Source organism: Nostoc commune NIES-4072 (assembly GCF_003113895.1).
GTDB classification, from domain to species: domain Bacteria; phylum Cyanobacteriota; class Cyanobacteriia; order Cyanobacteriales; family Nostocaceae; genus Nostoc; species Nostoc commune.
The window spans coordinates 4,514,840-4,630,182 of sequence record NZ_BDUD01000001.1 but is presented as its reverse complement, the minus strand read 5'-3'; the positions used below and the strand labels follow the sequence as shown (position 1 = coordinate 4,630,182).

Below are 115,343 nucleotides of genomic sequence, written 5' to 3'. Positions count from 1 at the left end.
ATTTTACGTTTTGACTGGTTTCCACGGATTGCACGTTACTATCGGCGTTTTGGCAATTGTTGCCGTGTTGTGGCGATCGCGCGTTCCGGGTCACTACAGTAACGAAAAGCACTTTGGCATTGAAGCAGCCGAAATCTACTGGCACTTCGTTGATGTAATTTGGATTATTCTGTTCGGATTACTGTATCTACTGTGAGTATTAATTATTAGTTGTTCATTCCACGCGGACAACTTAATAGGCCCCCACTAGGGGGCTTTTTTCATTAATAGAATACTGCCGTTGCAGCTAACTACCCTAAAATCACATTATTCAATACTGCTCGCTTTGTGCATTTTTAACTTGGCATTGGGTTTAGGGAAAAGGTTAAAGGTTTTTTCTTTCCCCTTCCCCTTTTCCCCAAAACCCGACAAGTATTGTCACATTATTTTATCTATTAGCTGGCAGTAAAACCTAAATTAGGAGTGTTTCTATAAGACTAGATATCTAAGAAGTTATCTAAAACATTTTTTATTTTTTCTAAAATAGTTTTATCCTTGACATAGCAAGAGCTACAACAAATATATTAAAATCAGCCTACACTTTTCCTACTATGAGTTTTGCTAAATGCAACTAAGTTATTGCAAGTCATAGAGCCGCGAATAAAAGGTGGGAAAGGTCGGAAAAGTTGGATGTTTTGTAGAAACTATTGAATCAACCTAAAAAATTGAGAAATTACACCTATTTACGGAAAAACTCATCATTCGATATTTACCTAAAAAGCTTACCTGTTGCTGCTTGCTCTTTTGTTTCGTCAACCTTATGTTAGTTGAGATTACAACGCGATCGCAGTTAGTAAAGGCTAAATGGTAACAAAATTATGGTGAAAGGATACTGATGCCTTTAAATGCCACTATCTAAGGTTTTGCCAGCAATCAGACCCAATATTTAAGTAAATCTCTTGACTCTTGAATGTTGGCGTCTACCGGCAGTTATAACTACTATGGGCTAGTGTTAATTTTACATAAATGATAAAATTGTAGAACTATTACAAAAATAAATTTTTATATTAAGATACCCATATAAGGTATGAAATCAACCAAATTATGCGGTTAAGCATAATAACTGCTCAAAAGCATAAGTCGCCTGAGAAGCTGACTGCCTCAAATACCAACAAATTTAGCGGCGGTGTTCATAACCTCACCCAAGCTCTGAATGGTCAGTAAATTAACGAGTAGTATACGCCACATGAGCCAGAACCCTCTAGTTAGAAAAAAACTCCGAAGTCGCTTTGAGACAGTCAAACTGCTGGGAAGCGGAGGTGGTAATACTTACTTGTTATTAGGTAGTAGGCGTAAAAGACATCAATACTCTCTGGCCAGAAAAACACTTCGGAATCGCTTTGAGATTGTCAAACACTTAGGAAGCGGGGGTTCTGGTGATACCTACTTAGCTGTAGACCTAGATTTACCAGGACGACCCAATTGTGTTGTCAAACATTTCCACCCAAAAGATACCAATCCTGCTGTTCTACCCATCGCTAAAAGCCTATTTGATCGGGAAGCGGAAGTTTTATACCAATTAGGCAATGACCACGACCAAATTCCTAGACTATTTGCCCATTTTAATGAAGATGGGGATTTCTATTTAGTTCAAGAATTTATTGACGGTCATGCATTGACTCAAGAAATTGTACCAGGTCAGCGTCTTAGCGAGAATGTAGTCTTAAATTTATTAAAAGACATCCTAGAAGTTTTGTCCTTCGTCCACCAAAATAACATTATTCACCGGGATATTAAGCCCCAAAATTTAATGCGGCGGCACTCCGATCAGAAAATTGTGCTAATTGACTTTGGAAGTATTAAAAAAATTGGTGCTTTAGGAGCAGGCTTAACAATTTCTGTTGGGACTCCTGGCTATATGCCAAGCGAACAGGCTAAGGGAAAGCCAAAACTTTGCAGCGATATCTATGCAGTAGGGATGATTGGTATTCAAGCTTTGACAGGTTTAATACCTGAGCAACTACAAGAAGATCCCAATACTGGACAACTTCTCTGGCGCGATCAGGCACAGGTAAGTGACGCTCTGGCAAATATTTTAGATACAATGGTTTGCGATCGCTATAACCAGCGTTACCAATCCGCCACAGAAGCTTTGCAAGCGCTTAATTCTGATCTGGCGTTGTCAGAGTCCTTACAATCTACTGCCATAAACCAAGACACTGATGATAGCCATTTTCTAACTTATAAAAATTTTCTTTTGCTTTTGGGAATAGGGCTTGGTGCTATCACTAGTTTGATAGTAATAGTTTTAATTTATACATTTATTAATACAGGTACATCACCTCCAAACCAACCTACTCAATTAAATAATTTTAGAGAAAAATTGCTTGAGCCACGGTTAACTAATATTAAAATTAATCGTCAAGGAGCTAAATAAGTAGCGAACAGAGGAGTCTATAAAAGCAATTACACTATTGCAAAGACTACCAAAGAGGAAATTGAGCCTTAATAGATGAGAAAGACTTACATCATTTATTAACAATCATAAAATTCCCTATTAACTGGCTTATTCCAGATTTATTCTTAACCTAAATATTTATAGATTCCTGTAGGATAAATATAATAAACAACATTTAAAGATATGGACAATACAAATCAAAGAAAAGCTTTAATTAACGGTGAAATTGGCCTCTTTCTTAGAGGTTTGATTATTGGGAAAGTGCTGACACTTATGGTTATTGGCGGACTGCTTTGGTGGTTACTCAAGCCGAATTTATTGTCCCGCAACAGCGTTAGTTCCTCTAATCAAAATGTAAACAGCCTCTCTAGTAATGCATCAACTTTTCAGACAGTTACTGATGTCCCCAATGCCTCATTTAACTACGGAGGCAGTACAGCTTGGGCATCTATCCGGCAATTGGTAGATTCTCAGATCCAGAGCGATCGCCCCGAATTACAATTACGCTATGTAAACCCTGTTAGTGGTAGCCCTGGTTCTAGCTCTGGCATTCGGATGTTGCTTGATGGGAAAATAGACTTTGCTCAATCTTCCCGTCCTTTGACAGGTGAAGAACAAGCGATGGCAAAAGAGCGAGGTTTCACCCTTGAGCAACGTCAGGTGGGTATGGATGGAGTAGCAGTGGTAGTTAACCCATCACTAAATGTGCCTGGTTTAACTGTTGAGCAGTTACAGCAGATTTATTTGGGGAAAATTACTAACTGGAATCAAGTAGGTGGGCCAAACCTAGCCATCACACCTTTGTCTCAAAGACCAGAGGACGCAGATACAGTAATATTCCCTAGCAACAGCAACTTGAAAGGGCAAGCATTTGGCTCTAATGTGCAGTATGTCTACTCTACTACAGAGGCAGTGCGCCAACTCAGTAAAACTCCTGGTAGTGTCTATTACGCTTCTGCCCGTTCAGTATTACCTCAATGTAGTGTAAAGGCTTTGCCATTGGGTAGTACTTCTGGTCAGCTAATTCCTCCCTACCGCGAACCTCTGGTGTCACCTGACCAATGTCTACGTCAGCGCAACCAGCTAAATACTCAGGCTATTAAAGATGGTAGCTATCCCTTAATTGCTAACTTGTTTGTGATTATTAAGCAGAATAAAGGTCGGGAACAGCAGATTGGAGATGCATACACCAAGCTTTTATTAACTGATGAGGGACAAAGAGCAATTGAGCAAGCTGGTTTCGTCGCAGTTCGCTAGTAGAGCGATGTCTACGACGGGCTACGCCTACGCACTTTCCATTACTATTGAGATCCCCGACTTCTTAAGGAAATCGGGGATCTTGGAATACGGTTCGGATAAGGTTTTTTAATGACACGCCCTAGATCCCAAAGACGCGATAAATCGCCGTCTTTACAATAATCTATTATGTATTTATCATCTGAGTTAAAAATATTTACATTCACTCGACAGCATAAGAAGTAAATTGGCGCTTAAAAGGAGAATGAAACCCAATGACAATATCAGAAGGAGGTACACCTAACTCAACCAATCGTTCAGCAACAGACTCTTCTGTACCGTTATACTGAATCCATATTTTTCCATTTTGAATATCAAAATGCATGACTGGGCCAAACACCCGCTTATCTCCTTGCCAGCCAACGTAAGCTAGTTGATAATGGTCGTTTTCATTGTCTAAAATTAATTGTGATTTGACAGTATCGGTCTTAGACGCGATTTGTTGATGTTCACTTAAAATTTGTTTAATAAATTGTCGATAGCATTCTATTTTATCCATAGCCGAATTTCCTCACATTTTGGATCGTAAATTATCAACTTAACTTGGTAACGATGAAGGGTGCGTTGGACAAAAGAAAGTTGGAAAAAGTCTTGATATTTTAGCGTTTAGCTTAACCCAAAATTAGATTTTTGCTCTATGCAGTGCGATCGCACTCTCCATTATTCTGTATTGCTGCGGCGAGTTTTTCGAGATTTTCTCGAACAGCCACACTACGAATATGATCTACACCCCAGACTTGTTCACAAATATCTAAAGCTTGCAAATAAAGCGGTTCTGCTTCGCTGTAACGTCCAGTTTCACGATAAATTTCTGCCAGATTATTCAGACTTTCAGCAACATTGGGATGATTTTCCCCCAATAGATGCTTATCAAGTTCTAAGGCTTTTATACATAAGGGTTCCGCTTCATTGTAACGCCCTTGTTCTCTGTACATATAACCAAGAGCATAAATAGTATCTGCTAAAAGCGGATGCGCCTTTTGCAATAGACGTTCCTTGAGTTCCAACGATTCCAAAAACAAAGATTCCGCTTGATCGTAGCGTCCTTGAGCGCGGTATATCAATCCTAAATTGTGCAAATCTGTTGCAACATCAGGATTTTCTTCTCCCAAAAATCGCTTATCTAGTTCTATTGCTTGTAGCGACAACGGTTCAGCTTCAGTGTAACGTCCTTGATGATAATAAAGTAGCGCTAAATTATTTAGTATAAGAGCCAAAGAAAGATTATTTTCGCCAACCAAACGTTTTTCGAGTTCTAATGATTGCAGATACAGAGGTTCGGCTTCTTCATAACGTCCTTGTTCATCATATAGTAATGCCAAATTGTTGAGACTGGCGGCGACATCAGCATGGTTTTCTCCTAACAGGTGTTTCCTCAGTTCCAAAGCTTGTTGATATAAAATTTCGGCTTTAGCATATTGTCCAGTAGATTTGTACAGTCCTGCTAAATTATTCAGACTAGTAGCAAAAGAAGGATGGTTGTCTCCTAGCAGGCGTTTCCTCAATTCTAAAGCTTGTTGATATAATGGTTCGGCTTCGCTGTAGTTTCCTGTTGCACGATATGTTTTTGCTAAATTGTCGAGGCTAGTAGCTAAATCTATCTGCAAACCTGATTCATTTTGTAGCTCAATCGCCTTACGCCAATACTTTATTGCTAGTTCTTGTTCTTCTTGATAATTCTGAGACTCACCCCGCTCTAATCTGCTGCGGTAAATATCACCTAAGCTTGAGTATAAAGTAGCTAAACTGCGGTCTTTAGTTCCCTGCTCCTGTTCTACTTTCTCAATTAACCCTTGTAAATCTTGAATGGGCAAGAAAAAGGAGTTATCTTCATTAGTATCTGTGCTGGCTAATTCCGTGTCTCTAAAAACAAAGCGTATATGTTCTAATTCTTTACCAGGAATAGCATTCGTCTTTTTAGATTCAAACCGAAATACACCATTACGCCAACTCCAAAAATCAGGCGCTTTTTTAATCAGGTTGACTAATATTTGATTAGTTACCCAAAGCACGATCGCAAACTGAAACTCGCGCAATCCTTCCCTTGTCCACTGTAAGTAACCAAAAAATTTCTCCTGTTCCGATTGCTCTTTTCCCAATCGGAGAAAATAAAGTTGTTCAGCACCTGTCACAGTAATCACCGCCGGGTTCTGCTGACGGAGATATTCTTGTTGTTGTAGCAGTTGATTAAGAGCAGCTTTTAGGCTCGGTTCCTGACGTGCTAAAGTCACTCGATATGAACGGAAAGCGGGTTGTAATTCAGCTTCATACTGGGCAATAATCTCATCACGAAAGCTAGCATCATCGCAAACTGCAATCAGTAAATTTAATCCCCGCTTTTGAGCTTCAATAGAAACAATTAAATCATCATACGCATCTTGATTTTCTCCTTCATCAAACAATTCTTCATTTAACATTAATCGCTCCCTGTCTTTTTAAGCTTTCGATAATAATTGGATGAACATCATACCAAGTTTCATCAGTCCGATATTCTAGAACATACAGCCCATGTAACAAATCCAAAAACTCTGCTTGTTTAGGGTCGTTGGGCATAAATTGTTCGTAAACACTCTGCAAAATATCTGTATCAACTTTTCCTAAACGTATAGAAAAGTCATTGCGAATTTTATTGATTGCCTGAAGGAGAATTTTATCATCAATGATAACTTCGGCTGTCGGATTCCGCCGGATCATTCGCAAACAAATGCGGCAACATTCTTTAGAAATCCGAATTAACTCTCGCAATACGCCACCACTGTAAATTACAATTTTTTCAGCAGTTTCTGCGGTGATTAATTCACTGGAAATTCGCTTTTGTAAAACTTCACCGAGAATCTTTGTTGCTTCCGGACGAGGTTGAGCATTAGGGAAGCGATTTTTACCTTTATCAAAAATTTTTAAGACAGGCATTGCCACAACTTGATCATTGGTTTCAGTGGCAATTATTGTGCTAATAAATGTTTCTCGAAGGACTGCGATCGGGATTGTGTAGATAATTTGAAAGTTAGGTTGACAAAGAGCTTTAATGTTATCTCGATAAATTTCGTTAACTCTGCCTAAATCCAGTTTATCTAAATCATCAATAATTACTAAAACGTTTTGTTTAGTCGCAGCTTGAATTAAAGCAGCTATTTCGTTAATTCTGGCAACTAAATCTGATAACTTACGTTCAAACTCTTGCTTAATTTCATCCCGAACGCTAGCATCAGCTTTTAATTTAGAGCTAATCAATTTTAAGAGGTCAAAGCCTACACTAATTTCTGCTTGCAAATTTGATTCTTCAGTACGAGTGCGGGTAGCAAACCACTTATAAAGAGCTTCTTTAGTCGATTGCGGAATATCAACTTTGCGTGCTTCTGCCTCTGTCATTAAATTAACTGCGATCGCAAACAGTATATTAATATGATTAACCGCCGACATTTCAATTTTGTCAGCAATAGAAAACAGAACTACAAAATATTTATCTTGGATTTGTCGGCTAAACTCAGCTAACAAAGTAGACTTACCACATCCCCGATGTCCTGTAAAGACAATTTTGCCATCTCCATTAGGACTATCTTCCACTAATTGGTTCAGGTCTGCAATCAAATCATCACCATATTCGACTCGAAATCTTTCCATTTCGTTTTGTTCCATCAACGGAAACAGTTCGAGATTACTGTATGCTTCTTGAAAGGAGTTTAATAAGTCTTCAGACATAGACAGTGCCATAAATGTGCTAACTATTCATATAATGGCTCATGATTTTTAAAGCACAAGTTCAGGCAATGTCTAGGATAGAGTATGCCTACATAACTTCTCAAATTCCGTTAAGAAATAACTACTACGTGAGTGGTATGTTATGTCTTAAAAAGAGATGTCTTAATACCCAGATTTCAACCGATCAATAAGTAACAGAGGTCAACAATCAATAAGACTGAATGATAGATTATACATTCGATAATTTAAACTGAATGATAGATTATACAGATAGCATCCTGAAAGCTACCTAACACATAAATAAAATAAAATCTTCAGTTATAAAAATAAATTTTTAGCGTGCTTCGTCTCATCCCCCTATAGCCGATGCGATGAGTAGCTGTTGTTACTATTGCTTAGTAGTCTGTCAAGGAATAATTGACGAGTACATTCTCTGTAGAGACGGCGATTTATCGCGTCTTTCTAACGTGTCAGTTTTTTAGACGCGATAAATCGCGTCTCTACATGAGGGCTTTCTGGCTATACCAAGCGTATTGGGATACCTCACTGGGTCGAGAACCGCTATATCACGTCTTTGTGAACTATATGAAAGCTCCGCAACATCAAAACTAGCTTTTGCGACATCAAAACTAGCTTTTGCGACATCAAAACTAGCTTTTGTGACATCAAAACTAGCTTTTGCGACATCAAAACCTGCTTTTGTGACATCAAAACCTGCTTTTGTGACATCAAAACCTGCTTTTGCGACATCAAAACTTGCTTTTGCGACATCAAAACTTGCTTTTGCGACATCAAAACCTGCTTTTCTCAACAAATTTCAGCAAATATACCCGCATCTATCAAGTTAGCTAATGCCATCCAATGCTCTTAAAATTCTGTAACTTCACTGTGGCTGGTGCATCTGCTTATTGCGTACTTTGATGATATATAAATAACTCAGTGTTTAAGTTCAGGGTTATTTATTTATAATAGGACTTACGCAAAAATTGCTAAAAAGCTTAATTTCTCGAACCGCCAAGACGCCAAGAGCGCCGAGAATTCGTAGAGTGTGCGTAAGTCCTATATAAATTAATCCAAACAGGAAAACTATATGACGCAACGCAAACGAAACTCCATGCCACTAACCAAAGCTGAACGACGGATTGAAGGAATGCAGACAATTAACCCCCAGTTAGACTTTAGTAATGGGTTTTCAATTGCTACTTACAACACTAAAGTCATTCAGTTAAGAGAAAAACTAGCCGCTTATAATCAAGCACAAACAATGGTAGATAAGACACACAATGCATTAATAGAAGCAGAACGTGATTTGAATAGTTATTCTGAGCAAATGCTGTTGAATGTTGCATCTCGCTATGGCAAAAATAGTGATGAGTATGGGATGGCTGGGGGAACACGCAGGTCAGACCGCAAAAAACCACGCCCAGTAGTAAAACAAACAGTCCTAAATCAGTCGTGAACAATAAGATCCCCGATTTCTCAAAGAAGTCGGGGATCTGAGTCTCTCGATATTGCTGGTTTACGGGCTATTCAAGATTATCGTGTCATTAACCTGTGGGAAGTTGATGTAAACATTGCCTTTGCACAACCATTACCATCACTACTTCCATTTGTGCCTATTCTCAAAGGTGGTGATAACGAGTCTACAATTCGAGATGCATTGCGAATCTTACGTGCAGATGAACAATTGAATCAACTAGAAACAGTATTAGGATTTTTTGCTACGTTTGTATTAGATAGTGCAATAGTTCAGCAAATTTTGAGGTGGGATATGGCACTTTTAGAGCAGTCGCCTTGGTATCAAGAAATTTTTAGCAAAGGGGAAGAACGAGGAGAACTGCGAGGAAGAAAGAAGGAATTATATTCAGGGATTGAATTAGCATTAGAAATTAAGTTTGGCAATCAAGGTTTAGAATTGATGCCGATAATCTCTCAAATTACAGATTTGCAGAAATTAAAAGCAATTCAACAGGCAATTAAAACAGTAAATACAGCCAATGAATTACAGCAAATTTTGTCAACCAACTTGACATGAAAGCCCAAAAACATAACCCCTCTCCGCCACCGGAAAGGGGTAAATCACTGCCGAAACCACTATCTTGTACAGACGCGATTCATCGCGTCTCGATTCATCGCGTCTCGATTCAGCAATCTCTAATAAGCGTCTTGCAACTCGTAGAAATCAGGCGAGATGTAATCCTTCCGCAAAGGCCAACCTACCCAATCTTCCGGCATTAAAATCCGCTTGAGATTTGGGTGTCCCTCGTAGATAATACCGAACATATCGTAAGACTCGCGCTCTTGCCAATCTGCGGTCTTCCAAATCCAGTACACAGAAGGCACTACAGGATTTTCTCGTGGTAAGAACACTTTAACGCGAACTTCTTCGGGGCGATCGCTATTATCACCGACTTTAATCAAGTGATACACACTCACTAATTCCTGTCCTGGCCCAAGGTCAACACCGCCTTGAAACTGGAGATAATTAAACCCATAAGCATAAAGGGCTGTAGCTGTAGGAAGCAAGAAATCTGCCGCCACTTTAATTATCTCTACACCATTCTTATCCGGTGCTAAAAACTCATGGTCAAAGCCATTTTCCGTCAACCACTGAGAAATTTTACCCGCTTGTACCAATGCCTCTTCTTTGGCTGCTGGTACTGGTTTAGATTCTTCTTCAGCCACGGGTTTGTTCCTCCTTTTGCGCCTTTTCTGTCAGCAGTGCAGGTGGTATTGGCATACCAATCGCTTCCGTCAATTCCTTCGGTGGTGCAGAGCGAGTTGCTGACTGCAAATACTTACCAGTTAAGATTTCTTCTACTGGCTTCAGGTTATGAGTCGTGCTGTAGTATCGGTGGGTTTGCTTAATTTTATCCCGCTCTTGCATCGATTCATTGGAGATTTTCTTCCGCAGCTTAATAATTGCGTCAATAATTGCTTCTGGACGGGGAGGACAACCAGGCAAGTACACATCCACAGGAATCAGTTTATCGACTCCGCGCACTGCTGTAGGAGAATCAACGCTGAACATCCCGCCAGTAATTGTGCAAGCACCCATCGCAATTACATACTTCGGCTCTGGCATTTGTTCATAAAGACGCACCAGTTGGGGAGCCATCTTCATCGTAATAGTCCCTGCCGTAATAATTAAATCGGCTTGGCGGGGGCTAGAACGGGGAATTAGTCCAAAACGGTCAAAGTCAAATCGGGAACCAATTAAAGCTGCAAACTCAATAAAGCAGCAAGCCGTGCCAAATAGCAACGGCCACAGACTAGAAAGCCGCGCCCAGTCGTAGAGGTCATCAACCGTCGTCAGAATGACGTTTTCTGAAAGGTCTTGAGTGATTGTAGTCCGTTCAATGGGGTTAATGATTCGTTCTTTGCCCTGGGTTGTTAAGTTAGAATTCAAGACCATTCCAAAGCTCCTTTACGCCACGCGTAAACTAAAGCGACTACAAGAATTGCAATAAAGACTAGCGCTTCAATAAATGCCAATAGCCCCAAACGGTGGAAAGCTACCGCCCAAGGATACAAGAAAACAGTCTCCACATCAAAGACGACGAAGACCAGAGCAAACATGTAGTAGCGAATGTTGAACTGAATCCAGGCTCCCCCAATGGGTTCCATACCAGATTCATAAGTGGTGTGCCGTTCTGGGCTGTAACCACTGGGTCGTAGGAGCTTGGATGCTGAGAGCGCTAAGGCAGGAACTAGGCTACAGACTATGAAGAAGCCTAGAAGGTACTCGTAACCGCTGAGGACAAACACAATGAGTATCTACCGCTTATGGAGTATTTTAAGTTGGGAGTGGGGAGTGGGGAATGGGGAGATAAGGGAGCAGGGGAAGCAGGGGAAGCAGGGGAGACAAGGGGACAACGGGACAAGGGGACTTAAATCAGAACTTGCAACAAGTGTTTCCCCTTGTCCCCAATTCTCAAGAGTCCCCAAGTCCTCTTTCCAATGCCCAATGCCCAATGCCCAATGCCCCATACCCAATACCCAATCCCTTGAATTACGTTACTTTCTTTTACATTATATCTGTTTGGTTTTCCTGAAATCTGGGAAACAGATACACTTCAAGTATTTAATTAGCTTTTGATAGTGATAGAAAAGCCAAACAATTATGTCATAATTTGTAACGTATATTTCAGATTTCTCCTCTGCGAGGCCCTAGCCATGAGCGAACCAGCTGTTGAGACTACGGTGTTAGACCGCTACGAGTGTCGCGCCTGCGGTTATGTTTACGAACCTGAGAAGGGAGACGACAAGGATGATATTCCTTCAGGGACATCCTTTGCAGAACTGCCCGTAAATTGGCGCTGTCCAGTTTGTAGTGCTAAAAAAACCGCTTTTGCCAATATCGGCCCTGCGGGTACTGCATCCGGCTTCAAAGAAAATCTCGGTTATGGTTTGGGTGTCAACAACCTAACGCCAACCCAAAAGAATATCCTAATTTTCGGTGCTTTGGCTCTTGGCTTCTTGTTTTTTATCAGTCTCTACGGCTTACAATGACAGCCGTTATCTCAGAAACAGGGAATAGTGAGTAGGGAAAGAGATTTTCATTATTGGTTGTGTGATTATAGTCACACGACTATGTTGTTTTGCCGATTCCCTAAAGCCTTTAATTAAGCTAAAAATACTCACTTTTGCTTACATTGATTAACAGTGTATTCTCTGATAAAATACCAAAGATTCAGGTGAGAATCTGTAACGTCAAGCAACCTCTATACTTACTGATAAGTTGCCTCTGAGGTGTTACAGCAAGTAATTGCAAATATGTTGCTTCTTAAAGCAAGAAGCAAACAAGTAAGAGTGCATAGAACTTGTTTTTATGCATCGATTGATACACCTTAGTTGAGATTGAACTGCTCAACTTATGTATTTGTTAGCAAATGTTAGCAAAAAAGTATCAGTAAACCTTTTAGAGAACAGCTACAGAAATTTAGAAACAAGTTAAGAAATACTAATGGATTCAATTGTGAAAGGTTGGCAACGAATAGCTACCTTGTTGATAGTAGTCCTCATGTGTATAGGTTGTAGCAGAGTTCCTTCTGTTAGCTACAACCCTTGGAAAGTCATTTCTGTGCCAACAGACTCGAATCTCCTGGATATTGCTTTTACTAACAACCCTGAGCATGGCTACTTAGTAGGTAGCAATGCCACCCTATTGGAAACCAATGACGGTGGTGATACCTGGAAACCAATAACACTGCAACTAGATGAGCAAAAGTATCGTTTTGACTCAGTAAGTTTTGCAGGAAAAGAAGGCTGGATTGCCGGAGAGCCTGGACTATTGCTGCACACTACCGATGAAGGTGCTTCTTGGTCGCGTATTCCCCTGAGTGAAAAGTTACCAGGTAGTCCAATCGCAATTAAAGCACTAGCAGACAACACGGCTGAGATGGCTACTGATGTAGGAGCCATATATAAAACCACAGACGGCGGCAAAAACTGGAGAGCTAGGGTGGAATCAGCAGTCGGTGTGGTGCGTAACTTAGAACGTTCTCCTGATGGCAAATATGTTGCCGTTTCCGCCAAGGGTAGTTTCTACTCAACTTGGGAACCCGGACAAGATGCTTGGGTTCCCCATAACCGCAATAGTTCTCGGCGCGTAGAAAACATGGGTTTTGCTGACAATGGGCAATTGTGGCTACTAGCTAGGGGAGGTCAAATTCAGTTTAGTGACCCAACTAAACCTGAAGAATGGCAAGAGGCAAAATATCCAGAGTTATCCACCAGTTGGGGTTTACTGGATTTGGCATATCGTACACCCGATGAAATTTGGATAGGTGGCGGTAGCGGTAATTTGCTACGGAGTCCCGATGGTGGCAAAACCTGGGAAAAAGACCGTGAAGTGGAAGAAGTGGCTGCTAATTTGTACAAAATTGTGTTCTTAGAGCCAGAACGGGGATTTATAATTGGCGATCGCGGCGTATTGCTCAAATATCTACCAAACCCTGAAACAACTTCTCCAGAAGCAGCTTAATGGGTACTGGGATCTGGGGACTAGGGACTAGGTAAGAGTTTTCTCAATCCCCAGTACCCAATCCCCAATCCCTAATTTCTGAGAAGAACTTTGCAACTTGTAACTCTTTCTTAACTTTGTAGGATAATAAACTCAATAACACTCTATGTATAGGATAGGGATCTAAATGTCAGGTACCACTGGAGAACGTCCGTTTTCGGACATTATTACTAGCGTTCGTTACTGGGTAATTCACAGCATCACCATTCCGGCATTATTTATTGCCGGTTGGCTATTTGTCAGCACCGGACTGGCTTATGATGCTTTTGGCACACCCCGCCCCAACGAGTATTTCACACCAGCGCGGCAGGAAGTGCCCATTGTGAAGAACCGTTTTGAAGCTAAAAAACAAGTTGAACAATTTATTGGAAAGTAGTTTGAGATCATGACTAGCGGCAATAACATCAATCAACCAGTTACCTATCCAATTTTTACCGTTAGATGGCTGGCAGTTCACACCTTAGGTGTACCAACTGTATTCTTTTTAGGCGCGATCGCCGCAATGCAATTTATTCAACGTTAGGAGCAATTATGGTAGAAAGATCGCCCAATCCCAATAATCAACCGGTTGAACTAAACCGGACTTCGTTATACCTGGGACTACTACTAGTTTTCGTTCTGGGGATTCTGTTTTCAAGTTACTTCTTCAACTAAGTAGAAGTCCTGTTGTTAATTTTTGTTTATTTAACCCGTGTTGATTAGTTGTTAAGGGAGGAGAAAAGCTGTGTCTGGAAGTGGGAGAATTCCCCTGTGGGTCGTCGCTACGGTCGCAGGTTTAGGTATAATTACAGTCTTGGGCATTTTCTTTTATGGTGCCTACGCCGGACTCGGTTCTTCGATTTAACATCAGTTAGTTTGAACCGAATACTATAAGTTAGAATTTTCTAGCATTTGTTGAGAAATCAACGTTAAAAAAACCGCCTGTCTCTATGAGATGGGCGGTATTAATTTTGGTCAATAGTCTAGAAACATATTCGACAGAATTGATAGCAATACGGTTCGGGTAAAATCCCCCCGCCTGTGGCTACCCCCGATCAATTGGGGGTAACTTATTCAAAAACTTGACTAATGACCAATGACTAAATTATCCAATATCGTCTCTTTCAATGTATAAAAGTAGAAACGCGAAGGTCACGGTTGGCAAAACCCAACCAATGATGGGAACTAAGATAGAAGGCAAAAAGGAAGCTGCCATAGTAAAGGTTCCTGTTAAATAACACTACAATTCAAAATGAGCTTACTGCAAATGCTGCCAAGATTTTTGAAATTCTAAAGATTTTTAACACAGGGAATGTGGGGAGTGGGGAGTGGGGGAGACAAAGGGACAAGGGGACTTAAATCAGAACTTGCAACAAGTGTTTCCCCTTGTCCCCAATTCTCAAGAGTCCCCAAGTCCTCTTTCCAATGCCCAATGCCCAATGCCCAATGCCCAATGCTCCTTACAGCTGAGTTACATATCTAGGAGTTCATCTAGCTGCAAGTTTGGCAAGTCTGGAGGAATCACAGTTCGGACTATTGTGACTTTGTGACTCTCCTGTTGAGTTGTCAGATCAAGTGCGATCGCTTCCAACCGAACTTCCAAACACCCAAAGGGAATATTTAATTGCGTCATCACTTCCAATCCTCCCAAGGCGTTAGGTAGCAAATTTGTCAGTAAATGGGGCCCCTCTAGTAACCAGCGAGTTTGATAATCTTCAAGCCATAACTTGACAACAACTTGGGGAGGTACTTCAGGCAGTACTACGCGCACTATGATAAATTTGCCAGCGATTAGTTCGCCGTCTGGTACATGCAGTTCTGGAATTGGCAAAGGCTCAATGGCTGCCGCAGTTATGGGTGAGGAAGAGGATAAACCTAACAGTGGTTGCTTCTCTTCTTCAAAAGAGTCATTCTTCGTCCCATTGGCTTCCAGTTCACTATGTTCACTATATGTATCATCTACAACGATTTCTTGCGCCAACCAAGCTGACGCTATATTCATTTTTATTGGAGGAGGGGGGGGTGGTAGTTGTGTTACTATCATTGAGAGTGTTGGTTCGGATACTTCTACTGCCGTATCTTCCCTTATTTCTATATCAGCTTCCTTTGCTGTGTCTGCGTCTTCGCCAAAGTTCTCAAGATCAGAAACCGAATCTTGAACTTCTTGCGATGTCGTCTGTGTGTCAGCATCCAAGTTTAACGGCAAGTTGACATCAACATTGGGAGTTTCAGCACTCATAGAAAGCTGGGTCTGCTGGGCTGAAACATCGCGATCGTGGTCTTCAGGTTCTAGTTCATCGATGGATTCAGGCAAAGAGTATCCTTGGCTGTGCATCCACTTTCTGAGCAGGGGAGATGAGTAAAGGTTGCCTGTTGTAATGAATTGTGCATTTGGCTGGGCTTCTTCTACCTCAGCAACAGATTCTTCCTGGAATTGTTCATTTGGCTGGGTTTCTGCCTCAGCAACAGATTTTTCTTGAAATTGTGTATCATCTACTAATTCCAGTGTATTTTCATCAGCTACAGTTGTATCCAACTGCGGTAAGTCTTCATCTGCTGGAACTTTCGCATCTGGAGCATTGTTTTTTACTTTTTCTGTATCATCTGGCAAAGCTGGTAGCCGTTTCAAGTACGGCAAAGTAGTGTCGAGTATTGGCATTCGGCGTTGCTTTATGACCAACTGCTCCAAATTGATGGCAACCATAGGAACATCCTTTTCCAGAAGTTCCTCTTCTGTAGTGGGTTCTGCAACAACATCTGTGGGAGTGTTGGTATGGGTTTGAATAATAGGGGGCAGTTTTGGCAATTGAGGCGAAGTGCCTGAATTCTTTAAGTTAGATGTTCGCAGGATGGCTTCTCGCAGAACTTGTAAGTTAATTTGCGGTGGTAAAGCTGTATTTGGGGATGGATTGAATATCTGAGACTGGTCTGTTTTTGGAATCTTGACCAGATTGAATAGTTTCAAATCTATCCTCACAGCGGCCTCTGGCTGCGTGACAGCAGCAGACGAGTCCGATGGTGCTATGGTGTCATTTAAGGATGTACTAGGTGTTGCTGCGGCTGTGATTGCCAGTAATTCTGTTACATCTGCTGTAATAGTGAAGGACTGGCTGGCTAACCTGATGACTTCATCAACATCGGCGAATCGACCAGACAAAGTAATATCTGCCAAAATTAACTTTGATTCAAAGTCAGCAGGAATATCAATTGAGGTATTGATGGTGAAGGGCAACTCTTGATCTGGTAAGGGTTGCCGTACCTGGGTCAAGATTTTTGAGTTTTTGGGCGATCGCAGTTCAATTTCTAGTTCAAGCGCCTGCAAGCTTTTGGAGAATAATGTTTCAGCCTGATCTAGATTTATCTTTTCTTTGAGTTCTACGTACCCATTGATTGTAAGAGGTTGTCCCCAACGAGCAATGTAAGTATCCCGATCTAAAGTTAACAGTAATGGGGGCGATGATTGTGTTGCTGGAGAATCTGTAACCTGTTCATTATTGAGCAGGGCTTCAGAATTGGGTAAAGCTAAATCTATTAAATTTTGTAAAATCTGTTCTGCCGTCTCACCTTTGAGCCACACAGAATTCACAGGCTCATCAATATCTTTTTCTGTTTCATCTAGCAGAACAGTGTTATTAGGGTTACTGTCTGTAGTAACCGTCTGTTCTGTAGCGATCGCTTTATCAAAGTTAATTTCGGGTTCTTCTGGGGCAGTGTATTCTAAGTTCTCTTCATCTGGCACAACAATACTAACGGGGTTACTGTCTGTAGCGATCGCTTTATCAAAGTTAATTTCGGGTTCTTCTGGGGCAGTGTATTCTAAGTTCTCTTCATCTGGCACAACAATACTAACGGGGTTGTCATCTGTCGCAGTTAGTAGTTCTACAAAGACTGCGATCGCTTTATCTAGCGTCATTTCGGGTTCTTCTGGGGCAGTGTATTCTAAGTTCCCTTCATCTGGCACAACAATAGTAACGGGGTTGTCGCCTGTAGCAATTCCCAGTTCTGCGGAGACTGCGGTCGCTTGATCTAGCCCAATTGCAGGTTCTGCGGGGAAAGTGAATTCCCAGTTTTCAGAAACAGCATCTGGGCGATCAGATGAATTTGATTCTACATTCTCTCCCTGCTTCCTCTGCTCTCCCTCTACTCTCTGGCACAATACTTGAAGTTGGACACTGTATTGCCAAGATTTACCGAGTAGCTCCGACATCAAATCGCCCATACAGCGCAACTCCCAAACTCCCGGCTCGAAGTAGGTAAAAGGAATTAGCGCCATTAAGCCTTCTGAATTAGTGCGACGCGATCGCTTGAAAATTCGCCGCTTTGGTAGAACTTCCTGGGTTGAAGAGTGAGTTACCCGCACTTCCACGTCTGTATTGGGAAGGTTAGAACGAGCCAAAACTCTATACTCCCCTTCCAAAATTTCCAAATTTGGCGATTCTAGGATATGCCACGAGCGATCGCCTTGTTTCTGTATCAGAAATTGCCAATGTTCCATTGTGAGTGATGCCCAGACCGACGAGCCGCCCAATTATATTGTGTATTAACTTGCTTGCAAGTTTACCCCAGTATTTTGTAAATGCATCTCTTAAATGGCTATCTAGTTAACTCAGTTTTACTTACTTGCCTTCTGGCACTTTAACTAGTCGCATCAAGGGAATTTAAATGGATTGCCATGTTGCTTGTGCATAAAATCGTTGGCTGTATATTTTAAACTTAGCGCCAATTTTTTTTGTATGATTTTTTACCAAAACGTCTATTTGCCATAGACACAACATACAATAAATGTAAGATTAACTTGACAATTTTTATTAAATTGTGATTCCCCACATTTTGCTACAAAGAGTTAGGATGTGGCTTTTAAGTGTTCTCTGCGATCGCCCACGGTGGGCGCAAAGCGCGATCGCAAATCACAACACTTAACCGCGCAGCACGCGCCCAACCGACAACGCAGCGTTTCTTTGACCTATACAAAGCGCATCCTCACCTGAGTAGAATGTGGGTGACCATGAGGATTTACAGGAGGGATTCGATGCTAGTCATTTTAATGGACGAGCAAATCCTTGCCCCTGAGCAAGTTTGCCAGTCTTGTTTACTCGCTGACAGGAGCGGTCAACCCCGTTGGCGTGGGGGTCAACTGCGCTGTGGTCAAGCCATTCGCAAACTTACTCAACAGCAGCCAGACCAATATGAGTGTGTGATGGGTTTTCGCATCGCCCATATAGAATAGTTGAATTTGCCAGCAAGACCAAGCAATTGCGTTATCCTAAGCTCAAGTAACTATTAAAATTTAACCACAGGAGAACGCATAATGTCTTGGCGCGGGTCTACAACGGTTTCAGATCGAATTTTTGCTTGCTTGCCTTATTTGCTGCCTCTAATTGATGGCTTAGTCTTCGGCAGGTTTTTATTTAAACAGTTTCCAGCACTACAAGTTCTGCTTTTACCACTGCAACCAGTTTTAATAATTTACGGTAGTTTAGGACAAATTGGACAAATAATTGTGTTCTTTGCCTTGTTCCTATTAGTGGTAAGAAACGAAAAAATCAATCACTTCATTCGTTTCAACACAATGCAGGCGATTCTTTTGGACATAGTTATATTTTTGTGTTCCATACTGGTGCGAGTTTTAGCAGAGGTTCCTGGTACTAGCTTTGCAATAGAAACAGTAGCTAACACCATATTTCTAGGCGTTGTAGCAGCAGTTGCATATTCCACTATCCAGTCTCTACTGGGACGCTATGCAGAAATTCCGGCAATTTCCGATGCAGTATATATGCAAGTGCGTTAGAAATTAACGGGACGCTACGGTGTTTTCCAGGCGACCAATACCTTCAATTTCGACGCGGACGCGATCGCCTGGATGCAATGGACTTACACCCTCCGGCGTACCTGTAAGCACTAAATCACCAGGTAGTAGCGTCATAACCTGACTAATATAAGAAACTAGAACATCGGGAGAAAACACCATCTGATCGATACAGGCAGATTGGACTGGATGAGCATTGTCATTCACAAAAGTCTGCAATCTCGCTCCTGGATTTAATTCCCGCACAATCCAAGGCCCCAAGGGACAGAAAGTATCAAAACCTTTAGCTCGCGTCCATTGACCATCCTGTTTTTGTAAATCCCGCGCTGTTACGTCATTGGCGATGGTGTAGCCCCAAATTTTAGTTTGGGCTACCTGTGGTGTACATTCAAAGGCGTAATCGCCAATCACTAATGCTAACTCTCCTTCGTAGTCAACTCTTTGTGACTGGGGAGGATACTTAATTTCCTTCTCAGATGGAATGATCGATGTGGGTGGCTTGAGAAAAATTAGTGGCTCAGAAGGGACTGGAGTCCCCATTTCGGCTGCATGATCTGCATAATTCTTACCCACCGCCACAATTTTTGAGGGAGCGCAGGGAGCCAGAATTTGGTAATTTTCTGGTGTCAAAGTTAAATCAGTGGGTTGTCCTTGTAACCAAGGCGGAGCATCTAACACCTGCACATTCAAGGATACCTGTAGTAACCCATAGTAAATCTGTCCTTCTTGATTTTGAATTCGCACATAGCGTTGCGCCATAACCTTAATGAATATCCTTTTATCTGCTTTTTTGTTGCTGTGAGCGGGTAGCAATCATCAGTTAGCTTTTTAGCGAACCGATTGAGCCTTGAGCCTGAAAGCGATCGCTCGCTATAATATATGTCCCAATACGTTTCGGTTAAGTGAGAGATTATTTTGGAATAAGCTAAAGAAATCTGGGGGCCGGGAAGCGACCTATTTTTCATTAAGGACATCCAAAAAATTCAAATTTCGGCGATTTGGCTAATGATTCAAATTTAAAACTGGTAAGATTATAGTTCCTTGTTGCTTCAGATGTTGATTAATACCGACATTTTGAATTAAAATAGGTATAAATTAGCACCAGCAGCCATTTCTGTCCATAAGGAGACTGAAAAATATGACTACAAGTTACGAAACAATGTACATTCTGCGTCCAGACCTGGGAGACGAACAGGTAGAGCAAGCAATTACTAAATATCAGAATTTGCTTCGCGACCAAGGCGCTGAAGAGATCCAAATTCAAAATCGTGGTAAGCGTCGTCTTGCTTATGAAATCAAAAAACACCGCGATGGTATCTACATACAGCTAAATTACACTGCGCCTGCAACTGCGATCGCTCCCTTTGAACGCGCCATGCGTTTGAGTGAAGAAGTAATTCGCTATTTGACAGTTAAGCAGGAAGCCGAAGAGGAAAAACCCCCTAAAGAAGAAAAAGAAAAACCCACTAAAGTGGCAGCATCGGTTTAAGGAGTAGGGAGTAGGGAATAGGGAATAGGGAGTAGAGAATGGACATTAATCAATAATTCTTCTTCCCCTGCCTCCCCCGCTTCCTCTGCTCCCTCATCCCCACTCCCCAACGCAATACTCCATTCAATAAAATTTTGTTTTTTCTTTTTTCATGACTTGCTTAGGAATGCTACATTAACAAATACTTGCCAAAGGTAGTACTCCCGCAGTTATACCTAAGAGTGGACAAGATTCTGAATGGGAGCTGTAAGCTACTGTGAGCCAATCTGATACACCTAATATTCAAGCTCTCTCTACGGAAGTGTCGCAGCTACGCCAAGAGTTGCAACTTCGTGATTCCTTAGTACAACAACTATCTCAAGAACTCTTCCGGCTGGTAAAGGGTAACACTAGTTTTATGCCCCAGCAGCCGGACATTGAGCGCGATACGACCCAGTTACAAGCTTTACAAGAACAACTCCAAGCTGTAGAGCAGCAGGTGGCGTTCTATCAAGAGCAAATTACAACTCGTGACTCTGAAATTTACCAATTGCGACAGTCAGTTCAAGAACTCACCGATCGCACTCGAATGTTAGAGCAAGTAGTACAAGAGTTACCTCAAATTTATCGGCGGAAGTTTGAAGAACGAATGACGCCGGTGAGAGAAAAGGTAGCAATGCTACAACGGGAAAATCGGCAACTACAAGCAGAACTACAAAGTGTGAGTTACCGTCTAGCACTCAAAACTCGCAATGCTAGTCACAGTGGCATTGATTTGCCAAATTTTCCGCGACCAGCATCCGAAGAAACTAACATTTCGACTCCCCAGAACGCCTAAAGTTATCATTATGCTGGAATCGAACAGGTAAAAAATTGCCAGGAAAAAGTGTCTTAGATACATCCAACTACTACACCAAGGCATTAACAATTCAAAATTCAAAATTAAAGACATTTCAGACGGTGATTTAAACCCTGACTGAAACCGATGATATATATAAATGTAGGGTTCTTAAACCCTTTGATTTACGATAAATAAAAACTATGGAGTTATAAATAACGCAAAGGCTGATAGTATCACCTTTCTTACCCTCTGGTTTTTTGCATTAGTTAAATCGGTTATAAACAATAATTAGCTTAGATTAATTTCAAAAGCTGGGGAGTCTCACAAATAATTGCATTGTTTTGACCGATTTTAGTCAATTCTTACTGCACTGCTTTAGGTCGTACAATGTTTAAGTTAGTTTTGACGGTTTGTAGTAAACACAAAATGTCCTTAAAACATTAGGACTAAAGTCCAAGTTAGTCACTCATGGGAGAGGCTAGCGCCTTCTCTAAGAATTTGCTTATCCATCAATTTAAACTTGACGCACTAGTAAATAGTTTTCAACAAGCAGGTTCATTCATCTGCTTATTGACATCAACTGCGTCAAAGCCATGAGTTTCCTTCAACATTCTTCTCTAGAAAAAAAGAAAATTAGCCTGCTAGCACCAGACTCTTCTCTTGGAGAATATGAAAAAATGCAAATATTGCTTGACTCCACCATCCATCTATAGGTAGATTTATTATTTAGCCTGCTAGCACCAGACTTTTATCTTTAACGGTAGTAAAAATGTCTTCATAAGTGGGAAAAATTTCAAACACTGAATCTAGTTGGGTAAGTTCCAAAATTAACCGTACAGGAGCTTGCACGTTGCATAGAACCAAGCGACAACCACTCTGACGTGCAGCTTTCAACCCTTTTACTAAGGGGACTAATCCAGAACTGTCCATGAAATTAACTTCTGCTAAGTCTATAACCCAGAGTTGATGAGCTTGGGGCACTACTCTAGCCATTTGTTCACTCAAAGTCTTACCACCTTCCAAATCTATGCTTGCTTGGGGTTTAAACAAAATAACTTGAAGTTCTTGTGTGAGAATCATGAATTTAACAGGGTAGTTGGAACACTTGACAAAAAATTGAAAAAAGACATCAATACCTTTCCTTTTTCACCAGCAAAATAAGTGTTTTACCCTGGTATTTGGGTAAATACAGCCATGCAGTTGAGAAAGATTATTTCAGTATTCATGCCGTATAATTTGTGATAACTTTTATCAATATAGGCATAAACGCCTAACAATTTCGGTATCAACCGTATCTTTTACAAGATTTTCATCATTTAACTGGATATTTATAAATCTTTTATAAATATTTTAATTTGTTTGTAATAAATTACGAAATTGTGGTAAAAATCCTTAAAAAATGCATAGTTAATAGTCAAAAATTAATAGTTGACATAGATTCTAATTTATGTGTTATTCATAATTAAACTAATGACTTGATGGCTCTATATAGCGGTTTAATTGACACCACGCGCATAAACAAGCAAAGATATAATAAAAGTAAAAATTTGTAAAGACGGTGGTGCGAATGTCTTTAGAGCTGATTTCACTAGAAAATATCCAAAAAGTCGCCCACACTTACGGGTATTGGGCAGTTTTTTTCGGAATTTTGCTAGAAAATTTAGGCATTCCCCTTCCTGGTGAAACCGTGACCTTAGTAGGCGGGTTTCTAGCTGGCAGTGATGAACTGAATTTCTGGCTGGTTCTCGGTGATGCAATTATGGGTGCTGTAATTGGCGGCACTTGTGGCTATTGGATTGGTAGAGCTAGCGGTTGGTCTTTTCTAGTAAAAGTTGCTAGCATATTTCGGATTTCTGAAGTGCGGCTGCTGGCTATTAAAGAGCAATTTAGTCAAAATTCTGCTAAAGCAGTATTTTTTGGACGTTTTTTGGCATTGTTACGAGTTTTTGCTGCACCACTAGCTGGGATAGCTGAAATGCCTTTTGGAAAATTCTTTTTATACAACTTTTTAGGAGCAGTTGCTTGGGCTAGTTTGATGGTGACATTGGCTTTCTTTGCTGGCAAAATTGTCTCTTTAGAACAATTGGTTGCTTGGGTGGGTCAATTTGCGATCGCAGCGTTACTGATATTGGCTGCCCTAATTATTGTGCCTCTGTGGTTAGAGTCTCGCCAAGTTAAAGAAGCGAGTAGTGAGAAGTAAAAAGTGAGAGTTAGGAGTTAGGAATGATGAGTTAGGAGTAAAGTAAAAAGTTATTTTTTTATTTTTACTTTTTGTATTTTGCTTTTTTAACTCCTAACTCCTAACTTTTAACTCCTAACTCTTAAGTTTCTGCGACCAAATGCGAGTCGGTAGTCCCCAAACGTAAATGAAGCCTTCAGCAGCTTTGTGATCAAATTGATCTTCGGCTCCGTAGGTTGCCAAATCGGGAGTATAGAGAGAATTATCACTCGAACGCCCAACTATCGTAGAGTTGCCTTTGAATAACTTCACTCGGACAGTTCCAGAAACTTGCTCTTGTGTCTTTTGAATAAAGGCATCTAAGGCAACTTTGAGTGGACTGTACCACAAACCGTTGTAAACGATTTGGCTATAAGTTTCTTCAATCCCACGTTTGTAATGGGTGACATCTGCCGTCAAAGTCAAGCTTTCTAAATCCCTATGTGCCTGAATTAACACTAACATCGCGGGTGATTCATAGATTTCCCGCGATTTGATGCCCACCAGACGGTTTTCGATCATGTCGATCCGTCCGATACCGTGATTTCCTACCGCCTGATTGAGTTCTTCAATTAGTTCAACTGGCTGTTTAGCTATACCGTTGAGGGTTGTCGGAATACCACTGTGGAAGCCAATTTCGATGTACTCTGGCTCATTGGGAGTATCCACGATCGCTTTGGTCATTTCATAAATTTCTTCTGGTGGCTCAAATGACGGATCTTCGAGTAAACCAGCTTCAACACTACGACCAAGCAAATTTTTATCAATGCTGTAGGGAGAGGATTTTTTGACTGGTGAGGGTATACCAAACTTCTCACCATAAGCGATGGTTTCCTCACGGCTCATGCCCCATTCTCTGGCTGGTGCGAGGATTTTTAGGTTGGGGTTTAAGGCGGTGACAGAGACATCAAAGCGAACCTGATCGTTCCCTTTGCCGGTGCAACCGTGAGCGATCGCATCAGCACCATATTTTTCAGCTGTTTCTACTAATACCTTAGCAATCAGTGGACGAGCAAGGGCAGTTCCGAGAGGATAACGATTCTCATAAAGGGCGTTGGCTTGAATCGCTCCAAAGGCGTAATCTTTAACGAAGCTGTCTTTGACATCCGCCACGAGGGATTCACTTGCACCCGATTTCAGAGCTTTTTCTCGAACTGGCTCTAATTCATCTCCCTGGCCTAAATCTGCTGCTAGGGTAATCACTTCTTCCACACCCCACTCCTGTTTGAGGTAAGGGATGCAAACGGAGGTATCTACTCCACCAGAATATGCCAGGACAACCTTTTTGGCGCGACCCATTAATTTCTCCAGTGAGGAAAACAAACAATGAGTCATTATTATATCTAAACTAATCCATGTATATTTTATTCATGCAACAACTAATAGCTTAATTAACTGCAAACCCAGACATTACCGTTAACTTTTGTCTGATGCTAATAAAACAATGTAGCAATTCTAAATTATTATGTGAATAACAAGATTCCCTAACTTTTTAGAAAAATTGGGAATCTGAGCTTTGAGATTTTATAATTTTAAAAATTTGCGGGGTGGATTATCCCACCCTGTTATTCTTGATAATTTGATTTAAGCTTTTGTGCTTGATGCTTTAGGAGATGTTATTTTTTTACTCAAAAACAAACTCAACCCGAATATAGACAATCCAAGCATTAAATTTGGCTCTGGAACACTGGTATAAGTGACAGTCTGAACACCTGCACTAATGGAATCGTTCAGGTTGATAAAATTTTCGCGGTAGACATTAAAAGCGCTAGGTGTAAAATATAACCCTAACCCCGCTTGGTTAAAAATTGTTCCCGTTTTGTCGGTGAAAACTGATGCTAAAGGATCATCCGCTTCAGTGTATGACTGGCCACCATAGCTAGCAGAAATCTTTAAACCTTCTGCGATCGTTACTTCTTGATCGTCTGCTGCTGCTTGGTCGAATGAAAAAGTACCTGTGAGAGTTTTATCGTCGTTAGAAAAATTATAAGTTAGGGCTGCTGCTTGAGCCGGCATAGTTTTCCCTAATGAAAAAATCAAAGCAGTTCCTACCGTTGCAGCTGCTAACTTCTTGAAGATGGAGTCAGTCATTTTTTCTCTTGATAAAAGAACAGGTGCAATAATACCGCAATAGTTTTTTGAGACAGAGACGTGGTAACACACGTCTCTGCAACAGAAAGCTTTTCAGTTAGTGTCTTAGTGAAGCGGCGTATTCAATTTACGGACTTGTGATCGCAGTTTTCATGGCTTGGAAGATATGACTTTGGTCAACCACACCTCGAACACCAGGCACAGTATAAGTACCAGAGCTATCAGTAATTTGGAAGCCTTGTCCTAGCGATCGCGTCAGAGTTGATGCGTAAGCACCCTGATAGTAAACAGGTACAACGCGGCGGCTATGGCTACCCCAGAGATATTTGTAATTTGGATCAGACCCCCAGAAGTGACCAGCATCAGTAGGATTGTGCTTAACAAAGGTGATGTCCTTGGCGTTATACTTCAAGCCTTTAGCCTGATTTGGGTTAGGATTGGGAGTCAATTTAGAAGCAAAATCATTATTCAGAGTTAGGTAATGGTCATGGTCAGCAGTAACCAATAGCAGGTTCTTGCTCCAACCACCATGATTCTCTACCCAACTAATGACTTGCTGGACTGCCTTATCAAAATCATTCATGGTACCAATCAGGTTATCCATGTTGTTATCATGAGCAGCCCAGTCGATATCGCCTCCCTCAACCATCAGCCAAAAACCATCTTTGTCTTTACCTAAAACGGTTAAAGCTGCTTTGGTCAAATCAGTTAAAGTTGGATTTTCGTTAATTTCTTTAGCGATAAAACTGGCATCAGTTTCACCAGGAGCCAGAGGACGAACAGTATCGGGTGCAGGAGCATTAGGAGCGATGGGATTACCAGCTGCATCAATTACAGGAACACAATCCCCAGCAGTACCAGTTATTATCTGACCTGATGGACAGGTAGCAGGAGTTCCAGGCTTGACAACAGAGGTATAGAGAGAGAAGTTGTCCAGACCTGTCAAACTATAGTCACCCTTAGAGGAACTAACAGGAATGTTACCATTTTGTCCACGCGCACCATACAGACCAAATAATCTACCTCCCTTGTTGGGGTCGATTTTAGCAGCCGTGTTTAGCAGTGCCTTAGCTGCATTAGGGCCGCGTTCCAAAAAGGTATAGCCGTAACGATTAGACGTAGGATTATTCTTCAGATGCTTGTAAGTGTCTTCGGTAATATACGTATAGTTAAAGACACCCTCTGCTGTACTTGTGCTGGCTCTATTTTCAAAATCTTTGGGATGACCGCCACCCAACAAAATATTGGGTTTAAAGTTCAGCAATGTCTGTTGCAAAATGCTGTCTTGGTTGGTTTTGCTGGGGTCGTAAACACTGTCATACTTACTACGACGATTTACGAAAGAAGCCGCAGCACCAGGCGTTGCATGGCTAATAGGTACGGAAGTTACCAAGCCTGTAGACTTACCTTTTTCTTTGGCAATTTCTAGGATGGTTTTCAACTTCTTCTCGTAAATGTCTACCCCCATTGCGTTGTTAAAGCTCTTTACTCCTGTATACAGAGTTGTAGCTGTGTTAGCAGAGTCGGGATAACTGTACTTGATGTAATCTTTGTCATAAGTACCAGAATTAGCAGGGGTCAAAGGAACCCAAGGAACAGGGCCGCCCTTACTGATGTCATAACCCGCGAGATTACCATCCTCTAAGCTATTGCCATCAGATCGATTGCCAGGGTTAAAAGGAGTAGGCTGGAATGAGAAGTTAGGACGAAGAGGACTTGCAGCAGTCACTGTATTAGACCCATCCAGAGCAGAGTTACCTGTTAGATGGGGCTGGTCTGTTGGATTGGCTGGTGTATTTCCCTGAATAGTTGTGCCGTAAGTAGTTACCAATCCATATCCACTTAGCTTTTGAAAGCTCAGACCTGAGCCTTTACCACTGGTGTAAAAAGGAGCGCCTTTGGCAACGGCTGCGGCCCGTGCCATATTCCAACCCATACCATCACCAATCATGATAATTACGTTAACTCCATTACCAGCCGCCATAGTGGGCTGAAAAACAGAATTACCAACTACCAGTAGAACGGTACAAAGGAAGCCAGCCATAGTAAAGGCTAGGAATCGCTTGTACTTTTGCAAAAATGAAATCATTGAAGTGTGCCTTAAAGTTAATTGAGCAATTGTTAGCCGTTAATTTTGATAAAAATTTGGTTCTAGATGACTAGCACCAAAGTCTAAGTCTGTAGCAGTCACATCTGCCTGAGTAGATATGGCTTGACTTTGCTCAAAGGCGATCGCTGGTTGTTGATTTGATGTTCCCAAGAACAACAAAGCTGCCATAACCAGACCAGATATAAACCAAGCTAAGGCGCGTTTGTACTGTTTCAGTAATGAAATCATTTTGGATTTTTGAATGAGAGTCATGATTGGGAAACCTCTTAGTAAATAACCGAGTTGCAATCAGTGATTGCTATGCTTTGACAGTTAAAAAATGCCAATAAGCATTATGTTTAAATAGTCTTTAAAAACTAAATATAGGCAGAGTAACTTAGCACAATTTATTTAGAATTTATAGTAGTAATTAGAATAACTATGGTTTTAGCTATGGTTTTGAGTTAAATTGGTTTTACTTGCAGACAACATGAAAACTAAATCTTGGTTAAATAAAGGATGAATTGGCAACGCTGAAGATTTCATACAGCTACTTAGCTGCAAGGTTATCTCAGCAATATTAAAGGTTTTTCGGATATGAGTTTCTAACTTAGTAAGTAAGCGATCGCGTTCTTGAATAGTTGTACATTCAACTGTCAAGTTGGCGCAAAGCATTACTTTATTTGAGCTAATTGCCCAGATATGAAGTTTTTCTACTTCAACAACACCAGGAAAAGATTTGAGAGATATTTCCACATCAACAGGATCTATTGATTCCGGTGCATACTCCAAAAAAATCCTTAAACTATCTTGCACTAAAGGTAAAGCACTCAAACCCGTAAAGATTGCAACGACTATACTAATAGCAACATCTGCCCACCACCAATCCCAAAGATGAACTACTAAAGCAGCTATAATTACGCCAACAGAACTAACAGTATCGGCGATGACATGAAGCAAAGCTCCCCGTAAGTTTAAGTCGTTGTGACTGTGGGGATGAAGCAAATTAATATTGAGCAGATTGATGATTAAACCTAATACTGCAATTGCTAACATTGGTAAGCCTAAAATTGCTGCTGGATGTTGCCAGCGTTGAATAGCTTCTAATATGATAAAAGTAGCGATCGCAACTAAACCTAATCCATTCACCAAAGCTGCTAAAACTTCGATTCGCTGATGTCCAAATGTTGCTTTTTTCTTAGCTGGTTGCTTTGCCAAAAAACTAGCAAATAGTGATATTGCCAAGGCTGTAATATCCGAGAGAATGTGTCCTGCATCCGCCTGTAAAGATAGACTTTGACTCCATAAGCCTACACTCCATTCAGCAACAAAAAAAACAGCAAGTAAACCTACTGTTATCCACAAATTTTTTGCTTTCTGGTAATTATTAACTACTTTTACAGAATTATCTGCACATCCACACCATTGAAGTGAAACCATTACTCAAAAACCTTTTTACAGCACAGTAGTTTAAAAAATCACATCACTCGTATTTGTGGTGAGTATATCCTCTATTGGCTTTTAAGAGGCTATGCAGTTAAAGAGTTTTGCTGCCATGCCGTTTCTATAAAATTACTTACCAATCTCTTCTGAAAATATGCTTTTGTAGATTCAGAAATACAGGAAGATTAGAAAAAATATGTATCTATAAAAAATTTATCCTACTTGATTTAAGAAATGGTAATGCTTTTGTTAAAAATGAAAAATTAAAGCATATTAACATTTGCAATTCACAGCAATCATCCTGTTAGTAATTTGTTACTAATTACCTGAAGGGGCGACATGAAGCCTATAAAGCTGACTGTATAAGCTTCATGTCGCCCCTTCAGAGAGAGAAGACCTAAGCTTTTGGCAAGAAGCAGAGCGCGTATTGCAACAAATAAGATCAGAGGCTCTTCGACAAGAAAGAAGACAGAGTAAAGGGATGTCTCTCTAGGGGATGGCGCAACTCTTAACCGCTTCGCTCAAAGGAAAGCGGTGGGAGCCACTGCTACAAATCAATTCGTTGAACTACCCAGATTGTTTCGTTTTTAAAACTAAACTTTCTAGTTTGCACTTAGTTACAGTCTCGCCATCTCTCCCCCTTTAAGAAATCAGTCCCGATAAGGATTTTCCTCACCGATACTTTGATAATATTCTTCGGTTCTTGTTGCAAGCACCTGTAGAACAAAATTTAAATAAATTCGCAGTTCTTCAATTGCCCTTTCTTTAAGGGATTTGCATTCTGGACTTGATTTAAAATCTTCTTCCGATGCGTAGGAGGCATCTGCTAATGATACTTGTTCTGTAAATTTGTCAAAGTGTATTTTAACAACAGGCTCACACCAACCCTAAAGGGAATCCTTCTTTAAGTTTTCTGAAATTTGTTGTATTTTTGCAGCATCATTAATTAATGTATAGTCAGTCGTTTTTTTAATTGCGTAAATCTCAAATCTAAAGCCTTTCGACATTTTAAAAACCTCATACTTTTAATAAAGTAAATACCCACATTCAGTAGATCACAAACTTTTCCCCAAGAGCGATCGCTAGAAAATTTTGTAGTCTGTAATACTTTTTATCAGCCACCGTTTAAGCAAGTATGTTGGTTATCTATAATATTTGCTTATATCCAGGCGATAACTTAGTTTCTGAGAACTAACCCGATGGAAGATAAATGCTTTCAACGACTTCATGTATTTTTTCAACAGCTTGACGTAAGAAAGCCAACATTTGTTTGAGGCTAAACAGTTTACGGTAAATTAATCGTCCACCTTTCCTGGGTTGACTAATTTTTGCCCAGAGAAGATTAACCCAGATATTTACTAAAATGAAAGAGATACCAACAAACAATAATCTCAAGGCTGGCTTTTTATTAGTTGTTCTAATCCGGCAGATGTTTTTGAGCCGATAACTACTTTCAATCCCAAATCTTTTTCGATAATCTTGATGAATATAATTTTAGCTGTATTTTCAATACTGTCTCCACTACTAGCAGCTTTTATTAAAATCTCAAATAGAGTTTTTTGGTCGCAGACACCAGTAGTTTCAATGGAGAAATTTTCTGTTAAGCACTCAAGAACTTCTTCTAAAGTTTCTAAATCTGTTAAAGCCACTTGTCCTGATAAAAAAGTCAATTATCTTACCAATACGCTACGTACAATCTTTATGATTTCATATTTTAGAAGTTGATGATTCACTTATAATTTTTACTTATTGAAATCTCAAGAGTAGTACATGTGTTCGCTGCCTTGGACGGTTAGCGATCGCTCTTGGGGGAAAAGTTTGTGATCTACTGAATTTGGGCTAAGGCTTGGGCTTGAAAGCTACTGAGGCGCTCCATGTCAATTACAGGGCAACCACATCACCGTCCGATGTGGTCACACGCTCTAACGCAAATGGATCGCGCATGGGTATCATGCCATCTGGAAATAAATCCAAAATTGGCTCATAAGGGCTATTGGGCTTGAGTTTTACCCAAGTGTCATGTTTGGTCATCGCACATAAATGTGATATTTTTTACTTGTAAACGTGTTGAAGTGTTGATATCGATAAAGCGATCGCGTTCATCATGGATCGCCATCGCTTTGAAATTAGTCCCATTCCTCCTGCCTGCCTTGCTGCAATATCTGTTGCAATCGCCGCTTGCCAGACTCCCATCGGCGGCCCCCCATTTTCAAAACTTGCTCAATCACATAAGTCTCCCCTCTAACTTCCAGTAGTGACTTCACAGCCAAATAAAAAGCTTTATTGTCGGAAGTGGAAGCGGAAGTTTCACCGCTATAATCCGCGCTCGGCTCCTTATATAAGTGTTCCAGGCTAGTGGTTAATTCCTCCCTGACTTCCTTAGGGTAAGAAGGCGTTGCGCCATAAATTTCATAGAGCGCTTGCTCTTGCTGTTGGGTGTGCAGTCCAATTTCTACCTGTTCTAGTTCTTCATTAATGAAATAGATTATCTTCAGTCGAGAATTGAGCAATTTGAAGAGTTAGTAGAAAATCTCGAAAAACCCACTGAGGAACCTGAATAAAGCCGTCCTTGCCTACTGTGGCGAGGACGGCTTTATTGTGTGCGATCGCGTCCGCCATTTCTGGAGTGCGATCGCCGATTGTCTAAAAAACCAAGAGTCCACCTAAAATTGAACTTCCCGGTGGACTGATGACGCATCAAACTAATAGTATTATGCCAGAAAATTCACCAAAAAATTCGCCTCCCTGGACGGAAGCACACGAAGCATTTTGTTATCAACATCATATTCCACCCGCCGCAAAAATCCTTTGGCAGTGGTTAATGAGGCAAGGGCAAATTGCCAGCGAGATAGAGCCAGATTTATCAGAATTTAATACCTGGGTAGCGTGGACAGTATCATCGCCAAGCGCAAAAAGGCAGATGTGGAAGTTTGGATCTGGGATGGTAAATTACCATGTGAAATTGAGAACCTAATCCGAGGCTGGAAACATGAGCCGTCCACCATGCCCAAGATGTGACCAAACGACACTAATTTTTGAAAACGGTAGTTATAAATTGTCTGACAAGAGACTAGTTCAAAGATGGTTTTGTCAGAAATGCCGCAAGGGCTTCAGTCCTGCAACATGCCCAATTCCCAATGACCAATGACCAATGAAAAATGCGTAGGCGCAGCCCGCCGCAGGCATCGCACTTTCTAGGGAGAAGTGCGATCGCAGTTTCGCACCTGTTAGTAAGATGTATCGCTTCGAGTTTATCCGCCGCGACTGCGGTTTGTCACAATTCTGGGTAAACCCGGTCTACCTCATCCCATGCCTGAGAAGCTAAATTCTCCAGTGCCATAGCTAAATATAAGGGATGGTCGTATTCCCCTTTCTGCAACCGCTCGAAGAAAATCTCAATTTGTAGTTGGAGGAGTTTGGCGTTCATAGAGTTGCGATCGCGCCTTCAAGCTCAGAATCATTCACATCGATGTACACAGACAGCATTTTTAAATCCGCGTAGCCCAAGAGCTTTTGGATAATCCGCAACGAGACACCGTTTCTGGCAAGATGAGTAGTAAAGCTCCGGCGGGTAGAATGCGTACTAAAACCTCGACTCTCCAGACCAGCCTTCCGCACAGCTTCACGAAACACCATATCCGCATATCTGAGTGAGATGTGTTTGACAACTTCGTTCTCGGTGTAGTCCCTTTTGGAAGGAAAAAGCCACTCTGAATCTGCTGGGTCTGGGGTATATGCTTTCAAGACTTCATGAAGAGTTGGGTGGACTGGCACTTGCCTAGTACAGCGCGGCGGAAATAAACAACCCATTTCAAATCAACGAAACATTTACGCTGTATTTCTTTTTGTTTTTGGCTTTTGACTTTTGACTTCCGCCTTGCGGTACTAGTTTTTTGGGTTTTCTTTTTCCCCCGCATTTCTCACAAGCGGTGCGATCGCTATTACCAAACCTTTATCAGGCTTAGATTTTGAGCGTTTTAGACACTGCACGAATCACAACAATATGTGAACGGCGTATTTTATCTCAAGTCTAAGTGGCATAAGCGTTTTGGGCTACTCGTTTAAACCTTTGTGAGAAATCCGGGTTTCCCCCCTACAGCCTTGCGAGTCCGGGCCCGAAAAGTGATTACTTTGAGTGGGTTGCCTTCAGTATCGTAAAGATCCGTAATTTTCATTTGGATCAGCGCCCCCCACCTTTCACCAGTAAACCAAGCCAGGTCTAAAAGTAATTTGTACTTTTGGCTTTGAATCTTGCTGCGGACTTTAGAATATTCAGCGAGCGTAAAAACAGATGCTTGTCCGTTGCGGTTGTTTTTCATAAAATTATTTTGATGATCCGACTTCTGGATTAACCCTTATGAGGTGTTAATCTGGAAGTTTTTATTTTTCATGTATTACCTAAAGTTGCATCAATCGTAATCACAGCAATGGTTTAACGTCGTCCGTGAAACTTCCGGTTTTACATAAAAGTAGAATATTTACACAAATTTGATTAAGTCATACAACGGATTTATTCACTTTATCTAAATCCGCTTTTATGGCAGAACCAACCCTAGCAGATATTTTTGGAAGCAACGCCACCCAAACCGCAACCACAATCACAATTGCTAAAGCTGATTTACCGCGATTGACCGCAAACGCAAACAACACAGCTGAAAGTTTGCTAACAGGAATTCTCCTAAAAGCTCAAACTTCTTTAACTCAAACTAACTTTGATTCAAATATTAATCAGTCGATTTATGTCAATTCTGGATTTTCTAGCTTCACCACTAGAGGGACAAATAATGATGCCTATCGCGTGGATCAGTTAATAATTAACTTCGCAAAACTTGATATTAGCTCCACCATTGACCCGGATGACTATTAATGCAAAGCAAGATGACTATTAATGCAAAGCAATGTTATCTCTTGCTTTTCAAGAACTGTATCGATCAGATGGGGCATAGTTATTACTGTGTCGAAAGCGCAACTACCGTACCTGGTTCTTGTGGCGTAGTCCAAGTAATAAACGGCATCAATACAGGTGTTGGAGCAAAAATCTTAAATTTTATTCCTGTATCGCAAGTAGGCGCTTACCCAATTCCGCCAGAATACTCTACAAGGTACGATAGCGGTTATTATGGCGCTTGCTGCGATTCCAAGCAATATGATTGCATCAACGGAGCTTGCACAAATAAATCTACCTATAATACACCGGGGCTGTATCAAACCTTGTCAGACTGCGAAACCGCCTGTGGTACTGGGTGTAGCGGCAAGTGCATTAGTAATAGCGATTGGGCGCAAATTGAAAACTTATCTGGGCAGTTAAAAAGTAGGAATTGCAGTTAACAAATGAGCGCTTCTAGTACGGATATGCAACAACGGCACAAGCTACAGCACGACAAGCACAAACTACAGCCGACGGCGCAGTAAGAAACGCTGCACAAGCTAATGAAAACGCTACAACCGCTTACAACAAGGCAACACAGGCTGAAAGCATCGGGCAACAAGCTAAACGCATTGCAGTAGATGCACTCGGTAAGGCAGGTACAGCGTTAACTACCGCATTAACTGCAATCACACTTTATCAAACTGTAAAAGGGCTTCGCGGTTTGCAAGGTATACCGGGGATACCTGGAAGGCAGGGCGAAAGGGGATTACAAGGTATTCCAGGCGTACCAGGGCGTGATGGCGTCACAACAGTAGTAACTCTGCCCGGTACACCAGGGCGGCAAGGTGAGCGCGGATTACCTGGCATCAGTGGATTACCAGGCAGAAATGGTTTACCCGGCAAAGATGGAAGGGATGGTAAAGACGTGAATCCAGGAGACTTAGCAGGACTTAGGGCGTTAATTGTCCAGCAACATACACAAACGCGGCTCAACAGTACAACCCAACACAGCACAACTCGAACATCAATATTGACACCAATACTTGCTTTGCTAAAGCAAATTTACGATATTGTCTCTAAATTTAGCAATGCAGCACAATTAGCGCTTTTAAATATTATTAATAACAAATTAGGTAAACAAGTCACGGGAGGGCTATCACAATTTATTGAAACAATTGCTAAAAATACTTATGTTGAAAAAGCATTGGCACTCTTAACTTTTGCGGCGACTGTTCACAATGCTTTCATGCTTAGTAATAAATAACATTTCAGCTTCTATTTCTCAGATAAAAGAGGATTTAAAAGAACACGCTGACAACGCCGAAAAAATTAGGGAATTAGATCATAGGCTTGATCTACATATTCAGGACTACATCAACAGGAAAGACACCGTGACCCTGTTGATTGCTCAAGTATCGCAAACAGTAGATCATCGGACTAATCGCCTCTACACTTCCATGAAAGATATTGAAAATTTTTTGCAGACTCAGGGAACTTTTAAAATTCGGGAGTTTCAGGATTTACGCAGGATGGAAGAAGAAAGCGCTTTTAATAAGCTTTAGTCCTGCGAGTAACCCTCTGGGGATTCTTTTTAAACGACTGAGATAATGCCATACTAGATAAATCCAAATATTAATAATTAAAAAAGCTAAACCAACAAACAGAAGCCGAATAATGGGATTTTTAATAGTAGTTTTAATCCGGCATTGATTTTTCATCCGATAGCTGCTTCCAATTCCGAAACGAAGACGATAGTCATCATGTATTGAATGTAATGACAGTTTAACTTTATAGACAGCATAAACAAAAAATTCCCGCCCATGCTCTCGTCTTTTACCATTTTTATATGTGCAAACTATCCACACACTAAAAGTTACTGAACCATATTTATCGCTGTTTAAAGTGTAACTAGTTTTGTAACTCCGCCTACCTCTAATTAATTGTTTAGTTCCACCATGTTTGCCTCGGATAATAGCTGGCATTTCAAATGGAATATCCAAAGCTTGCAACCATCTAATAACAGGTACGCAGAAGAACTCCCTATCTAAATATAATCGTTCAATTCTCAGGTTTAAAGGCTCAATTATTGCTAAAAGGTACTCAAAGTTTTATTGTCAGTTAAAGCTGGAGTAGTAGTTGCAGTCATAGTCAAACCAGATATCCTTCTAGGTCGATTCTCCCGCAACTCTTTGACAAAATTTTCTGCAATCACAGCATAATCATATTCTGGTGTGAGATTTGCTCTTACACTTGGCTGATTCATTAAATTTACTTATGTTAAAGAGCCAACTTAGCAATTTAACACTGACATTTAAAATTACTAATTTTCAACAAAAATCTACTTATACAGGTATTCATCACGGAGCGATCGCCAAACTTTTCGGTCTACTGAGTGTATCTTCTACGAAAGTTGGGCCTGTCATCTCGCAACGCACTGGCCCATAGGCAAAGGGTACTACATGTCCTGCATTGGCTCCACTGGTGGGGATAAAGAACAGCCAGTTATTACCAAAAACTCCTGTAAACTTAGAAACGTCACCACTAATTTTGTGATCAATGGTAGTTGGAGTACCAGCTGCACCGATATCAAAACCGTTGTGAGTGCCGGTAGACATATCCGTGACACCCCAAACATTACCTTTATTGTCGAACACCTGGTTATCTACATTCGCAAAGCCAGCACCATCAATCGATCCGGCTTCTCCACCTTGGGCAAATCTTTCCCATCGGAAGGTTAAACCTGTACCATCAGTACTATCTTCAATAATTTTGTATAGTCCGCCTGACTGCTGTGTGGCATTGACATCGGTACTTACCTTGGCAACTTGGAAAATCCGCGAATCTGGATAACCATCGCTTCCTGGCGCACCATCGGTATAGGAGATGAACACTTCTTTGGTGAAGGGATGTACTTCTAAATCTTCTGGACGTGCTGTGGGTGTTCCTCCGGCCAAGTTTGCGGCTAAGAAAGCATCACTGAGAACAGCGCCTTGGGTGGGGTAGAAGTCAGATAGCTTTTTATTTTGATAATTAGGTAATGCTGTTGCTTCGTTGGTGCGATCGCATTTAAAGATACCACCATCTTCAGTTTGATCTGCAACGCCATTACGTTTCGGTAATGGTAAAAATTTCACTTTTTCCTCTAACACGTTACCTTCTTGAGAAGAAATAACTGATGGTGGAATAGGATTGGTAGCTGTATTTAAGAGTAACGGTATCCATTTACCTGTTTTGTCTGGGTTATAACGGGCAACGTATAAAGTACCGCTTTCCCACAAACTGCTGTTAGCTTTACTAGTTGGTGAAGAAACAGTACCTTTACTGACAAATTTCCAGGTATGTCCACCACGCCTATCATCACCCATATAAGCAACTAATTTCTTACCTGCTTCAGCCCGGATGGCGACATTTTCATGGCGGAAACGACCTAACCAAGTGTGTTTGCGAGGGCGGAAATTCGGATTTACCAGGTCAATTTCGACAATCCAACCGTATTTTTCGCCAACTAAACCAAAAGTCTTGCCTATAGTATCCTTGGTGTAATCTGTTTGAGTACCATCAGGTTTAACTGCTTCTGTGACACTACTTTACTCAAAAATCATCTTGAAAAAAGTAATATTGAGTTAAGCATAAATACTTATACCTGTAAAAGTAAAATATACTTTAACAGACATAGAAAAATCTATAATTTCAGGTTGAAGATATAGTAATTTTATATACCTGTTTTTAAGTATTCAGCCAATATTGCATTATGAGCAGATTTACCATTTCTGTAACCAGAATTATGTAAGGAACAGTGTCAGTGTCGCATCTGTCCTATCCTGGAGATGGATAAATAGTGTTGTGTGTGGGTGAGACTGTGTTTTTCAGCGTTGTGATACCGACTTATAATCGCCAACCGATTTTAGAAAAGTGCCTCCGCGCCTTGGAGGTGCAGGAGTTGAGTAAGTCAAGTTCGGTTACTGATTACGAAATTGTCTTAGTGGATGATGGTTCTACTGATGGCACATTGGAGTGGTTAGCAGGACACAAAGAAGAATTTCCCCATGTGCGCTGGTTTGGGCAAGATCATGCTGGTCCTGCTGCGGCTCGAAATTTAGGAGTAGAACAGGCGCTGGGAGATACAATTATCTTTATTGATAGCGATTTAGTAGTGCTGAAGAATTTCCTGAAAGCTCATGCAAAGGCGCTAGTGCAGGGAAAGGAGAAATTGGGGAGCGATCGCTTTTTCACTTACGGTGCAGTTATTAATACTTGTAATTTCAATAACCCAACTGCTGAACCCTACAAAGTCACAGATTTTTCAGCAGCTTTTTTTGCTACGGGAAATGTAGCAATCCCTAAACATTGGCTAGAGAAAGCTGGACTTTTTGACACCAGCTTCCAACTCTATGGCTGGGAAGATTTAGAATTAGGTGTGCGGCTGAAAAAACTAGGTCTGACACTAATTAAATGTCCCGAAGCTGTAGGATATCATTGGCATCCAGCATTTAAATTAGAGCAAATTCCCCGATTGATTGATCAAGAAATTCAACGCGGACGTATGGGAGTTTTATTTTATCAAAAGCATCCTACATGGGAAGTGCGAATGATGATTCAAATGACTTGGCTGCATCGCTTGCTTTGGGGAATTTTGTCACTCAACGGCACGCTGAATGAACGGACAATGGCTCCATTATTGCAATGGCTAATTAACTTAGGTAAACCTCAGTTGGCTTTAGAAATCGCCCGAATCTTTCTCAACTGGTACAACGTGAAGGGTGTCTATGAAGCTTATGCTCAAATACAACAAGCATTGTAATTATAAAATTGAGGCAATGTACAAATAATTTGCAATAATTTATTTTTTGCAAGTCCCTTAAGTCAAAATTGCCCCACCCATCAATCGCTCATACCGATACTTCAACTCTTCTTTCATCAAATACCAACGCTCTAAAGTTGCATCCATCTCTATTATTTTCTCTGCTGCTTGCCGCGCTAAAAGTAAAACTTCCTCATCTTCAACCAAACTTGCTAAGGTAAAATCTGGCACTCCAGATTGACGAGTTCCCAGTACTTGCCCTGGCCCACGAAAACGCATATCCATCTCTGAGATGAAAAAGCCATCCTGAGATTGTTCCAGTACCTTCAACCGTTGTTGAGCATCAGGACTTCTGGAACTGCTCATCAACAAACAGTAAGACTGAGCCGCGCCACGACCAACACGCCCCCGCAGTTGATGGAGTTGCGATAAACCAAATCGCTCCGCATTTTCAATGAGCATTATTGTAGCATTAGGTACATCTACACCAACCTCCACAACAGTAGTAGAAACCAAAATTTGCGTTTGGTTATCACGAAATTTAGTAATCGCTTCATCCTTATCGGCTGAACTCATGCGACCGTGTAGCAGCCCTACTTGAAAGTCAGGAAAAACGCTTTCTTGTAACTTTTGATGCTCCTCAGTTGCCGATCGCAGATCCAGTTTTTCTGATTCTTCTACCAAGGGCAAAACCACATAAACTTGTCTACCTTGGGCAATTTCTCGCCGCATAAGGTCGTAAGCATGGTTGCGTTGCTGACCCGATAGCACTGTTGTCTGAATCTTTTGTCGTCCTGGCGGTAACTCATCAATCTGGCTTACATCCAAATCCCCGTGTATCGTCAGTGCCAACGTTCGAGGAATCGGGGTAGCTGTCATAGTTAACACATGTGGTTGCTCACCTTTTTGCTGCAAACGCGCCCGTTGTTCTACTCCAAAGCGATGCTGCTCATCAATCACCACTAATCCAAGTTGATGGAAATTTACGGGGTCTTGAATTAAGGCATGGGTTCCCACTAATAGAGGTAATTCACCAGTTCCTAACTGAGAATGTATTTGTCTTCGTTTAGCAGTTTTAGTAGAGCCTGTCAGTAATTCCACTGGTAAATGCAAGAGGTTAAACCAGCTAACTAACTTGCGATAATGTTGTTCTGCCAAAACTTCTGTGGGAGCCATCAGCGCCGCTTGATAGCCAGATTGAATTGCTGCGAGGATGGCTAGTACGGCGACGACTGTTTTACCAGAACCGACATCACCTTGCACCAAACGATTCATTGGTACGGGTTTCTGTAAATCGTTAAGAATATCGTTGAGAACTCGTTGCTGTGCGCCAGTGAGTTGAAAAGGCAGTATTTCGTGAAATTTCTCTACAAGTTGACCGCGTGGAACAAGGATGGCGCTAGTTTGAATCGCTCTTGCTTGCTGTTGACGTTGTAGTAACCCAAGTTGTAAGTAGAAAAATTCATCAAAAACTAGGCGACGACGGGCAACTTGTAGGACGGCGCTATCGCTGGGAAAATGGATATTAGCGATCGCATCTTTCAATTCCATCAAACCATACTTCTGTCGCAAACCACTTGGCAAAGGGTCTTTCAAGTTAGCAGCAGCAGGTAAAGCAGCTATTACCGCCTGTCGCACTGTATTCGCCACCACGCCTTCTGTCAGTCCATAAATTGGCACTACCCGCCCAATATTTAGCGACTCAATCGAATCTCCTGGATTTGCCAAAACCTCTAGTTCTGGATTATCGAGTGTCAAGCCGTATTTACTTTCTTTTACCAACCCACACGCCGCCAAAATACTACCTACTGGATAACGGCGTTTTAAACTTTCTTGCCAAGCGCGACTGCTAAAACGTGTACCTGCGTAGAAACGACCAATTTTGATTTGACCACTGTTATCTTTTACTACCAGTTCTAAAATTGATAATTTCTGATTTTTAGGGCTAGTAAAGCAGTTACAACGCTTCACTGTAGCCACTATTGTCACCGTCTCACCCGCTTGTAACTCGCGGATATTCACCTGACGCGCATAATCAATATGGTCACGAGGATAGTAGAAAAGCAAATCGCGGACGGTGTGTAAACCGAGCCGTGCCAAATTATCAGCCTTTTTAAAGCCTATTTCTGGTAAATCGCTAAGTTTTTGGTCAATGTTCGGTGCAAGCCTCCGACTCACCTCAGCAACAATTGGAGATTTCGGGTCGCGCCTTTGGTGCGCTGGAAGCGCAACTTGAATTTTGAATTTATTAATTCTCCCCTGCTCCCCTGCTCCCCTGCTCCCCTGCTCCCCCTGCTCCTCTTTCTGTAATTGCGAGAGATACCTACGAGTTTCTGCTACTAAATGTTGTCTTTCTTCCAGTGCTAGATGTGGATAACTAGCAAATTGCACCGCTAGTCCTTGCCAACGGCGGCGTTCAGTGTGGGGTAAGCCTGTTGGGAATTTGCCTAAAGTTAGACTAAGAAATTCACTGAAGCGGTATTCTCTGCCCATCAAGTCTGTAAAGCCGCGTTCAGCTTCTATTGCCAAGGCTTTGTGCAATCGTATCCAATCTGGTTTTTCATTAGTCATTGGTCAGCAGAGTGAGGAGTTAGGAGTTAAAAGTGAGGAGTTAGGAGTTAGGAATAAATAACTCATAACTCATAATTCATAACTCATAACTTTATTCAAACCAACTAGCACGCCATGCAGCTTCAGCTTCAGCGATCGCTCTTTCTCGATGTTTCTTTTGATACTCTCGTCCTAGCTTGTTTAGCTGAACTAAAATACTGCGGATTTGCCTGCGTTCAGAGGAGAGTGCCACATCAGCAAATTCAATTTCTCCTAGCCGCAGGTTAATAGCCATGATTTGCGTCAGTCCAGGATCTTCTGACTGCTGCTCATTTTCAATTTCAATTACTAAGTTTAATAAGTTGGGTGGCCCTGGCATTACCTCACCGGACGCTTCTGATGCCGCCGCAGCTGCTGCTGCTAAAATCGGTTCTGGTAATTTTTTAGGTAATACCCCAGATTTTTGTATTAAAACATTAGCATCATGCGACAGTTTTTTCAGTATCTCTTGCGTAACCTCTTCTAAGTTCTGTTGCCATTTTACTAGTTCTATAGGATTAGAGGTGTCGGCGGTGAAAGACTGAAAATTAGAGGTATCCACAAGTCCAGAAGATAAAGAGGATGTTACTTCTTCATCTCCCTCATCTCCCCCAACTTCCTCACTTTGAATACAAGCAAGCAATTTCTCCCCTGCCACTTGCCCCAAATTGCGGATGGCTTGTTGCAATTGCTGGCGCTGATTCAATGACAAATTCAAAAAATTTTCCGGATACCCCTGAGTACAAAGGTGGTAACTCGCCAGAATCAACTGTTTTCGTACAGCTAGCCCCAAGGTCTTTAGATAACTAGCATAAGCGTTTTGTAGTTCTACTGCGATCGCTCGAATCGCTTCTTTTATTGCTGCAATATCTCGTTCAATTCGCTCGATTGCTCTTGCCATATCTTTTCGTTCTTGCCCATGTGAACTATTACATAGTACAAATGTACGAATTTATTTTAGGATAACTTTCCAGAGGATTTTATATTTTAAATTAAATGCGATATTTCGCGTCTCTACTAATAAAATACAGGTCAGGCTATTTGCTTGACCTGTCTTTAAACAAGTTAGGAGTTAAAAATTATGAGTGATGAATTATGAAGCAACTTCCTATTAACTCCTAACTCTTAACTCCTAACTCCTAACTCCTAACTAATATTACTTAGTACCCATTTGTGCAGCCACTTCATCAGCAAAGCTAATTTCTTGCTTTTCAATGCCTTCGCCCAGTATATAGCGGACAAAGCGGGTAACTTGAATCTCTTCGCCTAATTGCGCCTTTGCTTGCTTCACCAAGTCTTCCACGGAAATACTTTGATCGCGAATGTAAGGTTGATCGAGCAAAGTCAATTCTTTTAGGCGTTTTTCAATTCGTCCCTGAACAATTTTTTCTTTGATGTTATCTGGCTTGTTCGCCAAATCATCCTTGCCCATTTCAATATCTTTTTCCTTTTGGGCAACTTCGGCGGGGATTTGGTCTACGCTCACATACTCGACATTTGGACAAGCCGCAACTTGCATTGCAGTGTTCCGTGCCAAGCTTTGGAACTCTTGATTGGTAGCCACTGACTCAGTTTGAGCACCCAGTTCTACCAATACACCAACTCGACCACCAGTGTGAATGTAGCTATCTACTACACCTTGTGTGCCTTCTGCTAGTGCAAAATTGATAAAGCGACGCACTTGGATGTTTTCACCGAGCGTAGCAATAGTTTGCTTGATGAATTCTTCTACAGTCCCATTTTCATTCTCAATATAGGGTTGAGCCAACAAAGACTCAACACTATCAGCAGTCGCTGCTTGCTTTGCTAAATTCTTAACTAAAGCTTTAAAAGCCTCGTTACGAGCAACAAAGTCGGTTTGGCAGTTTACTTCTATGAGTACACCTACTCGACCACCGGGCTGAATGTAAGTGTCCACTAGACCTTCTGCCGCGATGCGATCGCTTTTTCCCCCAGCTTTAGAGATGCCCTTTTTCCGTAGCCAGTCTATGGCTTCTTCTATGTTGCCATCACTCTCTATCAGCGCCTTTTTGCAGTCCATCATGCCGGCACCAGTTTTTTGGCGTAGCTCTTGGACGAGTTTTGCAGATATTTCCGCCATGTTGCCTCAATTCCTAACTTGACCTCGAGTTGTAATCGCTCACGGGTGTTGAGTATTTCTATCTTACTCAGGGGTGGGGTAGAAAAAATAATGAAGTTATGAGGTATGACTTTTTTCGCCTCTACCTTAGCCTACATTTGCCGCAGGCTAGGGCGGCTTGCTGCTACTATGCCAGCCACCACCCTCCTTCGGACATTTCCTTCACCCCTGCTTTACTTATTCCTCTGTTTCCTCATCGGGAATTACGGCGTCAGTATATTCGGTTTCTTCGTAGTCATCATCATACTCACTGCCGTCGTAATCTTCGTAATCATCTTCAGCCTCAAGCTGACCGTGACGACCTTCATAAATGGCATCCGCCAATTTTCCAACTATCAGCTTAATTGACCTGATAGCATCGTCGTTTGCTGGGATGGGGATATCTACTACATCTGGGTCACAGTTTGTATCCAGCATGGACACAATCGGAATACTTAGCTTTTGACATTCTTGAACTGCGTTATATTCCCGGCGTTGGTCTACAATCACCACGATATCGGGTACTTTCCGCATTGTTTTAATGCCGCCCAAGTATTTTTGGAGCTTCGTCATTTCCCGACGTAGCATTGATGCTTCTTTTTTCGGTAATAAATCTAGTGCGCCAGTTTCTTCACGGCGTTCTAAATCTTTCAGACGGTCTACTCTTGTTTTGATGGTTGCCCAGTTGGTTAACATTCCGCCCAACCAGCGTTGGTTAATATAGTGGGAACCACAACGGGTAGCTTCTTGGGCAATAATTCCAGCTGCTTGGCGCTTAGTGCCGACAAAAAGAAATTTCTTCCCTTGTTCTGCGTGCGATCGCATGTAGTTGTAAGCATTATCCATCAACTGAGCAGTTTGCACCAAGTCGATAATATGCACACCATTACGGGAAGTATAAATGTAAGGAGACATTTTTGGGTTCCAACGCCGGGTCTGATGCCCAAAGTGAACCCCTGACTCCATCATTTGAGCCAATGAAACTACTGGCATATATTTTTTAACTCCGATTCGGGTTAAACCTCCATCCAAGTGCATTTCCCAACTGGGAAACACCCGAATTCTTAGATGTGCGAGATTAGTTAACCATACTAGGTTAGCATATTCTGAAGAGTTCTAGTTGGTTGACATGAGAGCGAGAAAATAGCGCCGCCACTCAACAATTGGGTACGCCATAACGTTTTTATGTATGGTCTAAAATACTACTCATTTCTTGCTGATAACGCTTGGGAGTTGTGTGACGAAATTCTTGTAGAAGAACTCTACTTCTCTCTAACTTGAGATGTGTAAGCTTTTCAAAATATAGCTAGATAACTCACAAAATCCTTCGCCTTCGGGGGCGTTAGTAATATAAGCAGGGAGATATTTCAACTGATTCACATATTCCAGCACGTTTGCCACGCCTACAGAAATAGGAAAATAACGCCAATCAAATAAACTTTCATCATTCGGGCTATCGCCCACAGTAACAATTTGTTCTGGTGAGTACTGGGGCAAATATTCGCGCAATACTTGTAACAATCCCACAGCTTTATCTTGTCCTTGGGGTTTAATGTGACACTGCACGTTGCTATAGGTAAATCCCCAACCCATTTGTTGACAAAGATTCTCTAGGGTTTGTAGTTCATCTTGACTCAAACCAGCTACATCAAAAGTCCAATCGGTGATGCGAAAGCGATTATCAGCAGATTCTTGGATTTGGGGAAATTTAGTTTGTAAATTCTCAAAAGTTGTAGCCAAGTGCTGGCGATGTTTATCTAAATCGGGAATAGATGTTAAGACTACTGGTTTCTGGTTTCCAGGTGGAAAGTACAAACCGCCATTTTCTGCCATAGCACCTGCCACTGGCATAATCGCACTCAATCCACTCACCCACCCAGCAGAACGTCCTGTGACAATCAGCACCTTAATATCAGCTGCCGCTAAATCCTCTAAAGCTTGCAGCAGTGCAGGAGTAAATTTTCCTCGTCTAGTCAGAGTGCCATCCATGTCTGTGGCTATCAGACGAATATTGCTAAAGCTTGTAGACGAAAACTCAGACAGGGCAAGGATGCTCTGATGTCTAGACATAGGTGGTTTGTAAAAGGCTGTAAAAAATATTAATGATACAGCAAGATGGCATTGAATATTTGGGCATCCTAAACATCAGGAGTCAAGTTTTTCAGTTTCCAACCATGTCCACTTCGATATTTCTTGCCCAAACCTCCGGGACAAAGACTAAAAAGGCATCCCAGGAAGTGCCAGCAAGTAATCCTCAAATACCACCATTATTGTTGGTAACTTCAGGAGGGCTGGCTTTAGCGGTGATTGCTTTGATTGTATATAGTAAGCTCCAGAAGGATAAGCTGGAGAAAAAACTTAAGTTTGAACAATTCCGTGCGCGAGAATTAGAGAAAAAATTTAAGCTGGCGCTGGAAACGATTCGCAAAATGGAAACTAATCCTGATTTGGTCAATTCACGAGACTTTAACCTGGATTATCTGCGTATGCGGATGGCAGAAGAGGTGTTTCATTTTGCAATCCTTAATCAAATAAAGATTCAGATTAAAGAAAAAGTTACTCAAGCCCTGCGTCCAAATCAAGCACAACTTGGATCAGTCGGAATTGCTAATAGCGCTGGACGACAAGTAGATGAAATTTTTGATGTAGAGTATGAAACTGGTACTCCACCGAACAGTGCTAAAAAAGTACTATTTCGGATTCAAATCCGGTTAATGAAGTTACCAACGCAGGCGACTTCTGCAACTATCAGTCAAATTATTGACTGTATAGAAACTTACCTAAGCCCCATAGAAAATGAGGATAGTTGGCAACCAACAATTCAAGGTCGGATTGCTACTATGCATTGGGATCAAAAGGCTAAACCTACGCCTCTACTGGTGCTAGAACAATCAAATGAAGGCGTGAATGTGACTTTTCGTACTAGTCGCCAACCAAATGCTCCAACTCAGCCAAACCAACCGAAAAAATCAGGCTCGGCTAGACAATAAATTATGGCTGTCATTGGTCATTGGTCATTAGTCATTAGTTATTAGCTATTGGTCATTCACAAAGGATAAATGACTAATGACTAAAATCATGGCTGAATAACTGCATTGGGGGAATTACGGGTTAAAAGACCATCTTCCATTTCTACGATGCGATCGGCTATATCTAAAATGCGGTTGTCGTGTGTCACTAATAAGATAGTAGTTCCCTGATTTTTAGCTAAACTCTGCATTATTTCTACGACATCGCGTCCTGATTGTTTGTCTAATGCAGCTGTCGGTTCGTCTGCTAGCACCAGTGGGGGACGATTTACTAAAGCACGAGCGATCGCAATTCTTTGTTTCTGTCCACCAGAAAGATTATCTGGGTAGTAATCAACTCGTTCTTCTAGACCAACAGACCCTAGCATGGCTTTTGATTTAGCCACCGCTTCTGTTTTAGAAATATTATCATTCAATTCTACAGCCATTTGCACATTTTGCTTTGCTGTCAAGAACCCTAGCAAATTGTGAGCTTGGAAAATATAACCAATGTTGCGCCGCATCTGCACCAGTTTGTTTTGACTGACGCCAACGAGTTCTTCACCTAAAAATTTCAAACTTCCTTCTTGTACAGACCGCAAACCACCAATTAAGCTCAGTAGTGTTGTTTTGCCTGAACCTGATGGGCCGGTCATAATTACAATTTCACCTGGATAAATTTCTAGGTTGATGTCAAATAATATCTGTTTTCTCAGTGCCCCTTTGCCATAGTAGTGGTTGAGATTTTTAATGGCAATTACAGGTTCTTTTTCTATCATGTTTTTATTAGTTATAAGTTAACAGTTTTGAAACGTAACTGTAGTGCCTACCAAAAACCAAGCTTTCTTAATTATTGATTATAAACTATAGTTACTAATAAGTTATTTTAATTAATATTGACTTAATTAAAATATATCTGCTGGATCGGCAGAACGTAATTTGCGGACTGCGATCGCACCAGAAATAATGCACATTAACATAGTCAAAATCAACACCATTACTGCCCGATCAAAACTCATAAAAACTGGTAGTAATGTTGCATTTCTAGCGCTATTGTACATAAATAAAGCAAAAACTATTCCCGGAAGATATCCTAAAATTGCTAATAATAAAGCCTCTTGAAGAATAACTGTCAATAAATAGTTTTGCGTGTAGCCTATCGCCTTGAGAGTAGCGTACTCAGCTAAATGATCTGCAACTTCTGTATAAAGGATTTGATAAACAATCACAGTCCCCACAATGAAACCCATGACAGTCCCTAATGTAAAAATAAACCCGATAGCTGTACTATTTGCCCAATAGTTTCGCTCAAACTCAATAAATTCTTCCTTAGTTAACACATTTACTTCACTGGGTAAATACTTTCGTAATTCTTGGGCAACAATATTAGCATTAGCTCCCGGCTTTAATCTAATTAGTCCAATATCAATTAATCCTTTTTGACGATTACTGAATATCCGCAGAAAGTTAATATCACTTGTAATTAAATTACCATCTGCGCCAAATGATGCACCTAATGTAAATAGTCCTACGACTTTAATTCGCCGCCTTCGCACTTCTGTGGTTACAGTCTTACCTTGTTCATAATTAGCAGCAATTGGCCCATACTCCACTCTAGAAGAACGGTCAAATAGAACTACATCAGGTAGTTTAAGTTTATCTAAATTCTCTTGAACTCCAGGTAAATTAACTAGGTTAGTTTCTGGGTTCATTCCAAATATCAGGATACTACGAGGGCGGCCTGTTACAGGGTTTTTCCAAATTGTAAAGTCTAAATATATCGGATGTACTGATTGGACTGCGGGTAATTCTAAAGCTTTATATAACCGTCTTTGAGAAAAGCTCCTCATCGCCAGAACAGCATTAGATTGACTGTTGATTAAAACAATATCGCCTTGCAAGCTGTTATGGAATCGAACGTTACTATAATATAAGGCATCCCGGAAACCGAGTTGCATAAACATTAAAATATCAGCGAAAGCAATTCCTGCTAAAGCCACAGCTAGGCGAGTTTTTTCTCTTGTCAGTTGTAGCCACGATAGAGGTATTTTTTGACTCATTTTATAGGCATCCAAGCACAGTTAGAAATTTTAGATTTTAGATTTTCCATTGAATATATTTTGATATCTTGTTACCGAATTGATAAAGTTTTTTGAATTGAAAAAAGCCTAAGTAAGAGCATTGTAAATCCAAAATATCAAATCAAGAATTGATATGAATGCTCACCTATAACTTGATTAGTTATTAATATCAACAACAACTTTGGCGTAAGTTAAACCAGAAACTTTCTGGCTATCTTCTGGAGACAGAGCAATTTTTACTTCTACGACTCTGGCATCCACATCTGCTGCTGGATCTGTATTCAGCACATCTTTTTTACCAATTTTTCTGCCAATTTCAGTTACAGTTCCCTTTAATTCGCCGCTAAATGCTCCATTATCGCTGCTGATAGTGGCGTTTTGACCAACACGCACTTTACCAATACTGTCTTCGGCAACTTCAGCAATCACAAACATTTGGCTGGTTTGTCCAATTTCAGCAATGCCATTTGCACCGATCGCTTCGCCTGATTTGGTGTAAACTTTTAAAATCTCTCCAGCGATTGGTGCTTGAACGTAGCTTAACCTTAGTTCTGCTTCGGCTTTTCTGATATTTGCGATCGCATTACTAACTTGGGCTTGCGCTACTTGCACATCGGTAGGACTAACGTCTAAAATTCTGCTCAGTTTGGCTTTTTCTTCATCGATTTGTCTTTGCAAAGTTGCTACGGTTTTATCACGGTTAACCTTGGCTTCGATTAGCTGTTGTTGCAAAGTTGCTAAATTTTGTATTTGGGTAGCTCTGGCTTCGGCAAGTTGCTGTCGTAGAGTTGCTAATGTTTGTTTTAGCGTAGCTTGACTTTCCGCCACCTGTTGATTAGAAGTTACTGCACTCAAGCGTCTTCTATCTCGCTCTTGCTGAGAAATAGCACCTTCTTTGTATAAATAATCATAGCGTCCAGCATCGACTTGAGCATTGCGCTGTTCAGCTTTAATACGTGCAAGCGTTGCTCTGAGAGCATCTCTTTGCCCACTGAGTTCAGCTTCTAAGCGATTTACAGTTGCTTGTTGGACAAGTTTATCACCACTTAACTGAGCTGCAATCCGTGCGATCGTTGCTTGCCCTGCATTCCTTTCCCCAATTAACTGCGCTTGTAGGCGAGCAATAACTGCTCTTTGGGCTTGAATATCTCTTGGAGATCCAGCTTTGACCTGCGCTAAATTGGCACGGGCTTCTTGCACTTTGGCTTTTGCCTCTTGTAGTCCGGCTATTTGGGTATCGCGGTTATCCAAAATCGCAATAATTTGGCCTTGCTTTACCTGTTCACCCTCTCTCACTAGAAGTTGCTGAATTCGTGACGATGGTGCTAATCCTGATGATGGGGCGGACAATTTAACAACTTCGCCTCGCGGTTCTAAACGCCCAACAGCACTAATGCTATTGGTAGATGGCATTACGGGGGCAGATGTAGTTAGTTTTCTCAGCTGCTCGATTTTAGCTGTACCTAGTATCCCAGCAGCGATTACTATTGGCACGGCTACAGCAATACCCCACCAAATTTTAGGTTGTTCTTGATTAAATGCCTGCTCACTTGGCTTTGGCTTTTCAGTCACCCTTGACATAGTATGTTGCCCATTTAACTGAATTGTGCTGATGGAAGTAAAAATAAAAAGGTTTTTAATCAACAGCCAGCCGCTTAGGACAAACAACAGTGGTTTAAAGCTGGGTATGGCTTAAAATCCATCGCGTGATGAACGCTTTACAAAATGGTGTTTTCTATAGTGCTTCTTGTTTGTATGCAATACATTTTGACCTCACTTCCATTCCTCTCTCCTAAAAAGAGAGAGGCTTTGAATATTACTCCCCAACGCTAGCTCTTAAGGCAATACTTTTCGGTTAAGCATTTTTAACTTGGAATTGGGTTTTGGGTAAAGGTTAAAGGTTTTTCTTTCTCCTTTTCCCCTTCCCCTTTCCCCCTTAACCGAAAAGTATTGGCTCTTAAAGGGCTGGGGCTTAGGTCTGTATTGAAACCTAGAAACGCTATAGTAGCTGGCTATTCAATAACTCTGAGTATTATTGAGACATGAGTGCAATGGACGTTAGCAAAATTCACAAGCAGTATAAATCTAGATGTAGAGACGCGATGTATTGTGTCTGTACACAAAATCCTAAATTGGTATGATGCGGTATACTGCTACATTCACTACGGCTATAGTTAGTCAAAAAATTGAAAAGAAACGTCAAAAATAGACTGTTGCCTTTGCTGGATACAATCTTGGTACAAAAGTTAGTCTTCCTTAAGTGAATCAAGGATTAATTAACTAAAAAATATCTGTCAACTTGAGCATTTCTAACATTAGAGTTTCCTTAACTTTCTGGTCAATGACTTAGCAGGACTAGTTGCTTGCACTACCTACCAAGACAACAAACCGTTTTGTAATATTCGCTTCAAAGACCTTACTATTCTCCCTGTTGCTGTTTTGGAACTCCATTAAACTCTCGTTGAATGAATTCTACATTTATCCGTTACGCGAAAACGTAACAGAGCCTACAGATGAAGGGGATGAGGCAGATGATTAAGTAGGGAGATCGAATAGAACTGTGGTCATGTAATTTTCTGCCCAAGCTGGGCCAAAGGCTTTTTCTAGTACGCGGCGGGTTTTATCGTTTTGCTGCTGTTTAGTGCAGTAGTTGTGTTGTCCGGCGAGATTTTGTGTAACTTGTTCAGATGAAACAGGATGTGAGGCGATCGCTTGGGTGCAGTGAATGTCTAAAAATTCTCGCACCCGCGAGAGAAATATTGTTTCTTCTTCTGAGGAACTGGGGCGCACAAAGATGCAAAAATCCGAAAAAATATCTCCCCATTCAGGTAATTCACGGGGTTGGGAAAAGTTAAGCACTGTTAGCCGTGTCAGCGCAGAAGTATAAGATTCTGGTAAGGTTCGCCCTAATTGGATCGGAGAAAGGTCTGCGATCGCTGCACTAATTTGACCTCTACCCCCAACTAAATCGCAACCAAACATCGGCAGGTTGTATTCTGGACGGGGAAACATGACGCAGTGCAAAATATCCAGCATATTTCCGATTTTTGCCAGTTCCAAATGCATTTTTCGGAACTGTGGCGTTTGATAGCAACGGTTTTCAATCGTCAATTTTTCCCCTTCTAGTCTACCTTCCACATATCCCAACTCATCAGGCAAATGGTAGGGCGATAAATCCAGGTGCTGATGCCAAGCTGCCTCAATACAGTCAGCTAGCTGACGAATTAGGGGATGTTGTTGCTCACGCAGCGAGGGTATAGAAGTAAATGACATATTCTAGTTGGCAATGCGATCTAGTGGCCAGTCTACAACCTGTTGTGCCATAGCTGTTGTGGTCTGCAATATAAGCAAACACTTGCACCCAGCCAACGTAAATTTATAAGACAGATGCTTTTCAGAAGTATTATTTATTTTGTAGTCTAGGTTACAGAATTAATTTTGGATTAGCCCATTCGGAAAGGCTAATAGAAAGCTATGAAACTAGATTTTCGCAGACCAGATTTTGCTGTGCAACCAAAAAGACAGAATCTGGAAGGTTTGCAGCAGTTAAGAGCTTCTACTTGGGTGAAGCTTTTGCAACTTCCCAACCCCTTTAGTTTTGACGAAGCACTTTTATTGTGTCCGGTTTCAGCAGATGAGTGGTTAGCCTGGATTCCAGATCATGGAGAGGCAATACTCAATATTAAGCAATTTAGTTATTAGTCATTTGTCATTTATCATTTGTCATTGGTCAATAACTTTAGACAAAAGACTATTGCCAGAAATCAGTGGCATCGTATCCTAGTTCCGCTAGCATGTGCCGTAGCAGGGGTAAACTGAGTCCAATAACATTGGTGTGACAGCCTTCGATTTTTTCGACAAAGAAACTACCAAAACCTTCAATTGCAAAGGCTCCAGCACACTTAAGGGGTTCACCAGTGGTAACATAAGCAAGAATTGCGCGATCGCTCATTTGGGCAAAGTAAACTCTTGTAACTTGACACTTGACTATAGTACGGTTTTGAGATATATCAATTAAGGCATGACCCGTGTACAAGTCGCCAAAGTTATCTTGCATTATCTGCCAACGAGCGATCGCTTCAGAAGTGTCTGGTGGTTTGCCGTAAATTTCACCATTCATCGACAAAACCGAATCACAACCCATAATTAAAGCCGATTCAAACTGTGGTGCTACAGTTTGTGCCTTGTATTGGGCAAGAGTTTTGACCAATTCTGCTGGTTCACTTAATTCAATTTGCGATTCATCAAAATCACTTGCTCGAACTATCGGTTCAATACCAACAGTTTGTAACAAGCGGCGTCGGGCTGGGGAAGCTGAGGCAAGTACAAAAGGTGGAATTTTCATGATATTTCCGACAAACTTTGTAATTGGGAATAGGGCATGGGGCATTGGGCATTGGTAATTCAGTTTCTTCTCTATTCCCTATTCCCTATTCTCCATTAATAAACAGTAAAAGAATTGACAACCTCATCAATCATTCGTTTAACTCTCGGCCAGCGTTTTTCAGGAATTGAGGCGTTGAGGGTAAAAACTTTACCACGGCTAACAGCGACGCTGGCAATGTTGTGTCGTTCCTGTTGATTGGGGAGTTTAACCTCATACTCTAAAAGGTAGTATATTTTACCATCTACTTCTCGCTGTGCAGCATTGACTAATTCAGCTGAACGACCAGAGTCAGGAGGTGCAAGAGCTGCTTTTCCTAACTTATATCCTACTTCTGTTGGGGTTCCCAATTCTGACAAAGTTTTGCCTTCTGGTACTGGGCTAATCACAACAGAAACATTTTCAGACACCTCAATCAAATCGTGGAAAACTACATCTGGGCCATTGGCAACTTTAACTTGCAGCCAGCCGTTAGGATATAAAAACTGATAGCCATCATTAGTGTCTACAAAGCTTTTGAGCCCAGATGCTGCCGCTACATCAGAATTACTTAGGCTGAAGCTCAACACCAATAGCAAAATTAATATAATTCGTTTCCACATTTTTACAGGTTCCTTTAGGCTGGAGATAACACCAGGCTTGTATCATTTCTTGTTATTATTCTCCCACCAAGCGGCACGCTTCAGATGAGGCATTATATCGGGAGAGATAAATACTCAAATGTCGGCAAATACTCTTTGATGTAAGCTGTTCGTCATCTAGTTTTACAAGGCAATCTAAGACAGGAAACAGTTTCAGTCGCTAAATTATCAAATTTAAATGCGCGACAGCTTATCACCTTACTGATGAAGCGGTGTGAAATGCATAAAGTAATCGCGTATGCTTTCGTTTCCGGCTAATGTCGTATTTGCTTGATCTATGCTTGATTTATTAGTTGAAAATCTGATATTATCAGAGTGCCGAGGTAAAATAATCATGAGGAGTTAAACGATGATAATCGCTGGTTTAACATACCAAGAATTAGAACCTGCATTAGAAGCAAATATAGTTGGTGGACAATCAGCACCTCCAGCCGTATTCCAAGGAACTTCAAGTGGAGTAACTACCGTTGCGAACTTTAACCCCAACGGCTCTGCTACACTGGCTAACTCAAATAGTTTTTCCAGCCTTACCGGATCGTTTCCTTCTTTCGACGTTAACTTTGGAACCAGCACAACTACTCAATCTATACCAACATTCCCTCGCTAGGGCGTGTTTTTAAACTCGCTTTATGCTTAGAGGTTGTTTGAAAAGTTGTAAAAGTATACTCAAAACCCTTTTATTGAAAAGGTTTGATCCCCGTCAGCCGACGCTCAAACTTTACGTTCTCCAAACCTATCCCCCATAGGGCTACCGTGTATACACAAGTCGAGTTACCCCCCTTAATCACCCCTTATAAAGGGGTGAAATAAGAAATCTTGTTCCCTCCCTAATACGTCGGGGAGGGTTAGGGTGGGGTAAAACTGACGCTAAAAACCAGGTGATTAAGCTATTTCAGACTTGTGTATATACCGTAGCCCATAGGGAGAGAGGCTTTGAAACCCCCATCCCTTGTAGCGAAAGCTTGCTCGGGTGATTAGGTTTCTGAGGTTTTGATGTTAATAACAATACTTTTCAAACATCCTCTTCGCTAGGCATAAGTTACGCGCAAGTTTCTTTGCGTGTTCATTCCTTTGTCTTGCTAGTCTCAAATGTTTGCGGGCATCTAATGCCACGCGCTTTCTTTAGTCTGGTTGACCCTTTTTTGTTTTTGTAAATATTACGTTACACCCGCTTGATATCTTTCTCTGATGAGCGAAGATATCGCGGGTTTTCTTTATGATTGCCATTGCTATCATACATAGAAATACTCCAACCCAACATCAACACCGATTTCAGATGTAGTTGGTGGTGCATCTTGTTTGTTAAGTTGTACCACATTTAGTTTGTAATAGCAGCATTGCTTTTATTTTTAATTTTTCGTCCCCATTTACAGCAGAATTCAGAATACAGAATTCAGGACTAAAACACGCTTGATACCTGGGTAACAATGGCTACTCAGTGTATCTCCTACAAACCTTACCTGAAAAAGCTTTCGGTCTGAGCGTACAAAATTCCCAGATTGGCACAGTGTTGTCAAATACGTAATTTCCAATCTCTCGCCTGAACCATCAGCCGCCATCGGTTAGAAACCTACGGATAAGCTGTTCCACAAATAATCTTGCATAATTAGGGCGGGCTTTTCGGCCCACCCCACAAGAGTTATATTAATTTTGAATATGCAAACTAGATGTGGTTTAGCTTAATAGCGAAAGTCATCTTAAAGATGACAAAAGAAAGTCAAAGAAATTAAAGGCTAATTGAAAACACAAAAAACCCCGACTTGATAGCCGAGGTAGATGGGAGAATTCCAAATGTCGATGGGATATACGGATGCCGAAATCTTTTTTTCTTAGCTAAAACCAGTTAGATAGTTAAGTTTGGTCTTTGCTAAGTTATGTAAATAAATATAACAATAATATTACAAATAGTCAACTAGACTTGACAAAAAAAGACTGATAACTCTCATAAGAAGTACTTATCAGCGACAGTATGGGATTATTTTTGAAGGTGTGGTAGGTGAAGTAGCGAAAATACAATAGTTACTGGCTAAGATAGTGAGATGAAAATGAGAATCCATCTACTGTAAAGAGTAGAAAGACTGAGCGATTAACTACATAAATCAGGGTAGTTGGAATTAAGCCAGAGATTTGAGAAGCTAGCTACTAGATCACCAAAGTCTTTACAATTCCTTTGTTACCTCAAAAAATATTTCTCGACCTATGACGAATCAAGCTCCTATCCCGGTTATTGTCAACGGTGCTGCTGGTAAAATGGGCCGTGAGGTGATTAAGGCAGTAGCGCAAGCGCCAGACTTAAACCTAGTGGGTGCAATTGACCACAGTTTAGAACATCAAGATAAAGACGCTGGAGAGTTGGCGGGTTTAAGCGAACCCCTGGAAGTGCCAATTACGAATCAATTGGAACCGATGTTGGGGTATGTGGCTGGCGACAGACAGTCTCCTCCAGGAGTGATTGTAGACTTTACCCATCCCGATTCAGTTTATGACAATATTCGTAGTGCGATCGCCTACGGTATTCGTCCTGTAGTTGGCACCACTGGGTTAAGTCCAGAACAAATTCAAGACCTGGCAGACTTTGCCGACAAAGCTAGCACTGGTTGTCTAATTATTCCTAATTTTTCCATTGGCATGGTGCTATTGCAACAAGCTGCGATCGCAGCCTCTAAATATTTTGACCATGTAGAAATTATCGAACTACATCACAACCAAAAAGCTGATGCTCCCAGTGGTACTGCCATCCAAACAGCGCAGTTATTAGGAGAATTGGGTAAAACTTTTAACCCTGCTCTTGTAGAAGAAACCGAGAAATTAGCAGGAGCAAGGGGTAGTATAGCAGATGAAGGAATTAGAATTCATAGCGTCCGCTTGCCAGGATTGATTGCTCATCAAGAAGTTATTTTTGGCGCAGCAGGACAGATTTATACTTTACGACATGATACGAGCGATCGCGCTTGTTATATGCCAGGAGTGCTACTAGCGATTCGCAAAATCTTAGCGCTAAAGTCGTTAGTATATGGATTAGAAAAGATACTTTAAACACACTATTGCTCATTCATCACTCAGCACTCATGTTAGTACCACTGACTCGCCAGAAATTTGAACAAGTTGTCCCCCTAATTGCAACTGGTTTGCAGTACAAGTACTACTGGGGGAAGTTCTCAAATTTTTTGCAACGGCTGTTAATTTCTGTAGTTGCCGTAGTTGTTATATTGCTTGTAATAGTCATTTTTAAGCTTGAGTTTGCTTCAATAGTATTTGTGGTGGGAGTAATTAGCGCTTTTTTTTGGTTGTGGTATCCAGTGTTTCAAGCAAGTATGCGGAATTTACAATGCCGCCGTTACAAGTATGGCGGCTTTTTCCGTGGTCGAGTGCTAGATTGGTGGATTACAGACCAATTGATGGGTAAAACCGAAACAGTAAACAGCAAAGGCGAATTGGTAATTATAGAAAATCGAGAAAAACAGATTAACCTAGAGGTAGGTGATGAAACAGGATTTAGCATTGAGTTTGTAGCACCATTACGTTCTGCATACAAAGTTATAACTCGCGGTCAAATTGCAGAAATGGTAGTGATGTCAAATCGTTCAGATTTGAGCATTATTGAAGAATTCAGCGATATATACTTTCCTAGCCGTGACCTGTGGGTTAGCGATTATCCTTATTTACGGCGAGATTTCTTTAACGAAGTTGGTCGCCGCTTGCGTGAAGACCAACAACAAAAGCCGCGTCGGCGGCGTCGTCGCACAGAAGAGTAAACTAGTCAACAATCAAAAGATTTACAAACGAGATAATCTAGGTTCCTTGCTCGGCACTAATTAGGGACTTCCAAATAAAAAAATAATCAATCATTTTAGTAAGCAGAGGGAGCAGGGGAAGAAATCGGATAGTCGTATTGGATACAGGAATTGAGTAATTTAATTTTTGGAAGTCCCTTAACAAAAATATCTGGATCTTGAATATTTTAAAATAGTATTTGTTATAGAGAGTCCGATAGAGCCGACGTTCCTAACTCCCGCGATTTCTATCTTGTCCATAGGCTTGCCAAGCCAAGTCTACCAATCCATCAACGATCGCAGCTGCTACAACTGCATTACCTTTGCGGCTATCAATTGTAATGTGAGGCACTAGAGAGTCTTGTAAACGTCGCTTCGCTTCATCAACATCTACAAATCCCACTGGAGTTGCAATTATCAAAGCAGGTCTAATTTCCTCAGCTTCAATTAAATCTACCAGTGCTGTTAGTGCTGTTTGCGCTTGTCCTACCACAAAAATGCCCTCTGGATAACGCCTTGCTAAGGTTTCTATTCCCCATGCTGCCCGAGTCTTTTCTTTTTGAGGACGTGTCAGAGCTTCCATGCTGCAATACAGGGGATTAGCAAAGGTGTTTTGAATCTCGTAGGCAATACCTACTTGCACCATTGGCACATCTACCACAATTGTAGTACGCGCGGCTAGTGCTGCTGCTCCTGCTTGCAAGGCACGCTCAGAGAAACGAATCAAAGACTTATACTCAAAGTCAGCTGTAGAGTATATTACCCGACGTACAATCTCATACTCTGCGGGTGAAAAGACATGATTTTCAATTTCACTATCAATGATTGCTAAACTTTGAGCATCAGTTACGTGCCATTCCATTTTTGTTGAGCTTCTCAAATATTAGCTTTCAGCTTATCAGCTTCAGAGAGTTAGGAGTTAAGAGTTAAGAATTATAAGTGAATTAAAAACTCCTAACTCCTGTACAGACGAGATTAATCGCTACTCATTCATATCTCATTACTGGAAGAAGACCGACTGAAAACAGGGGATAGGTAAGCAACCAAGACCCCAATAAGAAACCCAGAGATATTGCGAACTAGAGGTAACCAGTCGCTTGTGCGTGTCACCACTGGCCCAATGCCAAAGGCAAGAAACAAGATTCCCCACAAAGGTGAGAAAATTAAAGCCCATTGCCAAGCAAAAACTTGTCCTTTCTCGCGGGGTTGAGCTGCAAATCCACAAATCACCCCACCAATAACTGAGGTAATCAAGGTGAGAATCCATTGCTCTCGTGGCAGTCCGGGGACAACATTGCAACCACCTTTGAGTAAACAGCCTTTAACGGATTCTAAAGCTTGCAAAATGGCTTGGTCTTCGCCTTGTTCTCGGACAAAGTACAAATTACCGAAGCGGGTTTGCAGTTCTATCCAAAACGTCCGGGGTAAAAGTTCATAAACAGCATCGCCGACGCTAAAACTGAGGATGTTACCGCCACGAGAATCGGCAACGAGTAGAATGCTTTTGTCATCTAAACCCCAATATTTTATAACTGCCCGACCTGGAGTGCGGTCATATTGGGTCAATACTCGCAGTTTCCAACCCGTATCAGCTTCAAACTGTTCTAAATCTTTGACAAGCTTTTCTTCTTGGAGGACAGGAAGAGATTTTGCTAAGTCTACAACTGGGGTAAAGGTGTCAGGGAGTAACTCAGGATTGTCATAAGCCAGTGCTGGGGGAGAATGCATGACCCAAATTGACCCAGCCAGAAAAAATACTGCAATGGATACCAGAATTCGTCGCCAAAAACAAGATTGCATGAACGTTTTTATACAAATATTAACGGTAAAAGCGAACAAGTTGTTTTAAAAGAGTAGTGGAAAAGTGATACTTCTTTACACTTGTTTACTTTACTCTAATCTAAGGGATCAAAGCAAAACGTTTTTGGGTAGTGGGGATCGGGAGTGGTGTTCGTGCTTAACAGCAGATGAGGTGTATTTTGTCAATCAGTTTAAATACACAAAATATTTTTAATGTAAATGATAATTGTGGATCGATAGAGAGTTATTATGTTATCGTTTTATGCCTATGATTGCCTTTATTATTATCATCAGAAAAAAATTAACAACTCAAAATTGACCAGAAATAAAAAGGTACAGAGCAAATAAATTTATTTATGGGGTTAGTAAATTTTTGACTTTTGAATGCGTGACTTTTGACTTCCCCATTCGCGCAGCGTCCCCAAAGGTTGGGGCTGACTAAGCCATAGCGGAGTTCCCCATACAATACGAAATGAATGATTAGAGGTGAGAGATGACTAACAAAGAATTATTAATCCAAGAAATAGAAAATTTACCGCCGGAGTTGCTAACAGAAGCACTTGATTTGATACGTTCTATTAAGGTTAACTATACAAAAAAAGAGTTGGAAGCAGGTCAGCTTGAAACTATCCCTTTAAGGGATTCTAGAGAAACTTCTAGCGATCAAGAGCAACTTACATACCGTCCTGCTTCCGGGCGCTCCATCCTTCGACACGCTGGCACTTGGGAAGGTGACGACTTTGAAGAATGCCTTCAAGCAGTATATGCTACCCGTGGTCAAGCTAAATTTGATGACGAAAACCTATTTGAATAATGCATTTACTCGATACAAATCATTGTAGTGCCATTATTTTAGGTGAGGCAAATGTTATCCATCGCGTAAATGAAGTTGGAGAAAAGCGAATGTAGCCTTTATCAAAACTGCGATCTCCGCTAGGTTTTGCAAATACAAATAAATCCCCTACTGAACTGTCCCAAGATTTATATTGCTTATTAAAGCTATCTACAAATTTGCAAACAACTTCGTATGTACTTGGTTCATAACAGAAATTTGGGAACAAGCACATTTCTCCTAGAAAGACGGCTTCATTAAAATATGCTTCACCTGTTTTCCCAAATTGCCGAATACAATGCCAAAGTTTATCCATAAACAAAAAAATCACTTTTTTTAGCTAATGAAATAGTACGTTTTGACATCGCAACAAGGAAGATTAGCAATGCCCCATGCCCTTTTTTTGGTCAATCTTCATCATCAAAATTGTTTTCCCAGCTAGCGGCATCGCTGTAACCGTCATTAGTGCGGTACACTTCTGTTTTGCTCCGGCGATTTTCTTGCTTGAGTACTTCTCGTTCTCGCAACGTTAGTGGTGGTTTTTCATTGCTTGGCAAGCGATCGCCTGTTCGCCTTGTGGGTTTTTGGCGCGTGAAGTTTTTCCAAGCAGCTTTTGCGCCCACAAAGATGCTGCGTGTACCTACTTGCAGATTTTGAGCCTGAATTCTTGCACTATCAAGGCTTTGATCGACTTGTTTGACAACTTTATTAGCACTTTTTACACCTTCACTGACATCATCAGTTAAGTCAGTGATTTCCAAACCAGTCACACGGATAGCCTCTAAAGTGGGCGGTAACTCCCGCGATAGTGTATCAAATAGCTTTTCTGCACTACGGGCAGCGCGTGCTAACTCCTGCAAAGCCGGTATTGCCGCCACTAAAACCGCAGTCAAACTTGTGGCGACTAAGAGTAAGGAAAGTCCCAACCAAAACAGGGGTTCAATCACGGTTGTGTCATTTATGAGCGTTCTAATTGCTGGGGAAGAGAATCTGAGTCTTCAACAGATGTTTGCCGCTTCAAGACTTGGTTTTCTCGTTGACTGGCATCTACACCTGCTGCGATCGCTTCCCGTAATCTATCTAAAGTTTCATCCCAGTTTCGTAGTGCGCTAGCAGATAGACGATCTGCCTGGATTTGCACACTCGTTGATAAATCCTCTGCCAAGTCTGGGATAGCATTGGCAGATTTTTTCAAAATTTTACGCGTTTCGCGCCCTGTGCGCGGAGCCACTAGCAAACCGGTCAAAGCACCGATAGTAGCTCCCAGCATCAAACCGCCAAAAAATACTCCAGAACGGTTATTAGACATCTTGTTGTTTCTCTCCTTACACCCATTTTAGGTGGGTTTTCTCTCCTTGTAAGACTTGACCCATTTTATTCAGGTAATCTATCGTGACAACATATCAGCCAAAAATGTTGCTTTTATTCATTAAAATATCAAAACCATTAATTACTTATAATTTAAAATTCACGGTGTCCCCGTCTCATCGTGTCACCGCGTCCCTGTGTCAGCACTAATTATAAATGTTCATGTGTTGGCATAACTCATTTTCCAACAGTTCTTTTCGCTGGTGTTAACTCTAGCCTACGAAAATAACGTTGCCAGATTTGCTGTCCCAGCAAAAGTAGACTGATAATTTGCCGTATTTGTTGGATTTGCATTTTTAGTACTTGATTTTTCTGCCGTAAGTTATAAATACTCTTTTGGCTGAGATAAATATTTTCGGGTGCTTTATTCAGTGCTGCATGGGTGCAACTTTCATAAGCGGTTAACCTATCTGCTATGTATGTTAACTGCTGCTTGAGTTGCCACACTCGCCTAGCTACATATAGTAGTATCAGCGAAATCAGGGTGTTAATGAGGATAACTAAAATTACCATTCTTTCTGTTCACCAGTATCAGCTTTGAGGAATTTTTCTATATACTTGACTTGATTCTTATTTAATGATTAAGAAACTAAAAAAGAGAATTTATGCCATAAAGTATAGCCAGGATTATGCAATAAAAAGCAGTTAGATGATGCTCTGAGCGTTATTGAAGGCTTTACTGGGTGAAATTTAGTCTAACAAAGGCTGATGGCTAAAAAATTACCAATTCGCCAATTTTGTAACCACCAGATGCCCACAGTTTGCAAAACCACAGTTACAATTGCCTTAGATTCACGACTCGGTTTGCGAAATCAACCCGTATGCTCAATAAGCCCCAGCATTACTACATTCCACTCCTTAACCTGATAATCCTAAATCATTTGCGACCTTTGTGGAATGTAAGCACAATGGTATAGCCCCTTCAGACGGTAAGAGAACTACACTACACTCTTTACCAGAGGCTCCCCAGTATCACCTTTATTATTGTGCTTTTACCTCTACCAGTTTTCTATTCTGTCGCCTGAACTTAACTAAGATTTTGCTTGCAAAAACCTCACTTGAAGTTCACCAAGCAAAAATTGCTGGGTGTGCGATGGGGAAAGGAGAGAGTTGATTAATTCTTCTTCCCTTAAAAAGGCTTTGTCTAATTCCCTCTTCGTTAAAAAATGTTAAGAAGGATCAAGCCTTAACTCAAGCGTATTGCCTTTAACCTCTTCTTTGTTGAAGGCTTCCCAATACGGTTCGGTTAAAGGGCAAAGGGAAAAGGGGAAAGGTTTTCAATACATCCTTTACCCTTTACCCCTTACCCTTTCCCCAGACCACAAGGAAAGTGAAAAATGCTTATCCGAACCGTATTGGAAGGCTTCCACCTGGTATTTAACTAATCCGTTACTGATAATCATTATTTCTATACATCCAGTAGGAGTTTAGGATGTCAAAAAAATTACCATCAACTAATTCTTTCCGAGCTATTCTTGTCGCCTTGACGATTGGATTTGTTGGATGTGGAAATCAAACTGCAAGAACTGCATTTACTCAGACTACCACTCAGGTAAATGAGAATCTTCCCAGAGTCGTTGCAACTACAAGTGTATTATGTGACTTAACCAGACAAGTTGCCGGAAATACAGTTAACCTCACCTGTTTAATTGACCCTAGTGCCAACCCCCAATTTTATAAACCAAAGCAGGAAGATCGTAGAGCCATTGAGCAAGCTAATCTTATTCTTTATAGTGGCTATAATTTAGAACCAAATCTGATCAAATTAATTAAAGTGACTAAAAACACTGCACCGAAAATAGCTGTTGGTCAAGTTGCGGTGTCTAAGCCACAAAAATTTCAGAAAGGGGACAAGAATGTAACTAATCCTCATCTTTGGCACAATACCAAGAATACTATTAGGATGGTGGAAGTAATTAATAGTAACCTGGGAAAATTAGAATCTAGCGAAGCAGAGGCTTATACCAGCAATAGCAAAAGAATCACAAATGAACTCACTCAACTCGATAGCTGGATTAAGTCAAGAATTTCTAGTATTCCTGCCAAAGAACGCAAGTTAGTTACAACCTCTAATGCACTGAGTTATTACGCTAAAGCATACGGTATTCCATTAGCAGGGGGATTACAAGCTATTAGTTCTAACGAAAACCTGACAGATGCAAGAATGAAAAATTTGGTTACAAATATTAAACGAGCTAAAGTATCAACAATTTTTCCAGAGGCGGCAATTAACCCTAATTTGCTTCAAACTGTAGCCAAACAAGCCTCAGTAAAAATTTCTGACAGGAAGTTGTATGCCGAGGGACTTGGTGAACCCGGAAGCGAGGCGGACACTTATCAAAAAATGATGATTGCCAATACACGCACAATTGTAGAAGGGTTAGGAGGAACGTATTTAATGTTTAAAGCGAAAGCTGCTAAGTAGTTATTATAGCTGTCACCTCACTAATCACAGGAGATATGACAAAAGTTATAGCAGTACTGCAACAAGGATTAAATTCAAAAGTACATGCTGAGTTTCTTGAGCGTTTAACTTAGCAAAACTTAAAAATAATGTCTTGAAAAATACAAATTATTAATGTAAAACGTGATATTAGGAGCCGGGAAAGTTTTCCCTTTTTTCAGACAGTCTCCCTTGGGAAATTAGTTAACAGCATTTTTGGTGTGAGGTAATTCCGGAGAGTCCCGGCGATTAGGGGGAAGGTATTTGGCGAAAGTCTTTGAAAACAGCTTAATTCTCAATTCTTAAAAATTGGGAAAGTTTGTTGTCAGCGATTTATAAACAACACAGTTATGACCACAACTTTAGGAAGAAGCGAAAGCGGCAACCTGTGGAATCGTTTCTGTCAATGGATTACTAGCACCGACAATCGGCTTTATATCGGCTGGTTCGGCGTTTTAATGATTCCTACCCTATTGACCGCTACCATCTGTTTCATTATTGCCTTTATTGCCGCACCACCCGTTGATATTGATGGCATTCGGGAGCCAGTTTCTGGTTCTTTATTATACGGCAATAACATCATCACTGGTGCTGTTGTACCCACATCTAATGCCATTGGTTTGCACTTCTACCCCATTTGGGAAGCTGCTTCAATGGATGAATGGCTATACAACGGCGGCCCTTATCAGCTCATTGTCTTGCACTTCCTGATTGGTATCTTCTGCTGGCTCGGTCGGCAATGGGAGTTAAGCTATCGTTTGGGGATGCGTCCTTGGATTTGCGTTGCTTACTCTGCTCCTGTAGCTGCTGCGACTTCTGTCTTTTTAATTTATCCAATTGGTCAAGGTAGCTTTTCTGACGGGATGCCTTTGGGCATTAGTGGCACGTTTAATTTCATGTTGGTATTCCAAGCCGAGCATAACATCCTCATGCACCCATTCCATCAACTGGGCGTGGCGGCAGTGTTCGGTGGTTCCCTGTTCTGCGCGATGCACGGTTCTTTGGTGACTTCCTCTTTAGTTAGAGAAACGACTGAAAGTGAATCTCAAAACTACGGATACAAGTTTGGTCAAGAAGAAGAAACCTATAGCATCGTAGCGGCTCACGGTTACTTTGGGCGCTTAATCTGGCAATATGCCAGCTTTAATAACTCGCGTTCCTTGCACTTTTTCTTGGCTGCTTGGCCTGTAGTTGGTATCTGGTTGACGGCATTGGGCATCAGTACTATGGCGTTCAACCTCAACGGTTTCAACTTTAACCAGTCAGTTCTTGACTCTAAAGGTCATGTAGTTAATACATGGGCAGATGTGCTAAACCGCGCCAATCTAGGTATAGAAGTGATGCACGAGCGCAATGCTCACAACTTCCCCTTAGATTTAGCGGCTGGTGAGGCAGTACCTCTGGCAACGATAGCACCTGCAATTCACAACAACATTGTGGAACGCGTGGAAGCCACTTGACTTTCAGGCAGTGGAGGAAACGCGCCACGGGTGGTTTTAACCACCGTGAAAAATGATAATATTGTTGTGCGAGTAGGAATAATCATCTGCGCTAAGAAGTGTTTTGTAAGGAGTGACCCCTGACTTGCCTCGTACCTGCACAAATTGCAGCTCTGGGCAAACAAGTAATGGGAAAGCACGGAGCGCACCGAACTGGCAAGTGATGAACTCGGAAAGCATTCTAAGTAAGCGCAATTGCAATATCTCTCGTACTGGTAGTTGTTTTGAGCGTCTAGGGGGATATTTGACTATCCCTTTTAAGCTAAGTCTTAGAGAATCTGCGTGTCTTTAGACCGCAGAGTGTCAAGGTTAGTTGTAATTTAAAATTCACCGCGCTCTCTGTCAAGAGGGCGCTTTTTTATATAAAAATTTACACAGATAAAATTTAAAAAAAATATCTGGTGTATTTGGGTACAATTACTAAATTGTTACTCATCTATATTAGTAAATGCATTGGTATAAATAAAAATAATTATTAAAACTGTAAGCAGTGAATAAACTAACTACTGACGGTTCTCTCCAGAGTTAATATTCATTGTATTTTCACTGATTACAACTCTAAAATTTTAGTTTTTGTCTCAATTCAATATAAAATCTAAAACTTAAAATCCAAAATCAACATGGCAAACCTAACTCCTAATTCTAGTTTTAGTTTGACACTGCGCTTGCAGATTCCCAATCGTGTGGGGATGTTAGCATCGATAACTCAGGCGATCGCAACTACTGGCGGTAATCTCGGTCAAATTGATTTAATCGAGCAAACCCGCAAAGAATCCACCCGCGATATTACTGTTGATGCTGCTAGTACTGAACATGCTGAAACCATTGTGCAAGCAGTCAAAGCATTGCCAGACATCAAGTTACTCAGTGTCTATGATCGCACCTTTAATTTACATCGCGGTGGCAAAATCAGCATTACCAGCAGAATTCCCTTAAAAAGTGTGTCTGATTTAGCAATGGCTTACACACCCGGAGTTGGTCGAATTTGTACAGCGATCGCTCAAGATCCAGAGGAAGTTTATAAGTTAACCATCAAACAAAACACTGTTGCCATTGTTACCGATGGTAGCGCCGTTTTGGGATTGGGAAATCTCGGCCCAGATGCTGCTCTCCCAGTCATGGAAGGCAAAGCAATGCTGTTCAAGGAATTTGCAGGGCTAGATGCTTTTCCCATTTGTCTGGCCACCCAAGATACAGAAGAAATTATTCAGACAGTCAAGAATATCGCGCCAGTTTTTGGGGGTGTGAATTTAGAGGATATCGCTGCACCTCGCTGCTTTGAAATTGAAAGAAGATTGCGCCAAGAGTTAGATATCCCCGTTTTTCACGATGACCAGCATGGTACAGCAATTGTCACCTTGGCAGCATTGTTTAATTCCCTAAAGCTGGTACATAAATCAATGGCGGAAATCCGCATCGTGATTAATGGTGCTGGGGCGGCGGGAGTGGCGATCGCTCGGTTACTGAGGAAAGCTGGGGCAGAAAAAATCTGGATGTGCGACTCTAAAGGAATTATCTCTACTAGTCGTACCGATTTGACAGAAGAAAAACTTGAATTTGCCGTGAAAGCTCAGGGTACATTAGCGGGTGCAATGCAAGGGGCAGATGTATTTATTGGAGTCAGCGCACCAGGAGTTTTGACACCAGAAATGGTGCAATCGATGGCGAAAGAGCCAATTGTCTTTGCAATGGCAAATCCGATTCCAGAGATTCAGCCTGAATTAATCAGCAAAGATGTAGCTGTGATCGCTACCGGTCGCAGTGATTACCCAAATCAAATCAATAACGTTTTAGCTTTTCCTGGAGTGTTCCGTGGTGCTTTAGATTGTCGGGCAAAGACAATTACCACCACAATGTACCTAGAAGCTGCAAGTGCGATCGCTTCTTTAGTTAAGCCTTCAGACTTGGATCGGGAACATATTATACCTTCCGTTTTTGATGAGCGCGTTGTTACTGCTGTTGCTGCTGCTGTACAACAAGCAGCGCGTCAAGAAGGTATCGCTCGGAATTAATTAAAAGAGACTGGGGAACACGTGGCATCATCCCAGATTTTCGGTACGTCTTCAGTCGGGGTAACAGTCCCCGTCTGAAACTCTCTTCAATGCGTGAATTTTGAATTGTTAATCATGGGTTACTGCGATCTAGTCCGCATTCAACACTTTACGAAACACAATCTTATCAGCCCCCGCCGTATAGAAGTCTCGGATGCGAGCCTCCTCTTCATAGCCGTACTTCGCATAGAAACTGCGTGTACGCTCGAAGCTCGCTAACGTTTCTACCAGTAGCATTCGTCCACCGCATGCCTTCAAAGTTTCTTCAACGTAGCGCAGCAGTTTCCCACCGCGCCCTTGTCCCTGGTGGTCGGGGTGAATGGCGATCAATTGTAGGTTCCACGTCTGATCGGTCATCCGTTCAGGCTCACAGTAGGCGACCCCCACTGGCCCGTCTTTGTCATCGTCGTCGGTGATCCAGAAGCGTTCGCTGTCGCTGTTGCCCTCGAGGTAGTCAGCCAGCATGTTGCCGAGTTCCTCAAGCTCATTCGGCTCAAAACCGATTGTGTTGGCTACGGCAATCAGTGCTGCTGCATCTTCGGGTTTTGTAAGTCGGATCATAAAACAGCCTGGTTTTGCAGTTGATGAGCATATTTTACAGTTCGGCCGCTTAATTATGGGGTGTGTCAGATGGAGGACTGGCGAAACACTCGTTCCCATTTGGTGATTGGATTATTTATAGTAGTTCTTTATCGCAAGGATTTTTCGACTGCCATTTTAGAAATAAAGCAACATTATCCAAAACACCACCACTTTGTCAACTGTTTACAATGAAGTATCAAGTTGGGGACGAGTTTTTACAAGAACTGCCGCTTATTTTGGCGGGGCCGATCCTAAAACATACTGAACCCGACTCAGTGACAGTATGGGTGGCACTGAAACAGTTTTGTCAAGTAGAACTCAAAGTTTATGGCACAACAAATGATGGTGAAGTACTAGGAAATTGCTTATTAGAGGGACAACGCTCTACCGTCGCTTTGGGCAAGTATCTTCACATTGCTGCTATAACAGCTCGGTCTATGGAGGAGCATCGTTTAACTAGTAACCGCATATATGCATACGACCTCCAATTCACTCTCGCTGACCAAACGCAGCAAAGGCTACAGCAAGCATTATGCTCACACCCCTTTCCTACAGTCAGCATCAGCTACTTTGAGCATCAAAAACCAACCTTTGTTTTGCCGCCAAACCGTCTGCAAGATTTGCAAATTATTCATGCTTCCTGCCGTAAACCTCACGGTCATGGATTTGATGCACTGCCGATTCTTGACGGTTTGATTGAAGCAAAAGCAAATCAACCCCAACACCGCCCTCACCAGCTATTCCTTACTGGAGATCAAATTTACGGCGACGATGTAGCAGAACCGTCGCTGTGGGTTGCCAGTACGCTTGGTGATGCCCTTTTGGGTTGGGAAGAACAACTTCCTGTGAATGGAATATACTACACTCCGCAGCAACTACCCCCTGGAGAGCGGGCTGATGTGGCGACAAATCAAGCTGGATTGACCGCAGGATTACATAATAAAGCTGAGAAAGTTAACAGTCATCTTTTCAGTCTGGGTGAATATTACGCTACTTATTTACTAGCTTGGTCACCAGTGTGTTGGCCAGCCGCATTTCCCAAAGGACACCAAGTAACGCGCAAGAGAAAAGCTATCAAGAACTGGAACCGACAAGTCCAGCATTTGCGACAATTTATTTATACCCTTGGGAAAGTGCGCCGCGCCCTTGCCAATATTCCCATGTACACCATCTTTGATGACCATGATGTTACTGATGACTGGAATTTGAACCAAGCTTGGTGTTTGCGAGTCCTGGGACATCCTTTAGGACGAAGAATAGTCCAAAATGCCTTGTTAGCTTACACTGTGTTTCAAGGTTGGGGCAATACGCCTGAGCAATTTGCAGAAGGTAAATCCGGTGAAAAGCTCTTGAAGGCTGCACAAGCTTGGTCAGCTTTTAAAGGAAGAGATGCAAAGGCTGATGAAGCGATCGCTCATTATATAGGTATGCCAGCTAACGATCCCCACACAGACTTACCTATTTTAGTTCGAGATGGTGCAGTATTCATTCTAGATCGACATCCTGAAGCAATCACTTGGCACTACATAGTCAGAAGCGATTGCCATCAAGTAATTGTGCTGGATACGCGGACTTGGCGGGGTTATCCAGCCGATCAAAAACCAATTGCACCACCAATGCTGCTGTGTCCAAAAGCCTTTGAGCAACAACTAGTTTTACCTTTACAAGAAATAGCAGAACAAACTCAAATTCAAACTACATTTGTGATTGCGCCCACGAATGTATTCGGACTACAAGTTATTGATTGGATTCACGATTGGCACTTACAACGGGAGAAAGTTTTTTCAACCGATGTTGGAGATGCCTGGAACATTAACGTTGAAGCACTGGCGAAATTTCTAACTACTTTGTTTGAGGAACGTCAACAAGTCGTTATTCTATCAGGAGATATTCATTACAGTTCTGTTGCTCACTTGTCTTATGCACGCACTCATTCCAAATTACAGTCTGTTTTAGTGCAGTTAACTGCTAGTGCATTGAAGAATGAAGAGATTTTGACACGGCTTATTCATACACGATTGAAACATTGGCTGCTACCAGAAAAGGTGCGACATTGGATAGGTTGGATTGATCCACCCAATATGGTAGAAGTTTCAGAGAAACAATTACAGCATAATCGCCAGTTGCTGACTAACTCTGAGTGGCATTGTGTGTTGGAGTGGATACCTCGAAACAGCGTTCAGACTTGTCGCTTCGGAGCAGATATATCATCGTTAATAGCTCCCTGGAAACAAGCCGAAAATGCAAAATGGAAATGGTTACAACCCCTGATGTTTTGGAAATTTCGTTGGGTTCAGGAGGGGCGAGAAGTAGTTGGATTTAATAATTTAGGTCTGGTTTACTTTGAGGTGGCAGATGGGAGTAGTTATTGCAAAGTTATTCAAGATTTGTACTGGTTTTCTTCTTGGTATCCAACCCAAGTTGTTTACAGCCGTTTTGAGAGCCAGTTAACGCCTAATCAGTCATTGTTACGATAACCCCGGAAGATCCCCCCAACCCTCGAAAAGTGGGGAAGGGAGTGGGGGTGGGGTTCTAATGTTCCCAACTAAACTTTTGCTTCCAAGGACTTGAGTAACTCTGTATTCACACCGGATTCACGAGTCAGGGCAATTTTGCCAGTGCGGGCGACTTCTCTCAAACCAAATTTTTGCAACACCTGCACGATCGCTACCATTTTACCTGGATCTCCTACAACTTCTAAGGTGAGAGAATCTTCCGCCACGTCCACCACTCGCGCCCGGAAAATCTGAGACAGTTCGATCACTTCTGAACGATTACTGGTACTAGCATTCACCTTCAAGAGCATCAATTCCCTCTCTACACAAGGAGTTTCGGTAATATCTTGTACCTTAAGGACATTGACTAACTTGTATAGTTGCTTGGTAAGTTGCTCGATAACGCGATCGTCACCAGGTACAACCATAGTAATTCGAGAGACTCCTCCTTGTTCAGCAGGGCCAACAGCAAGGCTTTCAATATTAAAGCCGCGACGGGCGAATAAACCAGAAATGCGGGAAAGAACACCCGCCTCATCTTCTACGAGAACTGAAAGGGTATGTTTCATCTTCGCCAACAGAGGCTAGCACAGGATTTGAGGAAAACAGACTCTAGACGCTACGGCAGAATTCACTTATTCAATCAAAATTCCTTGAGTTACAAACTCTTGACACTTTGTCAAATATATGTTTATTTTTGTCGTAGCGTACTACTGCACTAATTGTCAGTGCGACCTTTTATTGTAAACTCAATAGCTGCACTCATTGCATTCTCTAGAGATAAATAATTGGGCAGAAATCATCCTGTAAGGAGTAATTTCATTGAATGTATCTCTTTTCTTTGGTAGATGCGGCATTTTTGTGAAGCTTTTATACTCAGACTTAACAAGGCTCTAATAGGAGAAAAGTTTTTATGGGTTGGTTAAAAAGACTATTTGGGATGGAAAAACCTCAAAATGCACAAGTAAATCCTACTGCACAGTCAATAGCGCAAGCTCCTAATACTAACGTTGCGTCTACTGCTACGCAATCAATACCCCCAGAACGTGTGGGTTTAAGCGGCGAATATGACCAAAGTGGTTTGGCAAAGCGGGTCGCGTTAGCATTTGATCAAGACCCCCAACTCGATGATGTTAATACCCTTTGGGTTGCTCAGACAGGTAGCACTGTGGTATTGAAAGGTAAAGTTCCCAGTCAAGAAATTCTCAACAAGATGGTTTCTGTAGCTCGTTCTGTTAGTGGGGCTACAGATGTTGACACTAACCAAGCCACGATTGGCTAAGTCTTAAGCAATTCAAAATTCAATAGTGGCAAAGGTATTGGTTGGCGCGATGCCTAGGGCGGGCTACGCCTACGCTCCCATTGCATAATATTTAGGGAGTAAGCAACGGTTAGCGATGCCTGCGGTGGGCTATGCCTACGCTAACCCACCTCGCAATCCAATCTAAAATAGCTTGATTGACTTGTTCAGGACATTCATCATGGGGACAATGACCCACGTCTTCTAAATTCAGCACTTCCAATTTCTCGTTATATTGGGCAAATTGGTTAGCAAGGGCTGGGGGAACAAACCGATCCTTTTGTCCCCAAATTAACAGCATCGGAATTGTTAAGGTTGGTAATACTGTCTTGACACTGGGACTAAAGTTAATACCAATTGCTGCTTTGAACAAAGCACTGAAAGCTCTAGCGGAACCTTTATCTTGGGGAGGCCCTGCTAAAATTTCTATGAGTTCATCGGTAATCGCCTCTGGGTTAGCATAGGCTAAACCTGCCCAGCGACGCAGCACTCCAGGACGGCGCACGAAGTTAAATACAGGTTTAAGAATCAACGGTGAAGCGACAATATTTTTAATTGCTCTGACAACTGGTTGCAGTACAGGCGGGATTGCTTCTTGCTCTAATGAAGGGTCGGGTAAACTCATCATCACCATACCCAGCACCATATCGGGGTGAGTGGCAGCGGCGGCCATAGAAATCAGTGAACCGTTGGAATTGCCTACCAAAATTGCTGGTTGACGAATAAATGTTTTCCAAAAATCGTAAACTTGCTCAACCCAGAGTTCGATGCTGTAATTAGCTGCGGCTTTTTCAGAAGCGCCAAAACCCAGCATATCGATGGCATAAACTGTGTGATGCTCACCTAACACTTCTAAATTATGTCGCCAATGACCAATAGAAGCGCCAAAGCCATGTAGCAATATCAATGGTGTTGTCTTGTGGTGATTTTGGCTAGGGCGAATGTAAGTGTAACGTGTTTGCCAGCCGCGCCAAACCCAATCTCTTTGATTACCAACCCGTTCCTGCCAGTGTAATGTAGTGGTCACAGTCTCCTTTAATTCAGCAGCGTGAAAATACTATTATAAATATTATAAAATTTTCTTTAATTTTAAGATAGGACTTACGCAAAAATGACCAAAAAGTTTCATTTATCGAACCGCCAAGAGCGCCAAGTACGCCAAAAAATAATAATTTAAGAGATTTGGCGTGACCTCACAAAGAAACAATATTAGATTTATAAAAGAGTCTTAAAAAATGAGTTGGCTACGCTATTTTATTTGCCTTTAGAGCAAAGCACCGCCACAACTAGAACCACATCCAGCAGTACAGCCATAGCAATAAGCAGCAGTTTGTATCTCACTAATCAGGTCTAAACTGTCAGCTTCTAATAGTTTGCTAACTGTCAAAGTTTCACCATTGCGGTTTTTTGCAGGCAAATTCATCATTTGGTTAAAATCGCAATCATATACATTGCCTAGATAGTCAATTGAAAGTTCATCGCGGCACATTAAATGTTCAACTGTGTCAGGATTAAAATGCGATTCTAAAAACTGCAAATAGCTAGTGTACAGTTTTCTCCGTTCTAAATGCATTTTGGTTCTACCAACTGGTAGGTTGGTAATAGTAAAGAGTTTGCTAAACACAATATTAAAATGTTCTTGTAAGAACATTTTGTAATCTCGTTCTAGGTTGGTCTGTTCGGGAGCTAAGGAAAAATTTTCATTCGTGGGTAACTGAGGATTAAATACCAAGTCCAAAATTAAATTTGGCTCTTTACCATAGCCGAGTTGGTTCAGCCACTGCAAAGCTTTGACTGAACTATCAAAAACACCAGCACCGCGCATTTTATCAACATTATCTGCTAGGTAGCAGGGTAGGGAAGCCACAACTCTTATTTGGTGTTGAGCAAAGTATTCTGGTAAATCAGCAAATCCATCTTCAAAATAAATGGTCAAATTAGACCGGACAATTACCTGTTTACCAGTTGTTCTTGCTGCTTCTACCAATGGTTTAAATCCATAATTCATTTCTGGTGCGCCACCAGTCAAATCTACAATTTTAATTTCAGGAAATTTATGGATTAGCGAAATCAATTGTTCGCAAACTTCAGGAGAAAGTTCTTCTGTACGTTTTGGGCCAGCTTCGACATGACAGTGTGTACAAGCAAGGTTACAACGCTTACCTAGATTAATTTGTAAAACAGTGATTCCCTTTTTTTTAAAAGGAGAATTGAGTTTGTTTTTAAATGGTGTAATTTTAGATTGAGTTTGCATTAATTACTCCTTAAATATGGCAAAAATATATTCAATTATTCTAACCTTGTAATAATCTATAGGTTATTGCACTAATAATTGCAGCAGTAGGTAAAGTTAAAATCCACGACAATAGTATCTGATAAAAAACACTCATATTGGCTTTTTTGCTAGTCAACCCTACTCCAAAAATAGAACCAACTGAAACGTGAGTGGTAGAAACCGGAAGCCCAAACTGACTAGCTGCAATTACCAGAATTCCGGTTACTATATTTGCTGATAAGCCTTGAGTATGATTCAATGAGGTAATCTTTTCACTCATGGTTACTGCAACTTTTTGGGAGTTGATTAAACCGCCAAGTGCCATTGCGATCGCAATCGTGATCATTCCCCCCTGAATCGAAAAATATTCAATAACTAGAATGAGTGAAAAAATCTTGGGAGTATCATTTAATCCTCTAGCAAAACTGACAATTCCAGCGCTGAGAAAATGGCAAGTATCAATCATTTTTTGATTGACTGACAGATTCCATTTTGAAATTATATAGTTATATAAACTGTAAATTCCTGCCCCCAAAGGAATAGCAATAATTGGACTAAGTAATAGAGGCAAAATAAAAGAAGTTCCCAAAGCTGCAAAATTAACTTTGAGTCCGATCGCAACTAATCCAGCGCCAACTAGCGCGCCTGTTAAACTGTGAGTTGTGGAAATGGGAAACCCCATGAAGGTGGCTATCAGTACAGTTAAACCAGCAGCGATCGCAACTGCCAAATGAAACTCTGGTGAATTAGCGATCGCATCAGGCACTAGTCCTTTACCAGAAAAGTTTTTAATTAGCCTACTTGCCACAAAAGTTGCAGCAACTGCACCAGCAAAAGTTGTAAAAGTTGCCCACAAAATTGCTGTTTGATAGCTACAGGTTCGGCTACCAAACAACGTTGCAACTCCTTTAAAATTGTCATTTGCACCATTCGAGTATGCTAAAAAAAGCGTGGCAATAAATAGACTAATTAACAACATTTTAAGGTTTATAAAGAAGAAGTCAGAATCCAGAATCCAGAATTAATAATGCAATTAATGAAATATTCATGTGCATTCATTCCCAGCCGTACAGAGTATATTCTGACTTCTGACGCCTGAATTCTTACTTAAAAAATTAACAGCAACCACCACCGCTATAGTGCCAGGTTGAATTGGTAACAATTATTTCTGCTGGGTTGATAGCGGCAAGTTTAGCAGCAGTTTTATCACACACAGCTGCGGGAATCCCTCGCTGGAGTAGATGCCCTGCTGAGTCATCGAAAAAGGGTTCCAAGCCAGCATAAACTGCTGTTTTTCCCGTAAAGATACAAGCACCATCTTCTGGAATAGCAACTTTAAAGGAGACGGAATCCAGACTTTCTAAAAGTAGGTGTTCTTCTAAATTATAAGTCTGAGAATCTAGTAGACGGTAAGGACGACGGGCGCGAATTTCAACTTGACCAAAGCCAGCATTTGTAATCCGTTCAGTATACTGTTGATATGTGAGTGCGCCTGATAAACACATGGCTCTCAGTCGTTCATCTTGTTGAAGATGTGCTGGAATTTGACTAGTGGCAATTGGATCGCTCATCTGCAAACGTCCGCCTGGTTTTAATACCCGATAGGCTTCTTTTAAAGCACGGGTTAAATCTTGTGGTTCAAAGATATTGAAAAGACAATTTTGCGCCACGATATCGACGGTACTATCAGCAACGGGTAAGTTAAAAGCATCCCCTTCGCGGATTTCTACAAAGCTGGTGTCAAACCACGGGTTTTCTTGAGCAGCAATTTCCAGATTGCGTGCTGCTGCTTCCCGCATGGCCCCAACCGGTTCAACGGCAATCACAGCACCTGCATGGCGGGAAAAATAAGCGAATTGCAACGCTTCTAAGCCACCACCAACACCGACATACAGCACGGTAGGTTGGTTTCCTAGTTCCATGGAGTGAACGGTAGTGCCACAACCATAGTTCATTTCCTGCATTGGCAAAGGAATTTTCAACCCTGGTAGTTGCAGGGGTGTACTTTGCACACAACAAAGTCCAACTTGCGGGGTTTCGGCAACTTCGCGGTAGAATTGCGCTGCTGTTTCTAGATAAGTCATGCAGTTTTAGATTTTAGATGATGACAGCTTTGTGCATCCTAATATAATTAACCCTGAGTTGGATGAGTTTTTACTCAGATTGCCAAAAACCCCAAATCTTCCTAAAGTAGAAAACTTTGGGGTTTTACCGTTATTTCATACTGGAAGGGAGTGGGGAGTAGGGGGAAAATTCCCCATTCCCCATCCCAAATTCAATCATGCAATGTGTAGCCGCCACCACTCACAGTTTGAATGAGGCACTTTTCGTTATTGGCTTCAAGTTTCAGCCGTAGGTAGCGCATCTGAAGTTCAATGATGTTGGCATCGCCCATGAAGCCGTAACCCCAGACTTCCTCTAAAATGCGATCGCAGGTAATTACCTGTCGCGGATGGGCCAGTAGATATTCTAGTAAATCAAATTCCTTAGCAGTTAACTCAATTAACCTCTGATCTCGGTACACTTGGCGCGTGCGACGATTTAAAGTCAGGTCTTGAAATTCTAAAACATCTGCACCCTCTACTTGCTGGCTTCTTCGCAAGCGATCGCCAACTCTGGCTAATAATTCATCAACGCTGAAGGGTTTAACCAGGTAATCATCAGCACCAGCGTCTAAGCCTGCAATGCGATCGCTCACTTCATCTTTGACAGTTAATAAGATTATCGGCACTTTCTGTGCAATACTTCGCAGACGGCGGCAAATTTCCAATCCCGATAAACCAGGCAACATCCAGTCTAAAATTACTAAATCTAGATGTAACTTACGCGCTGCGGTAAGTGCAGTTAATCCATCGTAGGCAATACTGACTTGATAGCCTTCATAATTCAATTCCAATTCGACAAATCGTGCCAGTTTGACTTCATCTTCAACCAGTAAGATGTGCGTCATGATAATGTTAATGATTTCAGCAGGATACGGTAAGCAAAAATACTGTCTGGAAACACTGTCTTCGTGGTGTCAGCTACTTAAATAGCCAAACATCTAAATTGGGTGTACGTTAGCTTAGTATAAACCTGAGTAAGTAACAACCGTAAATCTACAATTACTGATCGCTGCTTGATCAAATAACTATCCAACTAGCTATTAACAATAGGCTGTAACATCTTCACCGCATTTATCGGCAAGATAACAGAGCGCTTTAAAACGCAAACCAACCACTTCGTCGTATAGGGGATTTAATTTACACATCGGAGGAATGTGAAACAGCTTCCGGCTAAAAAGCGTGATATCTCGCTCAAAGGGACACTGAGCAGGAATAGCTTTGCACAAGAAATGAGCCAATTTGGAGTTATGAATTTCTATCGTTTCCAACCACTGACGGACTGGATGGAGTAAATCATTGTGTAACCTGGTTTGAATAAAACTTGTCATAAATTTTCACCTTAATAATTTCAAACTATAGGATTACTATTTGATTTTTGAACGAAATTAAGTATTGTAGAGTGTGTTAGAACGGAGTTCGTAACGCACTATGAACACGAGTTTTATGCCGTACTCTCTGTGCTAACACATCCTACGTATATTTTCAGAAATCAAACCGGATTCCTATAGATCAGTTGGTTGTATTTGAACCTCTTCAGGTAAACTGCGAAAACTAATGACTAATGACTTTTTTAGTAACAAAAAGTTCCTTTTTGACCGATGGGCACCAAGTTATGACTGGCTCTTTCCTTCAGTGTTTTATCGAGCCGTTCACAAACGGTTGCTGGAGTATGTCGATTTACCAGAGTCAGCAAATGTACTTGATATCGGCTGTGGCACTGGACGCTTACTTGAGCGCCTTGCGACTCAGTTTCCCGACCTGCAAGCGATCGGATTGGATTTATCTGCTAATATGTTGCGGGTAGCTAGACAGAGTAACCGCCACCGTCCACGCTTAATTTATGTCGAGGGCAAAGCTGAGTCTCTTCCGTTTGCTGATGGTCAATTTGATGCTGTTTTCAGCACTATCAGCTTTTTGCACTATTTGGAACCTAAACAGGTGCTTAGTGAGATAGCACGGGTACTTTCTCCCGGTGGACGCTTTTACTTGGTTGATTTTACCTCCATAAAAGAGACAGAACCTCAATTATTGCCACTTTCTACCCTTGGAATTAGACTCTACAACCCTAATCAACGTCAACTTCTTGGCTCCTCGGCTGGGTTATTGTGTTTGAATCACCACTATTTACTAGGGCCTGTGTTGCTAACAGTTTTTGCTAAACCTCAGATTTGAAAATGGGGAGTGGGGAGTGGGGAATGGGGAATGAGCGAAAATAAAGGGTTGGAAACAGCTTGTATCAAGCTTTTTTTCTGCGATCTTAATTACTAATTACGTTAGCGAGTCCGCGTATGTAAGAGTTGCAAGCTACGCTTTTAGCGTCTCGTAGAGAGCGTCATGACGAATTACCTCGATGTTCCATAAACACCACAGGAACTCTGAACAGCCTTTTAGCTAATTGCGAGAATCTAAATTTCCCCTTGAGCGAAGACTTACCTTTTGTGCTGGGGAATTCTGGCAAGTCTTCAAAAGATACTGGCACAAAGTCAAAGCGACTGTAAAACTTCGCCAATCGTTCACCTAAACATTCAAGATAAAGTGGTTGCGTTGCTGTATTAATCAAATGCTGCGTTAGCAAAGTACCCAAACCGCGACCTCTCCAAGGTGATGCAACGACCAAACTACCAAGTTCTTGTGCCCCTGAGAAATTACGTAGCTGTCCACAAGCTACCAGATTGCGATTGCATTCAACTACCCAAAATTGCTGCCAATTTAATTGAGTTGGGTCGAGTTTCGCTGAAAACACCAGCAACCGAATCGACCACTGATCCCCAGAGGTTGCCTTGCGAAGCATACACCCAGATGGTAAGGATAGATTGCTCTGGTTCATTAATTACACTTTGATAGTTTGTATGTATCACAATGATCACATCATATTATTCACCTAGTCCAGGTCGGCGGCAATAAACCTTCCTTAAGCATAGAAAGCGTTGTAAGCTTAAAAAACTCTACATTTCTGGATTTTTATCAGTATACATGAGTAGTACTAAACAATACTTCCGATAGAGGTAGAAATCAGCCATAACTATATCTGGATAGATGCACTCACACCCCTAACCTTCTTAAGATAATACCAACAATAAAATTATTAGGAATGTAATAATGTCTGAACCACAAAAAGCTGGTAGCCAAGAAAATACACCCAGTTCTGGTAATTACGAAACCACTGTTGACGAAAGTCAGCGCAAAACTGGCGATGATGAAAAGAGCGATGCTAAACCCACTGCTACACCAGAAGCACCAGAAAATGATTCTGTAGCAGGCAGCCCCAATCAGGGAACTGAGTCACGTTAATTGGTTTGAAGTTTGCCAAGTTTTAATAATCTACTTGGGTTTTTCTAGTAAACCCGATTTACTAAACTTTGAGTGGATAGTTGTGATTTATATCACAATTATCCACTCATTTTTGTTGTGTAAGAATCGTTGTGAGAGTGGGAGTTGGTGTGATAAGTGCGTAGACGCAGCCCACCATAGGCTATCGCTTTAGTACAATCTTAAGGAAAAATCATCTATCCTTAAAAATCTGCTAAACTTCACGATTCTTAATCATGCCAGCTTACTCCTGTGGCTGACAGAAGTCACACAATCCAATAGGCTGATCTTAAAGTGGTAATTTTTCATAAAGCTCATCTGCACCAAAAGGCAGGCTTCGTTGTCCAGCACTTTTGGATTGTTGCTTATCCTGTCTCATCACTTAGTAATTAATAGCTACCTATACAAAAAATGACCTTGAAAATCGTTCAGAACTTTGATAGCAGTTTCACTCTTGAAGCACAAGCTCAAGAAAATTTATTCAATTTATTGACCAGCGAGGCTTTCTTAAAGCAAATTTGTCAACAGTTGCAGTGTGAGCAAGTTAAATTTACAAAATTACTTTTCCAACCAGTTCCTTACAGCTTAACTACCACGAAAGGAATGCCAGCAGAATTTGAAAAGTATCATGAATCTGATGAATATGCCATTATCAATGTTCCACCAAATTTCATGTTTAGTGCTAAGATTTTCCAACCCAGTCGTCTTTGTGCAATTTACCAAAAAGTGGATAACGGGTGATTTTAAAAATAGTTTTTTCCTATTTAGCAATTTTGCAGGCAAATAGTAAGTTTAATATTTGATGTATGGCTCTTGAAACAAATCTTTCTTCTTTGGCAGCCCTAGAATACATTCCTTACATTGACGATCGCGGTCAATTACCCGAACAATTTCAAGGTAAAATCGGTGTCTATGCTATCTTTGACCAAGAAAAAGTGCTGCAATTTGTAGGATATTCCCGTGATGTTTACCTCAGCCTCAAACAGCATTTAGTCCGTCAGGCACAGCAATGTTATTGGGTAAAAGTTCAAACTATTGAACGCCCTAGTCGCACAATTTTAGAAAATACTGAAAATGCTTGGATTGCTGAAAATGGCAGTGTCCCTTGGGGAAATGGGGATCAAAAAGAAAAATGGACTCATCCCATTGATATCAAAGTGGTAATGACACCTGAAGAACAGGCAAATTATCAAAATCCAGCTAATGATGAATTAGCACAAATAAAAATTCTTAAAAATGTGGCGCGGAGAGTAGAAGCAGAAATTTCAACCCATTTATTAGAAGTGCGTGGTTTGCAAATGCAAATTCGCTTCAATCCGAAATTGAAAGAAGAAGGTTTACTAGATTTGAAATGAAGGTAGTTTTGGGGAAAACTATCTTATGAATTTTATTTGCTGACTGGTAAACAGGCGCAACAACTAGAAACGGATTCCCAGACGGGTGAAATCGTGTGGCGACAGTACGCGAGTCATGTTAGCCCAATTATGGCAGGAGTAATTGATCGGGCGATCGCATATCATCCGCGCGATCGCTACCCCACAGCCAGAGCAATGCTGGATACTTTGCAGAGCATAGCAAATCCAATTCCACCGACGCAACCCCTCTTAACTCAACCGACTGTATTCTCTGCACCGCCACCTCAAACAGTACCTGTCAAACTACAGCCTACCTCTCAAGGTAATAGTCAGAATAATATCCTCATCGGCAGTTTGATTGCAGGTGGGCTAATCGGTGCATCTGTGATTATTAGCCAAGTGTTACCAAAATCTTCTCAATCTACAGCAGACAAAACGGTATCACCTTCACAAACGCCTTCAACTGTCACAAGCCCCGTGATAGAAACTCCTAAATTTATACCAACCACCCCATTTCCAACTCAATCTACATCTTCGGTAAATACAATATCGCCAGATGCTACCACGGCTGTCAGCACTTATTTCTGGCTTTCCCAAAGACTTGTAACTGATACAGATTTGGATGGGAAAGACGGTTTTGCACTAGATATTATGCGAAATTCGATATTTGCCAGTCACGGACGCCGTTTTGATACTCCTGAATTACAAGATTACTTTAATAAGCAACCTTGGTATCGCCCTATATATTCACCTAAAGCATTTCCACCTAAATTGCTGTCAAAATTAGAGCAACAGAATGTAGAGTATATCAGCAAATATCAAGATCGTTACGGCTTGAGATATTTTAAGAAATAAGATTTCTGTTATTATACCATTTTTTTGTAATTAAGCCATTTCACAAAATATCTGATATATATATAACGGTTCTCCTTTGGATAAAGTACTTTTTTAAATCTCACCCTTAACCCCTCTCTTTAGTAATGACAGGGGAGTATTTGCACGCCTCAAATATGGGGTAAGGTTGACTGTATTCTCCCCAAGTGAGAAGCGCTATATTGGTAAGGGCATAATCTTGTACGTCCTTACACGCGATGCATTTATTGCAAAATATTCTTGTAAATGGTATAAGTTTTAAGTATATTAGCTGGGGCTTATCAAAGGATTTATTGCTACTTATTAGATAATATCTAGGCTAGCTAGTGTAACATACCAAACAGATTACTAGATATTTAATAGCCTAAAATCGCTAGATATTAGAGGCTAATCCTAGCGAAGCCTATATGGAGTTAGAGCTAAACTGTTATTTTCTTAGCCAAAGTCCATCTATAGATACTAGGCAGTTTTAGAACCAGGCATTTATATATAATATATAAGATTGCTATCTCGGATATTAGCAATCCATAAGTTAAAGAAATGCCATTTTTATATTTTCTTTGTTATTTTGTATTTAACGGGACAGTTCTTCCTGATTTGGTGGGCTTAAATAACAATTAGTTAAACAATTTCCCCCCAAAGATGCATGTAAATTATTTGCCTTATGCTTTTTTCCTGGCTAATTTACAAGCATAATGCAAATTGCTTAACAGATTACATGTTAATATTTCCAATCGGCAAATAGTTCATCTACACAAGGAAAACCTTGCCTACTACTATGCTTAAAACAATTAATCAGCGTATTTTTCTGCCTGCTTTTGTTAGCCCTTTAGAAGAAAAGAATCAAAAAGGTAGTAAAAAGCAATTTACTAGACCTAAATTAGATTTACTGCAACCATTACGTCAATGGGTGGATAAAATTGACATTCAGAATCGTAAATTAGCTAAATTTATTGCTAAACTGATTCCTGCCCAGTGTCCATTCGAGCGCGATATCATGCTTTTTGGTCGCAAAATAGGGCATATTCCGCCAATGTGCAAACTTAATCCGCTTTATAACGAACTTGTCTACTTGCGTTTTCGCGCTTTGTGTTATTTAGTAGATCAGTGTGGAGAAGATATTCAATCCTACTGCTGAACATAACTAGATAAAACACAATATGGAAATTAAAATTGAGCATCAACCCGTGCAAGAACGCCTTAATGAATTGGGTGTCTTTAAATGGGGAATTTGGAAAAAGGAAGTTTCAAAATTTCCTTGGACTTATGATTCTCAAGAAACTTGCTACTTTTTGGAAGGCGATGTTGTTGTTACTCCTGATGGTGGACAGCCAGTGCAAATGGGTAAAGGTGATTTGGTGACTTTTCCTGCTGGCATGTCCTGCACATGGGAAATTACAAGCGACGTGAAAAAACATTATTACTTTGATTAGTCAACAGAAAAGATTGATCCCCGTTGTCTAGTTGATGATCCACAATACTAACGTCTCAAAACTCAATTTTGATTTCTACTATAATGGGGTTCGCAGCGAGTGTCATAGGATAAAGTGGCAGAATCGGTAAATTGCTTATATCCATATCTCTCGAAACTTGTTGCGACTCCATGCCCTAAACAATATTCATAGAAATAAATAATCTCATTCCCTGCAAATTTGGCAGAAAGTTTTTGCCAGGTTGGCGGCTGCTAACTAAAAATATAGTTGTAAAATTTTGCTGTCTCAGCTTGGTTGTAATTATAACTTCTTTGGTATTGATAAAAATCACCGTTGAAATTTAACTTGATATATTTTACCTGATTGTTCACAAAGACGAGCGAGAAATTGCTTTTAGGAAACTGACGAAATAGCCGCCGAAAGCTTTGTGGAGTATATGTATAGCTAATGGTATCGCCATTGGTTTAGTTTGGTAATATATAGGACTTACGCAAAAATTGCTAAAAAGCTTAATTTCTCGAACCGCCAAGACGCCAAGAGCGCCGAGAATTCGTAGAGTGTGCGTAAGTCCTAATATAAAGACTAAAATAACGCTCGATTCTTTGAGGCGTTTGATTGAAAACATAGCGTCCGGCCATAGCAGAAGGACTATAAATACTGTTGATGAGCAAAAATATTTCAGTTATCCGATAAAACTTTGGCAGAGATGATGGAATTTCATAGCATCGCCACCACAGAAAATGTAGAGAGTTCATAATCAGGTTAGTGGGAGTTTAGCAGAAAAAGGTTTCGTCCCACTGCCATTTTATTGAGGAAAATCATCAAAAATGTTACTGCATTTAAGTACTTGGCAAGAAGTCGAAGCTTATTTACAGCAGTCAAAGGGGATTATTTTCCCTATTGGTTCCACAGAACAACATGGGCCAACGGGGTTAATTGGCACTGATGCCATTTGTGCAGAAGCGATCGCAGTTGGTGTAGGTGATGCAACTGGCGCGATCGTTGGCCCTACAATCAATGTGGGCATGGCACTGCATCATACTGCTTTTCCTGGCTCAATCAGTCTGCGTCCCAGCACTTTGATTCAAGTAGTGCGAGATTATGTAACTTGTTTAGCCAAAGCTGGTTTTAGCAAGTTCTACTTTATTAACGGACATGGTGGTAATATCGCCACCCTGAAAGCAGCTTTTTCAGAAACTTACGCGCATTTAGAAGATTTGCAGATTCCCAATGCTCAACATGTGCAATGTCAAGTGGCAAACTGGTTTATGTGCGGTTCTGTATATAAGCTAGCTAAAGAATTATATGGGGATCAAGAAGGTTCTCATGCAACGCCAAGTGAAGTAGCACTCACGCAGTACGTTTATCCGAATGCGATTAAGCAAGTATATCTTTCACCAGAAGTTGCAAGCGGACATCGGATTTATAGCGCTGCTGACTTTCGAGTGCGTTATCCAGATGGACGTATGGGATCAAATCCGGCTTTAGCAACGCCTGAACATGGTAAGCAATTTTATGACTTAGCGGTGAAAGAACTTAGCAGTGGGTATTTGGAATTTGTGAACGCTGAATAAAAGTTATGGAAAGAGATTGTAGAGATGCGAGTTAACTCTGAGGTAATACGCCACATCGGGCTGACAATCCTGAACACCAGTTTTACGAAAGGTGGTTGTGTCTAAACCTGTCGCTAGAATGAGCCTCCTGCCCTCGTACTTCTGCCTTCTGAATGATTAGAACACCAAAATTGAGCCTTTGAACTCGGAAGTTCGACCTTTTTACTCGAACGTTGAGCCTTTGAACTCGGAAGTTGCACCTTTTTGCTCGACCGTTGCGCCTTTGAACTCGGAAGTTGCACCTTTTTGCTCGAACGTTGAGCCTCTGAACTCGGAAGTTGCACCTTTTTGCTCGACCGTTGCGCCTCTGAACTCGGAAGTTGCACCTTTTTGCTTGAACGTTAAGCCTCTGAACTCAAAAAATGAAGCTCAGAACTCGAAATGTCGTGCTTTTAAGTCCAACATTCAAATTCTGAGCTTCAACGTGGCATCTTTTAAGTGCAAGTACTGAGCTATTTTCTACAACGCTGCTTTTTGAGACTTGGATTTTCCAGGTTTACGAGCAAATCGTTGTCCCATTTCCACAACCACTGCATCTAAACCCGCGCCCTGTCCACTGGCTTTGGCGTAGTTATACACCTGTAACGCGGCTGCATAAGCTTCACTACCGACTGCAAGAGATGTATCATCTACCAACTCTTGTAACTGAGTCAACGACAACAACACCGGATACAACGCTTCAAATAATTGCACATCCTTCCGCATCTCTTCCAAGTCGAACGATCGCGGTAAAAACTCTGGATTCTGCGCCGCCACCTCTAATGCTTTGCTGACAAACGCCCGACTCTTATCTCCCATCTTGGGTAAAGTCTTGCGATCGTCGGAACTCAAATCAACCAAAAATGGTAGCTTTTCTTTAATGGTGGTAATGGCTTGCAACACAGCATCTCTATCTGTTTGTGCCAATGTTGCACTAATTGGGGTCGTAGACATAGAAATCACTCTCCAGTAAGTTTCTTTAATCTAGAGTTCCCACATATACAATCCAAATCTCAATGTGTAGAGCAAAGTCAATCGTACACACTGTATTGCCTGATAAGCAAGGTAGAAAATTCAAAGCCTTTCTCTTTTAGAAGAGAGTAGAACTTACGCAAACTCTACGATTCTTCTCTACGAGACGCTACGCAAAGGCGGTTCGATAAATTAAGCTTTTTAGGACTTTTTGCGTAAGTCCTAGAGAGGTCAGAAAATTAACATGAGCTTCCAACGAACGGCATTTGTTATGCCTCACGTTACCTTAACAGTGTTGTTGTTTTTTGAACAGTGACAAGAGCAAACACACCAGCCCCATTACTACTAACGACACTGAAGAAGCAGATTCTGGGACAGGCTGAGGGTTTTGCACAGGCTGATAATTGATGAAATTTCCTTGAATCGGGCTGAGTGATGCCAAAAGTTGCTGAATATCGCTAGATATATCAGTATCATTACCAACACTTTTAGAAGAGATGAGGCGGTTAAAGGTTTGGCTACTCGATTCATCAAAATCTCCTGTGAAGCCAAGAAAATTTTGACCTATTTTGCCTATAAGAGAGTCAATCAGATTGTTAACATCAGTTTTGATCCCTAGTGGGGATAACTTTAAACTGCTGATATTATTGACGTCTCCAATTTTTGTGTTGTCAGTCTTTGCTAACCAATTGCCATTACCAATAATTTCATTTCCACTGGTAAAAACCCAGTTACCATTACCAATAATTATGTTATCAGTACCAAAATCCCAATTGCCGTTTCCAATGGTTGAATTGTCACTACCGAAGTGCCAATTACCATTACCTAATGTTGAATTATTGCTTCCGTCGTCCCAATACCAGTTGCCGTTACCAAGGGTTGTGTTATTCTTTCCAAATAGCCAGTTACCATTACCGATGGTTGCGTTGTCATTATTAAAGTTCCAGTTCCCATTCCCAATGGTTGCGCTGTTACTGCCATAATCCGAGTTAAAATTACCAATAGTTGCGTTATTATCACCAAGGTTCTTGTTACCTTTACCAACGGGTGCATTGCCCTCATTAAAGGTTTGGCTACCAGGATTAGATGTATTCCCACCGTTACTAAAGGGTAAATTATTACCAAGGACTTCTTTCAACGGATCGAAAGGCGATTGTTGAAGCAGACCTCCAGCACCTGCGATCGGATTACCACCACCTGCAAAGGGGTTTGCACCACCTGCAAATGGGTTACTTCCTCCTAGAATTGCATTACCACCGCCTACAAACGGGTTACTACCTCCTGCAAACGGGTTACTACCGCCTGGAATCGCATTACCGTTACCTGCAAATGGGTTAGTGGCCCCATTTGGAATCGCATTACCGTTACCTGCCAAAGGGTTAGTAGCCCCACTTGGAATCGGATAACCACTGTTTGCAAAAGGATTACTACCTCCTGCCAATGTGTTGTCAATATCCTTGAAAAAGTTATCACCTAAAATTGACTTTAATCGATCAAATATTAATTTCTGAAACCCACTGCCAGCATCGCCTGCAAACGGGTTAATACCGCCACCTGGAATAGCATTGTTACCGTTACCTAATAACAGATTAGTATTACCCGACAACAAGCTGCCTTCAGCAGAAAAACTGCCATTGCCAGCAAAGGGACTAACGCTGTTAGGGCCACTTACACTTAAGGGATTAACTCCACCATTAAGGGGATTGACAACAGACTCTTCCATTGGCACTAATTTTCCTATTTTTAGTTAAAAAATTATGGGGTCTTCAGTACTTCTTATACCAATTATGAATTTGCTAAACCCAAAATCTCTTTAATAATAAAGGCTTTAATCATCTTACTGTCAAATTAGCAGAAAATGTTTCTCAAATCCTTACCTGTAAAGAGTTATAGGGCGTAAAATAGCAAACTAGTACAATAAGGCAGAAGTTACATCAGCGATAATACGCGCTTTTGAGCTTTATCGAATGGTATGTTTATTTGCGCCAAGCTGTACTAGCATACTATGTACTGAAGAACTGATTATTGTTCTCTTCTATTTATCTACTGATTTTCGCAAGGATTCTATTAAGCAAACGGGATTTATTGACCACCAAATGATGGGATTCCTCCACCAGTACCACCAAATGATGGGATTCCTCCACCAGTACCACCAAATGATGGGATTCCTTCACCAGTACCACCAAATGATGGGATTCCTCCACCAGTACCACCAAATGATGGACTTTGACCAACACCACCAAATGAGGGGATTTGTCCAGCATCAAATGAGGGGATTTGTCCACCACCAGATGATGGGATTTTTCCGCCACCGAGTTCTTTGTCAAGCCTTGAGCTAACTAGCTTGTCAATAGTAACCCTCAAACCGAACGCATCCGGTATTTCAGTTGTGCTAATACCACCAGCCTGGCTACCAGAACCAGTCAAAGGGTCCCTGCCACTACCTTGGTTACTACTACCTGCGGATGGGCTACCAACTGCGGATGGGCTACCACCAACTGCGGATGGGCTACCACCAACTGCGGATGGGCCACCACCGACTTTGGATGGGTTGACACCGCCTGCAAAGATATTCCAGAAGTTGTCGCCAGCGAAAGGATTACCACCATAGGGTAAATCAGGCTGACTGCCACTGGCACCAGCAGCAGCACCGCCACCAAATGGGCTACCGCCACTTTCTCCTTGACCAACACCACTGAATATCTTGGGAAGGTCTTTCTCAGGAACAACTTCTTTCAAACGACCGAAGGGTGATTGTCCAAATTGTCCGATCGCATTGTTTCCACTAGTAGAGGGGTTACTGCTACCACTATTACTTGAATTGTCTGCCATTAGAATTAATCCTCGTTATTGTTTTGATAAAAATTTTGCTAGCATCAGAACATAAAATAGACTTAAGTTTTGTCTATAGGAATCCGGTTTGATTTCTGAAAATATACGTAGGATGTGTTAGCACAGAGAGTACGGCATCAAACTCGTGTTCATAGTGCGTTACGAACTCCGTTCTAACACACTCTACAATACTTAATTTCGTTCAAAAATCAAATAGTAATCCTATATCTCATGGCTGTTTTGTTGTTTTGATTGTCAGCAAAACTAGTTAGTAGCTATTAAATTAATTGGTTATCTTTGTTAAGTGGAGATAATCAATTTTTAATTAATGCTATCTATTTACACTTACAATTTATATGATTTAACTTTGAAGCACAATGAAAAATATTTTGATATATTTATCAAAATTGTAGATATTTTTAGACAATATTTTAAAAAATTAACTGATATGTTTGTAAGTAAGTGTAGATAAACAAACTTAAATTATGTACCTAAGTATAAAAGGCTCAAAACCTTTGCGATTGCTTCTCTTCTCTGCGAAAGACTGCGCCAACGAGACGCTCCCTGTTAAGCGAAGCTATGCCGAAGGCTTTACCTTTCACTCGCAATGACGTAGCTATGAATTTTCTCGCTTACCTACTTAATAACAAAATTAAACTTGGTTAAACATTATATTGCAATGAACAATCTTTTGATAAATTTACCAAATTTTTAGATATTTAATTAATTTGCTTTTAACCGGGCTTCTATCACTTTTAGCTGATGTAATACCGCCAGACTGATAACAATAAATAGCATGGTTTCTAACACACTGCAATAGGTTGCATCATATTAGTAACACTAGGAAGTGCAGTGAAAAAAGCTTCAGGTACAGGAATTACTTCAGATAAATCAGCAAATTCAATCCCGGAATTGTGCGGGAAAGTGTCCACAAAACTAGCGTGATGTAAATTACACCCAAACTCCATTGATACCAAGCAAGTGCGGATATGATGCCAGGTAGGTGTTCGTCTCGCAGGCGAATGTCGTTAAATCCTAATTTAACTAGGTTGTTGAGACTAAAATCATAGTAGTTGAGCCAGTTCCAACGGCGATCGCACAAAAGAGGCATATATCGTTCCCGAAATGTCTGATTCCTTGGTATGACTGGTAAACGTCCAATCAATAATCGTAACTGGCGAAATGTACCGTCTTCTGTGAAGTAAGAAACGTCCATTAAATCGTGATAACGACCTTTTTGGTAAAGTCGAATCAATAAAGCCACCGGGACGGGGACAATAATTATTAAAAGACACCCCAATGTCAGCCAAGGTTGTTGAGCATTACGAAAGATGGCTAGTAAGCTCAATAATTCTAAAACGCTAAAACTCACAAATATCGAAATGGTTTCGTAAAATGTGGGAATAATTGGTACAGGATGCAGCCGACGATAACGATCCACGATCCAAAATAGTAAGCCAAAATAAGCGATCGCAACTCCTCCCACACCAAAAACTAACCAAAAATTCGTACCGTAGCCACTCAACAACAGCACTACACTCAACCCCAACCAACTCCAAGCTTGCAGTAACCACCCAATAATCGAAAGGGGTTCACCGACAATTAAGCGCTTACTCAGTTGTGTGTATTTTTCTAAATCGATATCTGCTAAGGTCAGTAACTCACTGCTATTGCGAAACGATTTTATCAGACGACGCTGGGCGATCGCTTCGGCTTGAGTTGCAGAAAAACCCAGATTAATCAAATTTGCGACGGAGGCACTATTAATATTTGTAGCCGTCAAACGGCGACTCATTTCCACTAATCGCAGTTGTTGTTTTGTATATTCCAGTTCATTAGCATCAGCAACTTGTTGTTGCTGACGAAAATTTTGCCCTAAATTCCGCAAGATATTCTCATTACCTTGTAATGTAGGGATGCAGAACATCTTACCAATCTGACCCGGATTACCTAAAATTTTTGCTTGGTTAGAGTTAAAAGTTAAACCGGGTACACTTAAACAAGCTTCTGTAGAAAACCTTGCATCGCTAAAATCTGCTTGGTTGAGAATGCTTGCACCTTGCAAATTTACCGATTGATTAAACTCCACTTCTCGAAATGTGACAGCTTGCTCAAAAGTTGCTTCTGTTAAAAGCAGGAACTGATTAAAATTTGCTTTAGTAAACAGGGCTTGATTCGCAAAACGGACATTAGAAAAATCAGCATTATCTCGCCACTGCCCACTATTGAATTTAGCTAACTGTTTAAAAGTTGCTTGGTTAAAGTTGGCAGTTTTTTCAAAAATGCTGCCTTGAAAATCAGCAATGTCTTGAAATTGAGTTTGTTTAAAATTAGCTTTTTCAAAAAAAATACTGCCCTGAAAATTGCTTGGTTGTTTGAACTTAGTACCGTTAAAGTTGACGGGACGAGCAAATCTGGTTTCGTTCCAATTAGTGGATTGGAGAAAAGTTGCACCTTGGGCATCCACAGACTGAAGAAAGAATGTATTAGAGAACTTTATTTCGCCATTGAAACGAGTTTGTACTAGTGTTAAGACACCACGAAAGACGGCGATTTCACTGGATGGAGTTGATTGTGTTCCTAACAGCGATCGGCAATCTTTAGAGTTCGTGAGTGACTCTAGACAAACGAAGCGCAAAAGTTCTAGTTCTTGTTGTTCGGTGGCGGTGAAAATCGGAGCGATCGCTTGGGCATATAAGGGGGTTCTTAAACCCAAATCGCTGCCCACAAAATCCCCTAAAATCAGGGTATAGCTGAGGTCTAAACCTAGAGGTTTTGCATTTAGCCCTTTTCGCATGAGTTGGTAAAAGGCATCACGAAAGCTAGTATTTTCTGGGCGCAAATCAATCACCATCTTCTGCAAATCTACGGTCAAATTGCCTTCGCGGAGTGTAGGTGTGCGTAGACGTTCTTGTAATAATTCTAGAGTTAAGGGTGTGCGTTCTGGTTGGGTTTGTGCTGCTGAAGTAGGTAGGGGGAAGAGGAGAAGTAAAACGCAAAGGAACGCAAAGGGAAGCGCAGAGGTACGCAGAGTGAGCTTTTTGGGTATCTTTGGGTTTAACTTTTGGGTGCAGCTGTGTTTAAAAAATAAATTATGCAAATTGTTCGATCAATCGTCGCTAATCAGTAGAACAATTTTACCTGTCACAGAACCGCTTTCGATTAGTTGGTGCGCTTTAGCGGCTTCTTTTAAAGGAAATTTGTGGGTAACATGGATTTTTAATTTGCTTTCATCGATCCAGGTGGCACATTGTTCGAGAATTTCTGCATGGTGCTGGAGGCTTTCTTCTAATCCTAGCAACGCTGGTGTGAGCATTAATTCTAAACCAATGCGGAGATTACGTTGTCTAGCAGTTTTCCAAACAGTGTTGGCATCTGGTTCGAGAATCGTCACAATATCACCATATACTCGCACTGCGGGGAAGGTTTTGTGAAAGGTTTCGCCGCCTACGGTATCAAAAGCTAAATCTACGCCTTCGCCGTTAGTCCAATCTAATGCTGCTTGTACAAAGTCTGTTTGTTTATAAAAAATTACATGATCGGCACTTAGTTGTTTGACGAAATTAGCTTTTTCTTCAGAACCCACTGTGGTGGAAACAGTAGCACCTTTGAGTTTCGCTAATTGAATTGCTACATGACCTACACCACCAGCACCCGCATGAATCAAAACTCTTTCGCCAGGTTCCAATCGTCCCCGTTCGTATAGAGCTTCCCAGGCGGTGATTAACACTAAAGGCGCTGCTGCGGCTTCGGCAAAGGAGATAGACGCAGGTTTACGTGCCACAAACCGCTCATCTACAACGGTATATTCAGCATAATTACCTTGGTGTGCGCCCAATCCGCCATAGCAAAAATATACTTCATCACCTGGGCGAAAACGCTGAACACTAGCACCCACCGCTTCGACTATACCAGCACCATCACATCCTAAAATTGTCGGCGTGCGATCGGGGTAGAAAGTTCCTCGGCTACGAAGTTTAGTGTCAATGGGGTTAATGCCAGCCGCCACCAAACGCACTAAAAGTTCACTATTACCTACAGGAACAGTAGGGTTTGGCACTTCCTGTAGTTGCAGAACTTCTGGACTGCCAGCTGCTGTCATCAAGACTGCTTTCACAACTCTTTCCTCCTGGCTTTAGATGCACGTTCTTATGCAACTTTAGCGCAAGAGGGTGGACACAAAGTTATATCTAATTTTTAAGCACGCTTTGTGCTTACTACAAAGTCATCAAAATTAATCAGACAGACCACTAGGCTTACTGTATGTAAGGTAATATGTTACATTAATTATGCTAGATGTCCTGCTTCTGTGAGCTTGGTATTATGGAGATATAATGTTGCTCAATTATTGCTCAATGCGATCGCAAAAAGTATTGCTAAATCTTTGTAATAATATTTAACATAAGTCTAGGTTGTGTAATTTAGATTAACTATTGGAGAGAAAGTATCTCAGAGTTAGTAGAATGGCAAATACAAGGACGCAACTCTTTTATGGATTAGTTACTCTAGAACTGTAGACTATGTTTTCAGTCCTGAGTTATTTTTGTATTTTGCCTCTGAGGCATACCAATCAAGACCACACCAAATCCTTCATTAAGAGCTCCCACAAATCATAATGCCTGTGATTGAGAAGAAAAGAACTCGCGATCTGCCCCAAATTAACGAACGAATTCGCTACCCGAAAATTCGGGTAATTGATACTGATGGTGCCCAACTGGGAATTATGCTCCCGCAAGAAGCACTACAACTAGCAGAAGAGAAAGAGTTAGATTTGGTGCTAATAAGTGACAAAGCTGACCCGCCAGTTTGTCGGATTATGGACTACGGGAAATATAAGTTTGAGCAGGAGAAAAAGGCGCGGGAAGCCCGGAAAAAGCAGCACACGGCTGATGTCAAAGAAGTTAAGATGCGCTACAAAATAGAAGAACACGACTACAACGTGCGTGTTAAGCAAGCAGAGCGCTTTTTGAAAGATGGCGATAAAGTCAAAGCTACTGTCATGTTCCGGGGTCGAGAAATTCAACACAGCGACCTAGCAGAAGATTTGCTCAAGCGAATGGCAACGGATTTGGAGCCTTATGGGGAGCTGCAACAAGCGCCTAAAAAAGAAGGGCGAAACATGATGATGCTCATCTCGCCTAAAAAATAATCCTCTCACTGTATTAATAGACCAAGCTTGAAAATCCCTTGACTTAAAGTCAGGGGATTTTTTGATGTTTCGTTTCCATGCACCCAAGACTCTGAGGTTGTATAAATTTATCTAAAATTGATAATCCTGAAGCCTGAGTGGGAAACATAATACTCAGTTGCCCTTTGTTATTTCCTGGAGATAAGGGAGATAAGGAAATATTTGCTTCCCCTGCTCCCCCTGCTTCCCCTGCCCCCGCTCCGCTCCCCATTACGCGGTGATACTACCAGAAAAGAAAACTGCATGGAACTGAAAAATCATTGGTTGGCTGCAAATAAAGTTGCTTTACCACGACTAAGACTACTACAGTGGGTGAATCTCCGACCAGAGGAGAGCGAACGAACTCAACTCATGTTCTTTTTTTACACAACTGTATGTGTAGGATTGCGGTGGGCAGAGGACAGCACTGTGGCGCTGTTTTTGGATGAATATGGAACTCATTTACTACCGTGGATGTATATTGCTAGTGCTGCCATGAGTGCAGCACTGGTTTTTTTATACTCTTGGCTGCAAAAGATTTTTCCCTTACGGCGGGTGATTGTAGCGATCGCCCCTTGCATGTTGATGCCGTTACTATTATTAGTTGTATTACGTTGGGGAGCGCATGTTTCATACCTGGCAGTTATTTCGGCATTTATGCTACGGCTGTGGGTAGATGCCCTTTATGTAGTCAATGACCTCAATACTTCCATCGTCGCTAACCAAATATTTAATATTCGGGAGATTAAACGGACTTACCCATTGGTGAGTAGTGGGCTTTTAGTCGCAGATGTGATCAGTGGCTTTAGTTTGCCTTGGCTATTGCAATACACCACGCTGAATAAAATCATCTTCATCGCCTGTATAGTAATTTTATTAGGATCGGGGATTTTATTATATTTAACTCATCAATATCGAGCGGCTTTTCCTGAAACACCACAAAGACTAGTTACTGAAGAACAAGCTTCACGACAGCGTTTTATTAAAAGTCCTCTGAAGCGCTATGTTTGGCAGCTGTTTGCTTTTGTCGGTCTGTTGCAAGTCATTGGGTTATTAATAGATTTTCAATATCTACGCGAACTCCAATCTAATTTGGGCGACCGAGAACTTGCCAGCTTCTTAGGTCTTTTTGGTGGGACGTTGGGACTGTGTGAGTTGTTGTTGCAGTGGTTTATTTCCAGCCGACTCATCGAACGGATGGGGGTATTTTTCACAGCGACGCTTTTACCAATCACCGTAGGTTTTTCCCTACCAGGAGTGCTGGTATTATTTTATTTAATTCCCGCTATCCAATCGCAAAGCTTTTTTTGGGGTTTGGTAATTGTCAAATTCTTTGATGAACTCCTACGCTACACCTTTGTCATGAGTAGCGGCCCCATCCTGTACCAACCAATTCCAGAGGCAATTCGCAGCCGGATGCAGACTTTATCTGGCGGAACTGCCGAAGCGATCGCTACAGGTTTGACAGGAGTGCTAATTTTTGCAACTATATTGTTTTGTGGACAGTTTATACCCGTACCGTTGCAAAAGTGGGTGTTAGTAGCAGAAACAATGCTGATAACTGGCACCTGTTTAAAAGTAGTTTGGGAATTGCGATCGCGCTATGTTGAACTGTTAGTCTTGAGTGTGGCACGCGGCCAGTTGAGTGCAACTAATGTAGGATTACGATTCTTCAAGCAAGGTGTAGTCAAAGCCTTGGGAGAAAAAGGCAGCGAGGCAGATAAACGCTCTTGTATTGAACTTTTAGCCCAAATTGATCCCCAAGGATGTACGGAAGTTTTAGCACCTCTGTTAGTCAAGTTAACCCCAGATTTACAGTGCCAAAGTTTGGAAGTCATGCTGACAGCAGGTGCAAATCCCGCTTATTTATCTGCTATCCGTCCTTTGCTAGAACAACCCCAAGAAACTAACTCCGAAGTTTTCGCCCTAGCGCTGCGCTACATTTGGCTGGCTGAACCAAATCCCAATTTAAGCATCCTAGAAGAATACCTGAACCCCCGGCATAACTCACTCATCCGCGCCACCGCCGCCGCTTTAGTTTTACGTCAGGGAACGCCTATGCAAAAGGTAGCAGCTACCCAAACTATGCGCCGGATGTTGACTCATAAGAAAGAACGGGAACGGGTAAATGGAGTTAGAGCGCTTAGAGAAGCAGTTTATTTGCAGGCGTTGCGAATTCACATTCCCAATTTGTTACAAGATGAGTCGTTACGGGTGCGCTGTGCCGTATTAGAAATGATTGCAGCAACCCATTTAGAAGAGTACTATTGTGCCCTGATAGCAGCACTTAATTATAAATCAACCCGGACTACAGCAATGTCAGCTTTAGTGCGACTAGAGAATGAAGTTATAGAGATGCTGTTGCGAGTAGCTACCAATATTTACAAACCAGAAGTAGTGCGAATGTACACTTGGCGTACCATTGCTCAAATTGGTACTCAGGAAGCATTGGAGATTTTATGGGAAAAATTGGAAACATCTTGGGGTACAACTAGGGATCACATTCTTCGCAGCTTACTAAAAATACACAAACAACCAGAAATTAAAGGTTTAGTAGATCGATTTTATGAAAGTCGGGTAGAAAATTTAATTGAGCAGGAATTAAAGTTTTTAGGCGAGATTTATGCCGCATATATAGACTTGAAAACACTAGACAAAAAAGGAAATCAGCAACCTAGTGAGAGGATTGTGATTGTCTCTGAGTTATTGCAACGCGCCCTTTTAGAATTGGAATTGGATGTCAAAGAGCGGCTGCTACTGCTATTGAAACTGCTTTACTCGCCAGAAAAGATGCAGGCAGCAGCATTTAATTTGCGATCGCTCTCAGTGGTAAACTTAGCACGAGGGTTAGAAATCCTAGAGCATACTATAACTTTGTCTTCAAAATCTCTATTGCTGAATATTTTAGATAACCGACCACTGCCAGAGAAATTGCAACATCTGGTAGAAGCTAAGATCATAGAATATGAAAATATGATAGTTGGCGATCGCCTCCACAGATTGCTGACGTTGGGTAACTTCCTTTCTGACTGGTGTCTAGCTTGCTGTTTTCATTTTGCTCAAGTAACTCGCACGCCATTGACAAGTTCTGAAATTTTAGTGAGTTTACGTCATCCAACCGGCTTTGTTAGAGAAGCTGCGATCGCATATCTAAATATGGTTTCACATCGCGTTCTCCTGCAAATCCTCCCCCAGTTAGAAAAAGATCCACACCCTTTGGTAGCTGCTCAAGTCAAAGAGTTACTCGAAAAATACCAGTTTAAAAATTAAAATCTATAGCCTTATTAGTGCAATTACTTCTAACTTCTTACCAAAGAAAACTTGATTCCCCCCTGTGGAATGTAGTACAACCTGTCACGGAAGTTTATTATTATGTTCACTGATATGGATGCTATTAAAACTAAATGCTGGTGACAAGAAATGACTAATAATCAACAACTTGCTTATCGTCTGATTCAACAAGAGCATATAAAGCGTCTAGGCACAGACGAATTAGCCCTGCTTCGTAATCGCCGTCAGCAAAAGTCTGTTGTGATCAATCCAAGTTTTACTGGTCGGATTCTAAATACAATTGCGGTTGCCTCTATTGCCAGTACTTGCTTATTTGGGATAGGCACGCTTTCGTGTTGGGGGTTAGAGATTATTGAGGCGAACACAAAATCAATTTCCCTCAGTAAAGAGCATGAATGGCAGACACGAAAACATATCTGCTTGGGCTGGATGCTTGTTCAGGGTAAGCGCATCTCAAACCCTATTGACACGGTGGTTTTGGGGTTCAGCCAAAGCACAAATCAGTTCCAAATTACTACACTGAGCCAAGGGGTGGGATTGACATTTTCGTCTTTATGTGGTCAAAAAACATAAAAAGCTATTTGACCCATGTTTTTTCAATCATTTACGACAATTTGTCCTATTTTGAATGAAAGACTGATATTCAGATAGAGGTTTAAGCTTTTTGTCTGTATTAAGAGCTACAAAATTAGATGCGCTTACCCTGGATGCTTGTTGGGTTTTCCAGCTTTGTTGCTAGTGCCTCGTTGGGTGAAAAGCCTCAGCAACAAATTAATGAATAGACTAATTGCCAAAGACTCCTTTATTAATTAAGTAAATAACAGCATTTTAAATATGAAACTACCTCAAATGATCGTCACAACAGTGGCAGCAATCACTTTTGGATACATCGGTTCACAATACTTCACCAGAAATATTATGTATATGATAGGCGGTGGAATGGTTGGGGTTGGTGCAGTAGCATACGTAATCCCGCCAAGAACCAAACAAAAGCCAACCCACACACAACCGAAGGAGCCTGCGGAAACTACTCGCCACTAAGTGCAGTAGTTCTCAGATCGGGAGGCTCAAAAAATTAATGACTCGTTATCTGCCTAAACCTCAAACTCACGCCGAAATTTTTTCAATAATAGCTTAATGTATAATTTATATTTTTAACGAATCTGCTGCAACTGCTGCAATTTTTTATGATGCTTGAATCCGCGATCGCCGAAGAAGTTATTACAAAAAATCTCAAGCAGTTAAGAAAGGAAAATTTATGCAGAGTAATCACAGAGAAAAGACAAGAGGAAAAAGAGCAGGGGGAAACCCCATAAATAAATTTATTTACTCTGAAAAACTTGGACACATTATTTCTCGTGGCACTTTCGGCTAGAAATCAATATTTTTGCTTTTGGAATGAGCATATCTTTCTCCCTGCCCCCTGCTCCCCTGCTTTTTCATTAATCCCCCTGTGGATGCTCATCCCACAAAGTTGTCACTTCCCGTAAACTCTGATGATTGCCATTACCTAAAATCAGATGATCTAGTACCGGAATGCCCAAAAGCTGCGCCCCTACTAATAACTGACGCGTCAATTCTATATCTTCCTGGCTGGGTTCAAGGTTTCCAGAAGGATGGTTGTGGGCAACTATTACCCGCGTTGCACCTTGACGAATAACTTCCCGAAAAATATCACGGGGAGAGGCTAAGGTTTCGGTTGCTGTGCCAATGGTAATTACTTGTGTACCTAATAAGCGATTTTTAACATCTAATAGCACCACTGCAAAACGTTCTTGTATTTGCCACATCAAATCTTGACTGAGGGTAGCAGCAGCAGCAAGTGGGCTATCAATTAATGTGCCGTCATTAGGGCGAGATTGAAAGGCGCGTTTGCCTAATTCAATTGCTGCTAAGATACTTGTTGCCTTTGCTGGGCCAACACCAGAAATTTGCATCAACTCAGCAGGGCTAACTTCTCGCAGAACTGCCAAAGGATCGCGTTGGTGTTTGCCTAATTCGCTCAAAATATATTGTCCCAAACCCACAGCCGATAGTTTTCCTGGGCCTTGACCGGTGCCTAAAAGAATTGCGATTAATTCTGCTGTGGCTAAAATTTTTGCACCATGCGTCATTAATCGTTCACGGGGACGCTCATTTGTAGGTAAGTCGGCAATTCTGAGGCAATAGGTCATAAACTAAGATAATCGTCACCACACATCAAACTATCTTTATTTATCCCTTGTTTGCTCTAGAAATTATCTTAATTTGAAAAAATCTTTAATCTTTGGCAATTTTTTCCTTTCAGCACATCTTGCCTTCACAAGAATAATGGTTATCAATAGCAAGCTGTTACACCTAGAGTTATGCGGCTTTATCAACTATGCTGTTATATGTGTGGTAATTGAGATTAGATAAGTGTTAGTTTACCTAATATAATTCAATAATCTGTCATAAATCTCCGATATGGAACTCAATATCCGTGACGGATTTCATTTAACTAGCATTTACCCCACAGATAAAACTGCTTACTTGGAACATTTCAAGGACAGAAGTATTTCCTATACAATTCCTGTCATCCCCTATCCTTATACAGAAGCTGCCGCAGATTGGTGGATACAGCATAGGCTTGAGTTTTTGAGAGAAACTGGAAGAGAAATATCTTTTGCATTTCGCAACCCTGAAGGTTATTTAATTGGCTCAGTTGGTGTAGATGACTTAAAAGTTGGACAAGCACATAGAGCAGAGATTGGCTACTGGCTAGCTAAAGCATATCGTGGGCAAGGATTAGCTACTGATGCGCTCCGTGTTTTTGTTCAGTACGCGTTTGATAATCTCGAAGTGATTCGCCTAACTGCTCATGTTATTGATTTCAATACCCCTTCAGTAAAGGTTTTAGAGAAAAACAGATTTAAGCTAGAAGGGTGCTTAAGGCAACATACGAAAACTCAAAACGGTATATTCAATACACTTGCCTACGGTTTGCTTAAAGGCGAGTGACAGCAGCCTAAAATCTATAATCTAGATTCTTCGTTGTGCTTCTTTATGAGAGGCTTAACTCAGAATGGCAAATTATATCTTCTAGGACTTTTCAAACTCCAGAGGATGTTTGAATAGTGTCAGCAAAGGGCGTAGTTTATCGCTGTAGGCATCGCATAATTCAGCAGCCCAACAAATACTACATGCGATCGCAAACCCTGTAAATACCTTCATTTTCACTGCTCACTGATAGATTTGCGTTGCTTTGAGCATGTGGTAGGTAATGATCAACTGAGTCAAAGCAAGAGGATAACTCTGGAGTGTTTCTCCAGTTGTACCAGCAATTTTACCCAGTTCGGGATTACTTTCGCGATCGCAAATACTTCGTAAATGGGGCATATCAGAACAAATAATATGCTCTAGCTTATTCACCTGGTCTAAGGTTGCATGACCATCAACTTCTAAAACATCCACCGGCTTACTCATATCTCTGTCTAGTCCCAGGCGGATTGCTGAGTCAGAATTACCATAGCCAGAGTTGACAATCTGAGTAAAATCTGGGTGAGGAATTGTCGGACGTAGTACCAAACGCACATTCAGGTGTCCATTGGTTTCATCATCTTCGCCCGTGGGTGGGTAGAAACTGATTACTATATCAGACCATTGTCGCTGCGGACGGATAAACTCTGCTGAGTCTGGTTCGCGTTTTTCTAATTCTGCTAGTACCTGTTCTGGTGTGTAGCCGCGCTTTTGGGTGTCTCGCTTAACTTTCCACTTAGAGCGCAGTTCTTCAGGCGGTGCTAGGTAAACTTTCACGTCGTAACAATCACGGGCAGCACGGGTAGAATAACCGAGTAATCCCTCAATAATCACGAATTTATTGGGCTTAATATACTGCGGTGGCTCGAATGTGCCAGTTTTATGGCTATAAACTGGTTTAAGAATTGGCTGTCCTGTGCGTAGCAACGACAAGTGTTGCTGCATAATATCTAAATGGTTGCAGTCTGGGTGGAGGGCAGTGATGCCAATCTCTGCACGTTGTTGGCGATCGTAACGGTGATAATCATCTGTGCATATCAGCGTCACATTTTCTGGGCCGAGTACCTGAGCGATTCCTCGCGTTAGTGTTGTTTTCCCAGCAGCGCTGTCACCTACAATACCAAGAATTATTGGACGGCTCATCATACCTCCCAGAATACAAGCAAGTTTAGTAATAAAATTTCCCTACAATAGTTTTTATTCTAGAAGGGTTTAGGCAAGTAACTCAAACAAAGGCTTGGTATGCAATATCTCTACATATAGCAATCCGATTTGATTTTTGAATCACTTGTAGAGGTAAGGGACTGGGGATTGGGGACTGGGGACTGGGAAGAAGGAATAAAGGTGTACTGATTTCTGTTCAAAAATCAAATATGAGTCTTATATATAGAATGTGTGTGCGTAGGCGCAGCCTATCGTAGACATCGCTTTGCTCATCATACTGAGTTGTATTTTACAGATAATTTTGATTTATCAAAAATCATTCACGAGTATCAAAGACTCGTCCGCGAGTATCAAAGACTCGTCCGCGAGTATTAAAGACTCATCCGCGAGTATTAAAGACTCATCCACGAGTATTAAAGACTCATCCACGAGTATCAAAGACTCATCCGCGAGTATCAATGACTCGTCTACGAGTATTAAAGACTCATTTACCAATCCGTAATCCCCAATCTTATGACAACTCAAACACTAGGACTCAAACAAAACCTTTATGATTATTTACTATCAGTCTCTTTGCGAGAACCAGAGATTTTAACCCAACTGAGACAAGAAACAGCCCAGTATCCAATAGGGAGAATGCAGATTGCTCCCGAACAGGGGCAATTTTTGGCGTTATTGGTGCAGTTACTGGGAGCTAAGAAAACTTTGGATATTGGGGTATTTACAGGTTATAGTTCCTTGGTGGTGGCATTGGCGTTACCGAGGGACGGTAAGGTGGTAGCCTGTGATGTGAGTGATGAATTTACAACGATCGCTCGGCGCTATTGGCAGCAAGCAGGAGTCGCGGATAAAATTCAACTGCATATTGCCCCAGCTTTGGAGACTTTGGATCGGCTACTGGCAACCAAAGAAGCAGAAACCTTTGATTTTGCTTTCATCGATGCAGATAAGAGCAATTATGATGGTTATTATGAGCGATCGCTACAATTAGTGCGTCCGGGAGGACTGATTGCGATCGATAATGTCCTTTGGTCAGGTAGGGTTGCCGACCGCCAAGTGCAAGATAATAGAACTAAAAAGATTCGTGCCTTTAATCAAAAGCTCCATCTTGACCAGCGAGTTAGTCTTAGTTTAGTAGCGATCGCAGATGGCTTGACTCTGGCACTGAAGAAGTAATGTATCTCAAGCCCCATTTCTCTATTTGTTAGGAACGCAGAAGTAGATTTAATTTGAAATTTTGAATTATTATTCGGTTGTATATTATTATTAATATACCAAATTCAACAAATGCCTCTACTAACTCTTTAACCTTTAATATTAATATCCGTGGAAGATATTCTGCAAGCAGTAGAAACAATTTTGCAAGACAAGCCTCTTGCTTCAATTCAATGTTTTGTGCTATCTCAATCTTGGTTAGGCAAAACTTACGATGAGATGGCAGAGATATCAGGCTACCGCAACAATTACATCAAGGAAGTTGGCTCTGAGTTGTGGCAAGACCTTTCAGTTGCACTTGGAAAGAAAATAACGAAAAAAAATCTGCATTTAGCCTTAGAGAAATACCTCCAAGAGAAAATAACTGATCAAGAGAATCACAGCCAAGAAAAGTTAGGCGAAGAATCTAGCTTAGAAATGGTTTCTCCAGACTTTTCTTCAGCAAGCAAGATCGAATTTCCAAGTGGCCCCGTACCACTGGGTTCTCCTCTTTACATCAATCGCCCTCCCCTGGAAGAACTTGTTTATAACGAGATTTTACACCCTGGTTGCTTAATCCGAATCAAAGCACCTAGAAAAACAGGAAAAAGTTCACTGTTGAACCGGATGATTACTTATGCTAAAGAGCAAAGTTATCAAATTGCGTATTTGGATTTTCAAGAAGCTGACGAAGATATTTTTGCTTCTCTAGATAAATTTTTGCGTTGGTTTTGTGTCAATGTCAGCAGGCAATTAAATCTCCTTCCTTGTCTAGATGATTTTTGGGATACGGAAATGGGTAGCAAGGTAAGCTGCAAAATCTATTTTGAAGCATATCTGCTGCAATACATTGAGCAAAGTCCTGTAGTTTTGGCTTTGAATGAAGTCCATCGAGTTTTTGAACATCCCAATATTGCCCAAGACTTTCTGCCAATGCTGCGATTTTGGCACGAACAAGCAAAGCAGGATCAAATCTGGCAAAAACTGCGAATGGTGGTAGTTCACACCACAGAAATTTATATTCCACTCAAGCTAAACCAATCGCCTTTCAATGTTGGGATAACAATTACATTGCCGCCGTTTACCCTCAATCAGGTACAGAAATTAGCATTAGCTTACGGGCTAAATTGGGCAGCAGACTGCGAAGGGGCAAAACGCCTTGTACCCTTACAAGCAATGGTAGGAGGACATCCCTATTTGGTGAGTCTGGCACTTTATCATCTATGTCATGAAGAAACAACATTAGAGATGTTACTAGAAAGCGCATCTACACAAATGGGAATTTACAGTCAACATTTACGAGAACTGTTGAGCTTACTCCAAAAAGAACCAGAATTAATGTCAGCTATGGAAAAGGTAATTGCAACAGATGAAAAAGTGGAGCTAGACGCGATCGCTGCTTACAAGCTAGAAAGTATGGGCTTGGTTCAACTAAACGGTAATCAAGCTCATACAATGTGTGAGTTATATCGCTTTTATTTTAGCCAACAACTAGGACGCTCAGGATCATAATAGTTCTGGTAAACTATTGAAACAGAGATAATAAAAATACTTGTTCTCGTTCTTAATATGAATTTAATCAATTATCTCGATGCAAATTCATTTGTTAAAAATGAGAATTAGTTTAACATTTTAAATCAAATGAAAAATTATCGATACCAAGTTGGTGGAACCCTTACAACTGATGCTCCAAGCTATGTTGAGCGCAAAGCGGATGTGGAACTTTACGAAGCCTTGAAGCAAGGAGAATTTTGCTACATCCTGAGCAGTAGGCAAATGGGCAAATCCTCGCTGATGGTAAAAACAAAGCATCGCTTTCAACAAGAAGGCTTTAAATGTGCCACCGTTGATATGACTAATATCGGTTGTGACAATATAACTCCAGAGCAATGGTATAAGGGAGTGGTAGGTGATTTATGGTTAGGTTTTAAACTGTTAGGTAAAGTTAATTTAAAAAGCTGGTGGCAAGAACAAAATGATATTTCTTTAGTTCAGAAAGTTAGCCGATTTATTTCGGAAATTCTGTTAGCTCAGTTTCCTAACGAAAGACTATTTATTTTTATTGATGAAATTGATAGTATTCTTAGCCTCGATTTCTCTGTTGATGACTTTTTTAGCTTAATTCGCTTTTGTTATAACCAACGCGCAATTGATCCAGAGTATCATCGGATTACATTTGCAATTTTTGGTGTTGCGACACCTTCAGACTTAATTCGATATCGAAATAATACTACGCCGTTTAATATTGGTAAAGCCATCCAAGTAAATGGATTCACATTTGAAGAAGCTCAACCCTTATCTTTGGGGCTAAACATTAAAGATAATCATCCCCAAAAACTTTTAAAAGAAATATTAGCTTGGACAGAAGGGCAACCATTTCTTACTCAAAAGCTATGCCGACTACTTGTCAGTTTATCTCAAAGTGATGTGGGTAGAAAGCTAAAAATACCGCCTGGTGCAGAAGAATTTTGGATAGAAAATGTAGTGCGATCGCATATCATCGAAAAATGGGAATCACAAGATGAACCTGAGCATTTACGGACAATCCGCGATCGCATCCTGGGAAACGAAAAAATTGCCGCCAGATTGCTGGGAATTTATCAACAAATCCTCCAAGGAGTGAAAGTCCCAGCCGACGATAGCCAAGAACAGGTAGAACTGTTGCTATCTGGTTTAGTAATCAAAAAACAAGGTTGTCTCCAAATTAAAAATCGAATTTATCAAGAAGTTTTCAATTTAGAATGGGTTGGAAAAAAATTAGCTTACTTGCGCCCTTACTACGAAACCTTCAATATATGGATAGCCTCAAAGGAAAAGGATGAATCTCGTCTATTGCGCGGACAAGCCTTAATTGATGCTCAAGCTTGGGCAAATGGCAAAAGCTTGAGTAACTTAGATTATCGATTTTTAGCTGCTAGTGAAGAATTAGATCGGCGAGAAATGCAGCACGCATTAGAAGCCGAACGCGCCAAAGAAATTGAAGCACGACTTACAGAACAACAAAAAAGGCTGACTCAACAAAAAAAAACTGCCACAATAGTGACACTTTTGCTTGTGGGTATGACAATCAAGTTGGTGATTTCTATAGTGTGGGGAGTGTCGCTTTTACGAAAGATTGATGCTTTAGAATCACAGTTAAAATGTAGCCAAATAGTGCATCAAGGAAAAAAATTAACTGCAAATCCTCGGTTAGGTAGATGCTGATGGGAGCATCCCAAATGGGTAAAAACATAATTTTCAATTTTCTCGCTATCCAAAATCAAGATTCCCAAAGCTGCCGATGATGTGAGTTAAAATCCTGATATCTTCAATAACTACTCACGCAGACAGCTCGGAAAAAGCGATGTCTACGGCGGGCTGCGCCTACGCTCATGTATGATAATTGAGTTAGTGCGATAAGTTAACATAAGTTTAACGAAGCTAAAAAAGCGATGAGGTTAAGACTTATAAGTTTATATCTTACGAATTCTGTTATTAACCCAAATAATTAAGAGGATGAAGCAATTGAGTAACCTAGATAGAGTTTTAGATGCCGCAATGGAGCTTACTTTAGAGCAACAAGAAATGCTGGTACAAATTCTCAAAAACCGAATTATTGAAAGTCGGCGAGATGAAATTGCCTCAGATGCAGCAGCTTCCATTGCTGAATTCCAAGCAGGTAGGCTCAAAGTCCACACTGCTAGTGAAGCAATTCAAGAATTACGGGAATATCTCAATAACCCAAGTGCAGCCGATGTATAAGTTGGTTATTACTAGCAAATTTAAAAGAAGTTTCCGAAAATTTGCTCGTCGTAATTCTGACTTGCAGGCCAGAATAGAAGAAACTATTGCTGCTATGGAGAATGATATATTTGCAGCTAACTTGGGCACTCACAAATTAGAGGGAAAGCTATTAGGGTTGTTTTCATGCTCTTGTGGATATGATTGTCGCATTGTATTAGCCGATCAAGTGCGATCGCCAACACAAACGTAATCCTAACCAAAGCTGTCGGTGATGTGAGTTAAAATCCTGATATCTTCAATAATTACTCACGCAGACAGGCCCGGAAAAGCGATCGCTATGCTTCAGTACCCCAATCTCGAACAAGCGCTAAAATATCACTTCGGTTACGACAAATTCCGCCCCGGACAACGGCAAATTATCGAAGATGCGCTGCAAAATCGAGATTTATTGATTGTGATGCCTACGGGTGGGGGAAAATCTTTGTGTTTTCAGTTACCTGCATTAATCAAAACAGGCTTAACTGTAGTAGTATCGCCATTAATTGCTTTGATGCAAGACCAAGTGGAGGGACTACGAAATAATAATATTAACGCCACATTTCTCAATAGTAGTCTGAATCCGTATAAGGTGCGATCGCGCGAAGAAGCCATCCTCAGTGGTAAAGTTAAACTACTTTACGTCGCCCCAGAACGTCTGTTGAGTGAAAGATTTCTCCCCTTTCTCGATTTAGTCAAAGAAAAAATTGGGATTGCGGCTTTTGCTATTGACGAAGCCCACTGTGTCTCTGAGTGGGGACACGACTTCCGCCCAGAATACCGTCAGATGAAATCCCTGCGGAAACGCTATCCTGATGTCCCTACCCTCGCCCTCACCGCCACAGCAACCGATCGCGTCCGTGCTGATATTATCCAACAACTAGGGCTAAAGCAACCCAGTATCCACATTGCTAGCTTTAATCGCCAAAACCTTTATTACGAAGTCCGTTCTAAAACCAAGTCTGCGTATGCTGAATTATTAGAACTTATTCGAGAAAATGAAGGTTCAGCAATTATTTATTGCTTGACGCGCAAAAAAGTTGATGAACTTACCTTTAAATTGCAAAATGATAAAATTTCAGCCTTGTCTTATCATGCCGGATTAACTGATGAAGAACGTAGCAGCAATCAAACTCGATTTATTCGAGATGATGTGCGCGTCATGGTGGCAACAATTGCTTTTGGAATGGGAATTAATAAGCCAGATGTACGGTTAGTAATTCACTTTGATTTACCGCGTAATTTAGAAAGTTATTATCAAGAATCAGGTAGGGCGGGAAGGGATAATGAACCTTCACGTTGTACACTTTTTTTCAGTTTCAGTGATATTAAAACCATTGAATGGAGTATTAACCAAAAAACTGACCCCCAAGAACAGTTGATTGCTAAACAACAACTGCGCCAGGTAATTGACTATGCTGAGGGTACTGTTTGCCGACGGACAATTCAGCTAGGTTATTTTGGGGAACGTTTTCCCGGTAATTGCGGTAACTGCGATAATTGCCGTCATCCCAAACCAATGCAAGACTGGACAATTGAAGCCATGAAGTTTTTATCTTGTGTGGCACGTTGTAAAGAAAGATTTGGGATGTTACACATTATTGATGTGTTGCGGGGGGCAAAAAAAGACAAAATTATCCAGTACGAACACGATAAACTTTCTACCTACGGTATTGGCAAAGATAAGAGTGTAGATGAATGGCGAATGTTAGCGCGATCGCTTTTACATCAAGGGTTGTTAGAACAGACTAGCGATGGTTATTCAGTTTTGAAACTTAACCCCCTTAGTTGGGAAGTGATGCGGCGACAGCGTACAGTTTCCCTTGTTGTTCCCGTAGCACAGAAGGTTACTTGGGAAGAAGGGAGTGAGAAGGCTGTTGAAGCAGAGATATTAATGCAGAGGTTGCGATCGCTGCGTAAACAACTTGCTGATGAACAATCTGTACCACCTTACGTTGTCTTTCAGGATTCTACCTTGAAATTGATGGCACAGGTACAACCCACAACACTAACCGAATTTGGTAAACTTTCGGGCGTGGGTAGTCACAAACTTTCCCAATATGGCGATAAATTCCTCGCAGAAATTCGCGCCTACCGCCAAGAAAAAGGTTTGATAGATCCACCCCAAGTTAGTTTTACACCCTCTGTTAGCTTACCTTCCGACACAGAAATATTCACATTACAATTACATAAACAAGGTTTGAGTGTTAATGAAATTGCCAAAAAACGTAATATTCGCCCCACAACAATTATTCGTCATTTAACAGATTTGATTGAAAAAAATCAGCCTGTAGACATAAATCAGTTAGTACCTCTTGAACATCAACAAAAAATTTGGCAAGTTTTAGAAGTGCTTGGTGATATCTCTTTAACGCCAATTCGAGAACAACTTGGTGAAAGCTACACTTTTGATGAAATTCGCTTAGTTCGGGGTAAGTGGCGGCGCGAAAATCGTAAGTGATAATTAAATTTAATGTAAGAATTCAGGAGTCAAAATAGTTAAAAAATCAGGAGAGTATTTAATGAATAAATATAAATCATTCTAGATTCCTGATAAATTCTGACTCATGACTACTGAGTGCTGAATTCTGACAATTTTATGATTAAAATACAAGAGCAAGATTAAAGGAGTTAGCTAATGAGTCAGATGCTTAATACAGGAGTACGCTGGACAACTCAGGATGTAGAACTGCTACCAGAAAATGAAGGGACACGCTACGAGATAGTTGATGGAGAATTATTTGTGACCAGGGCACCTCACTTTAAACATCAGCAAACTTGTGGCAGAATTTTCCGACAACTTGATATTTGGTCAGAGTCTACTGGTTTAGGGGAAGCTGTGATCAATCCCGGCGTTTTGTTTTCAGAATCAGATAATGTGATTCCTGATGTAGTTTGGGCTACTAAAGAAACCTTGGCGCTAACATTGGATGAAGCGGGACATTTCACTGACGCACCAGATTTAATAGTAGAAGTATTGTCTGCAAGCAAGTCAGACGAAAGACGAGATAAGGAAGCTAAACTTAAACTTTATTCTTCTAGAGGAGTAAAAGAATATTGGATTGCTGATTGGCGATCGCGTAAACTAGAGGTCTACCGACGCGAACAAACTCAACTTAATTTGGTAGCAACCCTATTTAGTAGTGATATTATAACTTCTCCTTTATTGACTGGTTTTAGCTGTACTGTAAACCAGTTTTTTCCTGCATAAATTTTAGGTTTAATGGAAAAACAAATCTCAAATAACGCATTAACTAATGTCCAGGTACTGATTATGGCGATCGCATCTGGTGTTTGTGTTGCTAACGTTTATTATAATCAGCCAATCCTCCAAGATATTGCATTATCTTTTCGAGTCAGTGAAGGCGAAGCGGGTAGCATATCTGTGCTTACGCAAGTTGGTTACGGTTTGGGGATTTTCTTTTTAATTCCCTTGGGCGATAAAATCAATAAGAAAAAATTAATTCTTTGCTTACTGACATGTTTATTCTGTTTGTTGATAGGCATGACGTTTTCACAAAACATCATCGAAGTTTGGATATTGAGCGTAGCAATTGGGATTGCGACAGTCTCTGCTCAGATTATTCTACCTTTAGCAGCAAGTATAGATAGAGTAACTACAGGTCAAACCGTAGGCAACATTTTTACTGGTATATTAATTGGAGTTTTAGGAGCAAGGGTTTTTAGTGGATATATTGCTGAATGGTTGAGTTGGCGTTATGTATATGGATTTTCGGCAGGAATGATTTTAATTGTTATTGTCTTGCTAAATATATATTTGCCTAGTGTTAAAAATGAATTTAATGGTTATTATTTAGCATTATTAAGTTCAACACTCCACCAATTAAAACGTTTCTCATTATTAAGAGAAGCATCTTTAATTAGTGGGTTACTGTTTGGTGTGTTTTGCTCATTTTGGACAACGCTGACTTTCCATTTAAGTGGAGCGCCTTTTAATTTTCAATCTGACACAATTGGGATGTATGGCTTTGTCGCGATCGCAGGTGCATTGATGGCACCAGTTTTTGGTAAACTAGCCGATCAAGGTAACTCCCAACGTTCCTTGACTATTGCTGTATCGATGGTGATTGCAAGCTTAGTAATTGCTAAAATTGCTTCTAATTCTGCATTGGCGATCGCTGTTGCTGTATTGTTACTAGATGTAGGTGTACAAGCAACCCAAGTGACTAATGTCGCAAGAATATACGGTCTTGATGCTCAATCCAATAGTCGCATCAACACAGTTTACATGACTACCTATTTTATCGGCGGTTCTATAGGTACTAGCATTGGTTTATTATGCTGGAATCTCGGTGGCTGGAATTTGGTAACTTGGCAAATGTTATTTTTTACTGCGATCGCATTTTTTATTATTGTCAGACCTAAAACAACTACAGCAAGAATAAATAATAAATAATCAAAGTTTCATTTTTAGATACTATTATTGTAAGACATCGCCTTGCATCAATAACTAAATTTTCTCTTCATCAAGGCGATATCTATAGATGGTCAGCTTATATTAAGAAAAGCTGGGGATTTCAGAGTTGGAAACTTCTGAGGTTACAGCAGATGATAATTTTACACTATTTTGGCTTTTCGCAGACATAATTGCTAGCAATTTAGGCAGCACTAGGCAAGCAACAGTATTTAACAGCGTCATTAATATACCATCCATTAAACTCATATTGCGACTCTCCAGATTTCAAAATTGGTGTTTACTATATTTTTAGTTTGCAGCAAAATTACTACAATTGCTTTAAAGCAATATTTTGAATTTGCTTTATTAGATATAAGCTAACTAAATATATTCTTACAATTTCAAGGTGACTAGTACTGCAAGGCAGAAGTCAAATATTAAAAGAGTTAGCCAATGAATTAAATTTTGCTGATAAAGTAAGGCTTTGAAAAAGATTCAAAGTCATCATCTTATTTTTCTCTCTTCAGATATATAAAAGAGCGGTAGGGCATCTTAGTTCAAGCATCAGCAAACTTGTAAACCCACCCTGTAACAAAATGTAAACCCGTCAAAGCCTTTGTGATTGCCAAAATTTAGGTGAGATAGTTTATATACCTCACCTAAATTTTAAAATAATTTACTGGCAATTTGTCCATTAATTCGGAGAACAATTAGGACAGAAGTTAGGACTAAATTTACAAAATTGGCTGCCTGTCAATACATAAGCTGTACAATAAGGAAAACTGGTAAGTTCAATTTTAGCTACTTGTAATTTGGAAGCATTCGGTAACGCTTCAGTAAGTTTGGTTTTCTGGGCTAGAAAAAGAGCTAAAAGCTTAGGAAACGCCATGCAAGCAGCAATGTTGAGTAGCGTTAGCAGTATAGCGTCTATCAAATTCATAGGTAATCATCTCCTGTGAAACGTAGGCGATTGCTGTTTTTAGCTGCAAACACAATCATTGCTTGCAGTCTATGTAAATTAACTTTAACATAAATTTTTGTAAATATAAACGTGGAATTCCTGGAATTATCATACACAGAAGAGAATGTGGATAATAACGACGGTTATTGTAGCGGAATAACAAAATAAGCTAAGAATTACGATTAGTTTACGATATTTTAGGTAAGGTGTTATGTCAAAAACCCAAACCGCGTCTTCTTTCTTATCTAACATCAGTGAACAAGAACGCCAGGCATTAAAGCGGTTGGTAGATTACACAAATGTGGAATCGCTGCCAGAAATTTGGCCTTTGGCATCTAAGCGATTTGGTGATGTTGTCGCCCTCCGCAACCCTCATGCTAAACCAGAAGTAGCAATTACTTATACCCAGTTGGCAGAGCAAATGCGACTATTTGCTGCTGGGTTGCAGGCGTTGGGAGTGAAGGTAGGCGATCGCATTTCCTTAATTTCTGACAACAGTCCTCGCTGGTTCATTGCCGATCAAGGGATAATGACTGCTGGAGCCGTTGATGCGGTGCGTAGCTCCCAAGCAGAAAAAGAAGAACTGCTGTTTATCATTGCTAATAGTGGCAGTACGGCAATAGTAGTTGAGGATTTAAAAACATTTAAAAAACTGCAAGACCGCCTCAAAGATTTACCAATTCAGGTAGTAATATTACTATCGGATGAAGCACCACCAACAGACGAAACCCTAAAGCTGCTGAACTTTGCCCAGTTGCTCGAAATTGGAAAAAATCATGATTTTGTGCCAGTCAAGCAAAATCGTGATGCTCTAGCAACCTTAATTTACACCTCTGGCACCACAGGTAAACCCAAGGGTGTAATGCTGTCTTATAACAACTTGATGCACCAAGTACTCACTTTCAGGACAGTAGTACAACCAAATCCGGGCGATATCGTTCTCAGTATTCTACCTTCGTGGCACAGTTACGAACGAACTGTTGAATATTACCTACTATCTCAAGGTTGCACGCAAGTTTATACCAACTTGCGCTCCGTAAAAGCAGATTTGAGACAATTTAAACCCAACTACATGGTGGGTGTACCCCGCCTGTGGGAATCAATTTATGAAGGAGTGCAAAAGCAGTTCCGTGAGCAATCAGCTACAAAGCAACGCCTAATTAAATTTTTATTGAGCAATAGCGAGAAATATATCAAAGCGCGGCGAGTTGCTCAAGGATTGGATTTAAATAATCTTCATGCTTCAGCCGTTGAACGATTAGCAGCTAAAATCCAAGCATCTGCTTTATTACCCCTCCATGCTCTGGGAGAACGACTGGTTTATGCCAAAGTGCGAGAAGCCACAGGAGGACAAGTTAAGCAGATGATTAGCGGCGGCGGTGCGCTTCCCAGACACATAGATAATTTCTTTGAAATTATTGGTGTGCAGATTTTGCAAGGTTATGGCTTAACAGAAACTTCTCCTGTTACCCATGTGCGGCGTCCTTGGCGAAATTTAATTGGTGCATCAGGGCAACCACTACCCGCTACAGAAGCTAAAATCGTAGATCCTGAAACAAAAACGCCTTTACCAGTAGAAAAGCGAGGCTTAGTATTGTTGAGGGGGCCGCAGATTATGCAAGGCTATTACCAAAATCCCGAAGCGACAGCGAAAGCAATTGATGCTGAAGGTTGGTTTGATAGCGGCGATTTGGGTTGGCTGACACCACAAGACGACCTAGTGCTAACTGGCAGAGCAAAGGATACGATTGTATTGACCAACGGGGAAAACATCGAGCCACAGCCGATCGAAGATGTGTGTTTGCGATCGCCCTACATCGATCAAATTATGCTCGTCGGTCAAGATCAGCGCAGCCTGGGAGCCTTAATTGTCCCCAATGTCGAAGCCTTAGAAAAATGGGCAGCAAGTCAAAATTTGACACTGGATACGCCCAACGATCCGGTTACTTCTTCACCTACTCAAAAAATTGACTTCGAGAGTAGAATGATCCAGGATTTATTTCGGCAAGAATTGAATCGGGAAGTGCAAAATCGTCCAGGCTATCGACCGGATGACCGCATTGGAACGTTTAGACTGATTCTGGAACCGTTTTCCATCGAAAATGGCTTGATGACACAAACACTGAAAGTTCGCCGACACGTCGTCACGGAACGCTATCGCGATATTATTGACGGCATGTTTGCCTGATCATTCCACCTCCCAACTAGTAAGAGTGAACGTGAAATATTTATGGATGTCTCCAAATCTAACTTGCTCCTGAAACGCGTCGTTAACGTCAAAGTCATTGTGACTCCCCTTTGGAAAGAGGAAGTACAACAGCAGCTGCAAACGCAAATCAATCAACTTGACCAGCAACTGCAACAGCTAGACGTAGAAGGACAAAGAGCGATCGCTGCAATTCAAAAGCAGAGTCTGCAACCACCTGGCCCCCAGACTCTCCAACAAATTGACAATATCCAACTCCAAGTCAATCAAAAGAAAAGTGAATTTCTAGAGCAGAAAAATCAATTGCTGCAAAATCTTCAGCAAGTGCAGTTTCTTCAGCAAGATCAGGAAGTCAACCAATTCCAAATGGAAGGCTTTTTCCGGGTAGAGATCGGTGATAACCTGATTAGCAAAATGCAAGTCGAAATCGTTCTGCGCGATGGCGTTGTAGAAGAAATTCGCGGCGACATTTAATAAAGTTAGGAGTTAGGAGTTAGGAGTTATGAGTTATGAGTTTAAATTCCTAACTCCTCACTCCTGACTTCTGACTCCTAACTCTTAACTAACTCCTAACTAATTCCTCACTCCAGCCCAAACAATTTGCCAGACTGGAGGTGAGCTAATAAAAAGCGATCGCCCAAAAGTAGTCATCTCAACTCGGTATTTAATACCAACCGAATCATCACCCCCCTTGATTTGCGTAATCGTCACAAGGGCCTGATTTCGTTGTGGATAAGCTACCTCTACCTTTCGCGTTCCTCCCACTGCTCCTATGTCGTCAAAGGCATTCAGGGCGAGGGTAGCAGGATCACTACCTTGGAGAGATGAGTTGAGCTTTTCTAAAGGTATGGTTTTAAAATTTGAACGCTCTGAGTATGCCACAACTTCTTGAGACTGATGTATTGCTGCCACTTGCTGGGTTTGTCCATCAGTAGTCTCAACAATCGGTGCAGATGGCTGTCCCTGGATAATATAAACTCCAGCGCCAGCAGTCGCAAAGATACTCAATATCACAATCAAAAAGAATTTCAACTTTGCTGACATAAAAATAAACAGGAATTTCAAATAGGTTTATTACCAATTTTGAATTCTAGATTGAACTGTATCCTATATCCTCTACCTGTGAGAAGCTCCTGTATCTTAAGCAGTGGTTATGAGGAATATAAATAGCAATCCCATTTAATCTATGAGAAACTCATGATGGTTGTTCCAAGTCAACGACTAAAACAAGATCGAGATATTGGCTAACCATTGACGATAGCTCTGTATTATAGACCTCTAAGTTATATTTAGGTTCCTGGAGAGACGCGATTAATCGCGTCTGTACAAGAGTTAGGAGTTAGGAGTGAGGAATTAGGAGTGAGGAGTTAGGAGTGAGGAGTTAGGAGTGAGGAGTTAGGAACTCCCCCCATG

General features: G+C 41.1%; 115 protein-coding genes and 5 pseudogenes (1 of these 120 cut by a window edge). 55 read left to right on the top strand and 65 right to left on the bottom strand.

All coding sequences use genetic code 11. The features are described from left to right. From CDC33_RS20505 to CDC33_RS20495, 3 genes are all read left to right on the top strand, one after another. On the top strand, window positions 1-196 hold the 3' end of the coding sequence (locus tag CDC33_RS20505) for a cytochrome c oxidase subunit 3 (RefSeq protein ID WP_100898841.1). 431 nt of this gene lie to the left of the window's left edge; the window shows 196 of its 627 coding nt (coding positions 432-627); the start codon falls outside the window, past its left edge; the stop codon is at window positions 194-196. Window positions 197-1,225: 1,029 nt separating this feature from the next. Beyond that, window positions 1,226-2,416 carry a serine/threonine-protein kinase gene (locus CDC33_RS20500; RefSeq protein ID WP_109010113.1) on the top strand — a complete coding sequence of 397 codons (1,191 nt, stop codon included), beginning with the start codon at window positions 1,226-1,228 and terminating at the stop codon, window positions 2,414-2,416. Window positions 2,417-2,620: 204 nt separating this feature from the next. Beyond that, window positions 2,621-3,694, top strand: coding sequence for a PstS family phosphate ABC transporter substrate-binding protein (locus tag CDC33_RS20495; protein WP_109010111.1), 1,074 nt, complete (start codon window positions 2,621-2,623; stop codon window positions 3,692-3,694). A gap of 202 nt (window positions 3,695-3,896) precedes the next feature. On the opposite strand, the gene CDC33_RS20490 is transcribed toward CDC33_RS20495, so the two are convergent. The 5 genes and pseudogenes from CDC33_RS20490 to CDC33_RS20470 all read right to left on the bottom strand — a co-directional run bounded on the left by CDC33_RS20490 (window position 3,897) and on the right by CDC33_RS20470 (window position 8,243). Beyond that, complete coding sequence (locus CDC33_RS20490; RefSeq protein WP_109010109.1) at window positions 3,897-4,232, bottom strand: XisI protein; 336 nt, start codon at window positions 4,230-4,232, stop codon at window positions 3,897-3,899. Continuing rightward, a pseudogene (locus CDC33_RS40570) lies at window positions 4,220-4,318 on the bottom strand (fatty-acid oxidation protein subunit alpha); the annotation flags it as partial. The pseudogene CDC33_RS40570 and the gene CDC33_RS20490, both read right to left, overlap by 13 nt. 50 nt (window positions 4,319-4,368) lie before the next feature. Then, a complete protein-coding gene (locus tag CDC33_RS20480; protein WP_109010108.1) occupies window positions 4,369-6,150 on the bottom strand; it encodes a tetratricopeptide repeat protein in 1,782 nt (593 codons plus the stop codon). Continuing rightward, window positions 6,140-7,432 (bottom strand): ATP-binding protein, encoded by a 1,293-nt coding sequence (locus tag CDC33_RS20475; RefSeq protein ID WP_109012653.1) that lies wholly within the window; start codon window positions 7,430-7,432, stop codon window positions 6,140-6,142. The genes CDC33_RS20480 and CDC33_RS20475 overlap by 11 nt, the downstream gene beginning before the upstream one ends. Window positions 7,433-7,910: 478 nt before the next feature. Continuing rightward, on the bottom strand, window positions 7,911-8,243 hold the full coding sequence (locus tag CDC33_RS20470; protein WP_109010106.1) for an efflux RND transporter periplasmic adaptor subunit: 333 nt from the start codon (window positions 8,241-8,243) through the stop codon (window positions 7,911-7,913). Window positions 8,244-8,522: 279 nt separating this feature from the next. On the opposite strand from CDC33_RS20470, the gene CDC33_RS20465 reads away from it, so the two are divergent. After that, entirely contained in the window at window positions 8,523-8,891 is a 369-nt protein-coding gene (locus tag CDC33_RS20465) for a hypothetical protein (protein WP_109010105.1), read from the top strand. Window positions 8,892-8,939: 48 nt separating this feature from the next. After that, window positions 8,940-9,467 (top strand): annotated as a pseudogene (locus CDC33_RS20460) (RpnC/YadD family protein); the annotation flags it as partial. Window positions 9,468-9,586: 119 nt separating this feature from the next. Here the strand turns inward: CDC33_RS20460 and CDC33_RS20455 are convergent. From CDC33_RS20455 to ndhC, 3 genes are read right to left on the bottom strand one after another with little or no spacing between them, the layout of a single operon-like run. After that, window positions 9,587-10,117, bottom strand: coding sequence for an NAD(P)H-quinone oxidoreductase subunit J (locus CDC33_RS20455; protein WP_109010103.1), 531 nt, complete (start codon window positions 10,115-10,117; stop codon window positions 9,587-9,589). Next, window positions 10,110-10,847: a photosynthetic/respiratory NAD(P)H-quinone oxidoreductase subunit K gene (gene ndhK / locus CDC33_RS20450; protein ID WP_109010102.1), complete on the bottom strand. Its 738-nt coding sequence runs from the start codon at window positions 10,845-10,847 to the stop codon at window positions 10,110-10,112. The genes CDC33_RS20455 and ndhK overlap by 8 nt, the downstream gene beginning before the upstream one ends. Beyond that, window positions 10,838-11,200 (bottom strand): photosynthetic/respiratory NAD(P)H-quinone oxidoreductase subunit C, encoded by a 363-nt coding sequence (gene ndhC, locus CDC33_RS20445; RefSeq protein WP_100899269.1) that lies wholly within the window; start codon window positions 11,198-11,200, stop codon window positions 10,838-10,840. Before ndhC ends, ndhK begins: the two co-directional genes overlap by 10 nt. A 408-nt stretch (window positions 11,201-11,608) precedes the next feature. Here ndhC and CDC33_RS20440 point away from each other — a divergent pair, with 408 nt between their 5' ends. The 6 genes from CDC33_RS20440 to CDC33_RS20415 all read left to right on the top strand — a co-directional run bounded on the left by CDC33_RS20440 (window position 11,609) and on the right by CDC33_RS20415 (window position 14,301). Beyond that, window positions 11,609-11,944 (top strand): rubredoxin, encoded by a 336-nt coding sequence (locus tag CDC33_RS20440; RefSeq protein ID WP_100899268.1) that lies wholly within the window; start codon window positions 11,609-11,611, stop codon window positions 11,942-11,944. A 454-nt stretch (window positions 11,945-12,398) separates the two neighbouring features. Next, window positions 12,399-13,418 (top strand): photosynthesis system II assembly factor Ycf48, encoded by a 1,020-nt coding sequence (locus CDC33_RS20435; protein ID WP_109010100.1) that lies wholly within the window; start codon window positions 12,399-12,401, stop codon window positions 13,416-13,418. A gap of 166 nt (window positions 13,419-13,584) precedes the next feature. Further along, on the top strand, window positions 13,585-13,833 hold the full coding sequence (gene psbE, locus CDC33_RS20430) for a cytochrome b559 subunit alpha (RefSeq protein WP_012411800.1): 249 nt from the start codon (window positions 13,585-13,587) through the stop codon (window positions 13,831-13,833). A 9-nt stretch (window positions 13,834-13,842) separates the two neighbouring features. Beyond that, window positions 13,843-13,980, top strand: a complete 138-nt coding sequence (gene psbF / locus CDC33_RS20425) for a cytochrome b559 subunit beta (RefSeq protein WP_015115279.1) — start codon at window positions 13,843-13,845, stop codon at window positions 13,978-13,980. A gap of 8 nt (window positions 13,981-13,988) precedes the next feature. Then, window positions 13,989-14,111: a photosystem II reaction center protein PsbL gene (gene psbL, locus CDC33_RS20420; RefSeq protein WP_012411802.1), complete on the top strand. Its 123-nt coding sequence runs from the start codon at window positions 13,989-13,991 to the stop codon at window positions 14,109-14,111. A gap of 70 nt (window positions 14,112-14,181) precedes the next feature. After that, window positions 14,182-14,301 carry a photosystem II reaction center protein J gene (locus CDC33_RS20415; RefSeq protein ID WP_109010099.1) on the top strand — a complete coding sequence of 40 codons (120 nt, stop codon included), beginning with the start codon at window positions 14,182-14,184 and terminating at the stop codon, window positions 14,299-14,301. 240 nt (window positions 14,302-14,541) lie between these two features. Here CDC33_RS20415 and CDC33_RS20410 read toward each other — a convergent pair whose 3' ends face one another. Then, window positions 14,542-14,652, bottom strand: coding sequence for a photosystem I reaction center subunit VIII (locus CDC33_RS20410; protein ID WP_109010098.1), 111 nt, complete (start codon window positions 14,650-14,652; stop codon window positions 14,542-14,544). A gap of 255 nt (window positions 14,653-14,907) precedes the next feature. Further along, window positions 14,908-17,931, bottom strand: a complete 3,024-nt coding sequence (locus tag CDC33_RS40565) for a hypothetical protein (protein WP_244919298.1) — start codon at window positions 17,929-17,931, stop codon at window positions 14,908-14,910. A 534-nt stretch (window positions 17,932-18,465) separates the two neighbouring features. On the opposite strand from CDC33_RS40565, the gene CDC33_RS20400 reads away from it, so the two are divergent. Together CDC33_RS20400 and CDC33_RS20395 are read left to right on the top strand one after the other, a co-directional pair. Then, window positions 18,466-18,663: a hypothetical protein gene (locus CDC33_RS20400; RefSeq protein ID WP_109010096.1), complete on the top strand. Its 198-nt coding sequence runs from the start codon at window positions 18,466-18,468 to the stop codon at window positions 18,661-18,663. 81 nt (window positions 18,664-18,744) lie between these two features. Next, a complete protein-coding gene (locus tag CDC33_RS20395) occupies window positions 18,745-19,224 on the top strand; it encodes a Tic20 family protein (protein WP_109010093.1) in 480 nt (159 codons plus the stop codon). A gap of 3 nt (window positions 19,225-19,227) precedes the next feature. Here CDC33_RS20395 and CDC33_RS20390 read toward each other — a convergent pair whose 3' ends face one another. Further along, entirely contained in the window at window positions 19,228-20,001 is a 774-nt protein-coding gene (locus tag CDC33_RS20390) for a fumarylacetoacetate hydrolase family protein (RefSeq protein ID WP_109010092.1), read from the bottom strand. Window positions 20,002-20,380: 379 nt separating this feature from the next. Between CDC33_RS20390 and rpsF the strand changes: the two genes are divergently transcribed. Together rpsF and CDC33_RS20380 are read left to right on the top strand one after the other, a co-directional pair. Beyond that, window positions 20,381-20,731 carry a 30S ribosomal protein S6 gene (gene rpsF / locus CDC33_RS20385; RefSeq protein ID WP_109010090.1) on the top strand — a complete coding sequence of 117 codons (351 nt, stop codon included), beginning with the start codon at window positions 20,381-20,383 and terminating at the stop codon, window positions 20,729-20,731. Window positions 20,732-20,987: 256 nt separating this feature from the next. Next, window positions 20,988-21,548, top strand: a complete 561-nt coding sequence (locus CDC33_RS20380) for an Npun_F5560 family protein (protein WP_109010089.1) — start codon at window positions 20,988-20,990, stop codon at window positions 21,546-21,548. A gap of 729 nt (window positions 21,549-22,277) precedes the next feature. Here CDC33_RS20380 and CDC33_RS20375 read toward each other — a convergent pair. Next, complete coding sequence (locus CDC33_RS20375; RefSeq protein WP_109010087.1) at window positions 22,278-22,631, bottom strand: STAS domain-containing protein; 354 nt, start codon at window positions 22,629-22,631, stop codon at window positions 22,278-22,280. Window positions 22,632-23,118: 487 nt separating this feature from the next. On the opposite strand from CDC33_RS20375, the gene CDC33_RS20370 reads away from it, so the two are divergent. Beyond that, window positions 23,119-23,751: a DedA family protein gene (locus CDC33_RS20370; protein ID WP_109010086.1), complete on the top strand. Its 633-nt coding sequence runs from the start codon at window positions 23,119-23,121 to the stop codon at window positions 23,749-23,751. A gap of 114 nt (window positions 23,752-23,865) precedes the next feature. Here the strand turns inward: CDC33_RS20370 and CDC33_RS20365 are convergent, their stop codons facing one another. From CDC33_RS20365 to CDC33_RS20330, 9 genes and pseudogenes are all read right to left on the bottom strand, one after another. After that, on the bottom strand, window positions 23,866-25,068 hold the full coding sequence (locus CDC33_RS20365; RefSeq protein ID WP_109010084.1) for an argininosuccinate synthase: 1,203 nt from the start codon (window positions 25,066-25,068) through the stop codon (window positions 23,866-23,868). A gap of 285 nt (window positions 25,069-25,353) precedes the next feature. After that, a complete protein-coding gene (locus CDC33_RS20360; RefSeq protein WP_109010082.1) occupies window positions 25,354-25,860 on the bottom strand; it encodes a PEP-CTERM sorting domain-containing protein in 507 nt (168 codons plus the stop codon). A gap of 127 nt (window positions 25,861-25,987) precedes the next feature. Then, window positions 25,988-27,949 (bottom strand): alkaline phosphatase, encoded by a 1,962-nt coding sequence (locus tag CDC33_RS20355; RefSeq protein WP_109010081.1) that lies wholly within the window; start codon window positions 27,947-27,949, stop codon window positions 25,988-25,990. 39 nt (window positions 27,950-27,988) lie between these two features. Beyond that, window positions 27,989-28,222: a hypothetical protein gene (locus CDC33_RS20350; RefSeq protein ID WP_244919297.1), complete on the bottom strand. Its 234-nt coding sequence runs from the start codon at window positions 28,220-28,222 to the stop codon at window positions 27,989-27,991. 174 nt (window positions 28,223-28,396) lie between these two features. Beyond that, window positions 28,397-29,389 (bottom strand): cation diffusion facilitator family transporter, encoded by a 993-nt coding sequence (locus tag CDC33_RS20345; protein WP_109010077.1) that lies wholly within the window; start codon window positions 29,387-29,389, stop codon window positions 28,397-28,399. 1,194 nt (window positions 29,390-30,583) lie between these two features. Then, a pseudogene (locus tag CDC33_RS20340) lies at window positions 30,584-30,886 on the bottom strand (ISH3 family transposase); the annotation flags it as partial. Then, window positions 30,784-31,062, bottom strand: coding sequence for a hypothetical protein (locus CDC33_RS20335; RefSeq protein WP_109010076.1), 279 nt, complete (start codon window positions 31,060-31,062; stop codon window positions 30,784-30,786). The gene CDC33_RS20335 and the pseudogene CDC33_RS20340, both read right to left, overlap by 103 nt. Window positions 31,063-31,273: 211 nt before the next feature. Further along, window positions 31,274-31,423, bottom strand: coding sequence for a hypothetical protein (locus tag CDC33_RS38955; RefSeq protein WP_181374091.1), 150 nt, complete (start codon window positions 31,421-31,423; stop codon window positions 31,274-31,276). Between the two features lie 95 nt (window positions 31,424-31,518). Then, window positions 31,519-31,902, bottom strand: coding sequence for a hypothetical protein (locus CDC33_RS20330; protein ID WP_109010074.1), 384 nt, complete (start codon window positions 31,900-31,902; stop codon window positions 31,519-31,521). Window positions 31,903-32,081: 179 nt separating this feature from the next. Between CDC33_RS20330 and CDC33_RS20325 the strand changes: the two genes are divergently transcribed. Then, window positions 32,082-32,366: a hypothetical protein gene (locus CDC33_RS20325; RefSeq protein ID WP_109010073.1), complete on the top strand. Its 285-nt coding sequence runs from the start codon at window positions 32,082-32,084 to the stop codon at window positions 32,364-32,366. 300 nt (window positions 32,367-32,666) lie between these two features. Here CDC33_RS20325 and CDC33_RS38950 read toward each other — a convergent pair whose 3' ends face one another. The 3 genes from CDC33_RS38950 to CDC33_RS20315 all read right to left on the bottom strand — a co-directional run bounded on the left by CDC33_RS38950 (window position 32,667) and on the right by CDC33_RS20315 (window position 33,711). Further along, entirely contained in the window at window positions 32,667-32,819 is a 153-nt protein-coding gene (locus CDC33_RS38950; RefSeq protein ID WP_181374021.1) for a hypothetical protein, read from the bottom strand. Beyond that, the gene (locus CDC33_RS20320; protein ID WP_109010072.1) at window positions 32,816-33,202 is read right to left on the bottom strand and encodes a tyrosine-type recombinase/integrase; all 387 of its coding nucleotides are present in this window, start codon (window positions 33,200-33,202) and stop codon (window positions 32,816-32,818) included. Before CDC33_RS20320 ends, CDC33_RS38950 begins: the two co-directional genes overlap by 4 nt. 251 nt (window positions 33,203-33,453) lie before the next feature. Beyond that, window positions 33,454-33,711, bottom strand: coding sequence for a hypothetical protein (locus tag CDC33_RS20315; protein WP_109010071.1), 258 nt, complete (start codon window positions 33,709-33,711; stop codon window positions 33,454-33,456). Between the two features lie 218 nt (window positions 33,712-33,929). On the opposite strand from CDC33_RS20315, the gene CDC33_RS20310 reads away from it, so the two are divergent. The 3 genes from CDC33_RS20310 to CDC33_RS20300 all read left to right on the top strand — a co-directional run bounded on the left by CDC33_RS20310 (window position 33,930) and on the right by CDC33_RS20300 (window position 35,526). Beyond that, entirely contained in the window at window positions 33,930-34,259 is a 330-nt protein-coding gene (locus CDC33_RS20310) for a hypothetical protein (protein ID WP_109010070.1), read from the top strand. 11 nt (window positions 34,260-34,270) lie between these two features. Continuing rightward, a complete protein-coding gene (locus CDC33_RS20305) occupies window positions 34,271-34,720 on the top strand; it encodes a hypothetical protein (protein WP_109010069.1) in 450 nt (149 codons plus the stop codon). Between the two features lie 263 nt (window positions 34,721-34,983). After that, window positions 34,984-35,526, top strand: coding sequence for a collagen-like protein (locus CDC33_RS20300; RefSeq protein ID WP_109010068.1), 543 nt, complete (start codon window positions 34,984-34,986; stop codon window positions 35,524-35,526). Between the two features lie 256 nt (window positions 35,527-35,782). Here CDC33_RS20300 and CDC33_RS20295 read toward each other — a convergent pair whose 3' ends face one another. From CDC33_RS20295 to CDC33_RS20290, 3 genes and pseudogenes are all read right to left on the bottom strand, one after another. Then, on the bottom strand, window positions 35,783-36,262 hold the full coding sequence (locus CDC33_RS20295) for a transposase (RefSeq protein WP_244919295.1): 480 nt from the start codon (window positions 36,260-36,262) through the stop codon (window positions 35,783-35,785). A gap of 89 nt (window positions 36,263-36,351) precedes the next feature. Beyond that, on the bottom strand, window positions 36,352-36,525 hold the full coding sequence (locus CDC33_RS38945) for a hypothetical protein (protein WP_181374089.1): 174 nt from the start codon (window positions 36,523-36,525) through the stop codon (window positions 36,352-36,354). Between the two features lie 127 nt (window positions 36,526-36,652). Beyond that, window positions 36,653-37,843: pseudogene (locus tag CDC33_RS20290) on the bottom strand (PhoX family protein); the annotation flags it as partial. Window positions 37,844-38,103: 260 nt separating this feature from the next. Between CDC33_RS20290 and CDC33_RS20285 the strand changes: the two are divergent. After that, window positions 38,104-39,063, top strand: a complete 960-nt coding sequence (locus tag CDC33_RS20285; RefSeq protein ID WP_439956639.1) for a glycosyltransferase family 2 protein — start codon at window positions 38,104-38,106, stop codon at window positions 39,061-39,063. 57 nt (window positions 39,064-39,120) lie between these two features. Here the strand turns inward: CDC33_RS20285 and recG are convergent, their stop codons facing one another. The 5 genes from recG to CDC33_RS20260 form a co-directional block, all read right to left on the bottom strand. Further along, window positions 39,121-41,634 carry an ATP-dependent DNA helicase RecG gene (recG, locus tag CDC33_RS20280; RefSeq protein ID WP_109010066.1) on the bottom strand — a complete coding sequence of 838 codons (2,514 nt, stop codon included), beginning with the start codon at window positions 41,632-41,634 and terminating at the stop codon, window positions 39,121-39,123. A 91-nt stretch (window positions 41,635-41,725) separates the two neighbouring features. After that, window positions 41,726-42,553 carry a hypothetical protein gene (locus tag CDC33_RS20275; RefSeq protein WP_109010065.1) on the bottom strand — a complete coding sequence of 276 codons (828 nt, stop codon included), beginning with the start codon at window positions 42,551-42,553 and terminating at the stop codon, window positions 41,726-41,728. 255 nt (window positions 42,554-42,808) lie between these two features. Next, the gene (gene tsf / locus CDC33_RS20270; RefSeq protein WP_109010064.1) at window positions 42,809-43,753 is read right to left on the bottom strand and encodes a translation elongation factor Ts; all 945 of its coding nucleotides are present in this window, start codon (window positions 43,751-43,753) and stop codon (window positions 42,809-42,811) included. Window positions 43,754-43,969: 216 nt separating this feature from the next. Next, window positions 43,970-44,764, bottom strand: coding sequence for a 30S ribosomal protein S2 (gene rpsB, locus CDC33_RS20265; protein WP_109012652.1), 795 nt, complete (start codon window positions 44,762-44,764; stop codon window positions 43,970-43,972). Window positions 44,765-45,043: 279 nt separating this feature from the next. Beyond that, a complete protein-coding gene (locus tag CDC33_RS20260; RefSeq protein ID WP_109010063.1) occupies window positions 45,044-45,841 on the bottom strand; it encodes an HAD family hydrolase in 798 nt (265 codons plus the stop codon). Between the two features lie 104 nt (window positions 45,842-45,945). Between CDC33_RS20260 and CDC33_RS20255 the strand changes: the two genes are divergently transcribed. Next, window positions 45,946-46,761 (top strand): hypothetical protein, encoded by an 816-nt coding sequence (locus CDC33_RS20255; protein WP_109012651.1) that lies wholly within the window; start codon window positions 45,946-45,948, stop codon window positions 46,759-46,761. Window positions 46,762-46,847: 86 nt separating this feature from the next. Here the strand turns inward: CDC33_RS20255 and CDC33_RS20250 are convergent, their stop codons facing one another. From CDC33_RS20250 to CDC33_RS20235, 4 genes are all read right to left on the bottom strand, one after another. Next, complete coding sequence (locus tag CDC33_RS20250; RefSeq protein WP_181374088.1) at window positions 46,848-47,558, bottom strand: DevA family ABC transporter ATP-binding protein; 711 nt, start codon at window positions 47,556-47,558, stop codon at window positions 46,848-46,850. 126 nt (window positions 47,559-47,684) lie between these two features. Further along, window positions 47,685-48,839 carry an ABC transporter permease DevC gene (devC, locus tag CDC33_RS20245; protein ID WP_109010062.1) on the bottom strand — a complete coding sequence of 385 codons (1,155 nt, stop codon included), beginning with the start codon at window positions 48,837-48,839 and terminating at the stop codon, window positions 47,685-47,687. 177 nt (window positions 48,840-49,016) lie between these two features. Then, a complete protein-coding gene (locus tag CDC33_RS20240; RefSeq protein ID WP_109010061.1) occupies window positions 49,017-50,441 on the bottom strand; it encodes an HlyD family efflux transporter periplasmic adaptor subunit in 1,425 nt (474 codons plus the stop codon). 954 nt (window positions 50,442-51,395) lie between these two features. Further along, entirely contained in the window at window positions 51,396-52,133 is a 738-nt protein-coding gene (locus CDC33_RS20235) for a phycocyanobilin:ferredoxin oxidoreductase (protein WP_109010060.1), read from the bottom strand. 201 nt (window positions 52,134-52,334) lie between these two features. On the opposite strand from CDC33_RS20235, the gene CDC33_RS20230 reads away from it, so the two are divergent. Further along, window positions 52,335-52,562, top strand: a complete 228-nt coding sequence (locus tag CDC33_RS20230) for a hypothetical protein (RefSeq protein ID WP_109010059.1) — start codon at window positions 52,335-52,337, stop codon at window positions 52,560-52,562. A 49-nt stretch (window positions 52,563-52,611) separates the two neighbouring features. On the opposite strand, the gene CDC33_RS20225 is transcribed toward CDC33_RS20230, so the two are convergent. From CDC33_RS20225 to CDC33_RS39880, 4 genes are all read right to left on the bottom strand, one after another. After that, on the bottom strand, window positions 52,612-53,205 hold the full coding sequence (locus tag CDC33_RS20225) for a Maf family protein (RefSeq protein WP_109010058.1): 594 nt from the start codon (window positions 53,203-53,205) through the stop codon (window positions 52,612-52,614). A gap of 95 nt (window positions 53,206-53,300) precedes the next feature. Beyond that, a complete protein-coding gene (psbP, locus tag CDC33_RS20220; RefSeq protein WP_109010057.1) occupies window positions 53,301-53,846 on the bottom strand; it encodes a photosystem II reaction center PsbP in 546 nt (181 codons plus the stop codon). A 381-nt stretch (window positions 53,847-54,227) separates the two neighbouring features. Beyond that, window positions 54,228-54,458 carry a hypothetical protein gene (locus CDC33_RS37875; protein ID WP_146195843.1) on the bottom strand — a complete coding sequence of 77 codons (231 nt, stop codon included), beginning with the start codon at window positions 54,456-54,458 and terminating at the stop codon, window positions 54,228-54,230. Window positions 54,459-55,047: 589 nt separating this feature from the next. Beyond that, window positions 55,048-55,203, bottom strand: coding sequence for a hypothetical protein (locus CDC33_RS39880; RefSeq protein WP_219930052.1), 156 nt, complete (start codon window positions 55,201-55,203; stop codon window positions 55,048-55,050). An 881-nt stretch (window positions 55,204-56,084) separates the two neighbouring features. On the opposite strand from CDC33_RS39880, the gene dapB reads away from it, so the two are divergent. Further along, window positions 56,085-56,921: a 4-hydroxy-tetrahydrodipicolinate reductase gene (dapB, locus tag CDC33_RS20210; protein ID WP_109010055.1), complete on the top strand. Its 837-nt coding sequence runs from the start codon at window positions 56,085-56,087 to the stop codon at window positions 56,919-56,921. Window positions 56,922-56,953: 32 nt separating this feature from the next. Next, entirely contained in the window at window positions 56,954-57,640 is a 687-nt protein-coding gene (locus tag CDC33_RS20205) for a DUF8619 family protein (protein ID WP_109010054.1), read from the top strand. Between the two features lie 250 nt (window positions 57,641-57,890). Here the strand turns inward: CDC33_RS20205 and CDC33_RS20200 are convergent, their stop codons facing one another. Beyond that, window positions 57,891-58,520: a precorrin-8X methylmutase gene (locus tag CDC33_RS20200; protein ID WP_109010053.1), complete on the bottom strand. Its 630-nt coding sequence runs from the start codon at window positions 58,518-58,520 to the stop codon at window positions 57,891-57,893. Window positions 58,521-58,648: 128 nt separating this feature from the next. Continuing rightward, window positions 58,649-59,458: a TPM domain-containing protein gene (locus tag CDC33_RS20195; RefSeq protein WP_109010052.1), complete on the bottom strand. Its 810-nt coding sequence runs from the start codon at window positions 59,456-59,458 to the stop codon at window positions 58,649-58,651. A 493-nt stretch (window positions 59,459-59,951) separates the two neighbouring features. Here CDC33_RS20195 and CDC33_RS20190 point away from each other — a divergent pair, with 493 nt between their 5' ends. Further along, window positions 59,952-60,272 (top strand): DUF2281 domain-containing protein, encoded by a 321-nt coding sequence (locus tag CDC33_RS20190; protein WP_109010051.1) that lies wholly within the window; start codon window positions 59,952-59,954, stop codon window positions 60,270-60,272. Window positions 60,273-60,291: 19 nt separating this feature from the next. Here the strand turns inward: CDC33_RS20190 and CDC33_RS38940 are convergent, their stop codons facing one another. The 4 genes from CDC33_RS38940 to CDC33_RS20170 form a co-directional block, all read right to left on the bottom strand. Then, window positions 60,292-60,606, bottom strand: a complete 315-nt coding sequence (locus tag CDC33_RS38940) for a hypothetical protein (protein ID WP_181374087.1) — start codon at window positions 60,604-60,606, stop codon at window positions 60,292-60,294. Window positions 60,607-60,697: 91 nt separating this feature from the next. Then, window positions 60,698-61,237 carry a hypothetical protein gene (locus CDC33_RS20180; protein ID WP_109010050.1) on the bottom strand — a complete coding sequence of 180 codons (540 nt, stop codon included), beginning with the start codon at window positions 61,235-61,237 and terminating at the stop codon, window positions 60,698-60,700. A gap of 11 nt (window positions 61,238-61,248) precedes the next feature. Beyond that, window positions 61,249-61,599 (bottom strand): YtxH domain-containing protein, encoded by a 351-nt coding sequence (locus CDC33_RS20175; RefSeq protein ID WP_109010049.1) that lies wholly within the window; start codon window positions 61,597-61,599, stop codon window positions 61,249-61,251. 236 nt (window positions 61,600-61,835) lie between these two features. Then, a complete protein-coding gene (locus CDC33_RS20170; RefSeq protein ID WP_109010048.1) occupies window positions 61,836-62,171 on the bottom strand; it encodes a hypothetical protein in 336 nt (111 codons plus the stop codon). 919 nt (window positions 62,172-63,090) lie between these two features. Here CDC33_RS20170 and CDC33_RS20165 point away from each other — a divergent pair. The 3 genes from CDC33_RS20165 to CDC33_RS20150 all read left to right on the top strand — a co-directional run bounded on the left by CDC33_RS20165 (window position 63,091) and on the right by CDC33_RS20150 (window position 67,612). Beyond that, window positions 63,091-64,083, top strand: coding sequence for a metal ABC transporter solute-binding protein, Zn/Mn family (locus CDC33_RS20165; RefSeq protein WP_109010047.1), 993 nt, complete (start codon window positions 63,091-63,093; stop codon window positions 64,081-64,083). Between the two features lie 368 nt (window positions 64,084-64,451). Beyond that, window positions 64,452-65,561, top strand: a complete 1,110-nt coding sequence (gene psbA / locus CDC33_RS20155) for a photosystem II q(b) protein (protein ID WP_109010046.1) — start codon at window positions 64,452-64,454, stop codon at window positions 65,559-65,561. Window positions 65,562-66,220: 659 nt separating this feature from the next. After that, entirely contained in the window at window positions 66,221-67,612 is a 1,392-nt protein-coding gene (locus CDC33_RS20150) for a malic enzyme-like NAD(P)-binding protein (protein ID WP_109010045.1), read from the top strand. A gap of 129 nt (window positions 67,613-67,741) precedes the next feature. Here the strand turns inward: CDC33_RS20150 and CDC33_RS20145 are convergent, their stop codons facing one another. After that, window positions 67,742-68,212 (bottom strand): GNAT family N-acetyltransferase, encoded by a 471-nt coding sequence (locus CDC33_RS20145; RefSeq protein WP_109010044.1) that lies wholly within the window; start codon window positions 68,210-68,212, stop codon window positions 67,742-67,744. A gap of 209 nt (window positions 68,213-68,421) precedes the next feature. Here CDC33_RS20145 and CDC33_RS20140 point away from each other — a divergent pair, with 209 nt between their 5' ends. After that, window positions 68,422-70,710, top strand: a complete 2,289-nt coding sequence (locus tag CDC33_RS20140; protein WP_109010043.1) for an alkaline phosphatase D family protein — start codon at window positions 68,422-68,424, stop codon at window positions 70,708-70,710. A gap of 68 nt (window positions 70,711-70,778) precedes the next feature. On the opposite strand, the gene ilvN is transcribed toward CDC33_RS20140, so the two are convergent. Beyond that, window positions 70,779-71,297 (bottom strand): acetolactate synthase small subunit, encoded by a 519-nt coding sequence (gene ilvN / locus CDC33_RS20135; protein ID WP_109010042.1) that lies wholly within the window; start codon window positions 71,295-71,297, stop codon window positions 70,779-70,781. Window positions 71,298-71,641: 344 nt separating this feature from the next. Between ilvN and CDC33_RS20130 the strand changes: the two genes are divergently transcribed. After that, window positions 71,642-72,010 (top strand): BON domain-containing protein, encoded by a 369-nt coding sequence (locus tag CDC33_RS20130; protein ID WP_109010041.1) that lies wholly within the window; start codon window positions 71,642-71,644, stop codon window positions 72,008-72,010. Window positions 72,011-72,119: 109 nt separating this feature from the next. Here CDC33_RS20130 and CDC33_RS20125 read toward each other — a convergent pair whose 3' ends face one another. From CDC33_RS20125 to CDC33_RS20100, 6 genes are all read right to left on the bottom strand, one after another. Continuing rightward, window positions 72,120-73,055, bottom strand: a complete 936-nt coding sequence (locus CDC33_RS20125) for an alpha/beta fold hydrolase (protein WP_109010040.1) — start codon at window positions 73,053-73,055, stop codon at window positions 72,120-72,122. Between the two features lie 237 nt (window positions 73,056-73,292). After that, window positions 73,293-74,282 (bottom strand): arsenosugar biosynthesis radical SAM (seleno)protein ArsS, encoded by a 990-nt coding sequence (arsS, locus tag CDC33_RS20120; RefSeq protein WP_109010039.1) that lies wholly within the window; start codon window positions 74,280-74,282, stop codon window positions 73,293-73,295. A gap of 40 nt (window positions 74,283-74,322) precedes the next feature. Next, entirely contained in the window at window positions 74,323-75,282 is a 960-nt protein-coding gene (locus CDC33_RS20115; RefSeq protein WP_109010038.1) for an inorganic phosphate transporter, read from the bottom strand. Between the two features lie 136 nt (window positions 75,283-75,418). Further along, on the bottom strand, window positions 75,419-76,387 hold the full coding sequence (gene arsM / locus CDC33_RS20110) for an arsenosugar biosynthesis arsenite methyltransferase ArsM (protein ID WP_109010037.1): 969 nt from the start codon (window positions 76,385-76,387) through the stop codon (window positions 75,419-75,421). A gap of 191 nt (window positions 76,388-76,578) precedes the next feature. Continuing rightward, a complete protein-coding gene (locus CDC33_RS20105) occupies window positions 76,579-77,253 on the bottom strand; it encodes a response regulator transcription factor (protein ID WP_109010036.1) in 675 nt (224 codons plus the stop codon). A 195-nt stretch (window positions 77,254-77,448) separates the two neighbouring features. Beyond that, a complete protein-coding gene (locus CDC33_RS20100) occupies window positions 77,449-77,736 on the bottom strand; it encodes a Mo-dependent nitrogenase C-terminal domain-containing protein (RefSeq protein ID WP_109010035.1) in 288 nt (95 codons plus the stop codon). 226 nt (window positions 77,737-77,962) lie between these two features. Here CDC33_RS20100 and CDC33_RS20095 point away from each other — a divergent pair, with 226 nt between their 5' ends. After that, window positions 77,963-78,580, top strand: a complete 618-nt coding sequence (locus CDC33_RS20095; protein WP_109010034.1) for a class I SAM-dependent methyltransferase — start codon at window positions 77,963-77,965, stop codon at window positions 78,578-78,580. Window positions 78,581-78,740: 160 nt separating this feature from the next. Here the strand turns inward: CDC33_RS20095 and CDC33_RS20090 are convergent, their stop codons facing one another. Further along, window positions 78,741-79,235, bottom strand: coding sequence for a GNAT family N-acetyltransferase (locus CDC33_RS20090; protein WP_109010033.1), 495 nt, complete (start codon window positions 79,233-79,235; stop codon window positions 78,741-78,743). 272 nt (window positions 79,236-79,507) lie between these two features. Between CDC33_RS20090 and CDC33_RS20085 the strand changes: the two genes are divergently transcribed. The 7 genes and pseudogenes from CDC33_RS20085 (at window position 79,508) to CDC33_RS20045 (ending at window position 84,952) form a co-directional block, all read left to right on the top strand. Then, window positions 79,508-79,699, top strand: coding sequence for a hypothetical protein (locus CDC33_RS20085; protein WP_109010032.1), 192 nt, complete (start codon window positions 79,508-79,510; stop codon window positions 79,697-79,699). A 429-nt stretch (window positions 79,700-80,128) separates the two neighbouring features. Next, window positions 80,129-80,458, top strand: a complete 330-nt coding sequence (locus CDC33_RS20080; protein ID WP_109010031.1) for a hypothetical protein — start codon at window positions 80,129-80,131, stop codon at window positions 80,456-80,458. 65 nt (window positions 80,459-80,523) lie between these two features. Next, window positions 80,524-81,072, top strand: coding sequence for a GIY-YIG nuclease family protein (locus CDC33_RS20075; RefSeq protein ID WP_109010030.1), 549 nt, complete (start codon window positions 80,524-80,526; stop codon window positions 81,070-81,072). A 33-nt stretch (window positions 81,073-81,105) separates the two neighbouring features. After that, a pseudogene (locus tag CDC33_RS20070) lies at window positions 81,106-81,927 on the top strand (YARHG domain-containing protein); the annotation flags it as partial. Between the two features lie 796 nt (window positions 81,928-82,723). Next, on the top strand, window positions 82,724-83,083 hold the full coding sequence (locus CDC33_RS20065; RefSeq protein WP_109010029.1) for a Mo-dependent nitrogenase C-terminal domain-containing protein: 360 nt from the start codon (window positions 82,724-82,726) through the stop codon (window positions 83,081-83,083). 22 nt (window positions 83,084-83,105) lie between these two features. Beyond that, window positions 83,106-83,378 carry a cupin domain-containing protein gene (locus tag CDC33_RS20060; RefSeq protein WP_109010028.1) on the top strand — a complete coding sequence of 91 codons (273 nt, stop codon included), beginning with the start codon at window positions 83,106-83,108 and terminating at the stop codon, window positions 83,376-83,378. 827 nt (window positions 83,379-84,205) lie between these two features. After that, window positions 84,206-84,952: a creatininase family protein gene (locus CDC33_RS20045; RefSeq protein ID WP_109010026.1), complete on the top strand. Its 747-nt coding sequence runs from the start codon at window positions 84,206-84,208 to the stop codon at window positions 84,950-84,952. Between the two features lie 498 nt (window positions 84,953-85,450). On the opposite strand, the gene CDC33_RS20035 is transcribed toward CDC33_RS20045, so the two are convergent. From CDC33_RS20035 to CDC33_RS20015, 5 genes are all read right to left on the bottom strand, one after another. Beyond that, window positions 85,451-85,924: a hypothetical protein gene (locus CDC33_RS20035; protein ID WP_109010025.1), complete on the bottom strand. Its 474-nt coding sequence runs from the start codon at window positions 85,922-85,924 to the stop codon at window positions 85,451-85,453. Between the two features lie 304 nt (window positions 85,925-86,228). Further along, window positions 86,229-87,665, bottom strand: coding sequence for a hypothetical protein (locus CDC33_RS20030; RefSeq protein ID WP_109010024.1), 1,437 nt, complete (start codon window positions 87,663-87,665; stop codon window positions 86,229-86,231). Window positions 87,666-88,024: 359 nt separating this feature from the next. Further along, on the bottom strand, window positions 88,025-88,774 hold the full coding sequence (locus tag CDC33_RS20025; RefSeq protein WP_109010023.1) for a hypothetical protein: 750 nt from the start codon (window positions 88,772-88,774) through the stop codon (window positions 88,025-88,027). Window positions 88,775-89,651: 877 nt separating this feature from the next. Next, window positions 89,652-91,874, bottom strand: coding sequence for a pentapeptide repeat-containing protein (locus tag CDC33_RS20020; RefSeq protein WP_109010022.1), 2,223 nt, complete (start codon window positions 91,872-91,874; stop codon window positions 89,652-89,654). 9 nt (window positions 91,875-91,883) lie between these two features. Continuing rightward, entirely contained in the window at window positions 91,884-92,891 is a 1,008-nt protein-coding gene (locus CDC33_RS20015) for a zinc-dependent alcohol dehydrogenase family protein (protein WP_109010021.1), read from the bottom strand. 498 nt (window positions 92,892-93,389) lie between these two features. Between CDC33_RS20015 and infC the strand changes: the two genes are divergently transcribed. The 5 genes from infC to CDC33_RS41340 all read left to right on the top strand — a co-directional run bounded on the left by infC (window position 93,390) and on the right by CDC33_RS41340 (window position 98,548). Beyond that, window positions 93,390-93,923 (top strand): translation initiation factor IF-3, encoded by a 534-nt coding sequence (gene infC, locus CDC33_RS20010; RefSeq protein WP_109010020.1) that lies wholly within the window; start codon window positions 93,390-93,392, stop codon window positions 93,921-93,923. Window positions 93,924-94,205: 282 nt separating this feature from the next. Further along, complete coding sequence (locus CDC33_RS20000) at window positions 94,206-97,211, top strand: MFS transporter (protein ID WP_109010018.1); 3,006 nt, start codon at window positions 94,206-94,208, stop codon at window positions 97,209-97,211. A gap of 150 nt (window positions 97,212-97,361) precedes the next feature. Then, window positions 97,362-97,805: a hypothetical protein gene (locus CDC33_RS19995; protein ID WP_109010017.1), complete on the top strand. Its 444-nt coding sequence runs from the start codon at window positions 97,362-97,364 to the stop codon at window positions 97,803-97,805. Between the two features lie 261 nt (window positions 97,806-98,066). Continuing rightward, window positions 98,067-98,273, top strand: a complete 207-nt coding sequence (locus CDC33_RS19990; protein WP_109010016.1) for a hypothetical protein — start codon at window positions 98,067-98,069, stop codon at window positions 98,271-98,273. A gap of 146 nt (window positions 98,274-98,419) precedes the next feature. After that, complete coding sequence (locus CDC33_RS41340; RefSeq protein ID WP_280524425.1) at window positions 98,420-98,548, top strand: hypothetical protein; 129 nt, start codon at window positions 98,420-98,422, stop codon at window positions 98,546-98,548. 126 nt (window positions 98,549-98,674) lie between these two features. Here the strand turns inward: CDC33_RS41340 and radC are convergent, their stop codons facing one another. Then, window positions 98,675-99,406, bottom strand: coding sequence for a RadC family protein (gene radC, locus CDC33_RS19985; RefSeq protein WP_109010015.1), 732 nt, complete (start codon window positions 99,404-99,406; stop codon window positions 98,675-98,677). Between the two features lie 271 nt (window positions 99,407-99,677). On the opposite strand from radC, the gene CDC33_RS19980 reads away from it, so the two are divergent. After that, complete coding sequence (locus tag CDC33_RS19980) at window positions 99,678-100,211, top strand: GNAT family N-acetyltransferase (protein ID WP_109010014.1); 534 nt, start codon at window positions 99,678-99,680, stop codon at window positions 100,209-100,211. 81 nt (window positions 100,212-100,292) lie between these two features. Here the strand turns inward: CDC33_RS19980 and CDC33_RS41335 are convergent, their stop codons facing one another. Further along, window positions 100,293-100,424, bottom strand: coding sequence for a hypothetical protein (locus CDC33_RS41335; protein ID WP_280524424.1), 132 nt, complete (start codon window positions 100,422-100,424; stop codon window positions 100,293-100,295). A gap of 9 nt (window positions 100,425-100,433) precedes the next feature. Beyond that, on the bottom strand, window positions 100,434-101,372 hold the full coding sequence (locus CDC33_RS19975) for a phosphoribulokinase (protein WP_109010013.1): 939 nt from the start codon (window positions 101,370-101,372) through the stop codon (window positions 100,434-100,436). Window positions 101,373-101,906: 534 nt separating this feature from the next. Between CDC33_RS19975 and CDC33_RS19965 the strand changes: the two genes are divergently transcribed. The 8 genes from CDC33_RS19965 (at window position 101,907) to CDC33_RS19930 (ending at window position 110,763) form a co-directional block, all read left to right on the top strand. Next, window positions 101,907-102,569, top strand: a complete 663-nt coding sequence (locus CDC33_RS19965; RefSeq protein ID WP_109010012.1) for a class I SAM-dependent methyltransferase — start codon at window positions 101,907-101,909, stop codon at window positions 102,567-102,569. Between the two features lie 150 nt (window positions 102,570-102,719). After that, the gene (locus tag CDC33_RS19960) at window positions 102,720-104,099 is read left to right on the top strand and encodes an AAA-like domain-containing protein (RefSeq protein ID WP_244919293.1); all 1,380 of its coding nucleotides are present in this window, start codon (window positions 102,720-102,722) and stop codon (window positions 104,097-104,099) included. Between the two features lie 129 nt (window positions 104,100-104,228). Next, window positions 104,229-105,791, top strand: a complete 1,563-nt coding sequence (locus tag CDC33_RS19955; protein ID WP_109010011.1) for an AAA-like domain-containing protein — start codon at window positions 104,229-104,231, stop codon at window positions 105,789-105,791. A 291-nt stretch (window positions 105,792-106,082) separates the two neighbouring features. After that, complete coding sequence (locus CDC33_RS19950; protein ID WP_109010010.1) at window positions 106,083-106,328, top strand: hypothetical protein; 246 nt, start codon at window positions 106,083-106,085, stop codon at window positions 106,326-106,328. Further along, entirely contained in the window at window positions 106,321-106,560 is a 240-nt protein-coding gene (locus CDC33_RS19945; RefSeq protein ID WP_109010009.1) for a type II toxin-antitoxin system RelE/ParE family toxin, read from the top strand. Before CDC33_RS19950 ends, CDC33_RS19945 begins: the two co-directional genes overlap by 8 nt. 87 nt (window positions 106,561-106,647) lie before the next feature. Next, a complete protein-coding gene (recQ, locus tag CDC33_RS19940) occupies window positions 106,648-108,807 on the top strand; it encodes a DNA helicase RecQ (RefSeq protein WP_109010008.1) in 2,160 nt (719 codons plus the stop codon). 177 nt (window positions 108,808-108,984) lie between these two features. Beyond that, a complete protein-coding gene (locus CDC33_RS19935; protein WP_109010007.1) occupies window positions 108,985-109,557 on the top strand; it encodes a Uma2 family endonuclease in 573 nt (190 codons plus the stop codon). Between the two features lie 12 nt (window positions 109,558-109,569). Beyond that, window positions 109,570-110,763: an MFS transporter gene (locus CDC33_RS19930; RefSeq protein ID WP_109010006.1), complete on the top strand. Its 1,194-nt coding sequence runs from the start codon at window positions 109,570-109,572 to the stop codon at window positions 110,761-110,763. Between the two features lie 694 nt (window positions 110,764-111,457). On the opposite strand, the gene CDC33_RS19925 is transcribed toward CDC33_RS19930, so the two are convergent. Then, on the bottom strand, window positions 111,458-111,703 hold the full coding sequence (locus CDC33_RS19925; protein WP_109010005.1) for a hypothetical protein: 246 nt from the start codon (window positions 111,701-111,703) through the stop codon (window positions 111,458-111,460). A 232-nt stretch (window positions 111,704-111,935) separates the two neighbouring features. On the opposite strand from CDC33_RS19925, the gene CDC33_RS19920 reads away from it, so the two are divergent. Then, window positions 111,936-113,912 (top strand): AMP-dependent synthetase/ligase, encoded by a 1,977-nt coding sequence (locus tag CDC33_RS19920; RefSeq protein WP_109010004.1) that lies wholly within the window; start codon window positions 111,936-111,938, stop codon window positions 113,910-113,912. A gap of 42 nt (window positions 113,913-113,954) precedes the next feature. Next, on the top strand, window positions 113,955-114,404 hold the full coding sequence (locus CDC33_RS19915) for a YlqD family protein (RefSeq protein ID WP_012412623.1): 450 nt from the start codon (window positions 113,955-113,957) through the stop codon (window positions 114,402-114,404). Window positions 114,405-114,503: 99 nt separating this feature from the next. On the opposite strand, the gene CDC33_RS19910 is transcribed toward CDC33_RS19915, so the two are convergent. Further along, a complete protein-coding gene (locus tag CDC33_RS19910; protein WP_109010003.1) occupies window positions 114,504-114,974 on the bottom strand; it encodes a hypothetical protein in 471 nt (156 codons plus the stop codon). Window positions 114,975-115,343 lie beyond the last annotated feature (369 nt).

Excerpts from the sequence above, each read along its gene's own strand:
- CDC33_RS20500 (WP_109010113.1), top strand. The coding sequence starts at position 1,226 with ATGAGCCAGAACCCTCTAGTTAGAAAAAAACTCCGAAGTCGCTTTGAG.
- CDC33_RS20495 (WP_109010111.1), top strand. The coding sequence starts at position 2,621 with ATGGACAATACAAATCAAAGAAAAGCTTTAATTAACGGTGAAATTGGC.
- CDC33_RS20490 (WP_109010109.1), bottom strand. The coding sequence starts at position 4,232 with ATGGATAAAATAGAATGCTATCGACAATTTATTAAACAAATTTTAAGT.
- CDC33_RS20480 (WP_109010108.1), bottom strand. The coding sequence starts at position 6,150 with ATGTTAAATGAAGAATTGTTTGATGAAGGAGAAAATCAAGATGCGTAT.
- CDC33_RS20475 (WP_109012653.1), bottom strand. The coding sequence starts at position 7,432 with ATGTCTGAAGACTTATTAAACTCCTTTCAAGAAGCATACAGTAATCTC.
- CDC33_RS20465 (WP_109010105.1), top strand. The coding sequence starts at position 8,523 with ATGACGCAACGCAAACGAAACTCCATGCCACTAACCAAAGCTGAACGA.
- ndhK (WP_109010102.1), bottom strand. The coding sequence starts at position 10,847 with ATGGTCTTGAATTCTAACTTAACAACCCAGGGCAAAGAACGAATCATT.
- CDC33_RS20440 (WP_100899268.1), top strand. The coding sequence starts at position 11,609 with ATGAGCGAACCAGCTGTTGAGACTACGGTGTTAGACCGCTACGAGTGT.
- CDC33_RS20435 (WP_109010100.1), top strand. The coding sequence starts at position 12,399 with ATGGATTCAATTGTGAAAGGTTGGCAACGAATAGCTACCTTGTTGATA.
- psbE (WP_012411800.1), top strand. The coding sequence starts at position 13,585 with ATGTCAGGTACCACTGGAGAACGTCCGTTTTCGGACATTATTACTAGC.
- psbF (WP_015115279.1), top strand. The coding sequence starts at position 13,843 with ATGACTAGCGGCAATAACATCAATCAACCAGTTACCTATCCAATTTTT.
- psbL (WP_012411802.1), top strand. The coding sequence starts at position 13,989 with ATGGTAGAAAGATCGCCCAATCCCAATAATCAACCGGTTGAACTAAAC.
- CDC33_RS20410 (WP_109010098.1), bottom strand. The coding sequence starts at position 14,652 with ATGGCAGCTTCCTTTTTGCCTTCTATCTTAGTTCCCATCATTGGTTGG.
- CDC33_RS40565 (WP_244919298.1), bottom strand. The coding sequence starts at position 17,931 with ATGGAACATTGGCAATTTCTGATACAGAAACAAGGCGATCGCTCGTGG.
- CDC33_RS20400 (WP_109010096.1), top strand. The coding sequence starts at position 18,466 with ATGCTAGTCATTTTAATGGACGAGCAAATCCTTGCCCCTGAGCAAGTT.
- CDC33_RS20395 (WP_109010093.1), top strand. The coding sequence starts at position 18,745 with ATGTCTTGGCGCGGGTCTACAACGGTTTCAGATCGAATTTTTGCTTGC.
- CDC33_RS20390 (WP_109010092.1), bottom strand. The coding sequence starts at position 20,001 with ATGGCGCAACGCTATGTGCGAATTCAAAATCAAGAAGGACAGATTTAC.
- rpsF (WP_109010090.1), top strand. The coding sequence starts at position 20,381 with ATGACTACAAGTTACGAAACAATGTACATTCTGCGTCCAGACCTGGGA.
- CDC33_RS20375 (WP_109010087.1), bottom strand. The coding sequence starts at position 22,631 with ATGATTCTCACACAAGAACTTCAAGTTATTTTGTTTAAACCCCAAGCA.
- CDC33_RS20370 (WP_109010086.1), top strand. The coding sequence starts at position 23,119 with ATGTCTTTAGAGCTGATTTCACTAGAAAATATCCAAAAAGTCGCCCAC.
- CDC33_RS20365 (WP_109010084.1), bottom strand. The coding sequence starts at position 25,068 with ATGGGTCGCGCCAAAAAGGTTGTCCTGGCATATTCTGGTGGAGTAGAT.
- CDC33_RS20360 (WP_109010082.1), bottom strand. The coding sequence starts at position 25,860 with ATGACTGACTCCATCTTCAAGAAGTTAGCAGCTGCAACGGTAGGAACT.
- CDC33_RS20355 (WP_109010081.1), bottom strand. The coding sequence starts at position 27,949 with ATGATTTCATTTTTGCAAAAGTACAAGCGATTCCTAGCCTTTACTATG.
- CDC33_RS20350 (WP_244919297.1), bottom strand. The coding sequence starts at position 28,222 with ATGACTCTCATTCAAAAATCCAAAATGATTTCATTACTGAAACAGTAC.
- CDC33_RS20345 (WP_109010077.1), bottom strand. The coding sequence starts at position 29,389 with ATGGTTTCACTTCAATGGTGTGGATGTGCAGATAATTCTGTAAAAGTA.
- CDC33_RS38955 (WP_181374091.1), bottom strand. The coding sequence starts at position 31,423 with ATGACCAAACATGACACTTGGGTAAAACTCAAGCCCAATAGCCCTTAT.
- CDC33_RS20325 (WP_109010073.1), top strand. The coding sequence starts at position 32,082 with ATGACGCATCAAACTAATAGTATTATGCCAGAAAATTCACCAAAAAAT.
- CDC33_RS38950 (WP_181374021.1), bottom strand. The coding sequence starts at position 32,819 with ATGAACGCCAAACTCCTCCAACTACAAATTGAGATTTTCTTCGAGCGG.
- CDC33_RS20320 (WP_109010072.1), bottom strand. The coding sequence starts at position 33,202 with ATGGGTTGTTTATTTCCGCCGCGCTGTACTAGGCAAGTGCCAGTCCAC.
- CDC33_RS20315 (WP_109010071.1), bottom strand. The coding sequence starts at position 33,711 with ATGAAAAACAACCGCAACGGACAAGCATCTGTTTTTACGCTCGCTGAA.
- CDC33_RS20310 (WP_109010070.1), top strand. The coding sequence starts at position 33,930 with ATGGCAGAACCAACCCTAGCAGATATTTTTGGAAGCAACGCCACCCAA.
- CDC33_RS20305 (WP_109010069.1), top strand. The coding sequence starts at position 34,271 with ATGACTATTAATGCAAAGCAATGTTATCTCTTGCTTTTCAAGAACTGT.
- CDC33_RS38945 (WP_181374089.1), bottom strand. The coding sequence starts at position 36,525 with ATGAATCAGCCAAGTGTAAGAGCAAATCTCACACCAGAATATGATTAT.
- recG (WP_109010066.1), bottom strand. The coding sequence starts at position 41,634 with ATGACTAATGAAAAACCAGATTGGATACGATTGCACAAAGCCTTGGCA.
- CDC33_RS20275 (WP_109010065.1), bottom strand. The coding sequence starts at position 42,553 with ATGGCAAGAGCAATCGAGCGAATTGAACGAGATATTGCAGCAATAAAA.
- tsf (WP_109010064.1), bottom strand. The coding sequence starts at position 43,753 with ATGGCGGAAATATCTGCAAAACTCGTCCAAGAGCTACGCCAAAAAACT.
- rpsB (WP_109012652.1), bottom strand. The coding sequence starts at position 44,764 with ATGCCAGTAGTTTCATTGGCTCAAATGATGGAGTCAGGGGTTCACTTT.
- CDC33_RS20260 (WP_109010063.1), bottom strand. The coding sequence starts at position 45,841 with ATGTCTAGACATCAGAGCATCCTTGCCCTGTCTGAGTTTTCGTCTACA.
- CDC33_RS20255 (WP_109012651.1), top strand. The coding sequence starts at position 45,946 with ATGTCCACTTCGATATTTCTTGCCCAAACCTCCGGGACAAAGACTAAA.
- CDC33_RS20250 (WP_181374088.1), bottom strand. The coding sequence starts at position 47,558 with ATGATAGAAAAAGAACCTGTAATTGCCATTAAAAATCTCAACCACTAC.
- devC (WP_109010062.1), bottom strand. The coding sequence starts at position 48,839 with ATGAGTCAAAAAATACCTCTATCGTGGCTACAACTGACAAGAGAAAAA.
- CDC33_RS20240 (WP_109010061.1), bottom strand. The coding sequence starts at position 50,441 with ATGTCAAGGGTGACTGAAAAGCCAAAGCCAAGTGAGCAGGCATTTAAT.
- CDC33_RS20235 (WP_109010060.1), bottom strand. The coding sequence starts at position 52,133 with ATGTCATTTACTTCTATACCCTCGCTGCGTGAGCAACAACATCCCCTA.
- CDC33_RS20230 (WP_109010059.1), top strand. The coding sequence starts at position 52,335 with ATGAAACTAGATTTTCGCAGACCAGATTTTGCTGTGCAACCAAAAAGA.
- CDC33_RS20225 (WP_109010058.1), bottom strand. The coding sequence starts at position 53,205 with ATGAAAATTCCACCTTTTGTACTTGCCTCAGCTTCCCCAGCCCGACGC.
- psbP (WP_109010057.1), bottom strand. The coding sequence starts at position 53,846 with ATGTGGAAACGAATTATATTAATTTTGCTATTGGTGTTGAGCTTCAGC.
- CDC33_RS39880 (WP_219930052.1), bottom strand. The coding sequence starts at position 55,203 with ATGTGGTACAACTTAACAAACAAGATGCACCACCAACTACATCTGAAA.
- dapB (WP_109010055.1), top strand. The coding sequence starts at position 56,085 with ATGACGAATCAAGCTCCTATCCCGGTTATTGTCAACGGTGCTGCTGGT.
- CDC33_RS20205 (WP_109010054.1), top strand. The coding sequence starts at position 56,954 with ATGTTAGTACCACTGACTCGCCAGAAATTTGAACAAGTTGTCCCCCTA.
- CDC33_RS20200 (WP_109010053.1), bottom strand. The coding sequence starts at position 58,520 with ATGGAATGGCACGTAACTGATGCTCAAAGTTTAGCAATCATTGATAGT.
- CDC33_RS20195 (WP_109010052.1), bottom strand. The coding sequence starts at position 59,458 with ATGCAATCTTGTTTTTGGCGACGAATTCTGGTATCCATTGCAGTATTT.
- CDC33_RS20190 (WP_109010051.1), top strand. The coding sequence starts at position 59,952 with ATGACTAACAAAGAATTATTAATCCAAGAAATAGAAAATTTACCGCCG.
- CDC33_RS38940 (WP_181374087.1), bottom strand. The coding sequence starts at position 60,606 with ATGGATAAACTTTGGCATTGTATTCGGCAATTTGGGAAAACAGGTGAA.
- CDC33_RS20175 (WP_109010049.1), bottom strand. The coding sequence starts at position 61,599 with ATGTCTAATAACCGTTCTGGAGTATTTTTTGGCGGTTTGATGCTGGGA.
- CDC33_RS20170 (WP_109010048.1), bottom strand. The coding sequence starts at position 62,171 with ATGGTAATTTTAGTTATCCTCATTAACACCCTGATTTCGCTGATACTA.
- CDC33_RS20165 (WP_109010047.1), top strand. The coding sequence starts at position 63,091 with ATGTCAAAAAAATTACCATCAACTAATTCTTTCCGAGCTATTCTTGTC.
- psbA (WP_109010046.1), top strand. The coding sequence starts at position 64,452 with ATGACCACAACTTTAGGAAGAAGCGAAAGCGGCAACCTGTGGAATCGT.
- CDC33_RS20150 (WP_109010045.1), top strand. The coding sequence starts at position 66,221 with ATGGCAAACCTAACTCCTAATTCTAGTTTTAGTTTGACACTGCGCTTG.
- CDC33_RS20145 (WP_109010044.1), bottom strand. The coding sequence starts at position 68,212 with ATGATCCGACTTACAAAACCCGAAGATGCAGCAGCACTGATTGCCGTA.
- CDC33_RS20140 (WP_109010043.1), top strand. The coding sequence starts at position 68,422 with ATGAAGTATCAAGTTGGGGACGAGTTTTTACAAGAACTGCCGCTTATT.
- ilvN (WP_109010042.1), bottom strand. The coding sequence starts at position 71,297 with ATGAAACATACCCTTTCAGTTCTCGTAGAAGATGAGGCGGGTGTTCTT.
- CDC33_RS20130 (WP_109010041.1), top strand. The coding sequence starts at position 71,642 with ATGGGTTGGTTAAAAAGACTATTTGGGATGGAAAAACCTCAAAATGCA.
- arsS (WP_109010039.1), bottom strand. The coding sequence starts at position 74,282 with ATGCAAACTCAATCTAAAATTACACCATTTAAAAACAAACTCAATTCT.
- CDC33_RS20115 (WP_109010038.1), bottom strand. The coding sequence starts at position 75,282 with ATGTTGTTAATTAGTCTATTTATTGCCACGCTTTTTTTAGCATACTCG.
- arsM (WP_109010037.1), bottom strand. The coding sequence starts at position 76,387 with ATGACTTATCTAGAAACAGCAGCGCAATTCTACCGCGAAGTTGCCGAA.
- CDC33_RS20105 (WP_109010036.1), bottom strand. The coding sequence starts at position 77,253 with ATGACGCACATCTTACTGGTTGAAGATGAAGTCAAACTGGCACGATTT.
- CDC33_RS20100 (WP_109010035.1), bottom strand. The coding sequence starts at position 77,736 with ATGACAAGTTTTATTCAAACCAGGTTACACAATGATTTACTCCATCCA.
- CDC33_RS20095 (WP_109010034.1), top strand. The coding sequence starts at position 77,963 with ATGACTAATGACTTTTTTAGTAACAAAAAGTTCCTTTTTGACCGATGG.
- CDC33_RS20090 (WP_109010033.1), bottom strand. The coding sequence starts at position 79,235 with ATGAACCAGAGCAATCTATCCTTACCATCTGGGTGTATGCTTCGCAAG.
- CDC33_RS20085 (WP_109010032.1), top strand. The coding sequence starts at position 79,508 with ATGTCTGAACCACAAAAAGCTGGTAGCCAAGAAAATACACCCAGTTCT.
- CDC33_RS20080 (WP_109010031.1), top strand. The coding sequence starts at position 80,129 with ATGACCTTGAAAATCGTTCAGAACTTTGATAGCAGTTTCACTCTTGAA.
- CDC33_RS20075 (WP_109010030.1), top strand. The coding sequence starts at position 80,524 with ATGGCTCTTGAAACAAATCTTTCTTCTTTGGCAGCCCTAGAATACATT.
- CDC33_RS20065 (WP_109010029.1), top strand. The coding sequence starts at position 82,724 with ATGCTTAAAACAATTAATCAGCGTATTTTTCTGCCTGCTTTTGTTAGC.
- CDC33_RS20060 (WP_109010028.1), top strand. The coding sequence starts at position 83,106 with ATGGAAATTAAAATTGAGCATCAACCCGTGCAAGAACGCCTTAATGAA.
- CDC33_RS20045 (WP_109010026.1), top strand. The coding sequence starts at position 84,206 with ATGTTACTGCATTTAAGTACTTGGCAAGAAGTCGAAGCTTATTTACAG.
- CDC33_RS20035 (WP_109010025.1), bottom strand. The coding sequence starts at position 85,924 with ATGTCTACGACCCCAATTAGTGCAACATTGGCACAAACAGATAGAGAT.
- CDC33_RS20030 (WP_109010024.1), bottom strand. The coding sequence starts at position 87,665 with ATGGAAGAGTCTGTTGTCAATCCCCTTAATGGTGGAGTTAATCCCTTA.
- CDC33_RS20025 (WP_109010023.1), bottom strand. The coding sequence starts at position 88,774 with ATGGCAGACAATTCAAGTAATAGTGGTAGCAGTAACCCCTCTACTAGT.
- infC (WP_109010020.1), top strand. The coding sequence starts at position 93,390 with ATGCCTGTGATTGAGAAGAAAAGAACTCGCGATCTGCCCCAAATTAAC.
- CDC33_RS20000 (WP_109010018.1), top strand. The coding sequence starts at position 94,206 with ATGGAACTGAAAAATCATTGGTTGGCTGCAAATAAAGTTGCTTTACCA.
- CDC33_RS19995 (WP_109010017.1), top strand. The coding sequence starts at position 97,362 with ATGACTAATAATCAACAACTTGCTTATCGTCTGATTCAACAAGAGCAT.
- CDC33_RS19990 (WP_109010016.1), top strand. The coding sequence starts at position 98,067 with ATGAAACTACCTCAAATGATCGTCACAACAGTGGCAGCAATCACTTTT.
- CDC33_RS41340 (WP_280524425.1), top strand. The coding sequence starts at position 98,420 with ATGATGCTTGAATCCGCGATCGCCGAAGAAGTTATTACAAAAAATCTC.
- radC (WP_109010015.1), bottom strand. The coding sequence starts at position 99,406 with ATGACCTATTGCCTCAGAATTGCCGACTTACCTACAAATGAGCGTCCC.
- CDC33_RS19980 (WP_109010014.1), top strand. The coding sequence starts at position 99,678 with ATGGAACTCAATATCCGTGACGGATTTCATTTAACTAGCATTTACCCC.
- CDC33_RS41335 (WP_280524424.1), bottom strand. The coding sequence starts at position 100,424 with ATGAAGGTATTTACAGGGTTTGCGATCGCATGTAGTATTTGTTGGGCT.
- CDC33_RS19975 (WP_109010013.1), bottom strand. The coding sequence starts at position 101,372 with ATGAGCCGTCCAATAATTCTTGGTATTGTAGGTGACAGCGCTGCTGGG.
- CDC33_RS19965 (WP_109010012.1), top strand. The coding sequence starts at position 101,907 with ATGACAACTCAAACACTAGGACTCAAACAAAACCTTTATGATTATTTA.
- CDC33_RS19955 (WP_109010011.1), top strand. The coding sequence starts at position 104,229 with ATGAAAAATTATCGATACCAAGTTGGTGGAACCCTTACAACTGATGCT.
- CDC33_RS19950 (WP_109010010.1), top strand. The coding sequence starts at position 106,083 with ATGAAGCAATTGAGTAACCTAGATAGAGTTTTAGATGCCGCAATGGAG.
- CDC33_RS19945 (WP_109010009.1), top strand. The coding sequence starts at position 106,321 with ATGTATAAGTTGGTTATTACTAGCAAATTTAAAAGAAGTTTCCGAAAA.
- recQ (WP_109010008.1), top strand. The coding sequence starts at position 106,648 with ATGCTTCAGTACCCCAATCTCGAACAAGCGCTAAAATATCACTTCGGT.
- CDC33_RS19935 (WP_109010007.1), top strand. The coding sequence starts at position 108,985 with ATGAGTCAGATGCTTAATACAGGAGTACGCTGGACAACTCAGGATGTA.
- CDC33_RS19930 (WP_109010006.1), top strand. The coding sequence starts at position 109,570 with ATGGAAAAACAAATCTCAAATAACGCATTAACTAATGTCCAGGTACTG.
- CDC33_RS19925 (WP_109010005.1), bottom strand. The coding sequence starts at position 111,703 with ATGAATTTGATAGACGCTATACTGCTAACGCTACTCAACATTGCTGCT.
- CDC33_RS19920 (WP_109010004.1), top strand. The coding sequence starts at position 111,936 with ATGTCAAAAACCCAAACCGCGTCTTCTTTCTTATCTAACATCAGTGAA.
- CDC33_RS19915 (WP_012412623.1), top strand. The coding sequence starts at position 113,955 with ATGGATGTCTCCAAATCTAACTTGCTCCTGAAACGCGTCGTTAACGTC.
- CDC33_RS19910 (WP_109010003.1), bottom strand. The coding sequence starts at position 114,974 with ATGTCAGCAAAGTTGAAATTCTTTTTGATTGTGATATTGAGTATCTTT.